Raw genomic sequence first — 115,343 nt, 5'->3', positions numbered from 1 at the left:
CACTTGAAATAATCGAACGGCTCGCGGCACGCCTTGCAGCGCCACAGCGCCTTGCAGGAGGTCGAGCCGAACTCAGCGAGCTGCTCGGTGTCATCAGAACCGCATTGCGGACAGGCCACCGCGGCGACGCCGAACAGTGCGCGGCGGCCGCTCGACGGCTGCGGCGGCGCGATGCCGTAGTCACGCAGCTTGCGCCGGCCCTGCTTGCTCATCCAGTCCGTGGTCCAGGCCGGCGACAGCACGGTGCGAATGTGAGCCTCGTGGAAGCCGGCGCGCTCCAGCGCGATCTCGATCTCCAGCGCGATCATGTTCATCGCGGGGCAACCCGAATAGGTCGGCGTGATCGCGACCTCGACGCGGTCGCCGACCACCTCGACCTCGCGCAGCACGCCGAGATCGTCGATCGTCAGCACCGGAATTTCCGGATCGGCGACCGACGCCGCCGCATCCCAGGCGCGCTGGCGCAGCTCGGCCGGGCTGAGGTCCGCGACTACCATGTCGCACCGGGAAAGCTGCGCTGCATATATTGCAGATCGCTGAGCAGATGGCCAAGATGCTCGCTGTGACGCCCGTCGCGGCCGCCCTGCTGCATCCAGTCGTTCTCCGGCAGCACGAGCGTCGCCTCGCGCGCGACGCGCGAGACGATCGACAGCCATTCCGGCATCAGCATCGTCGGATCGATCGCGATGCCGGCGTCGATCAAACCGCGTTCGGCCTCGTCGACGCTGAACATCTCGCCGGTATAGGCCCAGAGATCATCAACAGCGGCCTGCGCGCGCGCGTGGCTCTCGTCGGTGCCGTCACCGAGCCGGATCACCCATTCGCTGGCATGGCGTAGATGATAGGCGCACTCCTTCTCCGACTTGGCGGCGATCGCCGCCAGGGTCGCATCGGTCGAGCCCATCATGCCGCGCCAATACGCATCGGCGAACGCGGCGTAGAACAGCTGCCGCACCATCGTCTGCGCGAAGTCGCCATTGGGCCGCTCCACCAGCAGCAGATTGCGGTACTGCCTGACGTCGCGGAGATAAGCGAGCTTGTCCTCGTCATTGTCGCGGGCCTCGACCTTGGCCGCGTAGCCGTAGAGTTCACGGGCCTGGCCGATCAGGTCGAGCGCCATGTTCGACAGCGCCATGTCCTCCTCGAGCATCGGCGCGTGACCGCACCATTCGGACAGACGATGGCCAAGGATCAGCGCATCATCGGCGCGACGCAAGGTGTACAGCACCAGCGGCGTTTCGGAGACGGTGATCGAGGGTGCGGTCATGGTGTGTCTGCCTTAGAGCCACGCGTTCGACCTCATCCTGAGGAGCCCGCCGCAGGCGGGCGTCTCGAAGGATGGGCTACGAGCCATATCGGGCCTCATGGTTCGAGACGGCGCTGCGCGCCTCCTCACCATGAGGATTTACTACATATGCCCGACTTCCTCGGGCACCTCGTAGAACGTCGGGTGGCGATAGATCTTCGTCTCCGCCGGCTCGAACATCATGCCCTTGTCGGCGGGATCGGATGCGGTGATCGCGCTCGACGGCACGACCCAGATCGACAGGCCCTCGCCGCGGCGGGTGTAGAGGTCGCGCGCGGCCTGCAGCGCCATGGTCGCGTCGGGCGCATGCAGCGAGCCGCAATGCTTGTGCGCGAGCCCGTTGCGGCTGCGGATGAAGACCTCCCACAACGGCGTGTTCGGCGTCGTCATTCCAGATCTCCCTTGTTATTCGGCGGCCTGCGCCATCTGGCGCCGCGCGCGCTTCTCGGCGTAGGCAGCTGCCGCCTCGCGCACCCAGGCGCCGTCGGCATGCGCCTTGCGCCGCGCCGCCAGCCGATCGCGGTTGCACGGGCCGTTGCCGGCCAGCACCTGCTTGAACTCGTTCCAGTCGATCGGCCCGTGGCGCCAATGGCCCTGCTCGTCCTGCGTCATCGCGGGATCAGGAATGGTGAGCCCGAGATACTGCGCCTGCGGCACGGTGGCATCGATGAACTTCTGGCGCAGCTCGTCATTCGAGAAGCGCTTGATCTTCCACTTGGTCGAGGTGTCGCTGTGCTGGCTCGCCTGATCCGGCGGGCCGAACATCATCAGCACCGGCCACCACCACCTGTTCAGCGCGTCCTGCGCCATCGCCTTCTGCTCGGCCGTGCCCCGGCAGAGCGTCAGCATGATCTCGTAGCCCTGGCGCTGGTGGAACGATTCCTCCTTGCAGACGCGGATCATCGCGCGCGCATAGGGGCCGTAGGAGCAGCGGCACAGCGGGATCTGGTTCATGATCGCGGCGCCGTCGACCAGCCAGCCGATCACGCCGATATCCGCCCAGGTCAGGGTCGGGTAGTTGAAGATCGAGGAGTACTTGGCCTTGCCGGCCAGCATCGCGTCGACCAGCTCCTCGCGCGAGGCGCCGAGCGTCTCGGCGGCGGCATACAAATAGAGGCCGTGGCCGCATTCGTCCTGGACCTTGGCAAGCAGCGCCGCCTTGCGGCGCAGGCTGGGCGCGCGGGTGATCCAGTTGCCCTCGGGCAGCATGCCGACGATTTCGGAATGAGCGTGCTGGGAAATCTGCCGGACCAGCGTCTTGCGATAGGCGGCCGGCATCCAGTCGTTCGGCTCGATGCGCTCCTCGGCATCGATGCGCGCCTGGAAGCGCGAGGCGCGCCCGGCGTCCTCGGCGTGGCTGCCCTCCTCGGGCGAATTAAGCGCCTGCGTGTACATGCGGCGGCGTCCTCCCAGGACTTGGTTGCCGCCAACATATTACAAAATTCGAGAGATGCAATCGAATTCCGTAATATATCAGCGTTCCTCATGCGCGTCCGCAAACCGCCGTTCCAGCGCCGCGCCGGCGGCCGGCAATGCGCCCTCCTCATTGGTCGCGTGCGCGTCGAGCCAGCGCTCCGCGCCCGGCAGCAGCAGCCGGTAGATCTCGGCGCACAGCGCCCTTGCCTGCCGGCCCGGCCAGTTCTCCGGCAGCAGTTCGGCCGGCAGCAGCGGATCGCGGAGCACGATGCGACGGTAGTGGTGGATCAGCAGGATGCGGGCGGTGAACGCCTGGCCATCGGTGAGCGCCTCGCCGCGGGCGATGCTGGCCTTGAGCGGCGCGAAGGACGCGCTGAACTTGCGGTAGGCATCCGCCGTCCGTTCCAGCGCCCAGCTTTCGGCGACCAGCCGGCGCGCGATGTCGAAGCCGGCCGACGCCTGCAGCCGGATCGCGCCCTCCACCACGTCCGGCACGGCGACGCCGGAGGGCGCCACGAACACACCCGGCAGCGGGCTGCCGAAGCCGGCATCGCGCAACGCGGTCCGCGCCTGCTCGCGGTCGTCGGCGCTGCCGATCATGACCAGCTCGAAGCTGCCGTTCCATTCCCCCGGCGGCGAATCGTAGATGTGGCGGGTGGCGCCGGCAAAGGTCTGCTCGCCGCGCCGGGTCAGGCGATAGAAGCTGTTGCGGCCGCTCTTGGTACGCTCGAACCAGCCCTCCGCCGTCAGTCGCGACATCGCGGTGCGCACCACGCTGCCATCGATGGCGAGCCCCTCGAAGAAGGCCAGCAGGGTGCCGAGCCAGACGCTGCCGCCGCGCGGCACGATGGCGTCGCCGAACACGGTGATGATCAGCGAGCCCGTGCGCGACGGCTCGCTCTTCAGCTGGTCGACGATGCGGGACAGCGGCTGCGGCATGGCGCAGGCTTAGCCGGTTTCGCCCGATCACAAAAGGAAAGGCCCGCCGAAAGCGGGCCTCGCAGGAGCGATCGACTGAACCGGGAAGCCCGATCAGGCGGTCTTGTTGTAAGCCTTGGCCATGTTCTCCTGGGCAAGCTTGGCACCCTCGGTGACGAGCTTGCCGACATACTCGCTGGTCGACTTGGCGCGGGCGACGAGCGCTTCGCCGCGGGCCCGGGCCAGCTCACCCTGGATCGCAACGGCTTCGCTGATCGACTTGGCCGACGCCAGCTTGTCCAGGCCGTCGAAGAACGCCTCGGTGTCCTGGTACAGCGCCTGCTGGATGTTGCGCGTGATCTTGCCGGCTTCTGTGACGCCGTCGAACACGGCGGTCTCGATTGCCGAAGTCACCTTCTCGGAGCCGGCGAGGGCCTCCGCAGCGCGCTCCTTGGCGGTCGACGCGGTCTTCTTGACGAACTCCCGCGCGGATTCCGGCACTTCCATGGTCTGCAGGTTCTTGAACGCGTCGGTCACCGGCGCAAAGGCATCTTTCACGGTGTCGAACACGGTATTGGTTTCGGTGGTCATGGTCGTCTCCATCCTCGTTTGAGCTATGGGCTCTCGCTCCGTCCCTATGAAACCGGAGTAGTTCGACCATATCACTCCACATGGTGCATCGCAACAATTATGTTGCATTGCACCATTGCGGGGTGCGTAATCGTAATAATGAAGGCGTCTGCAGAGAGCCGATCACCCTCAGCTGCCGGACGGAACGTCCTGGCGCGGACCCGGGTTCCGATCAGGCATGCCGCCGTGCTTCTTGTTGCGCTTGCCGTGCCGGACAGGCTCGGCCGCGCGCGGTGCAGCTTCGATCGAGGGGGCCTCGCCCTCGGCCGGCGGGGAGGATTTCGTCAACGCGTCGATCGCGTTCCGGATCTCGCGCAGATCGGTCTCAAGGGCCGCCGCCGGGGTCGGCGCCTGCACAGACTTCAGGATCTGGTCGAGCAACGCTTTGATCTCGCTCAACTGAGGCGTGACATCAACGGCGGGCGTCGCCGCGGGTTGCGGAGTGTTCGAGGCGGCGACAAGAGCGTCGAGCAATGTCTTGATCTCGCTGAGCTTTGGCGTGACGTCCGCCGGTGTTGGAACCACCGGCGGCGGCAGCTTGGACGCGGCGACAAGCGTATCGATCAGCCCCTTGATCTCGTTGAGCTTCGGGGTGGGATCGGCAGCCGGTGCCGGCGGCGCGACCCTGCTGGCCAAGAGCTCCTTCAGGAGCGCCCGCGTCTCGGCCAGTTCGCTTTCGATCGAGGTCAGCCGCTCGTTCAATACGGTCAGCTGACCGCGGCTCGGCACGTTCATGCCGGCGAAGTAGTTTTCCATCAGATCGGCCATGGGCTTCTGTCCGTTTCCAGAAGTTGCGGGATCATCGGAGGTGCGGATCGCCCCACCGATCGGGCGCAGCCGCGTGAAGGCCGTGAAGCTCCTCTGCATGTCACCGACCATCTGCTGCCAGAATGCAATCGGGTCGCCGGATTTGTTCGTCATCGGGACGCTCCTTCAGGCCAACACAAGACTCAAACACAACCTATCATAGCACGCCCTTGCTGCGATGCGGGAGGATCATCCGAGCCCGCTTCTCTGCAGCGGCGGGACCATGCCATAGAGGGCAGGTTGGCCTTGAACGAGGGATCACCATGACTGCCATTGCCCACCAGCCGCCGCAGACCGTTCGCGCCAACGGGATCGACATCTGCTACGAGATCTTCGGTGATCCCTCGGCGCCCCCGCTGCTGCTGATCATGGGCCTGGGCGGGCAGATGATCATCTGGGACGACGCGTTCTGCGAGCAGCTCGCCGCCTGCGGCTTTCGCGTCATCCGCTTCGACAACCGCGACATCGGCCAGTCGAGCCATCTGCATGGCGGGCGGCGGATCACACCGTTCGAGCTGCTCAAGCTGCGCTTCTTCAACATCCCGGTCTCGGCGCCCTACAAGATCCTCGACATGGCCAAGGACACGGTCGGCCTGATGGACGCCCTCGACATCAAGTCGGCGCATCTGGTCGGTGCCTCGATGGGCGGCATGATCGCCCAGGAGGTCGCGATCTCGTTCCCGCATCGCGTGCGCTCGCTGACCTCGATCATGTCGACAACAGGCAATCCGCGGATTCCGCCGCCGACCCGCGAGGTTGCGATGCTGCTGATGGCGCCGCCGCCCCGGACCAGGGACGAGTACATCAAGCGCTTCCAGAAGACCTGGAAGGCGCTGCGCGCCGGCTCCTTCCCCGAGGACGAGGCGCGCGACGTGGCGCTGGCCGAGCGCTGTTTCGCCCGTGGCCTCAACCCGGCGGGTGTCGGCCGTCAGTTGCGGGCAATCCTGGCCTCCGGCAGCCGCAAGCCGCGGCTGCACCAGGTGACGGCACCGACGCTCGTCATCCACGGCAAGCTCGACCCGCTGGTGCATCACTCGGCCGGCACCGACACGGCGGAGTCGATCCCCAACGCCAAGCTCTTGATGATCGAGCGCATGGGCCACGCCATCCCGATTCCGACCTGGCCGCAGATCATCTCCGCCATCGCCGACCACGCTCATGGCGCGAATGCGCAGGCGGCGTAGCGATCCGTCTGACGTAGGCCCAGCCGCTCGCCATACCCTCAGCTGGTCGTCCCGGCGAACGCCGGGACCCATACCCACCGACCTTCGTGGTTGCGACGCGCGTTGGCTCCAGCCCGCTTTCACCGCGGGGGTCAGTGGCTATGGATCCCGGATCGGCGCCCGCCGACGCGTTGCGTCGGCAGGCTTGTCCGGCACGACCCCGAATGTTGGGCTCGGCCTTTGGCTTTCACCAAGCGATCTCATGTCCTCGCCCGTCAACCAGCTGGCCCGTCCCTACCCGAACCTCCGTCGCCGCCATTCGATCAGCTTGGCGCTGACCTCCTCGGGCTGCTCCTGCTGGGTCCAATGGCCGCTGTCGCGGACGAGATACTTCTCCAGGTCCGGCACCAGCTTCTCCATGCCGTCGGCGGCCGACGGCGGCAACACGGCGTCGTTCTCGGCCATGATCATCAGCGACGGCACCCGCACCGTGTGGTCGAGCCCCTCGGAGCGCTGCCAGTTGCGGGTCATGTTGCGATACCAGTTGATGCCGCCGGTGAAGCCGGTGCGCGAGAACGTCTCGACGAACACGCGCTTCTCCGCCGCCGACAAGATCGGCTGCCGCGTGTCCTTCGATGCGTCATAGGCCGCGATCGTCTGCGGAAAGGCCAGGTTCAGGGTTGGCGACGCCGCGATCCCGCCCGCCTGCGGCTCGGTCGACGGCGCGTCGCCGCGCGGCAGCGGCTTGCGCATGAAGGCGTCGAAGGTCTGCTCGACGCGGCTGCCGAAAATCCGATCCGGCTCGCGGGCCGGGTCCTGGAACTGGACGATGTACATCATCTCACCGAAGCGCTTGCGCATGATCGCAATGGGATCGGCGGGCGCGCGCGGCAGATGCGGCGTGTTGATGCCGACCACGCCGGCGACGCGGTCCGGATGGCGCAGCGGCATCTGCCAGACGACGAATCCGCCCCAGTCGTGGCCGACGAAGATCGCCTTGTCGATCTCGAGATGATCGAGCAGCCCGACCAGGTCAGCTGTGAGATGCTCGAGGTCGTAGGACTCGACCGGCTCCGGCCGGTCGGTGGCGCCATAGCCGCGCTGGTCCGGCGCGATGACGCGGATGCCCGCCTCCGCCAGCGCCTTGATCTGGTGCCGCCAGGAAAAGGCCAGCTCCGGCCAGCCGTGGCAGAGGATCATGGGCGGATGGTCGGTTGCAGGACCGGCCTCGTAATAGCCCATCCGAATGCCATTGGTGGTCGCGTATTGCAGCGGCGGCATCGATGTCGGATCGGTCATGCGTCCTCCCGTGAAGCTGCTCTGCCGGGCTTGGCTGCCCGGTTCTGGCAGGCGGCATGGTGCACGCTCGATGACGCGGCGTGAAGACGCCTCGGTCGCTTTCGCCGCTTTCGATGCGGGATCAGTTCCGCGCAGCGAAATCCGCGATCACTGCCCCGTCAGGCGGACTTCTTGTCGCTGGAGCTCGAGCGGCTGCCGCCGAGGCCGGCCATCGTCAGCATCAGGTCCTGGAACCGCTCGGCCAGGCGGGGATCGAAGTTGAACCAGCTCTGCATGATCGCTTCGGGGGTCAGCTTGTCGATGTTGCTCGTCATCTGATGCTGCAGCCGGTCCATGACCGCGGCCTGCATCGGACCGAGGTCGGGAAGTCCGATAAACTGCCGCGCCTCGAGCGGTGTGCAATCGATCTCGATGTTGACTTTCATGTCCGCTCCGCCCTGTTCAAGCCACCCCAACGCCACTCCAGCCGGGTCCCGTTACCACGGGACACTCATCCCGGAGCCCGGGTGGAGAGAGCCCAGTATCACCGCCCCGCCCCCCCTCTAGCAAGCGGCGCGTTGCTGCAGGTGCGCAATTCCCGGGACATGGTCAACCCTGATCCGGCGGACCGGTCGTGTCGTTCGAAGGCGGCGCGTGCACTGCAAATCGAGATCCCCGGGGATAACCATATCGTTTAGGCTTAAACAAAGTGCCCTTGTGTGCCGCTGCTGAATTCTGGCAACATCATCGCGATCGGCGTGCCGCGGTCCTACAGAAGCTTGGGATCAGTTCGTTCCAGCACGGCATCAGACTTGCAAGCACATCGCCCGGCGTCTTGTTGCTTCTTGAAGTTCGTGCAAGAGGCGCTGCAGACATCACGAACTTCGAAGCAAGGCAGGCGGGACCCAGACGCCTGCCAAAAAACCAAGCGTCAAACGCGGAGAATTTGGACATATGTCGGGACGCAAATCCCTGCTCATCGCCGCAGCGGTCGCCTTCGGCCTCTCCCTCATGCCGGCTTCGGCCCAGACCCTGCGCTATGCCAACCAGGGCACCCTGAAGTCGCTCGATCCCTACACCTTCAAGGAATCAACCACGATTGCGCATCACGCGCACGTCTATGAAGGGCTCACGGCGCGCGACAAGGATCTCAAGATCATTCCGGCCCTTGCCGAGAGCTGGGAAACGCCCGAGCCGACCCGCTGGCGCTTTCATCTGCGCAAGGGTGTCAAGTTCCACAATGGTGAACCCTTCACCGCCGACGACGTGATCTTCTCCGCCGACCGCGTCCGCGCCACCGGCTCCAACTTTCTGTCCAACGTTCCGCCGGACGCCAAGTTCATCAAGGTGGACGACTACACGGTGGACGTGAAGCTCGACGCGCCCAATCCCATTCTGATCTCGCAATGGGATACGTGGTTCATCATGAGCAAGAAGTGGTGCGAGGACAACAACGCGGTCGCGCCGACCCCGGTCTCCGCGACCACGCCGAGCTACGCCTCGCTGCACGAGAACGGCACCGGTCCCTTTATCATCGAGAGCCATCAGCCGGGCGTGAAGACCGTCTTCAAGGTCAACCCGAACTGGTGGGGCAAGCCGGAGCATAATCTCAAGGAGATCGTGTTCACGACCATTTCCTCGGACGCGACGCGCGTCGCGGCGCTGCTCTCCGGCGAGGTCGACATCATCGAGCCGGTTCCGGTGCAGGACATCGGCCGTGTCGATTCCAGCCCGAATGCGCAGGTCCTGAAGGGACCCGAGCTGCGCACGATCTTCCTCGGCATGGACGAGACGCGCGATGAGCTGCTCTACTCCAACGTCAAGGGCAAGAACCCGTTCAAGGACATCCGTGTCCGCGAGGCGTTCTACAAGTCCATCGACGTCGAGCTGATCAAGACCCGAGTCATGCGCGGCCTGTCGACGCCGTCGGCGCTGATGATCGCGCCGCAGCTGTATTCGCTGTCGAAGGACTTCACCCGTCCGAAATACGATCCGGACGCGGCCAAGAAGCTCCTGACCGAGGCCGGCTATCCCGACGGCTTCGAGGTCGGCATGGACTGCCCGAACGACCGCTACGTCAACGACGCCGCGATCTGCCAGGCCGTCGTCGGCATGCTGGCGCGCATCGGCGTGAAGGTGAACCTGAACGCGCAGCCCAAGGCGCAGTATTTCGCGAAGGTGCTGAAGCCCGGCGGCTACAACACCTCCTTCTTCCTGCTCGGCTGGACGCCCTCGTCGATGGACGCGCACAACGTGATGCACGACATCATGGGCTGCCGTGACGACGCCAAGGATCCGACCCGCGGCGAGGCCAATCTCGGCAACTACTGCAACAAGGAGTTCGACGCGCTCACCGACAAGGTCCTGGTCGAAGCCGACCCGGCGAAGCGCGATCAGCTGATCAAGCAGGCCTTCGAGATCGGCATCAAGGACTACGGCTACATCCCGCTGCATCAGCAGGCCGTGGCCTGGGGCGTGTCGAAGAAGGTCAAGATCCCGCTGCGCGCCGACAACGCCGTGCTGATGTTCTGGGCCAACAAGACCGAGTAGTTCGCCCGACGACCCAAAGTCCCGGAAAGCAGAACTGCTTTTCGGGACTTTTCATTTTCCACGGCAGGTGCTACCCGCCGCGCGATCGAGAGGACTGAAAGGACCAGATGCTCGCCTTCACGCTTCGCCGAGCAATTCAGGCCATCGGCGTCATGATCGCCGTCGGGATAATCGCGTTCGCGATGTTCCGCTTCGCCGGCGATCCCGTCAGCCAGCTCGTGCCGATCGACGCTTCGGCGGCGGAACGCGCCCAGATCCGCCAGTCCCTCGGCCTCGACGATCCTTTCATCGTGCAGTTCGGCCGATACCTGTTCGATGCCGCGCAGTTCAAGTTCGGCGTGTCCTACCAATTCCGCCAGCCGGTCTCCGATCTCCTCAAGGAGCGCATGCCCGCGACGCTGGAGCTCGCCGTCTGCGCGACCATCCTGGCCTTGGTCTTCGGGATCATCATGGGCGTGTTCTCCGCGCTGCGCCGCGACTCGCTGCTGGCAAAGCTGTTCCAGATGGTGTCGCTGATCGGCATCTCGCTGCCGACCTTCCTGATCGGCATTCTGCTGATCTACCTGTTCTCGGTCACGCTCGGCTGGCTGCCATCGTTCGGCCGCGGCGACGTCGTGAAGCTCGGCTGGTGGTCGACCGGCCTGCTGACGCTCTCCGGCTGGAAGGCGCTGATCATGCCGTCGATCACGCTCGGCCTGTTCCAGATGACCTTGATCATGCGTCTCGTCCGCGCCGAGATGCTGGAAGTGCTGCGCACCGACTACATCCGCTTCGCGCGCGCGCGAGGCCTGACAACACGCGCGATCCATTTCGGCCATGCGCTGCGCAACACGCTGGTTCCGGTCATCACCGTGGTCGGCCTGCAGTTCGGATCGGTGATCGCGTTCTCGATCATTACCGAGCAGGTGTTCCAATGGCCGGGCATGGGCCTGTTATTCGTGCAGGCGGTGCAGAACGTCGACATCCCGATCATGGCGGCGTACCTGATGATGGTGTCGCTGATCTTCGTCACCATCAATCTCGTGGTTGATATCCTCTACACCGTGGTCGATCCGCGCCTGCGCGCGACCATCAGCCGTCCGGCCTGATCATGAGCGACGCAGCCCTCCCCCATCCCACTCCCGTTCAAGCGCCGCGCGCCACCAGCGACGGCTGGCTGAAGCGCGCGCTCGCGAGCGACCTGTTCTACTCGTTCCGCCGGTCCAAGCTGACGGTGGCCGCCGCGATCATCACGCTGCTGTTCTTCCTTCTCGCGATCTTCGCGCCGCTGCTGTCGCCGCAGAACCCGTTCGATCCGGCGCAGCTGCAGCTTCTGAACTCGCGCATCTCCCCGCTGTGGACCGCCGACGGCCAGAGCCCGTTCCTGCTCGGCACCGACGAGCAGGGCCGCGACGTGCTCTCCGCCATCCTCTACGGCCTGCGGATCTCACTCCTCGTCGGCATTCTGGGCGTCGTGTTCTCCGGCGCGCTCGGCATCGGGCTCGGCTTGGTCGCGGGCTATTTCGGCGGTCGTGTCGACACCGTGATCATGCGCATCGCCGACGTGCAGCTGACCTTCCCGCCGATCCTGATCGCGCTGCTGGTCAACGGCATCGCCAAGTCCGTCTCCGGCAATCATTTGGACTGGCTGAGCATGCTGGGCGTGCTGGTGCTCGCGATCGGCCTGTCGTTCTGGGTGCAATATGCGCGGACGGTGCGCAGTTCGGTGCTGGTCGAGAAGAACAAGGACTATGTCGCCGCCGCGCAGCTGATCGGCCTGCCGGCGCCTGTCATCATGCTGCGCCACGTGCTGCCCAACACCACCGGTCCGGTGCTGGTCATCGCGACGATCAACCTGGCCCTCGCCATCATCACCGAGGCGACCTTGTCGTTCCTCGGCTCCGGCATGCCGGAGACGATGCCCTCGCTCGGAACCCTGATCCGCATCGGCAACAACTATCTGTTCGCGGGCGAATGGTGGATCGTCGCTTTCCCCGGACTCGCGCTGGCCGGATTGATCCTGGCGATCAACCTGCTCGGCGACTGGCTGCGCGACGCGCTCAACCCGAAACTGCGATGATCCCGTTCATTCGTATGAAGGCTTTGACCCCGAAGGCTTGGACCTCATGACCGCCCCCGTTCTGTCCGTGAGCAATCTGCAGGTCGAGTTCGAGACACGGCGCGGCACCTTGCGCGCGATCGACGGCGTCTCCTACGACATCGCCAAGGGCGAGGTGCTCGGCGTGGTCGGCGAATCCGGCGCCGGCAAGTCCGTCACCGGCCTCGCCGTGATCGGCCTGATCGACCGCCCCGGCCGCATTTCCGGGGGCGAGATCCTGCTGTCCGGCCTGCGTATCGACAACCTGCCGCCGGAGGAGATGCGCAAGGTGCGCGGCAAACGCATCGGCATGATCTTCCAGGATCCGCTGACCTCGCTCAATCCGCTGTACCGCGTCGGCGACCAGATCGTCGAAACGATCAAAACCCACACCAGCCTCACCGACCAGCAGGCGCGCAAGCGCGCGATCGACCTGCTCGCCGAGGTCGGCATTCCCGCCCCTGAGAAGCGCATCGACGGCTATCCGCACGAATTCTCCGGCGGCATGCGCCAGCGCGTCGTCATCGCGCTCGCGCTGTGCGCCGAGCCGGAACTGATCATCGCGGACGAGCCGACCACCGCGCTCGACGTGTCGGTGCAGGCGCAGATCATCTCGCTGATCAAGCGGCTCGGCCGCGACCACGGCACCGCCGTGATGCTGGTGACCCACGACATGGGCGTGATCGCCGAAACCTGCGACCGCGTGGCCGTGATGTATGCCGGCCGCGTCGCCGAGATCGGCCCGGTGCAGGAGGTCATCAAGAACCCGCTGCACCCCTACGCCAAAGGCTTGATGGGCGCGATCCCGACGCTCGCGGGCGACGACAAGCGGCTGGTGCAGATCCCAGGCGCGATGCCGCGGCTCTCGGCCATCCCGCCGGGCTGCTCGTTCAATCCGCGCTGCAGCTTCGCCTTCGACCGCTGCCGCATCGACCGGCCGGAGCCGCTGCGCCACGGCACGCAAGCCGTTGCCTGTCATCTCTATGATCGCGCGACGGAGACCGCGGCATGAGCGATTTCGTCGAGGTCAAGAATCTGCGCCGGGTGTTCGACGTCTCGAAGCCCTGGCTCAACCGCGTGATCGAGCGCCAGCCGCAGGAGTTCTTAAAGGCGGTCGACGGCGTCAGCTTCGGCATCCGCAAGGGCGAGACCTTTGCCCTGGTCGGCGAGTCCGGCTCCGGCAAGACCACGGTCGCGCGCATGGTGGTCGGGCTGCTCGCACCGACCTCGGGCGAGGTGATCATCGACGGCGTGTCGATGACCGATGCGCGCCAGGGCGCCGCGCGGCGCAAGCTGCGCCGGCGGATCCAGATGGTGTTCCAGGACCCCTACGCCAGCCTCAACCCGCGCTTTCGCGTCGACAGCATCATCGCCGAGCCGATCCGCGCCTTCAACGTCATCGACGGCGAGCGGCAGATCAAGGACCGCGTCGGCGAGCTCCTGACCCTGGTCGGCCTGCATCCCGATGACGGCCAGAAGTTTCCCCACGAGTTCTCCGGCGGCCAGCGCCAGCGCATCGCCATCGCCCGCGCGCTCGCCTCCGAGGCCGACTTCATCGTCTGCGACGAGCCGACCTCGGCGCTCGACGTCTCCGTGCAGGCGCAGATCCTCAATTTGATGCGCGACCTGCAGGACAAGTTCGGCCTGACCTATCTGTTCATCAGCCACAATCTCGCGGTCGTCCGCCACATGGCGAGCCGCATCGGCGTGATGTATCTCGGCCGCATCGTCGAGATCGCGGAAGGCCGCGCCCTCTTCAACGATCCGCGCATGCCCTACACCAAGATGCTGCTCGGCGCGGTGCCGGATTTGTCGATGTCCGGCCGCCAGCGTATCCCGGTCAAGGGCGAGATCCCCAATCCGATCAATCCGCCGTCGGGATGCACGTTCAACCCGCGTTGTCCGCTCGCGTTCGACCTGTGCCGGCAAGAGGCGCCTGCGCTGATCGGTGGCGTCGCGTGCCACGCGGTGAACCAGCCGGCAGCGACGTCCGTTCCAACAGCGTCGGTTGCGTGAAGCGGCGAGACGGAAATTCAAATGCGTCGTCATTGCGAGGAGCGAAGCGACGAAGCAATCCAGGGGCGGCATCCTGGGCCCCGGGATTGCTTCGCTATCGCTCGCAATGACGACGACTAGCTACACAGATCAAAGGGCGCCATGAGCTTCATCAATCCCGATCCCTTCACCACCCGCCCCGAGATCGACGGCACCTTCGGCGTCGTCACCTCGACGCACTGGCTCGCGACCGCCGTCGGCATGGCCATGCTGGAACGCGGCGGCAATGCGTTCGATGCCGGCGTCGCGGCCGCCTTCACCCTGCAGGTGGTCGAGCCGCATCTCAACGGCCCCGGCGGCGACGTGCCGATCATCCTGCACGACGTCAAGCGCGGACGCACCGAGGTGATCTGCGGCCAGGGCCCCGCTCCAGCCGGCGCCACCATCGCGCACTACAAGCGCGAGGGCCTGGACATGGTGCCCGGCACCGGCCTTCTGGCCGCCTGCGTCCCCGGCACCTTCGAGTCGTGGATGCTGCTGTTGCGCGACTACGGCACGATGCGGCTGCGCGATGTGCTGGAGCCGGCGATCTCCTACGCCCGCGACGGCTATCCGCTGGTCGAGCGTGTCTCGGCGACCATCCAGACCGTCGAGCAGCTGTTCAAGACGCATTGGCCGACCTCGGCCGCGCTCTATCTGACGAACGGCGCCGTGCCGAAACCTGGCGCGCTGTTCACCAATCCCAAGCTCGCCGAGACCTACGCGCGGATCCTAAGCGAGGCCGAGAGCGCCGGGGGGAATCGCGACGCGCAGATCGAGCGCGCCCGCAAGGCGTGGTCGCAGGGCTTCGTTGCCGAGGCGATCGACCGTTTCTGCCGGACGCAGGAGGTGATGGACGTCTCGGGTTCGCGCCACAAGGGCGTGCTCACGGCCGACGACATGGCGCGCTGGCAGCCGACCATCGAGGCGCCGCTGACCTATCAGTATGGCCGCTACACCGTGTGCAAGGCCGGCGTCTGGAGCCAGGGCCCGGTGCTGCTGCAACAGCTCGCGCTGCTCAAGGGCTTTGCGCTCGACGGCCTTGATCCGACCGGCCCCGATTTTATCCATTGGCAGATCGAAGCCGCCAAGCTGGCGTTCGCCGATCGCGAGGCGTTCTACGGCGATCCGAACTTTGCTGACATCCCGATCGAGACCCTGCTGTCTGACGCCTATAACGACCAGCGGCGCAAGCTGATCACCGAGAAGGCCTCGCTGGAGCTGCGGCCCGGCAGGCTCGACGGCTACGGCGCCGAGGTGAAGCTGCGCGAGGCGGCAGGTCACCGCGAGGCCGTCGGCGCGATGGGCTCGGGCGAGCCGACCGTCGGCCGCTTCGGCGAGGTGCGCGGCGACACCGTGCATTTCGACATCATCGATTCCCAAGGCAACATGATCTCGGCGACGCCCTCCGGCGGCTGGCTGCAGTCCTCGCCCGTCATTCCCGAGCTCGGCTTCTGCCTCGGCACCCGCGCGCAGATGTTCTGGCTCGAAGAGAATCATCCGGCAGCACTCGTGCCGGGCAAGCGGCCGCGCACGACCTTGTCGCCGACCATGGCGCTGCGCGACGGCGAGCCCTACGTCGCCTGGGGCTCGCCCGGCGGCGACCAGCAGGACCAGTGGAACACGCAGTTCTTCCTGCGCCACGTCCATGCCGGCATGAACCTGCAGGAATCGATCGACGCGCCCGCTTGGCACTCCGAGCACTTTCCGATCTCGTTCTGGCCGCGCACCGCGCGTCCCGGCGTGCTCGTCGTCGAGGGCCGTGTGCCGAAGACGACCGTCGAGGAGCTGCGCCGCCGCGGCCATGTCGTCGAGATCGGCCCCGACTGGTCGGAGGGGCGCCTCACGGCCGCCTCGCGCGTCGGCCGCCGCCGCCGCGCCGCCGCCAATCCGCGGGGCATGCAGGGCTACGCCGCGGGCCGATAAGAGAGCCACACGCCGATGACCTGGTCGATCATAGCGAAGGACGATACAACCGGCCGGATCGGCATCGCCGTTGCCACGCGCTTCTTCGCCGTCGGCGCGCGGGTGCCCTACGTCGTCGCCGGTCGCGGCGGCATCGCCACGCAGGCGCTGGTCAACCCGTACTACGGCATCGACGGCGCGGCGCTGCTGGGCGACGGCCGGCACCCGCACGAGATCGTGCAGCTCCTCACAGCAGCCGATCCCGGCCGCGAAAGCCGGCAACTCCATATCCTCGATCTCAACGGCCAGATCGCGGCGCATACCGGCCGCGACTGCATCGACTGGTGCGGCCATCTCGAAGGCCAGGGCTTTTCGATCGCCGGCAACATGCTAGCCGGCCCGCAGGTATTGAACGAAACTGCGAACGCGTTTCTCGCCAACAGCGCCCTGCCCTTCGCGCAGCGCCTGATCGCGGCCATGAAGGCGGGCGAGGCCACCGGCGGCGACAAGCGCGGCAAGCAGTCGGCGGCGCTGCTCATCCACGGCAAGGACGAATGGTCCGAGCTCGATCTGCGCGTCGACGATCATGCCGATCCGCTGACCGAACTCGCACGGCTGGAGGGCGTCAGCCGCAAGCATTGGGCCGTGTTCCGGCAGTTCATGCCGACGCGGGACAATCCGGCCGGCGTGACGGATCGCGCCACGATCGATGCCGGCATCGCGGCTGCGCTCGAGAACCCGACATGAGCGCCGGAAGGACGACGCGTGACCGGGGTTGGTACTGATAGTGCAACAATGCAGGCTGCATGTTCGTAGGGGATTTCGTATGCTGAGGAAGAACTGGTGCTTGGCCGCAATCGCGGCCGTCGTCATGGCCTCTTGCGGGACAGCCGCCCAGGCGCAAACTACGCTGCGCATTGGGCTCGCCGAGGACGCCGACATTCTCGATCCGACGATGGCGCGGACCTATGTCGGCCGCATCGTGTTCGCCGCCGTCTGCGACAAGCTGTTCGACATCGACGAGAAGCTGAACATCGTGCCGCAGCTCGCGCTGTCGCACGAGACCTCCGCCGACGGCAAGGAAGTCACGATCAGGCTGCGGCCCGGCGTCAAATTTCATGACGGCGAGCCGTTCGATGCCGAGGCGGCCAAGTTCTCGCTCGATCGTCACCTCTCGATGCCCGGCTCGTTCCGCAAGCCGGAGATCGCCTCGCTCGACCATGTCGATGTCGTCGATCCCCTGACGATCAAGCTGGTCTTGAAGACGCCGTTCTCGCCGCTGCTCGCCCAGCTCACCGACCGCGCCGGCATGATGGTGTCGCCGAAGGCCGCCAAAGAGGCCGGCGACAAGTTCGGCCTGCGCCCGGTCTGCGCCGGCCCCTACAAATTCGTCGAGCGCGTCCAGCAGGACCGCATCGTGTTCGAGAAGTTCGCCGACTACTGGAACAAGGACAACGTCTTCATCGACAAGATCGTCTATCAGCCGATCGTCGACGCCACGGTGCGGCTGGCGAACCTCAAGTCCGGCAGCCTCGACATGATCGAGCGGCTGCTCGCCACCGACATCAAGGACGTCACCAGCGACAAGCGCCTGAAGCTCTCGACCGCGACCAGCCTCGGCTATCGCGGTCTGACGCTCAATATCGGCAAGGACAAGACCAAGGGCCCGCTCAGCCAGTCGGCGAAGGTCCGCCAGGCCTTGGATCTGTCGATCGATCGCGAGGCGCTCAACCAGGTGGTCTTCAACGGCGAGTTCAAGCCTGGCAATCAATTCGTCAACCCCGAGAACCCCTACTACCAGTCCGCCTTCCCGGTGCGCGGCCGTGACGTCGAGAAGGCCAAGGCGCTCTTGAAGGAAGCCGGCGTGGCGCCGCCCGTCACCGTCGACTTCATGGTGCCGAAGGAGAGCGAGAGCGAAGCCGCCGCGCAGGTGCTGCAGGCCATGGCGGCGGAGGCCGGCTTCGACCTGAAGATCCGCATCACCGAGTTCGCGACCTCGCTCAAACAGGCCGAGGCCGGCGAGTACCAGGCCTACATGCTGGAATGGAGTGGCCGCAGCGATCCCGACGGCAACACCTACAACCACCTGCATTCCGGCGCGGCGCTCAACTACAGCGCCTGGAGCAACGCCGCCGCCGACAAGGCGCTGGAGGACGCGCGGCTCGTGAGCGACATCGCCAAGCGCAAGGCGATCTACGAGAGGCTGGTCAAGGAGCAGCAGGCCGACGAGCCGATCCTGTATCTCTATCACCGCAAGTTCCTGTTCGCGCAGACCACGAAGCTGGAAGGCTTCAAGCCCATGCCGGACGGCCTGCTGCGCGTGGTCGGGCTGAAGCTGAAGTGAGGGCTGAGTTGTCAAGAGAAGCTATCACTCGGTTGTTCGTCATGCCCGGGCTTGACCACGCCTTCGTTTCCAAAGGCCGCAAAGACGTGGATGGCCGGGTCAAGCCCGGCCATGACGATCGGGAAACAAGCTCGGCCACGAGCCTCCGAAGATGCTGACCTTCCTCGGCCGCCGCTTCGCGCAGATCATCCCGACGCTCGTCTTCGTCTCGATCTTGATCTTCTCGTTGCAGCAGTTGCTCCCGGGTGACCCTGCCCTGGTCATGGCCGGCGAGGAGCGCGATCCCGCCGTCATCGAGCAGATCCGAAAACAATATCGGCTCGACCAACCGCTGCCCGTGCAATACGGCTACTGGATCAAGGGCGTGCTGTCGGGCGATTTCGGCGAGTCCCTGCGCATCAAGATGCCGGTGCGCGATCTCATCCTGCAGAAGCTGCCGGTGACCCTGCAGCTCGCGTCGATGGCGATCGTGATCGCGTTCCTAATCGGCATCCCCGCCGGCATCGTCTCCGCCGTGAAACGCGGCACGGGATGGGACTACGCCGCCAATCTGTTCGCGCTGTGGGGCATCTCGACGCCGAACTTCTGGCTCGGCATCATGCTGATCTTCGTGTTCTCGATCCAGCTCGGCTGGCTGCCCGCCTCCGGCTACGTCTCGCTGGCCGAGGACTGGCGCGCCAGCCTCGCGGCCACCGTCATGCCGGCCTTCGTGCTCGGCAACGCCATCGCCGCGATCCTGATGCGCCACACCCGCAGCGCGATGCTGCAGGTGCTGAGCAGCGACTACATCCGCACCGCGCGCGCCAAGGGCATCTCCGAGCGCCAGGTCATCCTGCGCCACGCGCTGCGCAATGCCTTGACGCCCGTCATCACGCTAGGCGCGCTTGAGCTCGGCACGCTCTTGTCCGGCGCCGTGCTGACCGAGCAGATCTTCTCCATCCCCGGCTTCGGCAAGCTGATCGTCGACGCCGTGTTCAACCGCGACTACGCGGTCGTGCAGGGCGTCGTGCTGGTCACCGCCACCGTCTACATCCTGCTCAACCTGATCGCCGATCTCGCTTATGTGCTCGTCAACCCGCGCTTGAGGAGCTGACATGGCCGAGACGACGCTGTCAGCATCAGGCATCCGCACCCTCGCCCCGCTCGAACGGCCGATGCAGCGCACCTGGCGCCGCCTGGTCAGGCGTAGGGGCGCGATGGTCGGGCTGGGCCTGATCACAATCTTCATCCTGCTCGCCGTGTCAGCGCCGCTGGTGGCGCCGTACGATCCGATCAAGACGAGCTGGACGCTGGTGCGCAAGGCGCCTTCGGCGGTGCATTGGTTCGGCACCGACGATCTCGGCCGCGACGTGCTGGCCCGCGTCATCTATGGCGCGCGCGCCTCGCTGCTGGCCGGCGCGATCTCGGTCGTGATCGCGCTGTCGATCGGCGTTCCCATCGGCATGCTCGCGGGCTATCGCGGCGGCTTCATCGATGCCCTGATCAGCCGCATCACGGATGCGATGCTGGCCTGCCCGTTCCTGATCCTGGCGATTGCGCTGGCCGCGTTCCTGGGGCCGAGCCTCGGCAACGCGATGATCGCGATTGGCATCTCGGCGACGCCCATCTTCGTCCGGCTCACGCGCGGCGAGGTGCTGAGCGTCAAGGTCGAGGAGTATGTCGAGGCCGCGCGCAGCGTCGGCGACACCGACCTGCAGATCGCGGTCCGGCACATCCTGCCCAACATCATGCCGGCGCTGCTGGTGCAGGCGACCCTGTCGGTCGCCGCCGCCATCATCGCCGAGGCCGCGCTGTCGTTCCTGGGGTTGGGCCAGCAGCCGCCGGCGCCGTCCTGGGGCAGCATGCTCAACGCCGCCCAGCGCTTCCTCACCAACGCGCCGTGGATGGCGATCTGGCCGGGGCTGGCGATCTTCCTGGTCGTGCTGTCGCTCAATCTGCTGGGCGACGGCCTGCGCGACGCGCTGGACCCGCAGCAGGAGGAGTGAGGCGTCCCGCGGACGACTTCCGCCGCCGCCCCACCCTCCGCCGTCGTCCCGGCCTCCGAGCCGGGACCCATAACCACAGGAAGCAGTTCGAGGCAGGCGCGGAGTGACCATCTTGCGCGCCAACCTCTGCCGGTGGTTATGGGTCCCGGGTCGGCGCTGCGCCGCGCTCCGCACGGCTACGCTTGCCCGGGACGACAGCGATGGGTGTTCAGAGACCACCCAAAACAGAACGGCGGCTGCCGGAGGCAACCGCCGTTGATGCCGTCAGGCTGGCAACGTCGTCACGTCGCCTTCAGCGCGTGCTCCGGCTCGGCGTCGAACTCCGCGATCTGCTGGGCGCGCCGTGACTTGGCGGCGGCCTGGTGGTCGGTGGCGATCACGGTGTAGACGGCCGGCAGCACGAACAGCGTGAACAGCGTGCCGATCGACATGCCGGCGACGACGACGAGGCCGATCGAGAAACGGCTGGCGGCGCCGGCGCCCGACGCCGTCAGCAGCGGGACCAGGCCGGTGACCATCGCGGCCGTGGTCATCAGGATCGGCCGTAGTCGGATGCGCGCCGACTTCTCGATTGCCCGGCGGCGGTCGAGTCCCTCGCTGAGCTGCAGTTCGTTGGCGAACTCCACCATCAGGATGCCGTGCTTGGTGATCAGGCCGACCAGCGTCAGCAGGCCGACCTGGGTGTAGATGTTCATCGTCGCGAGGCCGAAGAACAGCGGGATCAGCGCACCGACGATCGCCATGGGCACGCTGATCATGATCACCAGCGGATCGCGCAAGCTCTCGAACTGCGCCGCCAGCACCAGGAAGATGATGATCAGCGCGAAACCGAAGGTGATGGCGAGCTGATTGCCCTCCTGGACGTATTGCCGGGCGTCGGCGAGATAATCGTGGCTGAAGCCCGACGGCAGGTTCTTGGCCTGCTTCTCCAGGAAGTCGACGGCCTGGCCGACCGTGACGCCCGGCATCGGCACGGCGGAGAAGGTCGCCGAGTTGAGCTGGTTGAAATGCGTCAGCGAGTTCGGGTCGGTCGCGGTCTCGATGCTCACCACCGTCGACAGCGGCACCTGCTGGCCGGCCGCGGTCGCGACATAGTAGCCCGCCAGCGACTCCGGCGACAGCCGCTTGTCGCGCGGCACCTGCGGAATGACCTGATAGGAGCGGCCTTCGAGGTTGAATCGGTTGATGTAGTTGCCGCCGAGCAGCACGGCCAGCGTATTGCCGATCGACTGCATGTTGATGCCGAGATCGCTCGCCTTGCTGCGGTTGATCCAGACCTTCACCACCGGCTGGTTGAACTCGAGATCGCTGTCGGAGACGATGAACATGCCGCTCTTGCGCGCGGCATCCTTCAGCTTGGCCATCTGCTCATAGACCGCCTGGAAGCCGTTGGTCGAGCTGATCACCATCTGCACCGGCAGGCCGCCCGGACCGCCCGGCAGCGCCGGCAGGTTGAAGGCGAAGGCGTTGATGCCCTCGATCTTCGACAGCTCCGCCTGCACCAGCGGCTTCAGCTTGATCGAGGAGCGCGTGCGCTCGTCCCAGGGCTTCAGCAGCATGCCGGCGAAGCCGCCCTGCGGGCCGTTGATGCCGTTCAGCACGAAGCGCAGGTCGGTCTCGGGGAACTTCTGGAACGCCTTGTCGAGCTTGTCGGTGTAGAAGTTGATGTAGTCGATATTGGCGTATTTCGGCGCCTTGGTGATCGAGAATACGATGCCCTGATCCTCCTCCGGCGCCAGTTCCTTGGAGGTATGCATATAGAGGAAGCCGACCAGGCCGAGGATCGTCAGCGCGAACAGTGCCGTCACCGGGCGGTAGTCGAGCGAGCGGTCGAGCTTGCGGCCGTACCAGTTGGTCATCGCGCCGAACACGCGGTTCACGAGGCGCGCGAAGCGGCCCTCCTCCGCGCTGCGCAGCAGCACCGAGCACATCATCGGCGACAGCGTCAGCGCGATGACGCCGGAGACGATGACCGAGCCGGCGAGCGTGAAGGCGAACTCGCGGAACAGCGAGCCCGTGAGACCACCGAGGAAGCCGATCGGCGCGTACACCGCGGCGAGGGTGATCGTCATCGAGATGACCGGACCGACGATTTCGCGCGCGCCCTGCAATGCCGCCTGGACCGGCGCCTTGCCCTCCTCCAGATGGCGATGAATGTTCTCGACCACCACGATGGCGTCGTCGACCACGAGGCCGATCGCCAGCACCATCGCCAGCAGGGTCAGCAGGTTGATGGAAAATCCGAGCGCCAGCATCAGGGTGCAGACGCCGACGAGCGACAGCGGGATCGTCACCACGGGGATGATCACCGAGCGCAAGGACGCCAGGAACAGGAAGATCACGACGATGACGATGAGCACGGCCTCGCCGAGCGTGTGCTCGACCTCGTCGATCGACGACTGGATGAACTTGGTGGAGTCATAAGCCACCTTCATCTTCATCGACGGCGGCAGGTTGCGCTGGAGATCCGGGAACAGCGCGCGCACCCCCTTGACGATGTTGAGCGGATTGCCCTGCGGCGTGGCGTCGACGCCGATGAAGATCGCGCGCTCGCCGTTGAAGGCGACGCTGGCATCGGTGCTCTGCGCCGCAAGCTCGACGGTGGCGATGTCCTCCATGCGGACGAAGCCGCCGTCCTTGGCCTTCACGATCATCCGCTTGAACTGGTTGACGTCGGTCAGGCCGGTATTGGTCGTGATGTTGGAGACGATGAAATAGCCCTTGGCCTGGCCGGCCGCGGACTGGAAGTTGTTGGCTGCGATCGCGGCGGCGACATCGGTCGGCGAGACGTTGCGGCCGGCCATCTTCTCGGGGTTGAGCCAAATGCGCATCGCAAAGGTCTGGCCGCCGAGGATGTTGGCGGCGGCGACGCCGTCCACCGTCGACAGCACCGGCTGAACGACGCGCGTCAGATAGTCCGAGATCGCCGAGCCCGACAGCTCCTCGCTGGAGAAGCCGAGATACATCACCGAGGTCGTCTGTCCCGTCGTCTTGGTGACGATCGGGTCGTTGGATTCCTTCGGGATCAGGTAACGGACCGAGTTGACCTTGGCGAGCACCTCGGTGAGCGCCTGGCTCGGATCGAAGTTGAGCTTGATGAACACCTGGATCGTGCTGGTGCCCTGCACCGAGGACGAGGTGATGTAGTCGACGCCCTCGGCCGAGGCGACCGCCTGCTCCAGCGGCGTCGTGATGAAGCCCTGGATCAGATCGGCGGACGCGCCCGGATAAACCGTCGTGACGTTCACGACGGTGTTCGACAGTTTCGGATATTGCCGGATCGGCAGCACGAACGCCGCGCGCAGGCCGAGCAGCAGGATCAGCAGGCTGACCACGACCGACAGCACCGGGCGCTTGATGAAGATATCGGTGAAACGCATCGCGGCAATCCCGTCAGCAGAATTCGGATGAGGTCCGGCCGGGCTGCCTCGTGGCGGCCCGGCATTGGCTCGGATGTGCGATCAGTAGCGCGGCGGCTTCGCCGGCACCGGCGGCAGCGGATCGGTCGAGATCGCGACCGCGGCGCCCGACTGGATCTTGAGCTGTCCGACGGCGACGACGCGGTCGCCGTCCTTCAGGCCCTTGAGGATCTCGGCGCGGCCGTTGACGCGGTCGCCGGTCTGGACATAGGTGCGGTCCGCCACCAGCGTCGTCTTGCCGTCATCGGTCTTCTTCTCGTTGATGACGAACACCGAGTCGCCATACAGCGTGTAGTCGACCGCCGTCTCCGGCACGGTCAGCACCGGCGGCTTGTCCGGCAGCACCACGGTGGTGGTGGCGAACATGCCCGGCTTGAGGATATGCTCGGGATTGGCGATCGTGCCCTGCACGCGAATGTTGCGCGTGTCGGTCGCGATCTGCGGCTCGATCGTGGTGATCTTGCCCTCGAAGGTCTTGCCCGGATAGGCATCGACGGTGACCCGCACGACCTGCCCGACCTTGAGCTGGCCCGAATCCTTCTCCGTCACAGTGAAGTTGACCCACAGCTGCGAGAGATCGGTCAGCGACACGATCTGCGTGCCGGCCGAGAGATACTGGCCGAGATCGACCTTGCGGACGCCGAGCTCGCCGTCGAAGGGCGCGCGCACCAGCTTCTGCGCGATCAGCGCCTCGGTCTTGGCGACGCCGGCCTGAGCCTGGTCGTAGGCGGCCTGGGCCTGGTCGACGGTCGCCTGCGGACCGAACTGGCGCGAGGCGAGTTGCTTGGCACGGTCGAGCGACAGCTGCGCCACGGTGACCTGGGCCTTGAAGTTGGCGAGGTCGCCCTGCTCCGGCGCGTCATAGAGCTGCACCAGCGGCGTGCCCTGCTTCACCGTCGTGCCCGGCGTGAACATGATGTCGGTGATGCGGCCCGAGGCGTCCGCGGTCACGTTGACCTGATGCACGGCGGCGAGATCGCCGACCGCGGTCAGCAGGTTCGGCACGGTCTCCGCGGTCGCGGTCGCGATGCTAACGTTGAGCGGCGGCGGCTTCATGTTCGCGAAGAACTGCGCGATCATCTTGTCGCGGAACATGTTGAACCAGACGAGGCCGCCGACCAGTCCCGCGAGCAGCAGGCCGATGACGATGAACCACAGCACCGGGCGGGTGCGCTTGCGCGGCTTGTCGTCGATCGGCTTTCCGGAGAGCTTGGGTTCCGTCGCAATGTTCATGTCATGCACTTTCTGCCGTCGCCGGCCGGGCCGGAGGTTGCGACAATTCGTGGTCGAGATAGCACGCGATGGCGGCGTCAGTCAGTCCGATGCCGCGCAGGATGAACTCGCTGAGCTGGCGCTCCAGGCTCGCAGCGGTTCCATAAGGCACGCAGGGCGTCGAGGGAAGCCGGGTCACGGCCGCCATCAAGACGGTGTGATGCGCGAACCAGAACAGATCGCGCGGCGCCGCCGCCAGTCGCGCCGCGTCACCTGCGGCAACGGCGCTTGCTAGACAGGTAACGAATTTCGTGCCGATCAGATCATCGATCTTGGTGTACAGCAGCCGCGCGAACTCGCCGTCGTCGAGATGGCTCGAGGCCATCAGCCGCAGCCGCTGCTCTTCTTCCTCATTAGGACCGTCGGCGATCCCGAGGAAATGCCGGACCATTCCGGCCATCATCTTGACCAGCGTCGCGGTCGAAGGTTCCTGTCCGAGCAGCAGCTCGAAATCCGGATCGGCCTCGCATTCCTCGGTCAGGATCTCGGCATAGAGCGCCGCCTTCGACGGGAAATGCTTGAACAGCAGCGCTTCCGAGATCGCGGCCGCCGCGGCCACGCTCTTGGTCGTCGTGCCGGCATAGCCGTGACGCGCGAAGCAGCGCTTGGCCGCCCCGAGGATCAGCTGCCTCCGGAGATCGCTTGTCATGCGCAAACTGGACATCGCCCGTGAGTAAATACTCACTTGATTGATGTCAAGAAATATGCCGCGGCGCAACAGTGTCCGGCAGGCAAGTGCCTGAAATCGCTACGGAGTCAGGATCGCGCCAGCGGCAATTTCGTACCGCGGCAACAAGGCGGATCTGCGGCACGCTCTGGTGGCAGGTGGGCAGCTGGACACCACCCGGCGCATTTTCTTCCGCCGCTGGCCGTGCGACGGTCGCGACAACAACGAAGACTCGACCGGGAGGACCAGAGATGACCGATGCCGCAGCGCTCGCCGACGATTTCGATCTCGAGCGCCTGACGCCCGGCTTCTACGCCGACCCCTACCGAACCTATCGCGCGCTGCGCCAGTATGCGCCGGTCAAGCGGATGCGCAACGGCTCGTATTTCCTGACGCGCTACGACGATCTCGTCACCGCCTACAAGACGACGAAGGCCTTTTCGTCCGACAAGAAGCGCGAGTTCGCGCCGAAATACGGCGATTCATTGCTGTATGAGCATCACACCACGAGCCTCGTGTTCAACGATCCGCCGTCGCATACGCGCGTCCGCCGCCTGATCATGGGCGCGCTGTCGCCGCGCGCCATCGCCGAGATGGAGCCGGCGCTGATCGCACTGGTGGACGGCCTGCTGGATCGCATCGCGGCGAAGCCGCGCTTCGAGCTGATCGAGGATTTCGCCGCGGCGATTCCGATCGAGGTGATCGGCAATCTGCTCGGGGTGCCGCATGAGGAGCGCGGCCCGCTGCGCGACTGGTCGCTCGCCATTCTCGGCGCGCTCGAGCCGGTGCTGACGCCGGAGCAGTTGGCGCGCGGCAACCAGGCCGTTGCAGATTTCCTGGACTATCTCAAAACTCTGGTCGCGCGCCGCCGCGCCAGGCCCGGCCATCCCGAGCGCGACGTGCTGACGCGGCTGATCCAGGGCGAATCCGATGACGAAAACGGCGGCGAGCGGCTCAGCGAGAAGGAGCTGCTGCACAATTGCATCTTCCTGCTCAACGCCGGCCACGAGACCACCACCAACCTGATCGGCAACGGCCTCGTGCTGCTGTGCCAGCATCCGGCCGAGCGCAAGAAGCTGATCGAGGCCCCCGCCTTGATCCGCACCGCCGTCGAGGAGATCCTGCGCTACGAAAGCTCCAACCAGCTCGGCAACCGCATGACCACGGAAGCCGTCGAGCTCGGCGGCATCACGCTGGCGCCCGGCACCTCCGTCACCCTGTGCATCGGCGCCGCCAACCGCGACCCCGCCCAGTTCGATGACCCCGAACGCTTCGACATCACCCGGATTGCCAACCGCCACCTCGCCTTCGGAACGGGCGCGCATCAATGCGCGGGCATGGCGCTGGCGCGGCTGGAAGGCGCAGTGGCGATCGCGCGGTTTGTGAGCCGGTTTCCCAACTATCAGCTCGCGGGCGAGCCGGTGCGCGGCGGACGGGTGCGGTTTCGGGGGTTCGCGAGCGTGCCATGCGTGGTTAGCTAAGGAGAGGATCACGTCGCGCGTCACGACTTGAGCAATTCAGTCAGCCAATCGTAGGGCGCATTAGGGGCGTCTCGAAGGGCGAGGCCCGGCTGGTGGCCTCATGTTTCGAGACGCGCCTGCGGCGCTCCTCACCATGAGGGAACAAACTTTAGATCCGGGTCGCAGAAATATCTTTCTTTTTTTCAGAATTCATGTATTTGTTATCGCCGTCCCGTCTCACCTGAGGGACGCTTCGCGGTCGTCACGAACGTCGAGGCGGGATGCGGTGGGCGTGTTGCTGCTGCGCGTGGGTGATCTCGCGCGGACGAACGGCAGCGATGCGCACGGTCAAGTCGCGTGGTCCTGGCACCCCGAAGCTGGTGTCACGTTCGCGTCGGCGCTCACGCGCCGCGCGGGCAACGGTGGCCAGAAAGCCCGGAGCACCGGGGAGAACGCGAAGCAGCCGTGAAAACCATCGCGCGGGGAATGCCGGGTGTTCCCGGCTGAACCTGTGGTGACTGCCGCCTGCTTATCTTTCTGCAGGCGGGCCATGGGTGCGGCCAGCGCCCGGCATTCCCCGTGCCCTCTTCTCGGAGAGGGCAGGACGAAGAGCAAGGCTCGGACGCGAGACGCGCCGCGAGAAGATGACCGCATGTCTCGCCACCGTCAGCTTGAGTATGATCGCTCCAAAACGAGTCTCCCCGTCATTGCGAGCGTAGCGGTAACTGCCCAGGTACCCGACCTCATCCCTTGACTGACCCCATGCGTTTGTGAGTCAAGGTATGGATGAAGCCACCGCACTCATTGTCGGTTGATTCGCTGCTGGCCCTGATTGGGGAGTTGCAGGCGCGCAACCTGATGCTGGAACAGCAGAACGCGTTGCTGTTGGCCCGTGTGGCCGATCTGGAGCGCCGGCTTGGTCTGGATAGCTCCAATAGCAGCAAACCGCCTTCGAGCGATGGGCCGGGCCAGGGTCCGCGCCGGACACGCAGCCTTCGCGAGCGAGGGGTGAGGAAGCCCGGCGGCCAGCCAGGTCATCCAGGCAAGCACTTGAAGCGGTCGGACCAGGTCGATCATACAATCATCCATCGCCCCGCCACGTGCAGAGGCTGCCAAGCGGCGCTGGGCGAGGAGCCGTTGGACTTTGTCGACAGCCGTCAGGTGTTCGATCTGCCGGCGCCGAGGCCGCTGATCGTCACGGAGCATCAGCGCTATCGTTGCACATGCAGCGGCTGTGGCGCAGTCACGACGGGAACGTTTCCCACGGAGGTCAAGGCGCCAGCGCAATATGGCGCACGGTTGTCCGCCGTGGTGACGTATCTGTCGGCTGGACAGTTCCTGCCTGAAGATCGTTTGGGACAGGTCCTCACCGATCTGTTTGGCGTGACTGTCTCGGCCGGCACGATCGGGCAGATGATCGCCCGTGCCGCCAGTCGGACGCGGGATTTCGCTGCGGCAGTCTGCGAAGAGATCCGCGGAGCACCGGTCAAGCATCTGGATGAGACCGGGTTTTGGGTGGGTGCCACGCCGCAATGGCTGCATGTCGCGGGCACCGCCGGGATCAACGGGCTGGTGCATTATCGCGTGTCCCAAAGGCGCGGCGAGGTGCTGACGCAAGCGGCGCATATCGTGATGCACGACCACTGGACATCCTATTTTCAGATGCCGGGGGTCACGCATGCGCTGTGCAATGCGCATCATCTGCGCGAGCTGACGGCGCTGGTGGACATCGACGGCGAGGCCTGGGCTCGACGCATGCGTACGCTGCTCCGAGACCTGTGCCATGAGGTCAATCTGGCGCCGGAGCGTCCAGCCGGCCAGACAGGTGCGCTGCCTCCCGCCAAAATCCGCACCGCCGAGCGGAAGTATGACCGTATCATCCGCGCCGGCATCGCCTGGCACGAGGCGCTTCCCGCACTGCCGCGCGATGTCAAACGCGGACGGATCAGGCGGCGCACCGGCCATAATCTCCTGCTGCGCCTCAAGCTGCACAAAGAGGCAGTGCTACTGTTCCTGCGCAACCCGGCGGTGCCGTTTACCAACAACGAGGCCGAGCGCGATGCCCGCATGATGAAGTTGCGGCAGAAGATCTCTGGCGGCTTTCGCACCTCTCAAGGCGCGGACAACTTCGCAACGCTACGTACCTTGATCGGCACCGCTCGAAAGCGCGGATGGAACATGCTCGAAACATTGTCCGCATGCCCAACACAGCTCACCCATAAAATCCGCCTCGCTTGACCGAGCGGGGACCTGGGCAGTTACGCGTAGCGAAGCAATCCAGGGCCACGCGTGCGGCCCTGGATTGCTTCGTCGCTTCGCTCCTCGCAATGACGCGGAAAGAGATGGGCTTAGAACACCGCGTGATCGCCGCGTTCGGCCTCGGCTTCGCCGCGGATCAGCCGGGCGTAGTAGTCGAACAACGTGTCCGATCCCGTGGACGGCGTCGCGTCGGCATCGTAGCGGCCGGTGGCGGGGTTCATCACCAGCATGGATTCGGTGGCGTAGTAGCGGCCGATGCGGGCGAGTTCGGCCTTGTCGGCGAGCGACGGCACGATCCGCCTGGCGACGTCGAGCCCGCCGATGATGGCATCGAGCAGGCCCACCGGGACGCGACGGATGTTCGGCTTGCGGCCGAGCAGCGCGAACAGATGCTCGGCCTGATCGAGCGGGGTGATGGCGGGCCCGGGGCCGCCGATCGGCAGCACGCGGTTCCAGAGCGCCTCATCATCGAGACAGCCGGCGAGATAGGCGCCGAGATCGGCATCGCTGATCGGCTTGCACGCGGTGAGGCGGCCATCGCCGAACACCAGGTAGGGCCGGCCCTGCTGCACCCGCGCGACCTGTCCCGACAGCGACTTGAAGAACGCGGTGGGACGGACGATCGAGTAGGTCAGGCCCGCCGCGACCAGCTGCGCCTCGAACGCGAGCTTGGCCTGCTGAAACGCCAGCAGCGGCTTCTGCACGCAGATGGCGGACAACAGCACGAATTGCGTGACGCCTGCCGCGCGGGCCGCTTCCAGCACGTTGACATGCGCCTGATAGTCGATTGCCTGGGCATCCCGGGGCACGCCGGTCCGCGACGCCATGCAGGACACGACGGCATCGAAGCGCTCGCCGCGAAAGCCGTCGCGCACGAGCGAGGCGGGATCGGTGACGTCGCCGGTCCTGACGGTGGCGCCAGGAATCGTGATGGCCTCGCTGCGTGGGCGGACGAAGCAGACCACCTCGTGCCCGCGCGCGACGAGCGCACGCACGGTGGCACGGCCGATCGTCCCGGTGGCGCCGAGCATGAACACGCGGCGGGGATAGAGCGAGTGGGATGCGGAAGGAACGGCCGGCGAGCTCATAGGCAGAAATGCGTCTCTGAGAACCAGTTCGACCTATACCACAGCTGTCTCGTCGCCGATGCAATGCCGCTTATCTCGGCCGCGAGATCGCCGAGCATGATGTTGCACGGCCTGGGGCCTCATGGTTCGAGACGCGCCTGCGGCGCTCCTCACCATGAGGGTGTCGTACCGAACTCTGCGCTGCACATCGACCCTGAGCAGCCTGCTCGTGCACACCGCTCAGTTCGGTGGATGTCGTGGTCGTGCGTCCAGTGACCTTAGCCCCTCACCCTGAGGAGACCGCCGAAGGCGGGCGTCTCGAAGGGCGAGGCCCCGCCTCTATCCTTCGCAAGCCAACCGCGAAACGCGTGAACGACGCTGCGGGCCGCTCATTGCGAGAGATGCGCATCTCGATGCGTCGTATCAAGCAGCCTCACTCCGCCGCCTGTGGCGTCTTCTCCAGGATCAGCGTGTGGATGCCGCACGTGCCGCTGTAGAGGCTCATCACCCGCGTGCCGGGCTTGCGCCCTGCCCGGGGCTCGGAGACCTGCAGGCCAGCGGCGACGAGGCGCGCGCGCGTCGCTTCAATATCCGCCACGCGCCAGGTCAGGCCCCACAGCTTGTCGTTGGCCTTGTCGTTGCCGGCGACCGGCCGCTTCACCACCTCGACGATCAGATCGCCGCAGCGGAAGAACATCAGCTGGCCCCATTCCTGGTGGCTGCGGTCGAGCGCCATGTCGAGGCCGAGCCGCGCGCCGTAGAGAGCGGCGGCGCGCTCGGGATCCTCGGTGGAGACCACGATGTGGTCGAGGCCGAGCACGGCGGAGTCGGCCGTCGTCTCCGAAACAGGCCGCTTCTGGCCGAGTTCGAGGAAGAACATGCGCACGCCGCGCGTGAGATCCGTCATCGCGCGCGTTCGCTTCCAGTGCAGCGTCTGGCCGGAAACGCGGTCGGTGCTGTCGACCTCGGCGATCGGATCCGGCTTCAGCGCCACCCGCTCCAGCCGGCGATGCGTCTTGCCGATGTCGGCCGTGGCGAAGCAGATGCTGGCGAGCCCCTCGCCCCAGATCTTGATGACGTTGCGAATCCGGTCGGCGGCGGGGCTCTGCCCGATCGGCGCCATCAGTTCGACGCTCACATTGTCGAGCGTGAACAGCACGCGCTCGGCACCGTCGCCCGAGTTCTGCCACGACGGCTTGCGGCCGAGCAGCGTCTCGAACGTGGCGCTGCCGGCCTTGATGTCCTCGAGCAGGACGACGATGTGGTCGAGGCCGGTGATCACGGGAACAGCCCTCGCGTGTTCTTGGCGTTGCGCACCTTCTCGACGCCGATCGCCATCGCCGCCGTCCGGTGCGCGATGTCGTCGGCCTTGGCGCGCGCGACCATCTTCTCGAAGGCACGATCGAGGATCTGGTACTCGCGCCGCATCACCTCCTCCTCCTCCCAGAACAGCTGCTGCAGATCCTGCACCCATTCGAAATAGCTGACGATGACGCCGCCGGAGTTGCAGAGAATGTCGGGAATGAGGAAGATCTCCTTGCGGCGCTGGTCGAGCACCAGGTCGGCATCCGGCGTGGTCGGGCCGTTGGCGGCTTCCGCGATGACGCGGCATTTCAGGTTCGCCGCCACCTTGGCGTCGATGACGCGCTCGATCGCCGCCGGCACCAGGATGTCGCAGGCGAGCGTCAGGATGTCCTTGGGATCGAAGGCGAGCTCGGTGGAGAAGCCAGCGATGCTGCCGTGCTTGCTTGCATGCGCCATCAGTGCGGGAATGTCGAGGCCTCTGGCATCGTGGAGCGCGCCGGTATGATCGCTGACCGCAATCACCTTCATGCCCATCTGGTGAAAGCCGAGCGCAGCGTAGGAGCCGACATTGCCGAAGCCCTGAACAACGACGGTGGACTTGGCGGGATCGATGCCCAGCAGATCCATCACCCGCCGCGACACGTGAGCGACGCCGCGGCCGGTCGCCTCGCGGCGGCCGAGCGTGCCGCCCGAGAACACCGGCTTGCCGGTGACGATCTCGGTCACGGTCTGGCCCTGATACATGGAGTACGTATCCATGAACCACGCCATCACCTGCTCGTTGGTGCCCATGTCCGGCGCCATCACGTCGGTATGCGGGCCGACGAAGGGGATCATTTCCTGCATGTAGCGGCGGGAGAGCGACTCCAGCTCACGGCGGGACAGCTTGGAGAGGTCCACATTGACGCCGCCCTTGGCGCCGCCATAGGGCAAGCCCACCAGCGCGCATTTCCAGCTCATCCAGATCGCAAGCGCCGCGACCTCGCCGATGTCGACGGTCGGCGCAAAACGGGTGCCGCCCTTGGTCGGCCCCATGGTCAGGAGATGCTGAACACGATACCCCTCGAACACGGCAATGGTGCCGTCGTCCTTGTGGATCGGACACGAGACGGTGATCGCCCGCTTCGGGAGCAGCAGCCGGTCGCGCTCGTCGCCTGGGATGCCAAGGTGATCGGCGATCACGTTGAACTGATTGGCGGCCATCTCGAAGACCGGACCCGCATAGACAGTCATCTTCCACTCCCGAATCTGCTCCTGCAGGCCGGCAACCATAGCGCGACCCTTGCGCCGGCGGCAGGGGGCCGCCGGTTGCAAGGGGGCGATCTCAACCACCATGGTGACGATTTGACGAAGAATTTCAGCGTTGATCCGCTTTAACCGCTTGCTAATCTGCGGCGCCGGGGCCGCGATCACCCCTTTCATGAGACAGAAATGCCAATGCAGGCCCTCTTTATCGGACAGACCTACATCGACGTCACGTTCATCACCGACCACATGCCGACCGGAGACGAGAAGCACGTCGCCTCCGATTACGCCGTGTCGTTCGGCGGCAACGCCGTCACTGCGGCATTTTGCTGCGCCAAGCTGGGCATCGTGCCCGACCTCATCGCAACCATCGCGAACGATTGGCTCGGGCGGATGTTCCAGGACATGACCGCGAAGTACGGCATCTCCGTACATCCACGGAAGGTCAATGCCTCCTCGCTGTCCTTCATCATGCCGAAGGACGGCAAGCGCGCCATCGTGCGCTGCCGCGACGACGCCCACATCCATCCGTTTCCACTGCTCAATCTGGGCAATTGCCGCGCTCTCCACGTCGACGGCCACCAGCCGGATGCGGCGCTGCATTATGCCAAGCTATGCCGCGAGGCCGGCATCCTGACCTCGCTCGACGGCGGCGGACTGCGCACCAACACGCATGAGCTGCTGGAATACATCGATGTTGCGATTGTCGCCGAGCGGCTGTGCGAGCAGATGGACCTCACGCCGGAGAAGATGCTCGACTATCTCAAGAGCCGCGGCTGCCGCATCGGCGGCGTGACTCAGGGCGAGAAGGGCCTGCTCTGGTACGACGAGGTCGGCGCGGTGCATACGTTGCCCGCCTACCCGATCCCGCGGGAGCGCGTCATCGACACCAACGGCGCCGGCGACGTCTTCCACGGCGCCTACGTTTACTCCTATCTGGCCAATCCGGCGAAGAGCTGGAAGGAGCATTTCGAGTTCGCCCGCGCGGCCTCGACCTACAAGATCCAGAAGCTTGGCAACGAGGCCGGCCTGCCGACGCTCGCCGACATCGAGCTGGTGAGACAAGAGTTCGAAGCCCGCGTCTAGCGGCTGTTTGGGAGAAGGCGGATGGGGCGCGTCGTCGTTGCCGGCAGCATCAACATGGATGTCGTGGCGACGGCCGAGCGCCATCCTCGCGTCGGCGAGACCGTCGCGGGACAGTCGGTGATGTATTTTCCCGGCGGCAAGGGCGCCAATCAGGCGGTGGCGGCCGCCAAGCTCGGCGCGCCGACGTCGCTGATCGGCCGGCTCGGCCGCGACGCGTTCGGCGAGCAGTTGCGGGCGTTTCTTGCCGCACAGGGCATCGATCTCGCGGCAGTGAAGGACAGCGCAGGCGTGTCGACGGGCACGGCGATCATCACGCTGGCGAAGGCCGACAACACCATCGTGGTCATCCCTGGCGCCAATGCCGAGGTCCGCGCCGACGATGTGGGGCAGACCGCGCTGATTGCGGGTGACGTGGCGGTGAGCCAGTTCGAGATCCCGCAAGCGACCATCGTGACGTTCTTCCAGCGGGCAAAAGCCGCCGGGGCCACGACGATCCTCAATCCCGCCCCGGCCAGCGCCTTCGCTCAGGGATTGTTCGCGGTGGTCGATGTCCTCGTGCTCAACGAGACCGAGCTCGGCTTCCTGTCCGGCATCGACCTCGGCAACGCTCCCACGTCGCAGCAGGTCGTCGATGCTGTGTGGAAGCTCGATGCACGCACTGACCAGACGGTCTGCGTCACTCTGGGCGCGCGTGGCGCCGTAGCGGTGGCTGCCGGCGAGGCCAGACGGGTGGACGGCCGCGCGGTGAAGGCCGTCGACACCACCGGCGCGGGCGATTGCTTCGTCGGTGCGCTGGCGGCACGGCTGTCGCAGGGCGCGGCGATGACGGATGCGATCGCCTACGCCAATGTCGCCGCGTCGATCTCCGTGCAGCGGATGGGCGCCGGCCCATCGATGCCCACAGCAGAGGAGGTGCGCGCGCTGCTCTAGCCGAGCGCGCTCTTCAGGTCGAAGCTCGGATCGGCGGCCTCGGCCGGATCGATCGTGCCGCCCGCGGCGAGCAGCTTGCGGCCGAACATGTGATCACCGGCGCGGTTGACGGATTCGATGCCGACCAGCCGGCCCTCTTTGTAGCAGAATGCGGAGAATGCCTTTTGCGCCGGATCCCCGCGCAGCACGACCTGGTCATAGCCCGTGGTGAGCCCGGCGATCTGGAGCTTGTCATTGGCCTGGTCGCTCCAGAACCAGGGCTGGCCATCGTACGGCTTGACGTCTCCCGTGAGCCGCGCGGCGACGCAGCGGGCATGGTCGGTCGCGTTCTGTACCGACTCCAGCCGCAGGGTCCCGCCGAAGCGCGGGCTGGCGAACAGCGCGCAGTCGCCGATCGCCGAGATGTGCGGATCGCTGGTCAGGAGATATTCGTCGACGACGATGCCGGAGGCGACCTGCAATCCGGCCTCCGCCGCGAGCTCGACATTCGGCAGCACGCCGACGCCGACCACGACGAGATCGGCGGGAATATGCCGACCGTCGCTGAGGCTGACGCCGATGACCTTGTTGCCGTCGGCCTCGATGCTGGTGGACTGCACGCCGAGATGGATGCGTACGCCGGCATCGGCATGCTGCTTCTGGAAGTACTCGGAGATTTCCGCCGTCACCGCCCGCGCCATCACCCGCGCGCCGAGTTCGAGCACGTCGACCTCGAGTCCCTTGATGCGCGCGGTGGCAGCGAATTCAAGACCGATGAAGCCGGCGCCGATCACGACGACGCGCTTGGCGTCGCCAAGCAGGCTGCGCAACGCTTCGCTGTCATCGAGGATGCGGAGGTAACGAACCGCCGGAAGATTGGCGTTGGGAATATCGAGCAGTCGGTTGCGCGCGCCGGTCGCGAACACGAGGTGGCCATAGTCCAGGGTCTTGCCGGAGGCCAGCAGCACCTTGCGCGGCTCACGCTGCACCGCCACGGCGCGGTCATAGACCAGATCGACGGCCTGGTCGGCGTAAAACTTCTGCGGCCGAAACATCAGCGTCTCGGGGCCGCCGGTACCCTTGAGATAGGCCTTCGACAAAGGCGGGCGCTGATACGGCAGATGCGGCTCGTCGTTGATCAGATGAATGGGATCGACAAAGCCTGCCTGACGCAACGAGGTCGCGAGCTGAAAGCCCGCATGCCCCGCACCCACGATCACCACCGGTCTCTTAGTCACAGCACCCTGCCCCATTCTGTCCGTATCCCGTGTTCGCGCGCTTCGTCTGCTCCGGGTTTACCTCCCGTCATGCCAGCGGAACCGGGTTGTCGCAGACTTCCCCGGCATTGTCACCGGGCCGCTGTGCGCCTTAAATGCGGCAACAACGATACAAGGGAGGACTGAATGTCGGACGCAGCCGCGGAACCCGCTCGCCTGTCCATCGACGGACCGATTGCGACCATCACGCTGGATCGCCCGGCCGCGTTCAACGCCATCAACCTCGCCATCGCCAAGCGGCTGGAACAGCTCGCGGCGCAGGTCGAAGCCGATCCGACCATCCGGGTGCTCGTCCTGAAGGGCGAGGGCCGCGCCTTCTGCGCCGGCGGCGACCTGCAGACGATCGGCGCCGCGGCCGAGGCCGACACCATTACGACCGTGGTCAGCGAGCTCTTGCATCACTACCACGCCTTCATCGCGAGCCTGCGGCGGATGCCAAAGATCGTGCTCGCGAGCGTGCATGGCTCCGCGGCCGGTGCCGGGATGTCGCTCGCCTTCGCTGCCGACCTCTGCATCGCCGCCGAGGAAGCGCGCTTCACACCGGCCTACGCCAAGCTCGGCGTTTCGCCTGACGGCGGCGGCACGGTGGGTGTCGTCGCCACCGCGGGTGTCCGGCGCGCGCTGCAGATCTTCCTCGCGGAAGACAGCTTCACGGCCGCACAGGCCAGCGAATGGGGCCTGGTCGCCAAGGTCGTTGCCGCATCCGAGCTGGCTGCGGCGACCGAGGCGTTGGCGCAGCGGCTGGCCCAGAACATGCCGGCGGGGATCGCTGCGACCAAGGCGCTGATCCATCGCGCTCCCACCAGTTCGGTCGAGGACCAGCTCGGCGCCGAGCGCGATGCGATCATCAATTGCATGCACACCGACGGATTCCGTGCCGCTGTGAAGCGGTTCACCAGCAAAGGAAAGTAGGACTGAGCTCACCCTTTTCCTTGTCCCTTCCCTTTCCGGCGCATGAAATCGAAATCGCAGCCGTCGTCGGCCTGCAGGATCGTTTCATGAAACAGATGCGCATAACCGCGCTCGGCCCAGTCCGGAGTCGTCGCAGGCTTCAGCGCGGCTCGCCGGCGATCGAGCTCGGCATCGTCGACGAGCAGGTCGATGCGGCGCTTGGCGACATCGAGCCGGATCATGTCCCCGGTCCTGACCAGCGCCAGCGGTCCGCCGACCGCGGATTCCGGCGTGATGTGCAGCACGATCGTGCCGAACGCCGTGCCGCTCATGCGCGCATCGGAGATCCGCACCATGTCCTTGGTGCCGCCGCGCGCGAGCTTTTTCGGAATTGGCAAATAGCCCGCCTCCGGCATCCCCGGCGCACCCTTCGGTCCTGCGTTCCGCAGCACCAGCACATCGTCAGCCGAAACGTCGAGGCCGGGATCGTCGACCCGCAAGGTCATGTCCTCGACCGATTCGAACACGACGGCGCGGCCGGTGTGCTGCAGCAGCTTCGGGCTCGCCGCGGAATGCTTGATGACCGCGCCGCGCGGCGCGAGATTGCCGCGCAACACAGCGAGGCCACCTTCAGGTTTGATTGCGTCGGCACGCGAGCGGATGACGTCCTGGCCCGGCACCTCCTCGGCTGCAGCAACGATGTCGCGGAGCGACTGGCCGGTGATCGAGCGGCAGTCGAGATCGATGAGATCGCCGAGCTGCTTCATCAGCTTCGGCACGCCGCCGGCATGGTGGAAATGCTCCATGTAGTGATCGCCGGATGGCTTGAGGTCGACCAGCACCGGCACCTCGCGCCCGATGTGGTCGAACGCGTCGAGATCGATGGTGTGCGGCGTACGGCCGGCGATCGCGGTGAGATGCACGAGGCCGTTGGTCGAGCCGCCGATGGCCTGCAGCACCACCTGGGCATTCTTGAAAGCGGCCGGCGTCAGCAGTTCGCTCGGCTTCGGCCCCTTCGCCTTAGCCATTTCCGCGGCGACCCGGCCGCTGGCCTCGGCCGAGCGGAAGCGTTCGGCATGCGGTGCGGGAATCGTCGCACTCATCGGCAGCGAAAGGCCGAGCGCCTCGGTGATGCAGGCCATGGTCGAGGCCGTCCCCATCACCATGCAGGTGCCGACCGACGGCGCGAGCCGGCCGTTGACCGCTTCGATCTCGCTGTCGTCCATTTCACCAGCGCGATATTTGGCCCACAGGCGTCGACAGTCGGTGCAGGCGCCGAGCACCTCGCCCTTATGATGCCCGACCACCATCGGCCCGACTGGAATAACAACTGTCGGCAGATCGGCGGACACTGCGGCCATGATCTGCGCGGGCAGGGTCTTGTCACAGCCGCCGATGACGACCACCGCGTCCATCGGCTGGGCCCGGATCATCTCCTCGGTTTCCATCGCCATCAGGTTGCGCAGATACATCGAGGTCGGATGCGCAAAGCTTTCGGCGATCGAGATCGTCGGAAACACGAACGGCATCGCGCCCGACAGCATGACGCCGCGCTTCACGGCCTCCAGGATCTGCGGCACGTTGCCGTGGCAGGGATTGTAGTCGCTATAGGTGTTGGTGATGCCGACGATCGGACGGTCGAGCGCGTCGTCGGAATAGCCCGCCGCCTTGATGAACGCCTTGCGCAGGAACAGCGAGAATCCGGCATCGCCGTAAGCGGTCAGTCCCTTGCGCAGGCCATCGGTCATGTCAGTCCCGTCTCTTCTTCTATTCTTGTTCTTGTCTGTCGCAAGCGCCGTCCCGGGGCACGCCGGCCCCGGAACGGCGAGATCGTATCAACCCCAGTCGATGATCCGGCTGGTGTCACCGTCGAACTCCGTGGTGCAGAACGCGCCGCCCTGGAAATAGTCCCCGATCGGATCGGCGGGCAGCTTGGCCTGCTCGGCCAGGGCGTGCTCGCGGAAATCCTCGGCACGGCCGGTCGGACGGTAGCCGAGATCATAGGCGCGCTGGTTGTCCCACCAGGCGCGCTCGTTGAGCGAGGCGCCGTACAGCACTTCGAAATGGATGTCCGGATGCTCGAGGCCGATGCGGCAGAGCTGGACGAGATCCTCGGGCTTCAGCCAGATCGACAGCCGGCGCCGGTCGAGCGGCCTCTCGCCGAAATTGCCGATGCGCAGGCACGTGACCTTCAGCCCGTGCTTGTCGGCATAGAGCGAGCCCACCGCCTCGCCGAACACCTTGCTGACGCCATAGCGGCCGTCGGGGCGCGGCTGCACGTCATTGTCGATCTTGCGATGGCGCGGATAGAAGCCCACCGCATGGTTCGACGACGCGAACACAACACGCTTCACACCCTTGCGGCGCGCGGCCTCGAACAAATTGTAGCCGCCGATGATGTTGGCCTGCAGGATGTCGTTCCAGGGACCTTCGACCGAATAGCCGCCGAAATGGATGATGCCGTCGACGCCTTCGCACAGCGCCTCGACCTGGGCGAGGTCGGCCAGATCGGCCGCCTTGAAGGTCTCCTGGCTGGAGAGATCGGCCGGCGGTTTGAGGTCGCTGAGCAAAAGGTCCGGATAAATCGGCGGCAGCAGCTTCCGCAAGGAAGAGCCGATTCCACCGCTCGCACCGGTCATCAAGATACGTGGCATTTCATCCCTCGTGTTGGGTCCGCAGGTTTGCGGTCGTTACCTGTCAATGATAGCAGAGATCGCAACCGCGCAATAACAGGACGGGCCGAATGTCCGACGGAAACGCTCATGCGCAAGGCTTTCGCCCTGCCACCTTCTATCCCGATCCGGCGATCCAGGCGCTGGACCCGCGCTTCGAGAAGTACTGGCTCAAGCTGTCGGCTGTGGAGCGGCTGGCGACGGGCCTGCGCTGGGCGGAGGGGCCGGTGTGGTTCGGCGATGGGCGCTATCTCCTGTGCAGCGACATTCCCAACCAGCGCATCCTCAAATGGGAGGAGGAGACCGGCGCGGTGTCGGTGTTCCGCAAGCCGTCCAACTTCGCCAATGGCAACACCAGGGACCGGCAGGGCCGGCTCGTCACCTGCGAGCATGGCGGCCGCCGCGTGACGCGGACCGAATATGACGGGTCCATTACCGTGCTGATGGACGCCTTCGACGGCAAGCGGCTGAACTCGCCGAACGACGTCGTCGTCAAGTCCGACGGATCGATCTGGTTCACCGATCCGACCTTCGGACTGCTCGGCAATTACGAGGGCTACAAGGCCGAGTCCGAGATCGACGCCAACGTGTACCGGATCGACGGCGCTACTGGCCAAGCGAGCATCGTTGCCGAGGGCGTGCTGGGACCGAACGGGCTGTGCTTCTCGCCTGATGAATCCATCCTCTATGTCGTCGAATCCCGCGGCGTGCCGAACCGCAAGATCCTCGCTTATGACGTCTCCGCTGACGGGACGATGCTTGCCAACAAGCGGGTCCACATCGATGCCGGGCCGGGCACGCCGGACGGCATGCGCTGCGACGTCGACGGCAATCTCTGGTGCGGCTGGGGCATGGGCTCGCCCGAGCTCGACGGCGTCATGGTGTTCGCGCCCGATGGCGCCCCGATCGGACGCATCGCATTGCCCGAGCGCTGCGCCAATGTCTGTTTCGGCGGCCTCAAGCGCAACCGCCTGTTCATGGCCGCCAGCCAGTCGATCTACGCGCTCTACGTGAATACGCAGGGCGCGCTCGGCGGTTAAGTCTTCGCTTCGCAGGGTGGGCAAAGGCGCGGAGCGCCGTGCCCACCGTTCTTGTTGATGGCGTAGATGGTGGGCACGCTTCGCTTTGCCCACCCTACGCACCTTCACCGATCAAGCCGCGTTGTAGCCTGCGACGGCCTTGACCTCGAGATACTCCTCGAGACCGAACCGGCCCCATTCGCGGCCGTTGCCGGACTGCTTGTAGCCGCCGAACGGCGCGGTGCGGTCGTTCGGGACGCCCTGCAGGTTGACGTTGCCGGCGCGGATCTTGCGGCCGACCTCGCGCGCCTTCTCGATGGTCGGCGCGGTGACGTAGCCGGCAAGACCATAGGGCGTGTCGTTAGCGATCTTGACCGCCTCGTTCTCATCCTGAGCGCCGATGATCACCAGCACCGGTCCGAAAATTTCCTCGCGCGAGATGGTCATCTCGGGCTTGACGTCGGCGAAGATCGTCGGACGGACATAGAAGCCCTTGTTGACGCCCTCGGGCAGGCCCGGGCCGCCGGCGACGAGGGTCGCGCCCTCCTCGATGCCCTTGTTGATCAGTGCCTGGATCTTGTCCCACTGACCGCGATTGACCACCGGGCCGATCGTGGTGCCCTCGCCGCGCGGATCGCCGGCCTTGGTCTTGTCGGCGACGCCCTTGGCGATCGCAGCCACTTCCTTCATCCGCGCAGCCGGCACGATCATGCGCGACGGCGCGTTGCAGGACTGGCCGGAATTGTTGAACATGTGCATGACGCCGCCGGTCACCGCCTTCACGAGGTCGGAGCCCTCCAGGATCACGTTCGGCGACTTGCCGCCGAGCTCCTGGCTGACGCGCTTCACGGTCGGCGCGGCGCGCCTGGCGACGTCGATGCCGGCGCGGGTCGAGCCGGTGAACGAGATCATGTCGATGTCCGGATGCTCGCTCATGGCGGCGCCGACCTCCGGCCCCAGGCCGTTGATCAGGTTGAACACGCCCTTCGGCACGCCGGCCTCATGCAGGATCTCGGCGAAGATCAGCGCCGAGGTCGGGGTGAACTCCGACGGCTTCAGGATCATGGTGCAGCCCGCGGCAAGCGCCGGCGCGACCTTGCAGGCGATCTGGTTGAGCGGCCAATTCCAGGGCGTGATCATGCCGACGACGCCGACCGGCTCGCGCACCACCACTGACGACGGCAGCGTCTCCTCGAACTCGTACTTCTTCAGCACATCGAGCGTCGACATCAGATGGCCGAGGCCGGCGCCGGCCTGCAGCTTCTCCGCCATCGGCAGCGGCGCGCCCATCTCGTCGGACACGGCGGCGCCGATCTCCTTCATGCGGCCCTTGTAGATGGCGATGATCTTCTCGAGCAGCGCGACGCGCTCCTCGCGGCTCGTCTGCGAAAAGGTTTCGAAGGCACGCTTGGCGGCGGCGACAGCCTTGTCGACATCGGCCTTGGAGCCCAGCGCAACCTCATACATCGCCTCTTCGGTCGCGGGATTGACGACCGGGGTGGACTTCTTGACGACCGGATCGACCCAGGCGCCGTCGATGTAGAATTGCAGGCGATTGACCATCGGAAAACCTCTTCAGGTGGAAGCATATGGGGGAGCGGCTGCGCGCGGACCTGCATCCTGGCACGCGCGATCCGCGGGATGAACCCGCCACATGCGGGGACCGGGGTTGCGTCGGTCGGATATAGGAGCAAGGCCTCGACCGGCGCAAGCCGACGGACACGCGTTTCGTCGCCGCGCCATTTTGCATTGCAGCAAGCCCCTGATCCGACGTCCAGGCCGGCCGAGGACCTCATTCCGGACCACAGAATTCCAGTCCTGAAGATTCATTGCGAGATGTGAACTGGTTCACATTCTGCAGCGATGACCTCGGGTACGCTACCCCCGTAGATCGCCGGCCCCGGAAGACGCAGTTTCATCACGAATGGCTGGGTCTGTTCGTACTGACTGATTTTTTAGCACGCAGTCCTTTGTCCCCAAGTTGCAGCGCCGTCTCCTTTGTCCAGGCGAAGGAGGCGGCGTATCTACGTTCAGACTCGTGAGATCCCCTCAGCTTTCACACCGCCATCTTGCGGTGCCGCACCGGCGCGCCGGTCAGGCTCTCGGCCGCGTCGATGATGGCATTCGCGTCCATGCCGTTATGACGGTAGAGATCGTCGATCGTGCCGGTCTGACCGAACTTCTCGACCCCCAGCGCCTCGACGCGATGGCCGCGCACCGAGCCTAGCCAGCCGAGCGCCGCCGGATGGCCGTCGATGACGGTGACGATTCCGCAGTCGCGCGGCAGCGGCGCCAGCAATTGCTCGATATGGCTGAGATGCTGCACGCCGCGGCGATGCCTGCGCAGGCTGCGCGCCGCCGTCCATCCGGCATGCAGCCGGTCCGCCGAGGTGACGGCGAGCAGGCCGACGTCGCGGCGGGATTCGCCGATTAATCCGGTCGCCTCGATCGCCTCAGGCGCGAGCGCGCCGGTATAGGCAATGATCACTTCTGCATTCGGCCCCGGCTTGCGCAGCCAATAGGCGCCGGCGGCGATGTCGGCCTCCAGCTCCGGCGTCATGATCCGCTGCGGCTGGTCGACGGTGCGCGTCGATAGCCGCAAATAGACCGAGCCGCCCTCGCCCGGCGCGGCCTGCATGTGGCCAAAGCCCCATTTCATGATCGCCGCGAGCTCGTCGACGAAGGCCGGCTCGAACGAGGACAAGCCGTCCTGCGCCATGCCGATCAGTGGCGTCGCGATCGACTGGTGCGCGCCGCCCTCCGGCGCCAGCGTGACGCCCGACGGGGTCGCGACGACCATGAAGCGCGCGTCCTGATAGCAGGCGTAGTTCAGCGCATCGAGGCCGCGCTCGATGAACGGATCGTACAGCGTGACGATCGGCAGCAGCCGCGCGCCGTTGATGGAGTGCGACAGGCCGAGCGCCGAGGCCATGATGAACAGATTCATCTCGGCGATGCCGAGCTCGATGTGCTGCCCCTTGGGCGAGGCCGCCCAGTTGAAGGTCGAGGGGATCTTCTCGCTGCGGAACAGGTCGGCCTTCTCGGCATGCGCGAACAGGCCGCGCCGGTTGACCCACGCGCCCAGATTGGTCGAGACGGTGACGTCGGGCGACGAGGTCACGATCCGCGACGCCATCGCGATGTCGCTGCGGGCGAGATCGTTAAGGATCAAGCCGAAGCCCTGCTGCGTCGACATCTGCGCGGCCGCGGTGAAGGTCAGCCGCTCCGGTACGTCGAGCACGGCGTCGTCGAGCCGGCGGCCGTCGCGGTTGAACGGCACGGAGGCCAGAAACGCTTCAAGCGTCGCCGGGTCCTGCGTCAGGCCTTCGAACTTGTCCCACTCATGGCCCGGACGGATGTTCTGCTCGGCGCGCCATTTCTCCATCTGCGCGACCGTCATCAGCCCGGCGTGGTTGTCCTTGTGGCCCTGGAACGGCAGGCCGACGCCCTTGATCGTGTAGGCGATGAAGCAGACGGGGCGATCGTGGTCGATCTGTTCGAACGCCTCCAGCATGCTCGCCATGTCGTGGCCGCCGAGATTGCTCATCAGCGCCAGCAGCTCGTCGTCGCTGCGATTATCGAGGAGCCGGGTCACGTCGCCCTGGTCGCCGATCTCGTCCTGGATGTGCTTGCGGAACGCCGCCCCGCCCTGAAAGCACAGCGCCGCGTACAGCGCGTTCGGGCAGTTGTCGATCCAGCGCCTGAGCGACTCGCCGCCGGGCTCGGCAAAGGCCTCGCGCATCAGCCGGCCGTATTTCACGATCACCACGTCCCAGCCGAAGTTGCGGAACATGGTCTCGAACTTCTCCCACAGCCCCTCGCGCACCACGGCATCCAGGCTCTGGCGGTTGTAGTCGACGATCCACCAGGTGTTGCGCAGGCCGTGCTTCCAGCCCTCGGCCAGCGCCTCGAAGATGTTGCCTTCGTCCATCTCGGCGTCGCCGACCAGCGCGATCATGCGACCCTCGCGGCGATCCTTCATCCAGCCATGCGTCTTGACGTAGTCCTGCACCAGCGAGGAGAACAGCGTCTGCGCGACGCCGAGGCCGACCGAGCCGGTCGAGAAGTCGACATCGTCGACGTCCTTGGTGCGCGACGGATAGGACTGCGCGCCCTTGAAGCCGCGGAAATTCTCCAGCTTCTCCTTGGTCTGCCGTCCGAACAGATATTGGATGGCATGGAAGACCGGGCTCGCATGCGGCTTCACCGCGACGCGATCCTCTGGGCGCAGCACCGAGAAGTAAAGCGCCGACATGATGGTCGCGAGCGACGCGGAGGACGCCTGGTGGCCGCCGACCTTGAGGCCGTCGATGTTCGGCCGGATGTGGTTGGCGTGATGAATCGTCCAAGACGACAGCCACAGGGCCTTGCGGGTCAGCGCGTTCAGGATAGCGAGACGGTCTGACGATGCGGATGGCGTTGATGCGGGTGGCCTGGCCATGGCGCGCTGCTCCCAGGGGCGGTTCGGTGGATTCGTTGACTCTAGTCCCGTCGAGCTGGCCATAATTCTCAATTTTTCGCGCATGGGCGAACATTATTGGGATATTTTCCCGTCAGAGCTATCAATCCCGGCACAGCATCCCAATGCCCGAACTCGACGTCATCGACCGCAAGATCCTCGGCCACCTCCAGGCCGACGGCCGCATCACCATGCAGGAGCTCGCCGACAAGGTCGGCCTCTCCGTCTCGCCCTGCCACCGCCGGGTGAAGCTCCTGGAGGAGCGCGGCGTCATCACCCGCTACATCGCCACCGTCAACCAGAAGGCGCTCGGGCTGCACGTCTCGGTGTTCATCTCCATCAAGCTGGCCCGGCAGAAGGAGGAGGACCTGAAGCGCTTCGAGAAGGCGATCTCGGCCTGGCCCGAGGTGCTGGAGTGCTATCTGATGACGGGCAATCGCGACTACATGCTGCGCGTGGTCGCGGCGGACCTGTCGTCGTATGAGGCATTCCTGAAGACCAAGCTGACGCGGCTCGACGGCATCGCCTCGATCGAGTCGAGTTTTGCCCTGAGCCAGGTCAAGTACTCGATCGCACTTCCGGTGTGAGCCACGCCGCCTCGCCACGCCCCACCGTCGTCCCGGCGAACGCCGGGACCCATACTCCGCAGCAGGTGTGGTGAGACAAGACTGGGCCGACATCGTGCGCAACAACATCTCCCTGGGATTATGGGTCCCGGCGTTCGCCGGGACGACACCGTGCTTGTTGAAACGAGACGCCCACCAGGATCTCCGTCGTTGCGAGGCGCGCAGCGACGAAGCAATCCAGAGTGCATCCGCGGGAAGATCCTGGATTGCGTCGCTGCGCTCGCAATGACGACTGTGGTCTCTGCCGTGCTCACGTTCGTCCAACAGTATTTTCTGATGCATGAGAATACAGCTTCGCGATCTCGCGACGCGTCTTGCGCCCGAGCTTTGATCCAGCATCGCCCTCAACAAACAGAGGGCGCAGGGAAGGCCGGGCGCTGGCCGCGCCCGTGGCCCGCCTGCGGAAAAGAATGCAGGCGGCAGGTACCACAGGTCTGGCCGAACACGTCCGGCCTTCCCTGCGCGATGGTTTTGACGGCTGCTTCGCGTTCTCCCCGGTGCGCCGGCTTTTGGCCACCGTGGCCTGCGCGGCGCGTGAGCGCCGGCACAGGCGTGACACCAGCTTCGGGGTGCCAGGACCGCGCGACTTGACCGTGCGTGCATCGCTGTTCGTCGGCGCGAAAGATCACGCTGCAACGACCCACGCCCACCGCATTCCGCTGCCGACGTCCATGACGACCGCGATACGCCCCCTCCGACGCAACGGAATGGGCGGAAGAGTAATGCTGATTTTGCGAAGTCGCCAAGCAATTTATTTTTCAGCAGAGGGCTGGACAGGAATTTCGCGCGCGACCTGATTTGCCCGACGTGCAGCCCTGGGGTCTCCGCGTCGAGTAACGGAAACGCCGTAGGCGCGTCTCGAACCATGAGGCCGCTGATAGGAGCACATATTCGCCGCCTCGATCACGCCTGCGATGCGTCACAGCCAGGGCCGTCATTGATCCAGATCAAACGGCTTTGACAATCAACAATGGATCCTGATCAACTCCTTGATGTTCCTGGATTTGATCCAGATCAATCGGCCGCAGGCCGACCGCAGCATGGCCCAGGGACGTCCATATTGGCCGTCAAAAAGCGCCACATCTCGCCGTCAGATTCTGCAGCACAGCATGCGCTGCGACACGCGCCGACGGGATCGCCGAACTAACAAGTCGGCAGCTCGGGACCGTGACGTCGGCGCGATCGTGAAGATCAAAACGCGTCCTGGGAAGCAATGCAAAACATCAGCGCTCAACGTTCGTCCCGACACGACCATGCTCCGCAATACAGGAACGCCCGGCCGCTCGCCCATGTGGCGGTCAACGTCGCTCCTGCCCGCTATCAGCCGGCGGCGCAGCCGGGCAGCCGCAGCACCGGTCGGGCCGAACGGCGGTTCTGGCTGACGATGCAGACCGTCATGCTGGTCGTCGGCGTTCTACTGGTGAACCTCCTGCTGTTCTTTCCGCCGCTCGGCATAGCCTTGATGTGGAATCTGCTGATCCCGATCGCGCCGGCGCTGGTGACGATCTCGCCTGGCCTGTGGCGTAACATCTGCCCGATGGCGACCTTTCATCTCTTGCCGAACAAGATGGGAATCTCGCAGAACATCCGCATGCCCGAATGGGGCGCGGCGACCTTGGCGGTGATCAGCGTGACCCTGCTGTTCGTCGTGGTGCCGATGCGGCGCATCGGACTGAATGTCGACGGCCCGCTGACGGCGCTGATGCTGCTGTCGGCCGCGTTCATGGCGTTCGCGATGGGCTCGATCTTCGAGATGCGCTCGGGCTGGTGCACCTCGCTTTGCCCGATCCACCCCGTGGAGCGGCTCTACGGCACCAACCCAGCCCTGACCTTCAAGAACGCCCGCTGCAACATTTGCGAAGCCTGCAGCAACCCCTGCCCCGACTCGACGCCGGAGCTGACGCCGACCCAGGGCGTGCCCACGAAGGTCCAGCAGTTCCTCGGCAACTTCCTGATTGGCAGCTTCCCGGGCTTTGTCTGGGGCTGGTTTCAGGTGCCGGACTATCCGCCGCAACAGGTCGATCAAGCCGCCGTCATCACCGCCTATGCCTGGCCGTTCATCGCCGCCATCGTCAGCTACGCCATCTTCAAGATCGGCGAACATGTGCTGCGCTACAAGCCGGCCAGCCGCACCCAGATGCATCGCATCTTCGCAGCGGCCGCGATCAGCACCTACTACTGGTACCGCCTGCCCGGCCCGGCCTCGCTGCTGCCGGACTGGTTTCCGCTGGTCTCGCACTGCGTCACGACGCCGTTCTTCTTCTGGTTCCTGGTGCTGCGCAATCCGAAGGTGAGCTGGCTGAAGCGGCCGGTGATGGCCTCGAACTACTGGTCGAGCCGGTTCGAGAGCACGGCCAACAAGAACCTGATCCGCGTCTCGCCCGGCAAGGCGTGATCGGCACAAATCTTCCAACAGTCAAAGCGTATTCCATCGAGGAGTTGATCATGTCGAACTTCAGGACCGTCACCGTCAAGGGCCGCCAGTTCCGCGTCCGCGCAGGCGACGTGCTGCTCGATGGCGCGCTGGCCAACGGCGTCGAGATTCCGTTCGACTGCCGCGCCGGCACCTGCGGCACCTGCATGGTTCACGTGTCCAAGGGCCAGACGGTGTGCGGCGAGACGCATACGCAGGGTATGATCTACGCCTGCCAGGCGCGCGTGGTGTCAGACCTCGATGTCGACGTGGAGGATGTGCCGGAGATCGATACCTGCAAGGCGCGGCTCGTCGGCCTGCGCGAGGTCGCGCCCGACATCATGGAGCTGATGATCGCGCCGGAGAAGAGCATCAGCTACCTGCCGGGCCAGTACTTCAAGTTCACCTTCGCCGGCTATCCGGCGCGCGCCTACAGCCCGACCGCGTCGTTCGATGGCCGCATCGGCGGCCGCGTCATCCATCTCAACATCAAGAAGGTGCGCGGCGGCCGCGTCACGCAGGCGCTCGGCAGCGGCATCCGGCCCGGGCACCGGCTGCGCATCCAGGGGCCGTATGGCCATGCGTTCCTGCGGCCGGGCGGCGCCGGCCGCCTCGTGCTCGCCGGCAGCGGCACCGGCTTCGCACCGATCTGGGCGATCGCGGCGATGGCGCTGCGCGAGAACCGCAGCCGCCCGATGGTGATCATCGCCGGCGCAAAGAAGCTGCCGCAGCTCTACATGACGCCGATCCTGGCGCAGCTGGCGCGGCTGCCGAACGTCACGGTGATCCCGACCGTGGAGGAAGGCCCGGTCAATCATCCCTCGATCCGCACCGGACGGATCGAGCCGGCGATGCCGACGCTGACATCCACCGACGTCGTCTATGCCTGCGGCTCGCCGCGCATGGTCACCGCGCTCGCCGGCATGGTGGAGAAGGCCGGCGCGACGTTCTATGCCGATCCGTTCGACTCGGCACCGCCCGAGGCGCCGTCGGGCCTGATCGGCCGCATCAAGACCCTGGTGGCGCGGCGGCCGGCCGAGCCGGAGCCGAGCCGTGAGAGCGGCAAGGGCCACGACGCATCGCTTGATCCGTTCGCGCGGGCGCTGTCACTGGTGCCGAAGGATCCGATCGGGGACGATCTGGCGCCGCGCCGCCCCGAGCCGCGCCGCAGCTCGGCCGCCGAGCGCGACCATGCGCTCTCGCTGGTCCGCGAGCTCGGCGATGCCGCCCAATTGCAGGACCGCCCCCGCCGCGCCGCCGGGCAGATGGCGTCGGGGCATGTGTGAGGGGGGCGCCGTCGCGTCCGGCAGTTCGGACTTCATTCCTGTCCCAGGGCCGCCCCGAACACAGCCGTCATCCCCGCGAAAGCGGGGATCCAGTACGCCGCGGCGCCTTCGATGGACCCACTCAGGCTGCGGCGTACGGATCGCCCGGTCAAGCCGGGCGATGACAGCTGTGGCGTAGGCATCCCTCACGCCACTCCCACGATCGTCGATCGCGTCGCAACTGTCACAACAGTGTATTACGGTGAGACCCCTGCCGGCCGCCGCCGCGCCGGCCCACGAGGCCCGATCTCACCGATGCCGCCGACCGTCGTTTCGCCAGACAGTCCCCTGCCGCGCCGACGGCGGCGTTTTCCCAAGCTGCTCGCGCTGGCGAGCGTGCTGTCGTGTCTGACCGTGCTGCTCGCCGTCGGCACTTGGCTGTGGCAGCCGCAGACCCTGCGGATCGCGGTCGGGCCTGCGGGCAGCGACGACGATGTTCTGGTGCGGGCGCTGGCGGACGCCTTCGACACCAGGGACAGCGCCCTCCGCCTGGTGCCGGTCGCAACCGACGGACCGCTGCAGAGCATCACGATGCTCGCGAACGGACAGGCGGAGCTCGCCGTCGCGCGCGGCGACCTGCAGCTGCCGCCGACGGCCCGCTCGATGGCCATCCTCAGGCGCAATCTGCTGGTGCTGTGGGCGGCGCCGCGCGGGCCGAAACCGAAGTCCGAGGCGCGCATCAAGGGCATGGCCGATCTCGCCGGACGCCGGCTGGGCGTTGTCGGCGTCAGCCAGGTCAACGTTGCCCTGCTCCGGGTCGTGCTCGGCGAATCCGGAGTCAATCCGGACAAGGTGACGGTCGTGCAGTTCGGCGCCAACCAGGTCTCCGAGATGACGGCAGATGCCACGCTCGACGCCTTCGCCATGGTCGGCGCGGTCAACGACAAGACCATCGCGGATGCGATCGCCGCCACCGCGCGTCGCCGCGGCGAGCCGCGCTTCCTCGCCGTCGACGTCTCCGAGGCGATCGCCGAGCGCCATCCGCTCTATGAGTCCGAGGAAATTCCAACCGGCGCCTTCGCCACCACGCCGCAGCGGCCGGACGACAAGATCGAGACGGTTGGCATCAATCAGTTGATCATCGCCACCGCCGCGATGTCGGAGGAGACGGCCGGCGCCTTCGCGCGGCTGTTGTTCACCGCCAAGGCACAGCTCGCCAAGACCGTGCCGGGCGCGGCCAGGATCCAGAAGCCCGACACCGACAAGGACGCCGCGCTGCCCGCCCATCCCGGCGCCGCCGCCTATATCGACAACAACGAGCGCAGCTTCCTCGACAAATACAGCGACTATCTGTGGGGCGCGGTGCTGATCCTGTCCGGCCTCGGCTCGGCCGCAGCCTGGCTGCGGCATTTCCTCAAGCGCGGCGAACGGCAGGACAACACCGATCATCGCGACCGCCTGCTCGCCGCGATCGCGTCAGCGCGCCAGGCCCAGACCTTGACGGAGCTCGACCAGATGCAGACCGAGGCTGATGCCATCCTGCGCGAGACGCTCGCCTGCCACGACGACGGCGCGATCGAGGACGGCGATCTCACCGCCTTCAACCTCGTGCTGATCCAGTTTCACGAAGCCGTCGCCAACCGCCGCGCCGCGCTGGCCGCGGAGGGACAACGCGGGCTGGCGCCGGTGCGGAGCGCGTGAGGTGCGGCAGGATTGAGACGGCAACGGACATTGGTGACGGACCGACGCCGGTAACATCAACGGCGCCGTCACTCCGGGGCGCTCGCGACAGCGCGAGCCCGGAGTCCATAACTACGAACCTGCGTGGTGGAGCGCGATCGTAACTCAGACCATCCGCCTCACGCCCGCTGCGGCGTATGGATTCCGGGCTCGTGCTGTCGCGCGCCCCGGAATGACGCAGTGTGTGAAGATGCTGCGCGGCTCAACTCAGCTTGCGCCGCGCCAGGCTCCGCATCAGCGCGCCGACGCCGAAGGTCCAGGGCTCGCATTCGTCGCTGTTGCGCATGCGGTTGACGAGGCGGCCGAGTTGCGGGGCGGAGATGGTGACGATGTCGTCGCGCTTGTGGGTGAAGCCCTGCCCCGGCGCGTCGCGGTCCTTGACGGGGGCGAACATGGTGCCGAGGAACAACGCGAAGCCGTCGGGATATTGATGCACGGCGCCGATGGTCTGGGCGACGAGATCGGTCGGGTCGCGGCTGATCTTTGATATCGACGAATGCCCGTCGAGCACGAAGCCATCGCTGCCGGCGACGTTGAGCGCCACGTCCATTTTGCGGACATCGTCGAGCGTGAAGGTCTTGTCGAACAGGCGGAGCAAGGGGCCGATGGCGCAGGAGGCGTTGTTGTCCTTGGCCTTGGAGAGCAGGAGCGCCGAGCGGCCCTCGAAGTCGCGCAGATTGACGTCGTTGCCGAGCGTCGCGCCGACGATCGTACCGCGGCTCGACACCACCAGCACGACCTCCGGCTCCGGATTGTTCCAGGTCGATTTCGGATGCAGGCCGGCATCCATGCCGGTGCCGACCGAGGACAAGGTCGGCGCCTTGGTGAAGACCTCGGCGTCGGGGCCGATGCCGACCTCGAGATACTGGCTCCAGGCGTTCTGCTCGATCAGCACCTGCTTCAAGTGCATCGCCTGGTCCGAGCCGGGCTTGAGCTTGGAGAAATCGTCGCCGACCAGGCGCACCACCTCTTTGCGGATCGCCTCGGCGGACGCCGGATTGCCGCGCGCGCGCTCCTCGATGACGCGCTCGAGCATCGAGATCGCAAAGGTGACGCCAGCGGCCTTTAAGACCTGCAGATCGACCGGGGCCAGCAGCCATGGCTGGGCGGGATTGCGGCGGTCTGGCGGCGTGTTGGCGAGAATGGCGGCGAGGTCGCCGATGCGTTCACCCTTCATCGCGTTCAGCGCCGCAGCGGGATCGTCGTGCTCGCACAACGCTGTGACGGTCGGGAAGGCCGAGGTGACGTCGAACACGCCGTCGTCACGCACCGCGACCACCGCAGGTCCGTCCAGATCGGGCCGCCAGACTCGGCCGACCAGTGTGCCGCTGGCACCATCATCGGGCAGAACCGTCTCGGGCGTGAGATTGATCATCGCGGCGTGCTCCCCATTGTTCTTGTTGCTGGGGAGCACAGGTAGCATCGGCGGGAGCCAACTCCAAGCCATACGCTCCGTCATTCCGGGGGGAGGCCGCGAGGCTCGAACCCGGAATCCCGAGATGAGACGCGGGAGCAAACCAAGCTCGAGATTCCGGGTTCGTGGCCTGACGGCCTCGCCCCCGAATGACGGCCGTGTGGAGAGGCGTCTACGGATTCGGCGAGCTCTCGCCGGCGACCTGCAGCAATTGCGAGCGGCGGACGCGCTCGCGGTGGGCGGTGTAGAGGCCGCTGGAGACGATGAAGGCGGCGCCGACGATGGTCCAGACGTCGGGCAACTCGCCGAACACCAGGAAGCCGAGGATGCTGACCCACAGCAGCTGAGTGTAGGAGAACGGCGCCAGCACCGAGGCGTCGGCATAGCGGAAGGCGAGCACGACGATCCACTGCCCCATGGTCGAGGCGACGCCGACCAGCACGCCGAAGCCGATGTCCTGCCAGGACGGCGTGGTCCAGACGAACGGCACCATCGCCGACAGCAGGCAGACGCCGGCGATCGACGAATAGGTCATGATGGTGATGGCGTGCTCGCGGCCGCTCATCATGCGCGTCATGATCAGGGTGCAGGCCCAGGCAAACGCCGAGGCGATCGGAAACAGCGCGGCGAGATGGAACGCGCCGGTGCCCGGGCGCAGGATGATCAGCACGCCGAACAGGCCGACGGCGGTCGCGATCCAGCGGCGCAGGCCGACCTTCTCGTGAAGGAAGATGATCGACAGCGCGGTCACGAACAGCGGCGCGACGAAGCCGGTGGCGGAGGCCTCTGCAATCGGCAGATAGCGTAAACCGGAGATGAACATGATCGAGGAGCCCAGCAGCGCGATGCCGCGCAGCAGATGCAGCGGTACGCGCTCGGTGCGCATCGCAAACAGCGGCGAGCCCGGGATCATCGCGGGCACCATGATCAGCGCGAACACCACGAAGCGGATCCAGGTGATCTCGATGGAGGGCAAGGTCTTGGAGAGATATTTCGCCGTGACGTCCGAGGTTCCGAGGAACACGGTCGACAGCAGGATCAGCGCGATGCCGCGGAACGGGCGGTCGGCCCGCGCCGGCGCACGCTTGCGCGCCGCACTCGGCTTGTCCTGAAGTGTCGTCGGCACGTCGTCAAGCCGCGCGGCGGCAGCCGCGCTCGGGGGCGGGGTCACGGTCGAACTCGGAAATTGGAAGGCGAAACGAATCGGTGAGAGGCGACAAAACGCCAATCACGGCGCCGCGACAACCCGTCGAAAGCGGGCAGCATCTATGCGCTGGCTACGCGCCGGAGTAGCAAACATCCGTAATACTCCGTGATGCTGCACTACAGCATCGGCAGACCGCGCGGCTTCGGACCGCGCGGGAAAGCACGATCGATCGCTGCAATGTCGGCGGCGGTCAGCTCGATCTCGCCGGCCGCGGCATTCTCCTCGGCATGTTCGGGCCGCGACGCCTTGGGGATCGCGAGCAGCGACGAGGCGCGGGTCAGGAAGGCGAGCGCGATCTGGTGCGGCGTCGCGTGATGCTGCTCGGCGATGCGCTGCAGCACCTCGCCGCCCGTGCTGCGGCGCTCCGGGAAGTCGTCATGGCCGAATGGCGAATAGGCGACCACGGCGACGCCATGCTGGCCGCACCATGGAATGACCGCGTGCTCGATGGCACGCTCCTGCAGATGATAGAGCACCTGATTGCAGGCGATCTTGCCCCGGCCTGCGACGTCGAGCAGCTCGTCGAGATCGTCGAGATCGTCGACGTCGAAATTGCTGACGCCCCAGGACGCGATCTTGCCGGCGGCTTTGAGTTCCTCGAATGCAGCCACCGTCTCTTCGAGCGGATGCGAGCCAGGCCAATGCAGCAGATAGCAGTCGAGGCGATCCGTCCTCAGCCGCTTCAGCGAGCGCTCGCAGGCGGTGATGGTCCCCTTTCGCGAGGCGTTGCTGGGCAGCACTTTCGAGACCAGGAACACTTCGTCGCGGCGGCCGGTGATGGCGTCGGCGATGACGAGCTCGGCGTCGCCATACATCTCCGCCGTGTCGATATGCGTCATGCCGCGGTCGAGGCCGCGCTGCAACGTCGTGATGGCGCGCTTGCGGTCGGCGTGGTCGAGATACCAGGTGCCCTGCCCGATGACGGACACGCCGGCGCCGCCGGTTCCGAATGTCTTGTGCTTCATAGGACAATCATAGAGGATATGGCGCGGCGCGTCGATCGGCCACTGCCGTCATTGCGAGAAGCGAAGCGACAAAGCAATCCAGAGCCGTCGCGGGACTCTGGATTCCTTCGCTCGCAACGACGGTGCCGAGCTAGCTCGCCACTCTGACGGATGCCTCCGCCTGCGCCGGCACCTGCGCGATCAGGCGCTTCATCTCGGGGATGCACGAGCCGCAATTGGTGCCGGCCTTAAGCTTCGCGCCGATCTCTGCGGGCGTGCGGGCGCCCGCGGCGATCGCATCGCAGATCGTGTCGCGGCCGACGCCGAAGCAGGCGCAGACGATCGGGCCACCGCCGGTGCCATCCGGCGCGCGGCCGGACAGCAGCATGCGGCGCTGCTCGTCGTCGAGATGGTCGGCGGCGAACATCGTCTTCACGACGTTCCAGTCGCCCGCGTCATGGCCGGGGCCGACGAACACGGACGTTGCGATGCGATCGCCGTCGAACGACGCGGCACGATAGACGCCGCCGCCGACGTCCATGTAGTCGGCGATGTCGTCCGTGGCGCGGGCCTTGAACCAGCCGGGCCAGCGCATGAGGTCACCATTGTCGGCGAACAGATAACCGAAGCCGCCCGGGATGGTCGCACGCACCCACCACAGGTTCGACGGCAGCGTCAGTTCGGTGCGCGACAGGATGAAGCCGCGGAACACGTACTCGTAAGGACTGATCGAGGCCGGCGTGGCCTTGGCCTCCGGCTGGCCGGAGAACGGATCGGTGTGGGAGGAGACCATCGCGCCGACGCGGCCATGCGATGAGTTGGTCGCGTTCCAATGGATCGGCGCGAACAGCATGCCGCGCTGCTGGCGCTCGCTGACGACCACCTTCAGGATGCACTGGCCGTGATCGGTGGTCACCTTGGCGAAGCCGTCCGGCATCAGGCCGTAGCGCAGCGCGTCGTCCGGGTGCACCTCGACGAACGGCTCCGGCAGATGCGCGCCGAGACGCGGGCTCAGGCCCGTGCGCGTCATCGTGTGCCACTGGTCGCGGATGCGGCCGGTGTTCAGCCGCAGCGGTCGCGCGGCCGTGGTCTCGCTGCGTAGCGCCGGCACCTCCGGCGCGACGAAGCGCGCCTTGCGGTCGTTGGTGTAGAAGGCGCCGTCGGCGAAGAAGCGCGGCGACGGCGGCTTGCCGGCGCGCACCGGCCACTGCACCGGCGCCATCGTGTCGTACTCGTCGTCCGACAGAGTCGCGAGGCCGCCGATGTCGAAGTCGCGGCTGCCGTCGTTCTCGAAGGCCGACAGCGCGGCGTGTTCGCGGAACACGTCGGCGGCGGAGGTATAGTTGAATGCCGCCGCGTGGCCGAGCCGCTTGCCGACCTCGCTCAGGATCCACCAGTCCGGCTTCGCCTCCCCCACCGGCGGCATGAAGGCGCGCTGGCGCGAGATGCGGCGCTCGGAATTGGTGACGGTGCCCGACTTCTCGCCCCAGGCCTGCGCCGGCAGCAGCACATGGGCGCCGACATCCACGGTGTCGTTGGAGCGGACGTTCTCGGAGATGACGAACAGCTCGAGCTTCTTCAGCGCCGACCGCACCAGATCGGCATCCGGCAGCGACACCGCCGGATTGGTGCCGATCACCCACAGCGCCTTGATCTGGCCGCGCGCGATCGCCTCGAACATCTGCACCGCCTTCAGCCCCTCATGGGTGGCGATGTCGGATGCCTTCCAGAAGCGACGGACGCGATCGATGTCCGGCGGCGTGAAGCTCATATGCGCGGCGAGCTGATTGGCGAGACCGCCGACCTCGCGGCCGCCCATCGCGTTGGGCTGTCCGGTCAGGGAGAACGGTCCCATGCCGGGCTTGCCGATGCGCGCGGTGGCGAGATGGCAGTTGACGATCGCATTGACCTTGTCGGTGCCCTGCGCCGACTGGTTGACACCCTGCGAGTACAGCGTGACGACCTTCGGCGTGTCGCGGAACAGCTTGAAGAAGGCGGCGACGTCGGCTTCCGGCAGGCCGGTGGCAAGCGCGGTGGCGCCGGCGCTGCCGGCGAGGTGGCGGGCGCGCGCGAGCGTGTCGTCGAAGCCGGACGTGTGACGCGCGATGTAGTCGCGATCGAGCGCACCGCTGTCGGCGAGATGCACCAGCAGGCCCGAGAACAGCGCGGCATCCGTGCCGGGCTTGAGCCCGAGGAACAGATCAGCTTCGCTCGCCGTATCGGTGCGGCGCGGATCGATGACGACGATTTTCGCGCCGCGGCTCTGCTTGTTCGCCAGCATGCGCTGATACAGCACCGGATGACACCAGGCCGCGTTGCTGCCGACGAACACCAGCAGGTCGGCCTGGTCGAGATCCTCATAGGTGCCGGGCACCGTGTCGGCGCCGAACGCGCGGCGATGGCCGGCGACCGAGGACGCCATGCACAGCCGCGAATTGGTGTCGACATTGGCCGAGCCGAGAAAGCCCTTCATCAGCTTGTTGGCGACGTAATAGTCCTCGGTCAGCATCTGGCCGGAGAGATAGAACGCGACCGCGTCCTCGCCGTCGCGGGCGACGATGTGCCTCAGCCGCGTGGCGACGTGGTCCAGCGCGTCGCTCCAGGCCACCCGCTCCATGCCGTGCTTGCAGCGGACCATCGGATACAGCAGCCGGTTCTCCAGCCCCAGCGTCTCGCCAAGGGCCGAGCCCTTGGAGCACAGGCGGCCGAGATTGGCCGGATGCACGGGATCACCCGAGATCGCCGCGCCGCCGCTGCCATCGGGCGTCGCCAGCACGCCGCAGCCGACGCCACAATACGGACAGGCGGTACGCACTGTGCGCAACTTCGGATCAACGCTCGTCATCGTGCGAGCTCCCTCTCTCACGCCGCATTGGGCCGCGCCGCCGCGCGGCCGAACATCATCTCGTGCCGGATCGCCGCGACCGGCGTCCGGCTGCGGATCAGATCGCGATACCAGAGCGCATCCTGGGTCTCACCGATCAGCACGGCACCGGTGAGCCGTCCGTCGGCGATGACCAGCTTCTTGTAGATGCCACGCCTGGCATCGTTGAGCACGATCGCCTCGCTGCCGCCGGCGCCCATGAAGTCGCCGGCCGAAAACACCGCAACACCCGAGACTTTCAAATTCGTTGACACGACACTGCCGCCATAGGCGGCCTTGCGGCCTGCAAGATGCCGCGCCAGAACGCGTGCCTGCTCGTAGGCGGGCTCGACCAGGCCGTAGCAGGTGCCGCGATGCTCGGCGCATTCGCCGAGCGCGAAGATTCCCGGAGCCGAGGTCTGCATGACATCGTCGATGACGATGCCGCGATTGACGGCAAGCCCGGCCTCCTTGGCGAGCGCCACATTGGGCTTGATGCCGGCAGCGAAGATCACGGCGTCCGCGGCGATGCGCCGCCCATCGGCGAGCTCGACACCCTCGACTCCGGCGCTGCCATGGATCGCGGCCGTGCTCGCCTGCAGCAGAACCTCGATGCCCTTGCGCTCGACCAGCACTTTCAGCAGCGCGGCGGCGGGCGCATCGAGCTGGCGCTCCATCAGCCGGTCCATCAGGTGCAGCAGCGTCACCTTGGCGCCGGCGCGGGCCAGACCGTAGGCCGCCTCCAGCCCCAGCAATCCGCCGCCGACGACCACGACGCGCGCTTTCTTCGCAGCGAGGCTGAGCAGCACGTCGGTATCACGGCTGTCACGGAAGGTGTGCACGCCCGGCAGATCGCTGCCGGGCACCGGCAGCCGCAGCGGCAGCGAGCCGGTGGCCAGCACCAGACGCGAGAACATCACGTTCTCGTCGTTCTCGATCTGGAGCTCGCGGCGGCCGACATCGATGCCGGTGACGCGCGCGCCATATTTCAACGTGACGCCGCGCTCGCGCCACCACGCGGCCGGCTTGAGCTCGATCTCGTGCGAGGCCGCCTCGCCCGCCAGCACCGAGGACAGCAGCACGCGGTTATAGGCGAGCCGCGGCTCCTCGCCGATCACGGCGATGGCGTAGCGGCCGAGCGCAGTCTGCGACAGTTCCTCGACCAGCTTCGCGGCGGCCATGCCGTTGCCGACGATGACGAGCGGCTCACTCAACGCAACTACTCCGCCGCCTGGGCCTTGCCATAGGCTTCCGCGATCATGAAGCCGGACAGCGTGCCATAGGCGGCGGTCCAGGCTTCGGCGACCTCCGGCGTCCAGGCTTCGGCGAGCCCTTTGTCGAGCGTCCACAACAGCGCGGCGCCGACCACCGGGTAGTGCTCCGGCTTGGCGCCGTAGCCCACATGACGCTTGGCCAGCGCGCTGGCGGCCGGCAGGATCGCAGGCAGGTCCGTCAGTCCGTTCACCACGACCGCCAGGGTCGCCATCAGCTTCTTGCGCTGCTCGGTGAGATCGGCGGGAAACATTGCGCGGACCTGCGGCGCAACCTCGAACAGGCGATCGTAGAAGATCGTCGCGGCCTGATCGGAGATCGGCGCAACCTTGGCAAAACTGTCCTGAACCAAGGCGATCTGAGACGGCGTCATGGGAAAATCCTTTGATGATCGAAAAGAGAAACGATTGGTCGCCCAGGGCGGAGAGCGGTCAAGCCGCTCTCCGCCTCGGTCATGCAACCATCAGGCCGCTTCCACGAAGCGGTGCCGCTCATAGAGGAATTCGAGCACGCGCTGGCGGCACTTGACATAGGTCGGGTTGGTCGCGAGCTCGAGCCGCTTGCGCGGCCGCGGCAGCGCCACCTCCAGCACCTCGCCGATATGCGCGCTCGGGCCGTTGGTCATCATCACGATGCGGTCCGACAGCAGCACAGCCTCGTCGACGTCGTGCGTGATCATCAGGATGGTGTTGCCGAGCTTCTGATGCAGCGCCATCACCGAGTCCTGCAGATGCGCCCGCGTCAGCGCGTCGAGCGCGCCGAACGGCTCGTCGAGCAGCAGCACCTTCGGCTCCATGGCGAGCGCGCGCGCAATGCCGACGCGCTGCTTCATGCCGCCGGAGATCTCGTTCGGACGCTTGTCCTTGGCATGCGCCATCTGCACGAGGTTGAGGTTGTGCAGGGTCCAGGCGTCGCGCTCCGCCTTCGTCTTGGTCCTGGCGAAAACCTTGTCGACACCGAGCCGCACGTTCTCATAGACCGTGAGCCAGGGCAGCAGGCTGTGGTTCTGGAACACGACGGCGCGATCCGGACCGGGCGAATTGACCTCGCGCTCCTCGAGCAGCACGCCGCCGGTGGTGGCGGTGGTGAGGCCGGCGACGATGTTGAGCATCGTCGACTTGCCGCAGCCGGAATGGCCGATGATCGAAACGTACTCGCCCTTCTCGATCGTCAGGTTGATGTCCTTGAGCACTTCGGTGGTCGCAGTGCCGCGGGTGAAAGTCTTGTCGACGTGGTCGAGCTTCAGATAGGCCATGATGCCGTCCCTCTCAGTTCGTCGCGGTGCCGCGGGTGACGATCTTGCCGACCACCGCGATCAGGCGGTCGAGCACGAAGCCGATGATGCCGACATAGAACAGCGCCAGGATGATCTCGCTGATGTGCGAGGAATTCCACGCGTCCCAGATGAAGAAGCCGATTCCGACGCCGCCGATCAGCATTTCCGCGGCGACGATGGCGAGCCAGGACAGGCCGATGCCGATGCGCAGGCCCGTGAAAATGTAGGGCGCGGCCGCCGGGATCATGATCTTGACGAAAAATTCCAGCGGATTGAGCTGCACCACCGCGGCGACGTTGCGGTAGTCCTGCGGAATGTTGCGGATGCCGACCGCGGTGTTGATGATGATCGGCCACACCGAGGTGATGAAAATGACGAAGATCGCCGACGGCTGGCCGTCGCGGAACGCGGCCAGCGATAGCGGCAGCCAGGCGAGCGGCGGGATCGTGCGAAGCACCTGGAAGATCGGATCGAGCCCGCGCATCGCCCAGACCGACTGGCCGATCAAGGTGCCCAGCGCGACGCCGACGACCGCGGCGATCGCATAGCCGATGGCGACGCGGCGGAGGCTCGCCTCGAGATGCCAGAACAGACCCTTGTCGATGCCGCCATGATCGAAGAACGGATCGAAGATCAGCTCGCGGGTATCGGCGAACACGCGCGATGGCGGCGGCAGCGCCGAGCCGGCGCGGCGGCATAAAAGCTCCCAGACGATCAGGAACAGCGCCAGCACGATCAGCGGCGGCACGATGCGCACCGCGGCTTCGCGGGCCATCTTCACATAGCGCTGGGCCTTCGGCGGCTGCTTCGGCGTCATCGTCACGACGGACGCCGTGGTGGATGCTGACGCAGTGGGGACCACCTTGGGCATACTGTCATTGGTCAATGCTGGCATGGACATCGGAAACCTTTCTCCGTGCAATGAGAGGAGCCGCGCGCTCGATGAGCGCGCGGCGTGAGGTCCTGATCAGGCGTCGATGCGCTTGATCGACAGCGACTTCAGATAGGCGGCGGGATCTTCGGGATCGAACACCTTGCCGTCGAAGAACGTCTCCTTGCCGCGCGACGTGGAGGTCGGGATTTCCGCGGCGGGAACGTTCAGCTCCTTGGCCGCCTCGCGCCAGATGTCCTCGCGGTTGACCTTGGCGATCAGCGATTTGGCGTCGAAGCCGGCCTCGTATTTGCCCCAGCGGATGTCCTCGGTGATGAACCAGAGGTCGTGGCTCTGGAACGGATAGGAGGCGAAGTCGCGCCAGTACTTCATGATATGCGGCGAGTTCTCGATCACCTTGCCGGTGCCGTAGTCGAACTTGCCGGCAGTGCGTCCGGCGACGTCGTCGACCGGGCAGTTCATCCACTGCCGCTTCGCCATGATGGTCGCAAGCTCCTGCTTGTTCTCCATCTTGTCGCACCACTGCTGCGCCTCCATGACCGCCATGGTCAGCGCCTTCGCAGCTTTCGGATATTTGTCGACGAAGGCTGAGCGCATCGCGAAGGATTTTTCAGGATGCTTGTTCCAGATCTCGCCGGTGGTCACCGCGGTGTAGCCGATGCCCTGGTTGACGAGCTGCGCATTCCAGGGCTCGCCGACGCAGAAGCAGTCCATGGTGCCGACCTTCATGTTGGCCACCATCTGCGGCGGCGGCACCACGATGGTCTCGATGTCCTTGTCGGGATCGATGCCGCCGGCGGCGAGCCAGTAGCGGATCCACAGATCATGCGTGCCGCCGGGGAAGGTCATCGCCGCCTTCACCGACTTGCCTGAGGCCTTCTTCTTCTCCAGCGCCGCCTTGAACGGCGCGGTGTCGAGGCCGAGCTTGAGGTCGGCATATTCCTTGGCGACCGAGATGCACTGCGCATCGAGGTTGAGCCGCGCCAGGATGTACATCGGCGTCGGCTGATTGTTCTGCGTCACCTTGCCCGCGGAGATCAGGTAGGGCATCGGCGTGAGGATGTGCGCGCCGTCGATGCCGTTTCCTTCGGAGCCGAGCACGAGATTGTCGCGCGTCGTGCCCCACGACGCCTGCTTCTGCACGTCGACATCCGGCATGCCGTATTTGGCGAAGATGCCCTTGTCCTTGGCAACAAACAGCGGGCCGGCATCGCTCAGCGCGATGAAGCCCAGCTTGGCCGCGGTGACTTCCGGGCCCGCGCCTTGCGCGAAGGCACCGCCCGGCAGGTTCAGCTTGGCGGCCGCGAGCAGCGCTGCGGTGCCGGCTCCGGCCTTCAGGAGCTGACGGCGGCTGAGGCCGTTGCGGCGGGCAGGATGGGCGGTCTTCGTCATGAGTGCAGTCGTCCTTGTCTGAAAAGCGCTCGGTGGATTGAGGCCCGTCCAGGCACCGCGCGGTCGCGCACAGGGGCGCGTTCCGAGGAGGTGCCTCGGAGGGGCAGCGTCAGATGACGGATGGGGGCTTGCGCAGACGGCATCGATGGCGTCGAAGCTCGTTATTCAAGCTTCGTGCCAAGCCTTGGAACGAGAGGAAGTATTGAATAATCAAACGACTAGGAAATTCGACCGTGAGCTTCGCAGGCCCACGGCCGCACGCAAAATTTGCGATTCGCCCACTTCCTGTGCGTTGCACAAGAAGTGGGCGCGTTAAACGGGCCTACTCCGCTGCCCCGGCCGGCTTGGCGAGCATCGGCTTGGGTGCGACGCCCGCGCCCGGCTTCATGCGGAATTCATAGGTCATCAGGTGCCAGGGCCCTGCTGCGAGCTTGCCGTCCGGCATTACCGGATCGGTGCGCTGCGCGACCTCGGCGATCAACTCATCCTTCACGCCGAACACCACGTCGCTGTCGAGATGGGCGTCGCCGCCGATGAACACATGCGTGATCAGCGGCTCGTGGCCTTCGGCGTCGACCAGGAAATGCACATGCGCCGGGCGCATCGGATGCCGCTTGGTGCTCAGAATCATCTGCCCCACCGGGCCGTCAGTCGGAATCGGATAGCTGCAAGGCAGGATGGTGCGGAAGAAGAAGCGTCCGTCGGCATCGGCGATGAAGCGCGCCCGCGACGAGGGACCGTCCGAGGCATAATCGGATTTCTGTGAATCATAGAGGCCCTCGTCATCCGCATGCCAGACGTCGACTGCGGCACCCGCCAGCGGCGCGCCCGCGAGGTCCGTCACCCGCGCCTGCACGAACATCTTTTCCCCCTTGAGGTCCGCCGAGATATCGGTGCCGTGGGCGGTCACCTTGTGCTCGCCGACATAGAACGGGCCGAGCACCGTGGTCTCGGTCGCCCCTGCCCTGTCGCGGTGGTTGATGGCGTCCACCAGCATGGAGACGCCGAGCACGTCCGACAACAGGATGAACTCCTGCCGGCTCGCGGTGCAGGTCTGGCCGGTGCGGGTCAGGAAATCGATCGCAGCCGTCCATTCGTCGAATGTCAGATTCGTCCGGCGCACATAGTCGTGCAGCGATTTGACGAGTTCCTGCAGCAGGACCTTTGCGCGCGCGTCCGGCGTGGCGTCGAAGCTGGCGACGACGGTGTCCGTCAGTTCGGCTTCGTTGAATTGTGTCATGGCCGATCCTCCCGGGCTGAAGGCTACACGACGCATTCCTGGCCTGCCATTGGAAGTGGGGCGTTTTTCGGCTATCACCCGCACAAATGGCCGTGCGCATGATCCAGGCGCGCGCCCTCGAAAAACCAGACCACAGCGGAGACGTCCGGATGCTCGCCCCGACCCCTGCCTCGCCCGACACCGTCGGCATGTCGAAAGCCGCGCTCGATCGGATCGATGCGCATTTGCAGCAACGCTACGTCGATGCCGGCCGTTTTCCCGGCACCCAGCTGATGGTCTATCGCCGCGGCAAGATCGTGCATCAGAGCTCGCTCGGCTATGCCGATGTCGAGCGCAAGGTCCCGGTCACCGACCAGACGATCTACCGCATCTACTCGATGACCAAGCCGATCACCTCTGTCGCGTTCATGATGCTGGTGGAGGAAGGCAAGGTTGCGCTCGACGAGCCGGTCGCAAAGTACATCCCGGAGTGGAAGAACCTCGGCGTGTTCGTCGCGGGCACCGCGCCGGCCTTCATCAGCCGGCCGCCGGCGCGGCCGATGCTGATCGTCGACCTGCTGCGCCACACCTCGGGTCTGACCTACGGCTTTCAGCAGCGCTCGAACGTCGATGCCGCCTATCGCGACGCCAAGATCGGCGCGGTCGAGAAGGCCGGCACGCTGCAGTCGATGATCGACGACCTCGCGAAGATTCCGCTGGAGTTCTCGCCGGGCGAGGCCTGGAACTACTCGGTCTCGACCGACGTGGTCGGCTATCTCGTCGGCAAGATCGCCGACAAGCCGTTCGAGCAGTTTCTGAAAGAACGCATCTTTGATCCGCTGGGCATGGCCGACACGGACTTCCACGTCCCCGCATCCAAGGCGCACCGGCTGGCGGCGTGCTATTCGGCCGATCCGGCCGGCATGATGTCGTTCCACGCGGCGGATCGCAAGGGCGGCCTGACGCTGCAGGATGATCCGGCCACCAGCACCTTCCTCAGTCCGCCCGACTTCATCTCCGGCGGCGGCGGCCTGTGCGCGACCACGGCGGACTATCTCACCTTATGCCGCGCGCTGATCAATGGCGGCGAGCTCGGCGGCGTCCGGCTGCTCGGGCCGAAGACCCTGAAGCTGATGACCTCGAACCATCTGCCGGGCGGCGTCGACCTGCCGGCGCTGTCGCGCTCGATGTTCGCGGAAGCGGCCTATAACGGCATCGGCTTCGGCCTGGGCTTCTCGGTGACGATGGATCCGGCCAAGACGCTGATCGCCGGCAGCCCGGGCGAATATGCCTGGGGCGGCGCGGCATCGACGGCCTTCTGGATCGATCCCGCGGAGGAGCTGATCACGATCTTCATGACCCAGGTGCTGCCGTCCAGCGCCTACCCGATCCGGCGCGAGTTGCGCTCGATGGTGTATGCGGCGATTTCGGAGAGCAATCTTTGAGGGCTCCGCAGGGAACCGGGGATCGGCGTGCAATGCGCTTGGCGCACGCCCGCCGCTCTCCTATGCTGACAGCGATGTGAACGGGGCCGGCCGCGGGGGGCATTGCGGACGTCGCCGCTCCAGCCTGATATCATCCCGCCACACGCGATGGCCGCGGCCCACCGCGCCCGGTCGCAATGGCCTCGTGCCGGGCGCCCGAGACACGCATCCCAAGGGGCATTGGTGCCGAAGCTTTCCCTGCCGGTCCGGCTCGCTCTGTTGGTCGCAGGGACCACGCTGCCGCTCATCCTGTTTGCCGGCGGTATCGTGCTTCACAACTACATGCAGGACCGCAGCGATGCGCGCCAGCGCGTGCTCGAGACGGTGCGCAGCATCCGCCTGACGCTCGACGCGGAGATGCAGCGCATGACCGGCGGCGTCCAGGTGCTCGCCCTCACCGACGCCCTGACCACCGGTGACTTCGACCGCTTCCGCCCGATCGCAATGGGCTTTCTCGAGCAATACGGCAAGGACGGCACCATCCTCGTCGCCGATCGCGAGGGGCATCAGCTGTTCTCGTCGGCGACCACGGAGACGGCGCGCCTGCCCTTGCGCAGCAACCGCGAGATCACACAGCGCGTGTTCGAGACGCGGCAGGTGCAATATTCCGACCTGTTCTACGGCATCGTGAAGAAGAGCCTGATCATCACCGTCGAGGTGCCGGTGTTCCGCGACGGCCAAGTCATCTACGACATCTCGTTCAGTCCGCCGATCGAGATGTTCCAGACCATCCTGGAGAAGCAGCGGCCGAATGCAGACTGGACGCTGTCGCTGCTCGACCGCAAGGCCACCGTGTTCGCGCGCGTGCCCAATCTGGCCGAGACGTTCGGTAAGCAGGCATCGCCCTCGGTCTACGATCGCATGTTGCGCGAGCATGAGGCGACGTTGTCCAGCGTCTCGCTCGAAGGCCAGCCGCTGCTGTCGAGCTTCACTCATTCGCCGCTCACGGGCTGGATCATCGGCGCCGGCATCAGCGAGACCTCGCTGGTTGCGCCGCTGTGGCGCAACCTCGCCATCACCAGCCTGCTCGGCGGCATCATGCTGGCGATCGGCCTGGCCTTTGCCGTACGGATGGCGACCACGATCGCGCGCGCCGAGATGCTGCACGATCTCCTGATCGAGGAGCTCAATCACCGCGTCAAGAACACGCTGGCGATCCTGCAGGCGATCGCGGTGCAGACCTTCCGCAGCGCCAGCCGCTATGAGCGCGAGAAGTTCGAGGGCCGGCTCGGCGCACTTGCCGAGGCGCACAATCTGCTCAGCAAGGAGAAATGGCAGGGCTCGGAGCTCGAGGACGTGATCGGCCGCGTGCTCAAGCCGTACCGGCTGAACAATCCCGAGCGAATCAGGATATCAGGTCCGAAGGTCGCGCTGTCGCCGCGACTCGCGGTCGTGCTGTCGATGATCGTGCACGAGATCGCGACCAATGCGGCCAAGTATGGCGCGCTGTCCAACGACACCGGCAGCGTCGACTTGTCCTGGGAGTTCACTCCGGCTGACATCGTCAAGAAGCTGCCGGCGCGGCTCAGGCTGGTCTGGCAGGAGACCGGCGGGCCGGTGGTGTCCGCCCCGATCCAGCGTGGATTCGGTTCGCGGCTGATCGAGCGCAGCGCACGCGACCAGCTCGGCGGCGAGGCGACGGTCGACTTCCTGCCGCCCGGCGTGGTCTACACCATCACCTGCAAGCTCGAAGACTGATCGGCGCGTTCAGCCGAACCGCTGCAGCGCCGGGAAGGTCTCGAGCAGCCAGATGCTGAAGGTCGAGACGGCGCCGGTGAGGAAGCCTATGCCGGTGACGATCATCAGCACGCCCATCGCCCGCTCGACGTTCACGAGGTGGCCGCGCATCCGCATGAACAGGGCCGAGAACTGCTCGATCATGAAGGCCGCGACCAGGAATGGGATGCCGAGCCCGGCCGAATAGATCGCCAGCAGCCCGGCGCCCTTCGCCACCGTGGCCTCTGCGGCGGCAATCGACAGAATGGCCGCCAGGATCGGCCCGATGCAGGGCGTCCAGCCGAAGGCGAATGCGAGGCCCATGACATAGGCGCCCCACAGGCCGACCGGCTTCGGGATCGGCAGCCGGCCCTCGCGCATCAGGAACGCAATCCGGGTCAGCCCGAGGAAATGCAGGCCCATCACGATGATCACGACGCCGGCGAGGATCGAGAGCTGCTCGGACCAGGCGCGAATGAGGCCGCCGATGAGCGAGGCGCTGGCGCCGAGCATCACGAACACGGTGGAGAAGCCCAGCACGAACAGCGCCGCCGAGATCATCACCGCCCGCCGCGAGGCCGCCGCCGGCTCCTGGCTCTCGATGTGCTCGATCGTGGCGCCGGTGAGATAGACCAGATAGGGCGGCACCAGCGGCAGGACACAGGGCGACAGGAAGCTCACCAGGCCGGCGATGAACGCCGCCGGAATCGATACGTTCTGAATCATGCGTGTCCTACGCTAACCCCTCGGGCGGCGTCCTGACGCCCAGGCATGCTGCTTCATGCCGCCGATGCGAGCATTACGCAACAGAGGCGCCGAAGTTACGGCCGATCACAGGGCTGCGATGTCAGGGCTGCGATTTCAGGGGCTGCGATGTCGCGGCATGAGAGCTGAGACGCCATCCCGGGGATCGCGGATAAGATCCCGCCAACGCGCCACCGGCACCAAGAGGGAGCCGCTTGCTCGAAATCATAGATGCCATTGCCACCGGCGGAACGGTGGCTCACCTCCCGCCCTCACATTGCCGTTACGGCATATCACAATTGCGCTAAATGCACCTTTGTGCACATAGTGAACTGTGCTATTTCACGACTCGCAGGAGCGGCTGACGACGCTGGCCGGGCTGAAGCTTCGGATCGCGCAGCTTGTCGGGGTTGTCGGACTGAACCATCTCGTCGCAAAGCGACTTCAGGTCGTCTTCGCCCAAGCGGTTCAGCTTCATGCGCAGGTCGAGGATCGCGACCGAAATGAGGTGTGCCGATTCGCGATTGCCCGCTGCGACCAACGTCGCGCGGCATTGCTCAAGCGAGGCGAGCACTGCAAACATCTGTTCGTCCGAATTGGCCACGGGCGTCGTTCCGTTCTAGCGTGCGACGAGAGGGAGCCGAGCAAATCCCGGCCCACGAATGGCTTTCCAATACGTCATCAGTTGCTCCCCTGCGCGCGTCCCATCCAGCTTGGTTGCGCCCCCCGCGTCCAAAGCTGTGGTCGGCTCGCCGACGTCTCGCACGTAACCGTGCGACGACGCTTGATCGAAATCTAGGATTCGATGAGTCAGCGCCACCATCCGTTCATCAAGATAGCATGACACCGGGCCATCTTCGAATACCATTTCATTGCGGTCATGACAAAAACCGTCGATGTTCAGGTCGATTCGCGCTAAGCGTGTCCTTGGCATACATTGAATGGACCCCTGCGTATCCGCAGGCGGTAAACTCATGCAGCAAAGGACAGAAGCCGAAAGACTCGTCTCGAGCGTCAATGTCTCAACCACCTCATTCGAACCGACCCATCCACGACCCATGGCGTCCGGACTTTCCAAAGCGCCATGTCCCGTAGTTTCCGTAGTTTATCGGTAGCACTCTAGCAGGCGGAGAGAGCTTGTATGCGCGTTGCGGCGGAACGGGGCGTTCCTCAGAAGGAACGCCAGGAGGTGGCAGCCTCCGATGCGACTCTGGCTCCGGCCGCGCAGACGGACGGATCAGCTGGCGCCGTGATTCGGGACGCAAGCGAGGACGCTGCAGCAGGCGCTGGCGTTGCCACAGGCAAGACGCCGGCGCGCCCTGCTCCCAATCGCCCCTCGCCCGCCAAGGCAGCCGCCAGCAAATCCGCGCTGGCCAATCTCACCGACTGGGACGCCGCGCGCATCTTCCTCGAGGTGGTCAGGGCCGGCAGCTTCCGCTCGGCGGCCGAGCGGCTCACGCTCTCGATCAATGCGGTACGGCGGCGCATCGATGATTTCGAGCGGCAGATCGGCGCGACCCTGTTCACGCGCGACGTTCATGGCGCACGGCTCACCGACGAGGGCGCGCTGGTGGTGTCGGCGGTGGAACGCATGGAGGCCGCGTCCTTCGAGTTGCTCCGCGCCGGCGACGGTCTCGCCAGCGCCGCCTCCGGCGAGGTCCGCGTCGCCGTGACGGAGGGGCTCGGCACATTCTGGCTGGCGCCGCGGCTGGTCGAGTTTCAGCAGAACTTCCCGAACGTGAATGTCGACCTGTATTGCGCGATGCGCTCGGCCGACGTGTCGCGTCACGAGGCCGACGTCGCCATCCATCTGTCGCGGCCTGCGGCGCTCGATGTCAAGCTGGTCCGGCTCGGCCGCATGCACCTGATGTGCTTTGCCAGCGAGAAATATCTCGAAACGTATGGCGTTCCGAAGTCGATTGACGAGCTGGTGAAACATCGCTTGGTTCTGCAAGTAGCAGATGAAGCGGCAGCCAACACAGCTTTCGCGACCATCTTCCCCGGCTATGAGCAGCGGGACCTGATCGCGATGACCACCAACGTTTCCAGTGCCAACTACTGGGCTGTCGCCCACGGGGCTGGTATTGGGGTATTCCCAACCTATGCGAGTGCTCTGGGCGGGAAGATCGTACCCCTCGAAGTTGATCTGAAGTGGTCCTACGATATCTGGCTGTCATACCACGCCACCACCGGACGCATCCCCAGGGTGCGGCACATGATCGACTGGTTGGTGGAGGCCTTTAACCCTGGCAAATACCCCTGGTTTAAAGACGAATTCATACATCCACAGCAACTTAAAACAGTATATATGGGTGAACCCCTGACCCATTTATTCGGGGGATTTCCGATGGAAGGACGGTAAAATCAGTATGAACAAGTCAGCGGCTAAGAAGATGAAGCAGCGCAGTGCCGGCAAGCCCGACATCGAGCTTGGCAAGCGCATTCGCCTGCGGCGTGTGGAGCAGAAGATCTCGCAGGCGGAGCTCGGCGAAAAGCTCGGCGTGAGCTTCCAGCAGGTCCAGAAGTACGAGAAGGGTGTCAACCGTGTCGGCGCTGCGCGTCTGCAGCAGATCGCCACCGCGCTCGACGTGCCCGTGACGTTCTTCTACGACGGTGACAACAAGGCCCGCGAAGTCGAGAGCCTGCTGTTCCTGGACTCGGCTTTCAGCCTGCGTTTGCTGCGTGCCTACAGCAAGATCAAGGACCAGACCGTGCAACGTCAGCTGGTGTCCTTGATGGAGTCGATTGCTGCGAACGAGGAATAGGTCAGGCCGTCTGACAGGCCTCCCTGTGATGGGTATGAGCCATCTTCGCTCGAGGGCGCAACTTGGGGGCGCTAGGCGTTTTGCCAGCTCGGGCGAGTTCACAGCTTCGGCCTGTGGGCCGATCGATCAACACGGCCGGTTGTCCGGCCTTTGCGGTCCGCCCAGCGATGGCTGCGCGGCCTGATATCCCTCACCTCTTTATACTTTTTTCTGCCGTTGCCGTCATAGGAAGTGGCGGCATTCCGGCGTTTCGCTCAGCGCTGATTTGCGTTGATCCTGGCGCGGCTCTCAAACCTGATCTTGCGTTGACGCCGCATGGGTCGCGGTGAACGATGGCGTCAACCTGCCGCCTGCTCCGGATGCCCATGCCGATGTCACCTGCCTCTCCTACCGCCTTTGCCGAGGGCAAGATCCTCCTGACCGTCGGCGACGGGGTCGGGATCGTCACCTTCAACAATCCCGAGAAGCGCAACGCGATGTCGTTGCAGATGTGGGAGGGCCTCGGCCACGCCCTGGTCGCGCTGCGCGACGACGCCGCCGTGCGGGTCGTGGTGCTGACCGGCGCCGGCGACAAGGCGTTCGTGTCGGGCGCCGATATCAGCCAGTTCGAGCAGAGCCGCCACAATGCGGAGGCCTCCGAGGCCTATGCGCAGCGGAGCGCCACCCAGCGGGCGCTGCTCGCCGACTTCCCCAAGCCGACGATCGCCTGCATCCGCGGCTTCTGCCTCGGCGGCGGGCTCCAGATTGCGATGCTGGCCGACATGCGCCTCGCGGCTACCGACAGCCAGTTCGGCATTCCCGCGGCCAGGCTCGGCATCGCCTACGGCCATGATGGCCTGCGCAACCTGGTGTCGCTGGTCGGCCCGTCGCAGGCGCGGCTGCTGCTCTATACCGGCCAGCGCATCGACGCCACGGAGGCCCTGCGGATCGGCCTCATCGATCGGATGATGAACGTTGACGAACTGCTGCCGGCCACGCTCGACATCGCCCGCACCATCGCCGGCAACGCGCCGCTCGCGGTACGGGCCGCCAAGATCACCATCGCCGAAGTGCTAAAGGACGAGAGCCGACGCGACATGGCCGCGATCAAGCGGATCGGCGACGCCTGCATGGATTCCGAGGATTTCCGCGAGGGCCGCCGCGCCTTCATGGAAAAGCGCAAGCCGGTTTTCAAAGGGCGCTGAACGCGGCCGCCATCTCTCTCGACTGACACGGTCGACGCGCATCTTTTTGCGGCGCGCGTGCCCGCAAAATCGTCTTGCGGCTGCGTGAACGCTGATGTCAGACTTATGACATGAGTGCAGCCCAACGACAAACGGCCACCCTGCGCGACGAATACGCGGCCATGACCCGGCAGCGCATCATCGCGGCGTTCGTCGAGACCCTTGAGGATGAGGCGGGCGACGACACCTCGATGGCCGCCGTCGCGCGGCGCGCCGGCATCGCCGAGAGGACCATCTACCGGCACTTCAAGGGCCGCGCCGAGCTGATGGACGCCGCCGGCGAATGGATCGAGCACAACGTGTTCGGCTACGTTCCATTCAGCAGGCCGGACGAGTTGCCGGCCGTGTTTCGCGAGCTGTGCCAGCGTTACGACCGGCGTCCGCAGCTCGCCCGCGCGCTGGCGCTGACCCGCGCCGGCCGCTCGCTGCGCGCGCAGTTCCGCCGCCGCCTGGTCCAGCAGCATCGCAAGGCGATGGCGCCGCTCGTCAGGCATCTGCCGGCCAAGCAGGCGCGGCAGGCCGAGGCGCTCGCCGCCTATCTCAACAACACGCAGGCCTGGAACACGCTGCGCGAGGATTTCGGCCTGTCGAGCGGCGAGATCGCCGACGCGATCGAATGGGCGACGACGACGCTCCTGAAGGATGTCCGCAAGCGCGACGCCGCGGCCGCCAGGCAGAGCGGCCCCGCGTCGGCCGAGGCGCCGTCGCGCAAGCGCAGAACCGACAAGCCGAAGGCCTCGTGACATAGGACGCTCAGCATGGATCTCGCGCAGGACATTGCAGACGACCTCATGATCGACGCCGCGCAGGAGGTCCGGATCCGCCAGGACCTGGTGCTGACCGCGCTCGGCCACCGCCCCGCCGATCGCGCGCTCCGCGTCGGCCGCCTGCTCGACGTCCACAGCCGGACCTGGAGCGAGGACCAGGAGATCGTCTTCAAGGGACGGCGCATCGCCTGGGTCGGCCCCGCCGGCAGCTATCGCGGCGAAGTGCGCGAACGCGTGCAGCGGCCCGATCTCGCCGCCGTTCCCGGCTTCGGCGAGGTGCACAAGCACATCGAGAGCTCGCACCTGACGCCGGAGTGGGAGGCGGCGCTGGTGCTGCCGCGCGGCAATACCTGGACCTGCGAGGCAAGCCACGAATTCTCCAACGTCAACGGCGCGCGCAATCTCGAATTCTGGTTCGAGGCGCGGCGTCGCGGCTCGCCGCTGAAGATCTTTCCGCAGCCCGGCTCGGCGGTGCCGCCGACGGCCTATGAATGGGGCGGCGGCTGGTATGGCGGCGCCGAGCAGGCCTCGTTCATGCGCGAGAGCCTGATGGTCACCGGGCTCGACGAGGTGATGGACTGGCCGGCCGTGTGGAACCCGGACAACCCGTCCTACGAGCGCCTGTGGGGCATGATCGGCGCAACCTTCGCGGCCCGCGGCGTGGTCGAGGGGCATGCCTCGGGCCTGCGCGAATTGCCCGAGATTAACGCGTTCGCGGCCGCCGGCCTCGCCTCCGACCACGAGGTGCAGACGCCGGAAGAGACCTGGGACAAGCTGACCCGCGGCCTGTTCATCGAGCTGCGCATCTACGCGATGCCCGAGATCATCGGCTGGCTGTTGAAGAAGGGCCTACAGGACTGGTCGCAGATCGCCTTCACCACCGACGACCGCAGTGCCAGCCATACGCTCGCGCTCGGCGCCAGCGACCACAATGCGCGCGTCGCGATCGAGGCCGGGCTCGCGCCTGAGATCGCGATCCAGTGTCTCACCATCAATCCCGCGCGCCACATGCGGCTGACGCCGTTCGTCGGCAGCCTCGCGCCCGGCCGGTTCGGCGACGTCGTGCTGCTGTCGGATGTCGGCAAGCTGGAGATCGCCGAAGTCTGGGCCGACGGCGCACAGGTCTCCGAGGGCACGCGCTATCTCGGAGATGTCCCGCGCATCGCCTGGCCGGATTGGGCGACGCAGACCATCAACATCAAGCGCGAGATCAAGGCGGAGGATTTCGCGCTGCCGGCCGCGCCGGGGCGCACAACGATGCAGGCGGCGGTGATCCGTCCGTTCCACTGGCACCCGGAGTTCTACACCTTCGAGCTTGCCGTGCGAGACGGCGCCGTGCAGCGCGACGAGAGCCAGGCGATCACCAAATTCGCCATCGTCGACCGCTTCTCAGGCGACGGCCTCGTCTCGAAAATGTTCTGGAAGGGTTGCGGCCCGCGCACGCCGGAAACGGCGCTGGCCTGCTCGGTTGCCCACGACAAGCACAACATCTGGGCGGTCGGCTCCTCGGATGCGGCGATGGCCAAGGCGGTCAACGCGCTCGTCGCCCAGCAGGGCGGCTGGGCGCTGGTGCGTGAGGGCGAACTCGCCGCGACCGTGCGCTTCGAGGTCGGCGGACTGATGAGCTGCCGCCGCGCCGAGGCGCTCGATGCCGAGATGCAGGCGCTCTACGCCGAGGGGCGCAAGGTCGACTGGATGTACGAGCCGACGTTCCGGCCGCGCTGGTATCCCGGCTTTCCCGAGCGGCTGATGTTCGCGACCCTGACCTGCGCCCCCTGGAGCTGGGTGCTGGTCGCGCCCTGCGAGCAGGCGCCGCAAGGCTTCATCAACGTGCAGACCGGCAAGACGCATCCGGTGGTCTGGTGATCAAGGCTGCAACGGCGCAGCAAGGACGGAGATCGCGATGCAGGACATGACGAAGGCGCAGCCAGCTGTGGCTGCCGGCAGTGCGGCGAACGGATCCACGCCCGCGGGCCGGCTCGACGGCTTCTTCAAGCTCAGCGAGCGCGGCACGACGGTGGGCCGCGAGCTGATGGCGGGCGCCACCACCTTCGCAGCAATGGCCTACATCATCGCGGTCAATCCGGCGATCATGTCGAATGCCGGCATGGACCGCGCCGACCTCGTCAGCGCCACCGCGCTCGCGGCGATCCTCGGCTCGTTGCTGATGGGGCTGTCGGCCAACCTGCCGCTGGCGGTCGCGCCCGCGATGGGCTCGAACGTCATCTTCACCTACGTCATCGTCAAGCAGATGGGCATGCCCTGGCAGGGCGCGCTCGCCATGGTCGCCTTCACCGGCGTGCTGTTCCTGATCCTCAGCCTGACCCGGTTGCGCGAGCGCGCCGCCCGGGACGTCCCGGAAACCCTGAAGATCGGCATCCAGGCCGCCGTCGGCACCCTCATCGTGTTCATCGCGCTGCGCGGCGCCGGCTTCATCGTCGCCAATCCATCCACCTATGTATCCATGGGCTCGCTGCGCAATCCACCGGTCATTCTCACGCTGGCCGGGCTGCTGCTGACCCCGGTGCTGGTCGCCCGCCGCGTGCCCGGCGCGCTGATCATCTCGATCGCGGTGCTGACCCTGGTCGGGCTGTTCGTGCCGGGGGCCAACGGCAAGATGGTGACCACGATGCCGCAGACGCTGCTGTCCTGGCCGCGCTGGCCGAGCAGCACCTTCATGGCGATGGATGTCGGCTATCTGTTCAGCCACTTCCTGATCGCGCTGCCCCTGTTGTTCTATTTTCTCTGCGCCGAGTTCTTCTCCACTTTGGGCACGCTGATCGGCGTGACCGGCGCCGCCAACCTCCGCCGCCCGGACGGGTCGATCCCCAATGCGACCGCGGTGTTCGCCACCGATGCGACCGCCTCGATCGTCGGGCCGGTGCTCGGCACCTCGGTGGTCACGGCCTATATCGAATCGATCACCGGCGTGCAGGCCGGCGGCCGCACCGGGCTGACCTCGCTGACGGTCGCCGCGTTCTTCGGCCTGGCGCTGTTCTTCTGGCCGATCTTCGTTATCATCCCGCCGCAGGCCACCGCGCCGGCGCTGGTCATGGTCGGCGTGCTGATGATGCAGGGCTTTGCCAAGGTCGACATGACCGATCTCGCCACCGCCGTGCCGATCGTCCTGATGCTGCTGGTCACGGTGCTGACCAACAACCTGATCAACGGCATGGCACTCGGCACGCTCAGCTATATCGGCCTCGAACTCGCCTTCGGCCGCGGGGGCAAAATTCCCGGCATGGTCTGGGGTCTTGGCGTGATCTTCGTCGCCTATGCTGTTGTCACCGCTCAGATCTTCTGAACGGCCGACGCCGGTTCACAGCTCTTGCAGCACCGCCTTGGTGACGTCGATCGTGCCGGCATGGCCGCCGAACTCGAACGGCTTGAGACCAGCGGCGTAGACCCGATCGACCGCCTGTTCGATCCGCTGCGCCGCCTCGGCGGCGCCTTCGATGCCGTGGGTGTCAGCCAGCCAATCGAGCATCATCGCCGCCGATAGGATCATCGCCGTGGGGTTGGCCTTGCCCTGCCCCATGATGTCGGGCGCGGTGCCATGGCAGGGCTGGAACACAGCATGTCGGTCGCCGATGTCGGCCGAGGGCGCCATGCCCATGCCGCCGACGAGGCCCGCGGCGAGATCGGACAGGATGTCGCCGAACATGTTCTCGGTGACCAGCACGTCGAAGTCCCAAGGCCGCTTCACCAGCATCAGCGCGCAGGCATCGATGTAGAGCCGCTCTGTCTTCACCTCAGGATGCAGCTCGGCGACCTCGTCGAAGATCTTGCGAAAGTAGGCGAAGGCCTTGAACACATTGGCCTTGTCGACACAGCCCAACGTGCCGGAGCGGCCGCGCGCGCGGCGCCGTTCGGCGAGCTTGAAGGAGAAGTTGAACAGCCGCTCGGAGGTTCTGCGCGTGATGACGAGGGTCTCGCGCGCCTCTTCATGTGTCACCTGACCTTTGCCCATCGAGGCGAACAGGCCTTCGGTCGACTCGCGGATGACGACGAAGTCGATGCCGCGCTCGGCGGCGCCGACGATCGGGCTCGGCACGCCCGGGATCAGCCGCGCCGGCCGCACCCCGGCATAGAGATCGAAATGGAAGCGCAGCTCGATCTGCGGCGCGATCTCGGTGTTGTCGGGATAGCGCACCGACGGCAGTCCGCAGGCGCCGAGCAGGATGGCATCGGCCTGCTCGCACAGCCGGATCGTCGACTCGGCGATCGAGACGCCGGTGGCGAGATAATTGTTGGCGCCGGCCTGGGCCTCGGTGAAGCGGAACGACAGGCCGGCCCTGGCCTCGACCTTGCGCAATACTTCAAGCGCCGGCGCCATCACTTCAGGACCGATGCCGTCGCCGGGGAGGACTGCGATGTGGAGGGCGTTGGTGGAGGGCATGTCTCACTTGGAATTCGAAGAAGTTATTGCCGTCATTGCGAGCGAAGCGAAGCAATCCAGGGCCAAGGTTAAGACTCTGGATTGCTTCGTCGATTCGCTCCTCGCAATGACGAATGTGAGAGCAACGGCTACGGCGTCAGCACCGCGCGGCCGACCAGCTGGCCCTTTTGCAGCTCGTGCAGGGCATCATTGGCCCTCGCGAGCGGCATCGGGGTCACCGGGATCGGCGCGATGTTCTTGGCGCGGACGAGGTCGAGCAGTTCCTTGGTCTCGCGCAGATTGCCGACATAGCTGCCCTGGATCGTCACCGCCTTGATCGGAATGAGCGGCAGCGCCCAGGGCGCGCCGCCGCCGAACAGGCCGACGATGACGAGCTTGCCGCCCTTGGTCAGGCAGTCGAAGCCGAGCTGCGCCGTGGCGGCATTGCCGACCAGGTCGATCACCGCCCGGATCGGCTCGCCCGCCGCCTTGTTCAACTGCTCCAGCGCATCCGGCGCCTTGCCGTCGACGGCGGCCAGCGCGCCTGCCGCGAGCGCGGCCTCGCGCTTGCGGGCGTCGATGTCGACGACGATGGCGCCCTTGCCGCCCATCGCCTTGAGCAAGGACAGCGCCATCAGGCCGAGACCGCCGGCGCCGAAGATGACGATCGGCGTATCAAAATCCGTCTCGACCTTTTTAAGCGCGCTGTAGGTCGTCACGCCCGAGCAGGCATAAGGCGCGGTCGTCACGGGATCGAGACCCTTGAGATCGATCAGGTGGCGCGGATGCGGCACCGTCATGTGATCGGCATAACCGCCGTCGCAATAGACGCCGAGCGAGGCCGGTTTCAGACACATGTTCTCGTCGCCGGCGAGGCAAGTGGCACATTTGCCGCAGCCGATCCAGGGATAGACCAGCGCGACGTCGCCAACCTTCAAGCCCCCTTTCTCGGCTTCGGTGACCTCGGGCCCGAACGCCACGATCTCACCGGCGCTCTCGTGTCCCATGGTCCGCGGCAGCGAGACGCCGCGATCCTTCAAGGACAGCGGCTTGCGGCCGTGGCCAAGGTCATAGCCACCTTCCCAGATGTGCAGGTCGCTATGGCAGACGCCGGCCGCCTTCACCTTGATCAGCACCTGCTTGCCAAACGGCTGCGGCGTCGGCTCGTCGACCTCGGTCAGCGGCGCGTTGAAATCGGTGACCTTGAAGCTCTTCATGCTTTCACTCCCGTGGTCCGGCACTAGCAGGACCGGACGGCGTCACGACGGGACCGACGGGCGACGGCTTGCGCTGGGGCAAGCGGGCCTCGACATCTCCTCCCGGCATGGCGCGTCCGGCGGATCCGGACTGTTCTTGCGATGGCCGGAACATTGGCTGGAAACGTGGGGAGCAGCAAGGCCGCCCGCATGGCGCGTGCTCATGGCAGCCCTGCAGCCTTTGCCTCAGCAACCTCAGCCATTGTCGCGCGCGTTCGCGGCCGCCTCGCGGAGGACCTCGGCGGTGTGCTCGCCGAGGCTCGCCGCACGCGGGCCGGCCGCGACCTTCGCCTCTGACATTCGGAACGGCAGGTTGACGACCTTGAAGCTGCCGGCGTCGTCCTCGACGTCAGCCAGGGCACCGCGATGGGCGATCTGCGGATCGGCCAATGCCTCGGCAACGCTGCGATAGGCGGAGCTCGGCACGCCGCCGGAGTTCAACGCCGCGACGCAGTCGGCAACGCTAAGCCGGCCCGACCAGGCCTCGACCCCGTCCATCAGCGCACCCCAATTTGCCCGCCGGTCGGAATATCTGGCGAACCGGGCATCGCTCGTCCATTCGGGATGACCGATCACCGACATCAGGTTCTGGAACGTCTTCTCGCTGGCGATGGCGATCATCACGTAGCCGTCCCGGCACGCCGCCGGGCCGAAGGTCGGCCGGGACGGCTGGACCACCGGAAATTGCGACCATTGGATTTCGTTCAAGGTCAGGCTCAGCATCGATTCCAGCATCGAGCAGTCGATGTGCTGGCCGCGGCCGGTACGCTCGCGCTGATACAGAGCGGAGGCAATGGCGCCGAAGGCATACGTCCCGGTGACGACGTCGGCATGATAGATGCCGCAATAGTCCGGGCGATCCCGCCCCGGCTGGTAGGCGAGATGCGCCATGTCATAGCCCGAGGCGGCATGGATCACCGGCGCATAGGCCGGCAGTTCCGCCGACGGGCCGGTCTGGCCGTAGCCCGAGATCGAGCAGTAGATCAGCCGCGGATTGCGCGCGCTCAGCGCGGCGTAGTCGAGCCCGAGCCGCTGCATCACGCCGGGCCGGAAGTTCTCGACCAGGACATCCGCGTCGGCGACCAGCCGACACACAGCATCGACGCCCTCGCGTGACTTGAGATCCAGCACGACGCTCTTCTTGCCGACGTTGAGCTGACCAAAAGCGGTAGAGCAGCCATGCCGCATTGGCGGCCGCGTGCGCATGGTTTCACCTTCGGCTGACTCGATCTTGATCACCTCCGCACCCATATCTGCAAGCATGCGGGCACAGTGCGGGCCGGCGATCGTCGTCGAAAAGTCCAGCACGCGCAGGCCTTCGAAGCATCCTGTCAAACGGCTCTCATGCTCTCGATCTAGACTCACGCGTGCAGCTCCCTGTTGTCGGCGTTTCTTCTGTGCCGGACGTGGCTGGAGGCCAGCCCATCCTCGCATTTACGAAGCGTAAGCCATCGGACGCCGTGCCTGTCTTGTCCAGATCGAACCAATCGATGTCGAGCGCGTTTGGCCTTTCGCGGCGCTGCGGCATCGCTTTTTGTTGATGACAGAATTTGGACCCTTTCTTGCATAGGACGAACATGGGGCTTGATCGAGGACATCTCTTGCGGGTTCTGTTCGTTACGACCGAAATGGACGATTTCGTCCGGGTGGGCGGACTGGCTGCGGTTTCCGCGGCACTTCCCCGGGCACTGCGCTCTCACACCGACGTCAGGATCATGCTGCCCGGCTACCGGGACGTGATCGAGCAACTCACACATATCGAGATCGTCGGCCGCTGCGATCCGCTGGCAGAAATGCCTAGCTGCGCGCTCGGCCGATCATCGACCCGCGACGGCCTGCCGGTCTACGTCCTGCTCTGCGACGAGCTGTACGACCGGCCTGGGAACCCCTATGGCGACGAGAGCGGCCAGGACTGGGCGGACAACGACATCCGCTTCGGCCGCCTCGCCGCGTCGGCGGCCGAGCTCGCCGCCGGCACGCTGGACAAGAGCTGGGCGGCGGACCTGGTTCACGCCAATGACTGGCAGGCGGCGCTGGTCCCGGCCTATCTGGCGTGGCGCGGGGTCGACGTGCCATCGATCCTGACCATCCACAACCTCGCCTACCAAGGCCTGTTCCCGCGCGAGTCGCTGCGGCGGATCGGCGCGCCGGAATCCTCGTTCCACATCGACGGGCTGGAGTTCTACGACAAGCTGTCGTTCCTGAAAGGTGGGCTTGTCTATGCGTCGCACCTGACGACCGTCAGCTCGACCTATGCCAAGGAGATCACGACATCCGAGCTCGGCTGCGGCCTGGAGGGCCTGCTGCGGCAGCGCTCCAACGCCCATGAGCTGACCGGCATCCTCAACGGCATCGACGAGAGCTGGGATCCCCGCTACTGCCAGCAATTGGCGCAGCCCTTTGCCGCTGGCGACTGGAACGGCAAGAAGGCCAACGCCGACTACGTCCGCAAACAGTTCGGGCTGGCGGTCTCGCGTGGTCCGATGTTCGGCATCGTCGCGCGGCTGGTGCATCAGAAGGGCATCGATCTGGTGCTGGAGGCCGCCGACGAGATCGTCGGCGCGGGCGGCCAGATCGTCGTCACCGGAACCGGCGAGCCGGCAATCGAGCGTGCGCTGATGGACGCTCATCGCCGCCGCCCGGATGCGATCGGCGTCGCCATCGGCTTCAACGACGCCCAGGCGCGGCGCATCTTCGCCGGCAGCGACTTCACCTTGATGCCGTCGCGGTTCGAGCCGTGCGGCCTCAGCCAAATGTATGCGCAGCGCTTCGGCTCGCTGCCGATCGGCCACCAGACCGGCGGCCTCGCCGAGACCATCACCGACGGCGAGACCGGATTCCTTTTTGAAAAGCCGTCGGCGGAATCGTTTCTCGGCGGCGTCAAACGCGCCTTCTCGGCCTTCAGGCGCACCGAGCAGTTGAACGCGATGCGGCTGTCTGCGATGGCGCGATCATTCAGCTGGGACCTTTCAGCCGCCTGCTACAACGCGCTGTACCGGAAGATGCTGGCGTCGTAGCGAGAATGCGTAGCCCGGATGAGCGCAGCGACATCCGGGTTCATCTCCACAGCTCGTGAGATCCCGGATATCGCTGCGCTCATCCGGGCTACGGTTGAGCAAAAAAAGCCCGGACACTCGTCCGGGCTTTTCGATTTCGCGCATGGTTGCCTTAGCTTACGCCGCCCGCACCGCCTCGAGGAAATTTCCGACCTCGCGCTTGAGGCGGTTGGAGTCGCCCGCCAGCGACTTCGCCGAGGACAGCACCTCGGCCGACGCCGAGCCGGTTTCGGTGGCGCCGCGCTGCACGTCGGTGATGTTGGACGAGACCTGCTGGGTGCCGTGGGCGGCCTGCTGAACGTTGCGGGAGATTTCCTGGGTCGCGGCCCCCTGCTCCTCGACCGCCGCGGCGATTGCCGCGCCGATCTCCGCGAGCCGCTCGATCGTCGCGCTGATCGCCTGGATCGCATTGACCGATTCCTGGGTCGCCGCCTGGACGCCGGAAATCTGCTGCGAAATTTCGTCGGTGGCCTTGGCGGTCTGCTCGGCCAGCGCCTTCACCTCGGTCGCGACCACGGCGAAGCCACGGCCGGCATCGCCCGCGCGCGCCGCCTCGATGGTGGCGTTGAGCGCCAGCAGGTTGGTCTGGCCGGCGATGGTGTTGATCAGCTCGACGACGTCGCCGATGCGCGCCGCGGCCTGCGACAACTCGGCCACGCGGCCGTTGGTCTGGCGCACCTGCTGCACGGCGTCGCCAGCCATGCGCGCGGACGACTGCACCTGCCGGCTGATCTCGTTGACCGACGACGACAGCTCCTCGGTCGCCGAGGCGACTGACTGCACGTTGGCGGAAGCTTCTTCGGAGGCGGCCGCGACCACCGTGCTGAGCTCCTTGGAGCGGTTCGCCGTGCTGGTCAGCGTGTCGGCCGAGCTCTCCAACCCTGACGCGGCCGAGGACACGGTGTTGACGATGTCGGCGATCGTCGCCTCGAAATTGCGGGTGAGCGTATCGAGCCGGCGGGCGCGATCGATCTGCGCCTGCGCGTCGCGCGCGGCGGCTTCGTCGGACTCCTTCTTGGCGATCAGGGCGTCCTTGAAGATCCTCAGCGCGCGGGCCATCGCGCCGATCTCGTCCTTGCGGGACTCGTTCGGAATATCGGCGCTGAGCTCGCCATTGGCGAGGCGCAGGGTCACGCCGGTCAGGCCGACCAGCGGACCGATGACGCCGCGCACGACGCCGATGACGACGGCGACCGAAACTGCCGCGACGACCAGGAGAACGCCGAGCGCAATGAACAGCCGCATCCGCGCCGCGGCGATCGCCTGATCGATCGACTGATGCGCCGAGGTCAGCGCCGCGTCGCGCAGCACGTTGACATTGTTCAGCATCGGCGTGGTCCAGCGGCCCCACTCCTCCGGGGTGACCGGCGAGGGTTGGCTGTCGCGAGCGGCGTTGACGATCTGACGATAACGTCGCTCACCATCGCCCATCAGCGTCGAACGAACATGTTCGAGCGCAGAGCTGACGTCCGGATTGTCGCGCACGCTGCGCGCGGCGAGTTCGATCTGCTGCCACAGCAGGGTCACCTGACCGCTCTGCTCGGTCACCTCGGCGAGACGCGCCGGCGTCCAACTGATGTTTTGAATGAAGAACCGCAGTACCGCCGAGCGAGCACCGTTGATCGTCCGCATCGACTGCGACAGCTGCGCCAGCTGACCCGACGGCAACAGGTTCTCGACGTCTCCACCGACCCGCGACAGCTCGATTGCGGTCGCGTCGATCGCAGCATTCAATGACTCGGCGGCGCGGCCGAGACCGTCGATCGTCGCCGCCTGGATATTCGCTGGACGCTGCGCTGCTGGCAGCCCTACCGCACCGCGGGCAGCGGACCGGATGCCGCGAAGTGTCTGCTCGGCGGCTTCCATGTTGCTGGTCGCCAATCCCGCCGCCTTGGCGGATGACTTGGCCTGGTTGAGCAGGTCGTCCGTGCTCGCGATCGTCTTGTCGAGCTTGGCGGCATCGTCAGCCGAAGCAGGCGCCGGAGCAGCCAGCAGATTCCAGATATTCCGTTCCAGCGGGATCTGGGCATTCACTTTCAGCACCAGCTCAAAGGCATCCAGCACCCGTGCCGCCTGCTCGCGCTTGCCCAGATCGCCCCAACTGCTCCACGCCAGCGCAACGGCGAAAGCCATTGCGAAGAAGCCGGTCAGCAGATTGCCAGCGAGAATTTTCCATTTGAGACTGACCGCGCCGGTCTCGGCTTGAAACGTTTGACTTTGCATCGTTGCACGGTCGGACATCGGCCATTCCTAATCAGATGTTTGCGCGCCCGGCCGGAGTCTCCAGCCGCCGCCGCGCATACGCGCACCGGCCTGCAAACTCCGCCATGGTAGGCAAAGCAGATCGCGGCACCGCTGCCGCGCGCCTTAATGATTAAGATCGAATGACGACTAATCCCTTAAAGCGAGGGGATCGGGCGGTATCGAAATGCCCTCCGACCGCACCTTTAACTACAAATGATCCGCTGAGGAACGCCGTCCGCTACTCCGCGGCAACGGCCGTCACCGCCGGTTCATGCAGCACCACGCCTGAGAGCGGATCGAACTCGCCCTGCCACGGCATCTGCTCCAGCGCGGAGCGGGTGTGCTGATAACCGGCGCTCCAGCGCATCGTGATCCCGCGTTCGCTGAAGTCGATGTCCTTGGTATGGCTCTCGCGCTCCAGTTGCGGCGCCAACAGCCGGACGACATGCATGCGCGTCTGGCAACCGTAGCTGGCAAGCTCGCGAACGGCCGGATCGTTGCGCAGATGCTCCGGCAGCCGCGCAGCCAGCTCGTTGATGATGTGCCGCAAGCGGTGCGTCTGCTGCTGGCGGACGATATGGCTGGCGATCCGGCTCGAATACTGGACGTCCTTGTGACGGTTGAACACCTCCGCCATCGTCACGGGCTCCGGGCCGTGCGGATTCCACAAATGCACCGCGAAGATCAGAGAGTTCTTGCGCGGGTTGTCGTCGAACACCACCTCGGTCGGCGTGTTCGACAGGATGCCGCCATCCCAATACAACTCGCCGTCGATGCGCACCGCGGGAAAGGCCGGCGGCAATGCGCCCGAGGCCAGGATGTGACGTATATCGATCGCGGCGTCGCGGCTGTCAAAGTAATGCATCCGGCTGCTCTGGACATGCGCGGCGCCCACCGTGAGACGAAGCCCGGCTTTGTTCAGGAGATCGAAGTCGACCAGCTCCTGCAGCGTTTCGCGCAGCGGGCCTGTCGAGTAGTAGCCCGCCTGCTCGGCCCCGAGCGGATAGGCGTCACCGGCATGGGCCAGCGCGTTGGGACGGAAGAAGCCGGGAATGCCATGCGTCACGGTGGTCCAATAGGACAGGCGGTCGTTGAAATCCGGGAAGGCCGTGCGCAGCGTCCAGCCCGGCCGGTGGTGCATCCGCTTCCAGAACTCGTGCAGCCGCGCCATCCGCTCCTGTCCCGGACTGCCGGCGATCAGCGCGGCATTGATGGCTCCGATCGACGTTCCGATCACCCAGTCCGGCTCGAGGCCCGCCTCGTGCAGCGCCTGATAGACGCCGGCCTGATACGATCCCAGCGCGCCGCCGCCCTGGAGAACGAGGACCACCTGCCCGGGCAGCTTGCTGCGATCGAAGATCATCCGCGAACCATCATTGACCTCGGCCATGTCTCCCCTCCTGTGTGATGCATGTTCGGTTGTTGTTCGTTGTTGCGAGTTCTCTTGTTACACCGCACCGTCAGTGCGCGGTCCAGCCGCCGCGCGCGATGCCGAGGCCGATGCCGCTGGTCGACCCCGTGACCACGACGACGCGGCCGGCCAGCGAACGTAACGAAGCCCCGGTCGTCATCGTATCTGCAGCCATGGCGTATCCTTCGATCACTTCGTGGATTGCTCGATCACGGGTAATCTGCCGGGCGAGAGTGACCGGCGGAAATGCCGTTTGGCTTGCCGTACGATAGGATGCCTCTATCGCCATCGGGTGATGCCAGTTGGTAGTCCCCAGTCAGATTGAAGCCGGGCGATCTGGGCCCGGTGGAACGGAGCGATCCATGGAAATGCATCAGGTCCGGTATTTTCTTGCCGTCGCCCGGCTGCTGCACTTCACGCGCGCGGCCGAGGAATGCAACGTCACGCAGCCCTCGCTGACCCGCGCCATCAAGCAGCTCGAGGCCGAGCTCGGCGGCGACCTGTTCAGGCGCGAGCGGCCGGCCGCACAGCTGACCGAGCTCGGCGAGCGCATGTATCCGCTGCTGAAGCAGTGCTACGAGGCCGCCGCCGGCGCACGTACCCTTGCTTCGTCCTTCAAGAGTGGCGAGGTCGGCACGCTCAGGATCGCGCTCGCCAATTCGGTCGACCTCGCCGTGCTGCTTCCGATGCTCGAGCAGTTGCAGCGGCAGTTCAACAAGCTCGAGTTCAGATTCCTGCGCGGCAGCAGCCGCGCGGTTGCGGACTATCTCAAGAGCGGCGACGCCGAACTCGGCATCGCCGCCGAGATCGGCGAGATCTGGGATCGGCTCGATGTGTGGCCGCTGTTCACCGAGGATTTCGACGTCGCGGTGAGCGACAGGCATCGGCTCGCCGCGCAGGACACGATCGCCGTCGCGGAACTCGGCCGCGATGCGCTGCTGTCGCGGGGCTATTGCGAGCATGGCGAGCGGCTGCGAACGCAGCTGCGGGAGCTCGGCGTCGAGATCGAGCGCAGCCATGACGTCCATTCCGAGCGCGACCTGATCGCATTGGTCGAGGCCGGGGTCGGCATCGGCGTGGTGCCGCAGACCACCAGACTGCCGGCGACGCTGCGGCGCACGGCGCTGGATGGACTCGACGCGCGGCGGACGATCCACCTTTATGGCGTCGCCGGCCGCGAGCGGACCGCCGTCGCATCCGCGGTCATGCGCATGTTGCGCGGCAGGGACTGGCAGAAATGGCTGGGTCAGCTGGCGTGAGCGCGCTCACCGGCATGATCAGGCGGGGGCGGCCTGCGCGAGCGCGGCAACGAGATCGTCGATCTCCATCCGGCGACGGAAATCAGGATCGATGTAGCGCGCCTTGACGAGGCCGTCCCGGCCGACGACGAAGACCGCAGGGATCGGCAGCAGGCCGCCCTGGTTGCCGTGAAAGGCGGCGAAATCCTGATGCGCCAGCAGTTCGCGGATGTCGCTGCCGAGCCAGATCGCGAGGTTGAGCGACAAGGCATAGCCGTTGTCGAGATCGCTCAGCACTGGAAAGTCGGCCCCCGTCTCGGCCTTGAAGCGCTGTGCAAAGGACTGCAGCTCCGGTGTGATGGCGACGAGCCGGCCGCCAGTCGCGCGAATGCGCTCTTGGGCGCGGACGAGCGCGATGGCGCTGAGCCGACAATACGGACACCAGTGGCCGCGAAAGAACATCACGGCGACGGGCCCCGTCGCCAGCAGTGACGGCAGATCGACCAGCCGCCCGGTCTCGTCCGGCAGAACGAATGGCGGCATCACCTCGCCCAAGCGCGGCGCGTTCTCACCGCCGCCATTCGCCTGCAGCCGCGTCACCAGCCGGTCGACCGCGTCCGCGTAGGCCGGGAAGATCTCGCGGCCCGCCGCAGCATAGGCCTCCAGTTGCTCACGCAGCGTTGCGGCGCTGCCGCGGCATTGCAGGAACGCCTGCCGCAAGCGCTCGGCATCGTCGGGAGAGAGTGCCGTCATGTGCAGCTCCTCTGCTGGAGGCGGCCGAACATCAGCCATCCACCGGTCTCGCGCATACGACTGACTAGGCTGCTCGTGCTCATCCTGACCGAGCAGGCCACGATCAAACTGATCGATCATCGAGAACCGCTTTCTTAGTCGCTTATGAGGTGAGCGGCAAACAGCCGGCACCAAAATCTGCAAGGCTCTGCCGGATCCTTGCTGAGAGCCCTTCGCGAGAAAGGAGCAGTCAGCGGTTTCAAATGTGCCAGGCAGGACGTACGGCAAGCAGACATGAACTCCGCGCCGGCATGAAATGCCTTCACGCGATGGAGGCCATAGCGGGCGGTTATCGGGATGGGCCGGGATAGCGGAGCGCTATGGTGACGAGAGCCAACCTATATTTCCACGATCCGCGATCCGAAGCCATGCTTGCTTCCGCGAAACGCCGCACGACACGGCGCACATCATTTGGAGGCATGACATGGACGCAAGGACACCGGGACGATTCAGGATCAAGATGCTCCTGATGACGACGGCGCTGCTCGCCGGATTGGCCGCGACCGGATCCGCGGCCCACGCTGGCGAATGCCCGGCCGACAAGATCAAGGCCGGCGTGCGCGAGAAAGTCGACGTGAAGGCCGTCGGCGTCACCGACGTGACGCTCGGCGCAATCGACCTGGAGAAGCAGCCGGCGAACATCAAGGACCGCGAGCTGCGCTTCCGCAAGCTGACGATCGCGCCCGGCGGCATCGTGCCGTGGCACAGCCACGATGATCGGCCGGCGCTGATCTTCGTGCAGCAGGGCGAGATCTACGAATATGCCAGCAACTGCGCCGAGCCAATCCTGCACAAGGCCGGCGATATCAGGCCGGAGGTGTTCGGCACCTCGCATTGGTGGAAGAACGACGGCAAGGAGACGGTCATCCTCTATGTCGGCGACGTCCGCAAGGATCCGAACGACCACAACATGTAACGCAACGTGATGATCGGCTCGGCGTGGAAGGGCGGTCCGCCGTTCCGGCCTTCCGCGCACGAGCCGAGAGGACGGGTGATGACGGACATCTCCGCACGAACGCCGGCGCAAGCCGATCACGCTCATGTTCCGGCCACGGTCCGCCGCGCCGTCGTGATCGGCCTGATCGCATTCTTCAGTCTCGTCGATCTGTTTGCCGCGCAGGCCATGCTACCCGCGCTGATTCAGCACTACCAGGTCAGCCCGGCCGCGATGGGTCTTGCGGTGAACGCCTGCACCCTGGGCATGGCGATCTCCAGCCTGGCGACCGGCCTGCTCAGCCCGCTGATCGATCGCCGCATCGGGATCGTCTGCAGCCTGGCGCTGCTCTCGGTCTTCACAGCGCTGCTCGCGAGCGCGCCAAACCTTGCGGTGTTCGCAGGTCTGCGCATCCTGCAGGGCCTGTGCATGGCGTCGGCGTTCGCGCTCACTCTGGCGCATCTCGGCGAGCAGTGCAGCATGAGCGAGGCCGGCGGCGCGTTCGCGGCCTATATCGCCGGCAATGTCGCGAGCAACCTCGTCGGGCGCCTGCTCTCAGCCAGTCTGACCGGCGAGCTCGGCCTCGCGCCCACCTTCTACGTCTTCGCCGCGCTCAATCTCGGCGGCGCCTTGCTGGTCGGCGGCACGCTCGGACGCGGCGGCATGATGGCAGGTGTCGCGAGCGCGCTGCGGAGCGCGGCCATCCTCGACCACCTCGGCAACAGCCGCCTGCGCGCGGCATTCGGCCTCGGCTTCTGCATCCTGTTCGCCTTCATCGGTGCGTTCACCTTCGTGAACTTCGTGCTGGTGCGGCCGCCGCTCTCGCTCGGCATGATGCACCTGGGGCTCGTCTATGTCGTGTTCTTGCCGTCGATCCTCACCACCCTGCTCGCAGGACGGATCGCCGCGCGGACAGGCATCCGGCCTGCGATCTGGGGATCGCTGGGGCTCGCGGGACTAGGGCTGTTGCTGATGCTGTCGCCACGGCTCGCGCTGGTGCTGAGCGGCATGGTGCTGGTCGGCGCCGGCACCTTCTTCGCGCAGGCCGTGACCACCGGCTTTGTGGGCAAGGCCGCCACGCACGATCAGGGTGTCGCCAGCGGTCTCTATCTCGCCAGCTATTTTGCCGGCGGCATCGTCGGCACGGCCGTGCTCGGCCAGTTGTTCGACAGGGTCGGCTGGAGCGCCTGCGTCGCCGGCATCGCGGCGGTGCTGGTCGTCGCGGCGCTGTTGGCGGGCCGGCTGACGACGTCAGATGCTCAAGGCCGGCTCGGCGCGGCGTCCGGCTGAGCCGGCGGCGCCGGCTCGTCGTCATCAGCGATAGCGCGCCAGGCGGCGCCTTCGAGATCCTCGTACTGGCCGCTCTTCAGCGACCAGAGGAAGCCGACCAGGCCGGCCAAGCCCAGTGCGAGTGCGAGCGGGACGAGAATGATCATCACTTCCATGACGCGGCCTCCTCGCGGACCTTGCGGGCGCGCAGCGCATTCAGCATCACCAGGATCGACGAGCCCGACATCGCGGCGGCCGCGATCAAGGGCGTGACGACGCCGCTGATGGCGAGCGGCACGGCGAACAGATTGTAGAGCACCGCGAGCCAGAGATTTTGCCGCATCAGATGCAGCGCCTTGCGCGCATAGTCGATCGCGGCCAGCACCGGCGCCAAGGGACGGCCGAGGAAGACGAGATCGGCGGTAGCCTGGCTGAGATGCGCAGCCGAGATCGGCGACATCGAGACATGCGCGGCAGCGAGCGACGGCGCGTCGTTCATGCCGTCGCCGACCATCATGACCTTGACGTTGGCGCGCTTCAGCTCTTCGACGCGAGCGATCTTGTCGGCCGGGGTGACGCCGGCGCGCCATTCGCTGATCCCGAGCGCCTTCGCGGCGGCGGCGACGGCCGCCTCGCGATCGCCCGAGAGGATTTCGACCTTGATGCCGCGGCGCTGCAGGCCGGCGACGATCTTCGCGGCATCGGGACGCAAACCCTGGCGCACGGAGAACAGATATTTTTGATCGCCACGGCAGAAGGCCACGACGGACGCTTCGGGATCGACGCTGGCGCTCTGCGCCACCAGCGCCTCGGCGTCGCAGAAGGAGGGACGGCCAAGCCGGAGCTCGACGCCATCGACCACCGCGCGCACGCCCTGCCCGGGCTCCTCGACCGCGCCCATCAGCGGCGACCGCGACTTCGCGGCCTGCGCGACCGCCGCCGCCACGGGGTGATGGCTCGACAGCGCGAGCTGGCCGGCGACGGAGAAGACATCCGCCGGAATGTCGGCGGCGTTGACCACTTCGAGCTCCGGCAAGGTCAAGGTGCCGGTCTTATCGAAGATCACGTGATCGGCCTCGGCGAGCCGCTCGATCGCGTCGCCCGCATTGAGCAGCACGCCTGACTTGAACATCGCGCCGGAGGCGACCGTCTGCACGGTGGGAATGGCAAGGCCGAGCGCGCAGGGACAGGTGATGATCAGCACGGCGATGCCGGTGACGATGGCATCGTGCCAGCTCGCGCCGGCCAGCACCCAGCCCAGCACCGTCAGCGCGGCGGTGGCGTGCACCACCGGCGCATACAGCCGCGAGGCGCGATCGGCGAGCCGCATGTAGCGCGAGCGCGCCTGCAGCGCTGTGTCGAGCAGGCGCGTGATCTCGGCGAGCAGCGTGCCCTCGGCGGCGGCCGAGACGCGGACGCGCAGCGTGCCGGAAATGTTCAGCGAGCCGGCATAGACCGCGGTGCCCTGCTCGGCCGGCACATACAGCGTCTCGCCGGTGATCAGGCTCTGGTCGATCTCGGAGCGGCCCTCGATCACGACGCCGTCGACGGCGCAACGCTCGCCGGGGCGCAGCAGCACCAGATCGCCGGCGCGGACGGCGGCCACGGGCACCTCGGAGATTTCATCCGGGCCGATGAACTTGGTCGCGGTCTCCGCCTTCAGCGCGGCGAGATTGCCGGCGACCGCCCGGGTCCGCCGCCGCATGTTCTGATCGAGATAGCGGCCGACCAGGAGGAAGGTCAGCAGCATGATCGCGGCATCGAAATAAGCGTGCTCGGCGTGATGGAACGTCTCGACGATCGACATGCCCAAGGCCAGGATCACGCCGATGCAGATCGGCACGTCCATGTTGACGTTACCGGTCTTCAAGGCGCGCCACGCCGAGCGGAAGAACGGCTGGCCGGCATAGGCCGCGGCCGGCAGCGCGATCACGGCCGACAGCCAGTGGAAGAAGTCGCGCTGCTCCGGCAGCATGTCGCTGACATTGCCGGACCAGACCGGGATCGACAGCATCATCACGTTCATGGTCGCGAACGCCGCGACGCCGAGGCAGCGCAGGAGGAAGCGCGATTCCTCGGCTTCGGTGGCCTCTGCGCTCGCCTTCTCGAACGGATAGGCCTTGTAGCCGAGCTCGGCGAGGCGATCGATGAATTTTGCCGGATCGAGCGTGCCCTGCTTCCACTCCAGCGCGACGCGGCGGTCGGTGAGATTGACGCGCGCCAAGGTCACATCCGGCAGCGCCGACAAGCCGCGCTCGATCTTGGCCATGCAGCCGGCGCAGCTCACGCCCTCGACCGCGAGGTCGATGTGCTTGAGGCCCTTGCCGAGATCTTTCACATAGTGGGAGAAGTCACGCGTCACGTGCATGATCAGTCAGTCCTTCAGTTCAGCAGCACGCGGTTCTTCGACAGGAACAGCCGCCGACCGCTGGAATCACCTTCGAGCACGAGATCCCACTGGCCCGGCGCGATCGCCTCCGCCGTGCCGCGATAGACGCCGCCGCCGATCTCGGCGAGATCGACCTCCTGGTCGGCGCGCTTATCGGCGGGCCGCTCGAGGCGCCCCTGAAATGTCAGACCCGAGATCGGATTGCCGCTGGCATCGCGCGCATTGACCTGCACCACCGCCGCCCCAGCGGCGCTCCGCTCGACATGCGCCTCGACCTTCCAGCGCCGCGCTTCCTGATCGCGCGCGGCCGCGATCTCCTTCTCGTAGCCGAGGCTCGCGCTGTAGGCGCTGTCGACGTCGGTGCCGGGCAAGGTCGAGATCGCCATCTTCATCATGGTGACGTTGACGCCTATCACGAGCCCGAAGAAGCCCAGGAGCATCGCGAGCACCATGCGTCCGGTCAGCTGGAACGACGGTTGGGAACGGCTGGCCATGCAAGGGCTCCTTCGATACTACGGGCTGACGAAATTGTCGGTGGCGGAAGCGACGACGCCGAGACCGATGTCGGTGACGTGGAACTTCACCGGGATCGACTTGTCGGGATTGCTCTCCTCCGGCGCGGTCACGAGCAGCCGCAGCTCCTCGGTCTGGTCGCGGCCGATCACGATCATCGGACGGTCGGGCGTCACCGAGTCGGTGCCGACGACGTGCACGGTGGCGTTGACCGGGCCTTCGATGTCGATGGCGATGACGCGGTCGAAGCCGTGCTTGTTGAGCACGCGCACCGTATAGGCGTTGCGGATCGAGCCGTCGGACAGCTTGATCGCGATCGGGTTGCGATCGTGCAGCACGTTGACGTCGAGCAGCGAGCGGGTCGCGAGCTTGTAGACCATGGCGCCGCCGACCACCGCGATGATCGCGGCATAGGCAACGGTGCGGGCGCGGACCAGCTTGTAGACCGGCGGCTTGCCTTCCTGGCGGCGATGGATGTTGATATCGTTGTCATAGCCGATCAGCCGCGTTGGGCGGCCGATCTTGGTCATGACCGTGTCGCAGGCGTCGATGCACAGGCCGCACTGGATGCAGTCCATCTGCGCGCCGTCGCGGATGTCGATGCCGGTCGGGCACACCGCCACGCATTGCTTGCAGTCGATGCAGTCGCCGGCCGGCTGGCCCAGCGCACGCAATTCGGCGGCCTTCTTGACCGACATCCGGTTCTCGCCGCGATCGTAGCGATAGGTGACGTTCAGGGCCCATTCGTCGGTCAGTGCCGCCTGGATGCGCGGCCACGGGCACATGTAGACGCAGACCTGCTCGCGCATGAAGCCGGCGAGCGTGTAGGTCGTCGCGGTCAGGATCGCGATCCAGATATAGGCGAGCGGGGGGCCCTGGAAGGTGACGAGGTCTTTCACCAAGGTCGGCGCATCGCTGAAGTAGAGCACCCAGGCGCCGCCAGTCCACCAGGCGATCAGGAGCCAGATCGAGTGCTTGAGGACGATCTCGGAGATCCGCTGCAGCTTCATCGGATCGTCCGACGCATCCTTCTTCATCCGTTCGCGCCGGTCGCCCTCGACCAGGCGCTCGACGGCGTAGAACAGATCGGTCCAGACCGTCTGCGGGCAGAGATAGCCGCACCAGATGCGGCCGCCGATCGCGTTCATCAGGAACAGCGCGATCGCGGCAATGATCAGCAGGCCGGTGAAATAATACACCTCCTGCGGCCACAGCTCGATGAAGAAGAAATAGAAGCGGCGGTTGGGGAAGTCGATCAGCACCGCCTGATCGGGCGCACCGAGGCCGCGATTCCAGCGCACGAACGGCAGAAAGTAATAGACGCCGAGGCAGACGCCCATCAGGCCCCATTTGATCCGCCGGAACGTACCGGAGACACTCTGCGGGTAGACCTTCTTGGTGGGCGCGTACAGCGGACCGTAGTCGTCCACTTGTTGCGCCTCTTGAGGCTTCAGGTCCTCGGGATTTACCGTCTGATTCATGGCTGGGGGGTCTTCTCGCAGTTGCGGCCGAAGGTATGCCCACCTCCGGCCGCGCAGTTGATCCAGCTCAATTGAAGGGAAGGTTCGGTTGGATTTCCGTTACTTTCCCCCGCCCAGCGAGTGGACATAGACCGCCATCGCCTTGATCGTGGTCGGGTCGAGACGGCCCTCCCAGGCCGGCATGACACCGGCGCGGCCATTGGTGATGGTCTCGATCAGGGTCGCCTCGTCCGAGCCGTACAGCCAGATCTTGTCCGTAAGGTTCGGCGCGCCGACCTCCGGATTGCCCTTGGCGTTGTCGCCATGGCAGGCGACGCAGTTCTCGGCAAAGATCTTGGCGCCGGCGGCCGCGTCATAGCCCTGGCGGGTCGGCAGGCCCGACAGCGACCGGACATAGTTGGCGACCGTGATGATCTCCGCCGGCTTGAGCGTTCCGTCCTTGCCGAAGGCGAGCATCTGGCCTTCACGAGTCTTCGGGTGACCCGAGCGAACGCCGTACAGCAGCGTCTGCTGGATCTGCTCCAGCGAGCCACCCCACAGCCAGTCGTCGTCGTTCAGGTTCGGGAAGCCCTTGGCTCCCGCAGCGCCCGTCCCGTGGCAGGCGGCGCAATTGTCGCCGAACACGGTCTTGCCCTTGGCACGCGCCAGGGCCAGCATCTGCGGATCCTTCTCGATGTCGGCGAGCGAGGCGGTTGCCAGCGCCGCCATCTTGTCACCGCGGATCTTCTCGAGATTGGCGAGCTCGACCGCCACGTCCGCGCGGGACGAGTAGCCGAACAGGCCCTTGGTGTTGCTGGTGATGGTCGGCCAGGCCGGATACACGATCCAGTAGCCGATCGCCCAGACGATGGTGATGTAGAAGGTGATCACCCACCACCGCGGCAGCGGCGTGTTGAGCTCCTTGATGCCGTCCCAGGCATGGCCCGTGGTGGCGGTGCCGGAGACGCTGTCGACTTCAGAATGGTCAGCCATGTTGAATTACTCCTCCCGCAACGGCATGCTCGCCGCCTCGTCGAAAGCGGCCTTGTTGCGAGGCCAGAGGGCATAGGTCACGATCGCGATGAAGATCGCGAAGAAGATCGGGGTCCACAGCGTCGTCACGAGTGACGACGCGATGTTTTCGATGGCAATGATGGGTTTCATGATGCTCGCCTCTCGATCTCAGCGCAGATTGGCTTTTTCGTTGTAGATCTTGAAGTCCACCAGGGTGCCGAGCATCTGCAAGTAAGCCACCAGCGCATCCATTTCGGTCGGCGCACCCGCCTTGCCGTCGAAGTTGCGCACCACCGCCTTCGGATAGCGCTTGGTGAGCGCCTCCGCGCCGGGACCGTCCGGATCGACCTGCGCCTTCAAATCGGCGGCGGCGTTGGCGATCTGGTCGTCGGTGTAGGGCACTCCCACCGCCCGCAACGTCTTGAGATGATCGGCGACGTTGTCGGCGTTCAGCTCGGTCTCCTTCAGGAAGGGATAGCCGGGCATGATCGACTGCGGAACGATGGCGCGCGGGTTGGTCAGATGGGTGACGTGCCAGTCGTCGGAGTACTTGCTGCCGACGCGGGCGAGGTCAGGACCCGTGCGCTTGGAGCCCCACTGGAACGGGTGGTCGTACATGCTCTCCGCGGCGAGCGAGAAGTGACCGTAGCGCTCCACCTCGTCACGCAGCGGACGGATCATCTGCGAGTGGCAGAGATAGCAGCCCTCGCGGACATAGATGTTGCGGCCGGCCAATTCCAGCGGCGTGTAGGGACGCACGCCGTCGACCGCCTCGATCGTGCTCTTCAGGTAGAAGAGCGGAGTGATCTCGACGAGGCCGCCGATCGCGATCACCAGCAGGATGCCGATGACCAGGATGATCGAGTTCTTCTCGAAGACTTGGTGTCGTTGCCAGAATGACATGGTTGGATACCTCACTCCGCCGGCTGAAGGGCGACGGGGGACTGAACCTCTTCCTCACCGACACGGACCGTCATCCAGAGATTGTAGGCCATGATGAGTGAGCCGATCAGGAACAGCGCGCCACCGGCGGCACGGATGATGTAGAAGGGATGCATCGCCTCGACGGTCTCGATGAAGGAGTATTCGAGGAAGCCGAGCGCCGTGTAGGACCGCCACATCAGACCCTGCAGGATGCCCGAGACCCACATCGCGGAGATGTAGAGCACGATGCCGAGCGTGGCCGTCCAGAAGTGCCAGTTCACCAGCTTGAGGCTGTAGAGACCCTTGCGGTTCCAGATCCACGGCACCAGGCAGTACAGCGCGCCGAAGGACACGAAGCCGACCCAGCCGAGCGCACCGGAGTGCACGTGGCCGATGGTCCAGTCGGTGTAGTGGCTGAGCGAGTTGACCACCTTGATCGACATCATCGGACCTTCGAAGGTCGACATGCCGTAGAAGGCGACCGAGACGACCAGCATGCGCAGCACCGGGTCGGTCCGCAGCTTGTCCCACGCTCCCGACAGGGTCATCAGGCCGTTGATCATGCCGCCCCAGGAGGGCATCCACAGCATGATCGAGAAGGTCATGCCGAGCGTCTGCGTCCAGTCCGGCAGCGCCGTGTAGTGCAGGTGGTGCGGGCCGGCCCAGATGTAGAGGAAGATCAGCGCCCAGAAGTGGATGATCGACAGCCGGTAGGAATAGACCGGCCGCTCCGCCCGCTTCGGGATGAAGTAGTACATGATGGCGAGGAAGCCGGCGGTCAGGAAGAAGCCGACCGCGTTGTGGCCGTACCACCACTGGAACATCGCATCCTGCACGCCGCCCCAGGCGATGTAGGACTTGGAGCCGAAGAACGACACCGGAAGCGCCGGATTGTTGCCGAGATGCAGCACCGCGATCGTGACGATGAAGGCCAGGTAGAACCAGTTCGCCACGAAGATGTGCGGCTCCTTGCGCTTGATGATCGTCGTCAGGAAGACGAGCAGATAGACCACCCAGACGATCGTCAGCCACAGATCCGAGTACCACTCCGGCTCGGCGTACTCCTTGCCTTCGGTGACGCCCAGCAGATAGCCGGTGCCCGCGATCAGGATGAAGAAGTTGTAGCCGATCACCACGAACCACGGCGCGAGGTCGCCGGCGAGGCGGACGCGGCAGGTGCGCTGCACGACGTAGAACGACGTCGCCAGCAGCACGTTGCCGCCGAACGCGAAGATCACCGCCGAGGTGTGCAGCGGCCGCAGGCGGCCGAAGCTGGTCCAGGGCAGATCGAAGTTCAGCGCCGGCCAGGCGAGCTGCGAGGCGATGATGAGGCCGACGGCGAAGCCGGCGATGCCCCAGAACATGGCCATGAACGAGGAGAACTTGATCGGGCCGAGATTGTAGTTCGGCCGGCCGTTGATCTCCTGCGCCGGCAGCTCGCCGCGCTCGAAGTAGCGGTTGAGGATGAAGAAGACGGACGCCGCGCTGGCGGCAGCCGCGAGCGAGGCGTGAAACGCGAAGGCCGTATCGAGTGCCTTCGCCGCAGCGAAGATACACAAGAAGGCGGTGACGGCGAAAGTGAGCGTCAGCCCGCTCTCGCCGATGGTCATGGATTTTGTGGGTGAGGACGCGCTCATGCGGAATCTCGCTGAAAGAACACGAGACCAGCAACCATAATCGCCCACACGTGGAATTGATCGAAATCAACCTTGCGACCGGTTCGCCGGTAAACAGCCGGAATGTTGCCGAACTCAGCGCAGCGCAGACCGCGCAAGCACATCGTCCCGCACGCTGAGAGCGTACGGGACGATGTCGGTCTTAGACTTCCGTATCAGTTGAGGCCGCGCGCGGCGTCTGTCCGCCGTCAGTCCTTGGCGGCCGCCGCGAGCGCCCGCACGATGTCCTCGCGGGCGATGATGCCGACCAGGCGGTTGTCGCCGTCGGTCACGGGAAGGCTGCGGATGCGGTGCTCGACCATCAGCTGCAGCACGCGCGTCAGCTTGGTGTCGGGCCTGACATAGATGAACTCGGACGTCATCACATCGGCAACCGTCCGGTTCATCAGGTCGCTGTAGCGCGGCAGCATCTGGTTGGGCGTGAAGGCGAAGCACTTCAACACATCGAACTTGGTGACGATGCCGATGACCTCGTCGTTCTCGACGACGGGGTAGGTGTTGAAATCGTCGCGGTCGAACATCTCGCCGAGCTCGCGAATCGTCGTCTCGCGGGTCACGGTGGTGATGGTCCGCGTCATGTAGCTGCCAGCGGTGTCCTCGAGAAATTTGTACAAGGCGGCAATCCTGTTCTCGGATGGAGCGGTTGAAATTCAGTGCGACAGCAGCACGCAGCGATCGGCGCGTGTCACGAGATGCTCGGTGACGCCGCCCAGCACGAGCTCGCGGAAGCGCGAATGGCCATAGGCGCCGGCCACGATGAGACCCGCGGCGAGATCGTCGGCGACGGCGTCGAGCCTCGCGGCGACATTGCGCCCCTGCCCCGGCTCCTCGACGCGGGCCGAGGCAACGATCTCGTGCCGGCCGAGCCAGGCAACCACATCGTCGAGCCGCGCCTCGCAGGCGTCGAATTCCGAGGTGTTCTCGAGGATCTCGACGACGACCACGTCGCTTGCCTTGGCGAGCAGCGGCAGCGCATCGGTGACGGCGCGTCGCGCCTCCGGCGTCTCCTTCCAGGCCACCAGGACGGTGCCGAGGTCCAGCCAGCTCGCGGTATCCGGCACCACGAGCAGCGGCCGGCCGGCCTGCATCACGAGGTCCTTCGGACTGGCGGTCGCGTAAGCATCGGACACGCCGGAGGGCATGCTGCCGGCGACGAGGATGTCGGCGGCACGCGCCTGTGCCAGCACGTGGCGGACGGGAAAATCCAGCGCGCTGCGCCAGCTCAACGGCGCGGCGCGATCGCCGATCACCGCGCGGAACTGCTGCTCGAGCTCGCCGAGCCTGGCCTGCAGGGCGGCTTCGCCCTGCTCGATGAGGTCCTGAGCCTGCTCGCCGGTCGTGAAATACAGCGGCGGCGCAAATTCTGCGGCGGCAACGCCCATCAAGCCCGCGTCGAATCGGGCCGCGAGATCGGCTGCGACCTGAAGGCGGGCTTCATTCGGCTGGTTGAACGCAAGGCTCACCATGACAGTCGCCAATGTCATCCCGCCTCTCCAAACAATGCTTCCATGCAGCTCTTAGGGGTGAAATCGCGCCCCGTGATGAGATAGATCAAGGTGCGGCCGTGGAACTCGGACAGCCAGCGCCCGATGGAACCGGTCGGAATCAGAGAAAGCCTTGAATTCTCGGACCAAAGTTCAAGTCAACCCGGGTGGCAACGGCTCAATCTGGTATAGAATGGCTCGTCCCGGCCGCCCTGGCCCGGTGGCGGCAAGACGGCCTCTCGGCAAGTGGGCTTGCGGCAGAACGGGTTTTGGCAGCACGGGTTTTCGGCAAAACGGCTTCTCTCTGAACCACGGCGAATCGATTCGAAAGTCTTGAAGTGCGCGGCGTCACTCAACCTTTTCCGGATGCGTCCGTCCGTCCCGAAGATGCCCATGCGTTGGGGTTCGGCGCGTGGGATCTCGACTTCGCCACCGGCGACTTCTACTGGTCCGCGACCACGCGCAAGCTGTTCGGGATCCCGCAAGACCAGCCGGTGACTTACGGGGCCTTCCTGGCCCTGCTCGGGGCCCAGGATCGTGCCCCGGTCGAAGCGGCGATCGAGCATGCGCGCCACCAGGGCACCTGGTTCGACATGTCGTTCAGGGTGCCGAACGGCGGACACTGGATTCGCGTGCTTGCCGGCGTGGTGCCCGGCGACGACGGCCAGCCGCGTCATCTGCGCGGCATCGCGCTGGACATCGACCAGGAGAAGCGGCTCGAGGAAGCGTTGCGGCTGCGCGAGCAGCACTTCCGCTCGATCCTCGACACCGTGCCCGACGCGATGATCGTGATCGACGGCGGCGGCATCATCCAGTTCTTCAGCGCCGCGGCCGAGCGAATGTTCGGCTACACCGAGGAGGAAGCGGTCGGCCTCGACGTCAGCGAGCTGATGCCGGAGCCCGACCGCTCGCGCCATGCCGGCTATCTCACCCGTTATCACGGCACCCGCGAGCGCCACATCATCGGCATCGGCCGTATCGTGACCGGGCTGCGGCGCGACGGCACGACCTTCCCGATGCATCTGTCGATCGGCGAGATGCAGTCCGGCGGCAAGCCCTATTTCACCGGCTTCGCCCATGACCTCACCGAGCATCAGCAGACGCAGGCGCGGCTGCGCGAGCTGCAGTCCGAGCTGGTCCATGTCTCGCGGCTCAGCGCGATGGGCGAGATGGCCTCGGCGCTGGCGCACGAGCTCAACCAGCCGCTCGCCGCCATCAGCAACTACATGAAGGGCTCGCGCCGGCTGCTCGCCGGCAGCAGCGATCCGAACACGGGGAAGATCGAAAGCGCGATGGACCGCGCCGCCGAGCAGGCGATCCGCGCCGGCCAGATCATCCGCCGCCTGCGCGACTTCGTCTCGCGCGGTGAATCGGAAAAGCGCGTCGAAAGCCTGTCGAAGCTGATCGAGGAAGCCGGAGCGCTCGGCCTTGCCGGCGCGCGCGAGCAGAACGTCCAGTTGCGCTTTCAGCTCAATCCGGATGCCGACCTGGTGCTGGCCGACCGCGTGCAGATCCAGCAGGTGCTGGTCAATCTGTTTCGCAACGCGCTCGAGGCGATGTCGCATTCCGCGCGGCGCGAGCTCGCGGCGACCAATCGCCGGGTCGGCGACGACTTGATCGAGGTCGCCGTCTCGGATACCGGGACGGGGTTCCACGACGACGTCATGCCCAACCTTTTCAAGACCTTCTTCACCACCAAGGATACCGGAATGGGAGTCGGCCTGTCGATCAGCCGTTCCATCATCGAGGCCCATGGCGGGCGCATGTGGGCCGAAAACAACGAGGCAGGCGGCGCGACATTCCGCTTCACCCTGCCCGCCGCTCCAACCAAGGTTGAGCATGATGGCTGAACGGGGAAGGGTCTATGTGATCGACGACGACGAGGCGATGCGGGATTCGCTCAACTTCCTGCTCGATTCCTCGGGCTTCGACGTCACGCTGTTCGAGAATGCGCAGTCCTTCCTCGATCGGTTGCCGACGCTCGGCTTCGGCTGCGTCGTCTCCGACGTGCGGATGCCGGGCATCGACGGCATCGAGCTGCTCAAGCGCATGAAGACGACAGGCAGCGGCTTCCCTATCCTGGTGATGACCGGCCACGGCGACGTGCCGCTTGCGGTCGAGGCGATGAAGCTCGGCGCCGTCGACTTTCTCGAAAAGCCGTTCGAGGACGAGCGCCTCGTCGCGATGATCGAAACGGCGATCAAGCAGGCTGAACCTGCGGCGAAGAACGAGTCTGTGACGCAGGACATTCTCGCCCGCGTCGCGAGTCTCAGCCCGCGCGAGCGCCAGGTGATGGACGGCCTGATGGCCGGCCTCTCCAACAAGCTCATCGCGCGCGAATACGACATCAGCCCGCGCACGATCGAGGTCTACCGCGCCAACGTGATGACCAAGATGGGCGCGAACAGCCTCTCCGAGCTGGTCCGTCTGGCGATGCGCGCCGGCGCGTTGAAGGATTGAGCTAGATCAAGCCGGCTTGACAGAATCGAGTGTTATGTTGTGCCTCGGTTCAACATGAACTTCTCGCGGCACGTGCGATGTCGGCTCTCGCCAAACCAAAGGTCTATGTAGCGGACGACGATGCCGACGTTCTCGGCTCGCTGCGATTCCTGCTGGAGGCCGACGGATTCGACGTCCGCACGTTCCGCAGCGGCAACGCGCTGCTGAAGGCATCGGATCGCGCGGCAGTGGACTGCTTCGTGGTCGATTACAAGATGCCCGAGTTGAATGGCGTCGAGGTCGCCGACAGGTTGCGCAAGCAAGGCGCGACAGCTCCCGTGGTGCTCATCACCGGCCATTATGACGACCGCCTGGCGGCACGCGCCGCAGCCGTCGGCATCCAGGATTTCCTGCTGAAGCCGCTGCTCGACGACAATCTGGTCAAGCGGATCCGCAAGGCGATCGCCAATGACGAGCCGGTTACCGCTCCCTGAGCCCGACGGCCGCCGATTCCGGCCCCGCCTACGTACATCTACGTAAGGGACCCCCCTTAAGATAACGGCCCAAATGTCCTTAACGGGAGGTGCCGTGTACCACATCGCCATCCGCCGCAAGGAGATGGTCATGCTCAATCAGTCGATTACCCACTCGGTCGTCAACACCAACGCCCCCCATGCCGTCCCCTCTCCTGCCGCAAATGCTCCTGCCGCCAACCCGTTTGCCGAGATCACCGGCCATGCCGGCCTGATCGCCAGCGAGTTCTCCTACAAGAAGGACGAGGAGATCTACGGCGAGGACGAGCCAGCTGAGTACGTCTATCAGGTGATTTCCGGCGCCGTGCGCAGCTACAAGCTCCTGTCCGACGGCCGCCGCCAGATCGGCGCCTTCCATCTTCCCGGCGACGTGTTCGGCCTCGAATTCGGCTCCGTGCATCGTCTCGCCGCCGAAGCCATTATCGACACCACCGTGCGCCTCGTGAAGCGCCGCAGTCTCGAGCAGGCCGCCGGCACCGACGTCGCCGTCGCCCGCAAGCTCTGGACCATGACGGCGCACGACCTGCGTCACGCCGAGGACCACATGCTGCTGCTGGGCCGCAAGACCGCGATGGAGCGCGTCGCGACCTTCCTGCTCGAGATGGACCGCCGCCTTGCCGTGGCCGGCATGATGGCGCTGCCGATGTGCCGCCGGGATATCGGCGACTACCTGGGCCTGACGCTGGAGACCGTCTCCCGTGCGCTGTCGCAGCTGCAGAGCCAGGGCATTCTCGGGTTCTCCGGTGCCCGTCAGATCGTGCTGCGCAACCGTCAGCGCCTGCGCAGCATGGACGCCTGAGCGCGATCGCTCTCAGCCTCTCCGCACGCGCTGCCCCGTTTCCGGCATCAGCAGCGCGATCAACACAAGACCTGTCAGAGCCACGCCTGACAGACCCATGAAGGCGGTGGCGCTGCCAAACCGGTCACTCGCAAAGCCGGCGACCACGGTGGATAATGAGCCACCGACGCCCGACGCGGTGCCGACGATGCCTTGCGCCAGATTGAAGTGGCCGCTGCCAAATGCGACATCGGCCACCGTCAGTGGAATCATCACGGCGAATACTGCAGCGGTGACGCCGTCGAAGATCTGCACCGCGACCAGCACGTAGGGATCGTGAACGACGGCAAATAACGCGCCACGGATCGTGAGCGCCGCAAATCCCAGCATCAGCAGCGGCCGCCTACCCCATTGTTGCGCCACCGCGCCGACTGACGGCGAGGTCAGCGCGACGATCGCTTGCGGCACCACGATGCAGAACGCGATCAGCATCGGCGCCCACTCGCTCGATTTCGTCGTGACCACGCCAGCCATCAGCGGCAGCATCGCCGCATTGGCGAGCTGCAGCAGGAACACGCCGAGCGCGAACACGAGCAGCGCACGCTGACGCAACAGGCCGAGCAGATTCGACAGCCGCGCGACCTCTCTGTCCTCCTGGACGGCGTGACCATGGGCCCGGGCGACGTCGATCTCGTGCTCGCGGATCCGCGACAGTGCGATCAAGGTCGGGAATGCGAGGATGAAGGTGACAAGAAAAACCGCGCGGCTGGACAGCAGATAGCCGCACGTCCCCATGATCGCCGCCGCGACGCCATTGCCGAGCGAGGCGAAGCGCGCATTGCGGCCGAGACGCTCGGCCATGCCAAGCGGGCCGACGAGACCGAGGCTGATCGCGGCGATCGCGGGTCCGAGCACGCAGCTCGCCGCCGCATGCAAGGTTGCGGCGCCGGCCACGACTGGAAAGATCGGCCACACCGCATAGGCCAGCGCGCAGCAGCCGATGGCAGCCACGGCGAATCCCGCCACGCGCCGCTCCGATTTCGCCGCATCGATGATCGCGCCGCCAGGCATCTGTCCGATCAGCCCGACGATGCCGCCGATCGACAGCACCAGGCCGATCTGGGCCTGGGTCCATTTCTGCGTCGTGAGGTACACCGCGATGAACGGGCCGAAGCCGGTCTGGACGTCGGCAAGGAAGAAGATGAACCAGTCGAGCCCGCGCAGGCTCTGCCGCGACGGCAACGGCTTCGCGGCGGGGCCCGGATGCTGCTGCACGTCCGGGCGCGCGTCCGTCTCCGCCGCGCGCTCCGGCGCGGGCTCCCGGTCAGGTGATCTGGACGGCCGTGCGATCGGCATGGCTCTCAACGTTTCAATTCAGGGCTTGCAAGACAAAGTGCTCCGCAATGATCCGCCGCGCAGATGCATGCGGACCTGTCGTCTCACGCATCAACTCAATGATCGAAATCCCAGGGCGACAGCTTGCCGGCCGCACCGAGCACGACGACAGGCTTGTCCTCCTTGTACTCGGGCGCCGCCTTCACCTGCTCCTTGGTGAGGTCGAGCGTGACCTGGTCGCTCTTGTCGGCGATGTGCTTGAAGTCGAGCGCGGTCCAGTCGACCACGATCTTGCGGCTGCCGACGCCGAGAAAGCCGCCGAAATCGATCACCGCCGCGCGCACCGTGCCGGTGAGATCGACGATGACGTCGACGATGTGGCCCATGTCCTCCCCGGTCGAGCTGCGCACGTCACGACCGAGCACGCCATGTGCATCCCGCGCGCCGAGAATGGTGACCGAGGGCGGCGGTGCCGGCTCCTTGGCCGGAGCTGGCGTCTCTTTCGTCGCGGGGATCGGTGAGGCCTGCTGCGCATCGGCGCCGGCAACCTGCAGCGCGATCAGCGAGAGAGCGACGAAGCCGAACGCTTTACCGGGAGCTCGCCGACGATGATTCGCGTTTCTCATTGCGCCAGCACCAGCGAGACCTGAATCTGGCCGCGCCGCCGCAGCACCTCCATCGAGACGTCCTCGCCGTGGCGGCGCAGCCGCAGATCGATCGTCGAATGACCGAGCCGAAGATCGCGCAGCACGACCCAATCGAGGAACGCCGGCAGCCGCGGATTGCGCAGCCGGATCTCGCCGCGCGCGGCATCGAACTCCAGCCCGAGCGCCGCTTCGAGCAGCGTGAACGGCGTCGCGCTGGCCCAGGCCTGCGGCGCGCAGGCCACGGGATAGAGCGTCGGCCCGCGATGCTTCTCTCGTCGGAAGCCGCAGAACAATTCGGGCAGCCGGCGCAGATCCATGTAGGCCGCCGCCTCGAACAGGCCCTTGAACACCTCCTCGACCGCATGTTTCAGGCCGTAGCGCGACAGGCCGAGCGTGATCAGCGCGTTGTCGTGCGGCCATATCGATCCGTCGTGATAGGACATCGGATTGTAGCGCGCCTCACCGAGCGCCACGGTGCGGATGCCCCAGCCGGAGAAGAAATGCGGCCGCAGCAGGTCGGCGGCGACCTTGCGAGCGCGATCCTCGCGCACCATGCCGCTGAACAACAGCTGGCCCGCATTGGACGTGCGCACACGGCACGGCTGCTTGTTGCCGTCGAGCGCGAGCGCATAGGTGGTCAGCTCCTCGCACCAGAAGGCGTCCTCGAACCGCTTGGCAAGAGCAGCGGCTTCGGCGTCCAGGCGATCGGCCAAATCCGCCTTGCCGAGCCGTCGCGCACAGCGCGCGGCGAGTTGCTTGCCGGCGAACACGTAGCCCTGCACCTCGGCGAGCGCGATATTGCCTTCGGCCAGTTGGCCGTCGGCATGGAACACCGCGTCGTAGGAATCCTTCCAGCCCTGGTTGGCGAGCCCCTGCTCCGAGGCCCGCTGATATTCGACGAAGCCGTCACGGTCGGGGTCTCCTGGCCCGTCGATCCAGCTCAGCGCCAGTTCGATCGCCGGCCACAGCTCCTTCAAGGTGTCGAGATCGCCGGTGCGCTCGACATAGAGGCCGGCCAGCAAAACGAACAACGGCGTGGAATCGACGCTCCCATAGTAGCAGGCGAACGGCACCTCGCGCAGCGCCGCCATCTCGCCGCCGCGCATCTCGTGCAGGATCTTGCCCGGCTCGGCATCCGCGAGCGGATCCGCTTCCCTGGCCTGATGGCGCGCGAGCCTGCGCAATACGCCGCGCGCGATTCGCGGATCGACCCACAGCATCTGCATCGCCGTGATCAGTCCGTCGCGGCCGAACGTCGTCGAGTACCAGGGAATGCCCGCATAGGGATAACGCCCCTCCGGAGTGTCGGTCATCAGGATATTCAGATCGGCGGCCGCCTGGCACAGCACCTCGTTGAGGATGTCGTTGGAAGTCTCGATCGTGGTCGCACCGTGGGTGCAGCGGCGCATCTCGCGGCGATGCGCGAGCAGGCTGCGGAAGAACCGGCCCGGCTGCTGCCCGGCCGCGGCGTTGCAGGTCACTGCGATGAACAGCGATGTCGATTGCTGCGGCTCCAGGTCGAAGTGGTAGCTGGCGACATCGACCGCCAGCCGCACCGGCCGCGGGTCGAAATGCAGCGCCGTCGTGCGCGTCACATTGTCAAGCCCGCGATAGTCGAGCATCACGTCGGACGGCCCCATCAGGCGAGCCGAGCCGGTGCCGCGCCGCTTGCGCACGGAGCCACGGACCTCGAACAGGTCGGCAAAGTCATTGTCGAACGTCAGCTTCAGATCGAAGCTTGCGCGGCGATCGCCGTGGTTCTGGACCCCAATGCGCTGATAGAAGGTGCCCCGCCACAGAAAGATCGTGCGCACGATGTGCAGCATGTCCTTCGGCAGCACGAGCCGGCCCTGATGATAGATGTCCGGATTGGTCAGATCGATGGTCAGACCGGAATTGTCGTCGCGCAGGCTCGATCCGAGCAACAGCGGCTGTACCTCGGCAAGCGTCAGTTCGAGCCGCGCCAGATAGCGCGTATCGGCATTGAACAGGCCGTCCGGACCGCCGGCCGAGGCGCCGATATCGCCATGGCCGTCGAGCACGATGAAAGTGTCGTCGTGCTTGAGCGAGCGGCGCGGCCGCGCCGCGGGCCCGGTCATGGGAATGTAGAAGGGCTGCTCAGCCGGCGCGTCAGTGCCTGCCATGGATGCCCGTGTGGTTGCGAGTTCGGCCGACATGATGGACCTCGTGCGAGTTGGCGCCGACCCGGGCGCCGCGGACGCGCGATCAGCACTCGATACGGCTCACGCCGCGAATTTGGCGAGTCGGTTCATCTCCTGCGTGACGAGCTCGCGATAAGGCCCCTCACCCTGCATGAGCCGGTCGGGCGCGCCGTCCTCGATGATCCTGCCCGATCTCAGCACGACCACCCGATCAAAATTGCGCAAAGTCGCGAGCCGATGCGCGATGGCGATCACGGTGCGCCCGCGCATCAGCCGGCTCAGCGCCTCGCGGATCGCCTCCTCGGATTCGCTGTCCAGCGCGGCCGTCGCCTCGTCGAGCAGAAGGATCGGCGCGTCCTTCAGGAAGGCCCGGGCGATCGCGATTCGCTGGCGCTGGCCACCGGAGAGCTTCACGCCGCGATCGCCGACCATCGTATGCAGTCCCTCCGGCAGCGTCTCGACGAAATCGCAGCGCGCCGCAATCGCCGCGCGGAGCACCTCGTCATCGGTCGCGCTCGGCCGGCCGTAGCGGATGTTCTCCAGAATGGAGCGGTGGAACAGCGAGATGTCCTGCGGAACCACCGAGATCGCCTCGCGCAGGCTCTGCTGGGTGACCTTGGCGATGTCCTGGCCGTCGATCGTGATGCGGCCGGCTTGCGGATCGTAGAACCGCTGCAGCAAGGTGAACAGACTCGACTTGCCGCCGCCGGACTGGCCGACGAGGCCGACGCGCTGCTCGGGCTGCAGCCGCAGCGAGAAGTTCTCGAACAGCTTGTGGCCGCCGGGATAATGGAAAGTGATGTTGTCGAAGGCGATCGCGGCACCGCTCTTGACCAGCGGCTCGGCCTCGGGATGATCGCGCAGCTCGTGCGGCTGCAGCAGCGTGGCGATCGCCTCGCTCATGCGCGCGACGTGCTGGGTCACGTCGACCAGCGCCACCGCGAGGTCGCGCGTGGCGTTGAGAATGCTGAGGCCGAGGGTGCAGACCAGCACGACGTCGCCGGTGGTCGCCCCGCCGCGCTGCCAGAGCGAGATTGCCCAGGCCATCAGCGCCACCGTCAGCACGATCGTCACCGTCGCATGCAGGATGCGCAGCTTCTCGAGATAGCGCAGGCTGCGTCCGCGCGCTTCCAGTTCCTTGTTCACGGTCGCGTCGAACCGGTCGTGCTCATGACGCAGGCCGCAGAACGCGCGCACCAGGGGCATGTTCGAGATCACGTCGACCATCTCGCCATCGACCATCGCCGCCTTGTCGGCGAAATCATCGTGCAGCGGCTTGCCCGCCGCCGCAAGACGGAACATCGCCAGCACCATCATTGCCGCGATGAATAGCAGGCCGATCGCCATCGGGCCGCTCACGGTTCCAATCAGACAGATCGCGGCCACCGTGGCCATGCAGGGCGGCAGCACGTTCCAGACAAACATGTTCTCCACCGTGAAAACCGCGTTCGACGTCGCGGTGATGCGGCTCGACAACATTCCTGGCAGCCGATCGCCGAAATAGCTCGGCGAATGGCCGGTGAGATGGCGAAAGATGTCGCGACGCAGATCGCCGGTGACGCTGACGAAAGTGAAGCTCGCGATCCAGCTGGCGACGCGCCACAGAATGTTGTCGGTTGCAATCAACGTCATCAGCAGCACGAATGCGGCCCACACATTGCCGTTGACGCGCGGTCCGGCAGACAGGCTGTCCACGAGGAACTTCACGCCGTACTGAGTGCCTACTGAACAGGCAACTGCACCCAGAACGGACGTCAGGATAACGAGGTGAGCTGCCGGACGCCTGCGCAGATAACGCATGACGAAGGGAAACGGCCGGTGCGCATAGCCTGATAGTTGATCCATAATTATCCCCGCGACTGTTTGGCGACACCCGTTGCGGCGAGATGAACGAGGCGTGGTTTCATCAGTTCCGCTGTGCAGCAGCACATCCGCTCTGCCGCTTTTGCATGATGGCGCACTGCGAGCGTTGACCGCCTCGGATGGCATCAATGAGGTGAGGCGGAACACGTTGTGTCGAAGAAAGAGTGATCGACACCGCGGAACTTCACCGACTCCACAACGTTCCCGCTGTGGCAGTGCCGGTGCCATCGGGGGCTTCATCCATGATCACGAAGAGGAGACGGTGAGATGCGCATTGCGCAGGTTGCTCCATTGACGGAGGCCGTGCCTCCGAAGCTCTACGGCGGCACTGAGCGCGTCGTTCATTGGTTGACCGAAGAGCTCGTTGCCCTCGGACACGACGTGACCCTGTTCGCCAGCGGCGATTCGCAGACCTCGGCAACACTCTGTCCGACCTGGCCGAAGGCACTGCGCCTCGACGGCTCGGTGCGCGATCCCAACGCGCTGCACATGGTCATGCTGGAGAATGTCCGGCAGCGTTGTGACGACGAGGAGTTCGACATTCTCCACTTCCACCTCGACTACTATCCGTTCTCGTTGTTCCACCGCCAGCCGACACCGTTCCTCACCACGCTGCACGGCCGGCTCGATCTCCCTGAGCATCAGCCTGTCTTCTCGATGTTCAAGGATGTTCCGGTCGTGTCGATCTCCGATGCACAGCGCCGCCCGGTGCCGAACGCGAACTGGGTGCGCACCGTGCTGCACGGCCTCCCCGAAAAGCTGCTCATGCCCCGGCCTTCGACGCCGAGCTATCTCGCCGTGCTCGGGCGCATCGCGCCTGAAAAAGGTGTCGACCGCGCCATCAAGATCGCGATGCGCTGTGGCATTCCGCTGAAGATCGCGGCCAAGGTCGACCGCGCGGATCAGGACTATTACGATCAGCTGATTCATCCGCTGATCAACGACAACCCGCTCGTCGAGTTCATCGGCGAGATCGGCGACCACGAGAAACCGGAGTTCCTCTCCGGCGCGCTCGGCCTGCTGTTGCCGATCGACTGGCCGGAGCCGTTCGGCCTCGTGATGATCGAATCCATGGCCTGCGGCACACCCGTGATCGCCTACAATCGCGGCTCGGTTCCGGAGGTGATCGACGACGGCGTCACCGGCTTCATCGTCGAGGACGAGCTCAGCGCGGTCGCTGCCGTCAACCGGCTGCATGATCTCAGCCGCGCCCGCGTCCGCGAGCGGTTCGAGCAGCGATTCACGGCACGCCGCATGGCGCTCGACTATCTCGCCGCCTATCGTCGGCTGATCGAGAAGGCCGAGCCGCGCATCCGGCTGGTCAGCAGCGCGGAGTAGACGACGTCGCGTCCTCGCGAGGGCTGACTCGCCACGATCCAGCCCTCGCGTCCGACGGCATCAAATCCCGACATCCGCCGTCTTACCCGCAAGCTCACGCTGCGGACGCAGCAGACATCGTCGTCTCCGCATTCCCTCGACCGGAGCGCTGCGTGATGCGGTGCGACTTGTCCATTCCGGGAGCATCCGCGAGGACGAACCCGCCCCGGGCAGCTTTCGCCTGATACAGCGCGCGGTCGGCCTGCGACAGCAGCGCCTCGGCGCTGCTAACGTGGCCATCCGACAGCGCCGCGCCGACGCTGACGCCAATCACCACCTCATGCCCGTCGATGTAATAGGGCGCCGCAACGACGTCCACGATGCGCTCCGCCAATGACCGCGCCGCCGCTCGTGAGCGAAGCGAGTTGTCCGCGAGGATAAACTCGTCGCCTCCCATCCTGACGATAAGACCGCCGGAGTCCAGCAGCGAGGTCAGCCGCGAAGCGACCTGCTTGAGCAGTGCATCGCCGACGGGGTGGCCGAACCGGTCGTTGGCCGCCTTGAAGTGATCGAGATCGATGGCGTAGATCGCGATCATCTGGCTGTTGCCGTCCGCGATCAGGGCCGGAAGATCGGTCGCCAGCGCCGTGCGGTTGTGGACTCCCGTCATTGGATCGATGCGAGACAGCCGCTCGAACTGCTCCCGGAGATGGATCTGGCTCATCGACGACCTGAAGCTCAGCCGCAGCAGCTCAAAGGCGGCGAAGAGGAAGATGATCATCATCATAGCAAGCCCGAGATGCGGGAGGTCTGACTGCATCAGGGCCACGGCGATGGGCGGAAGACCCAGAACGCTCAAGGCAGCAATTGCGAGCTGTGGCAATAGCGTCAGTCGCGCGATGAGGCCGGCGCCGAACCCGAAGCCGAAGCTGAGCGCGAAGGTCGTACACGTCGGATCGCCAAGCTGCAGACTGCGCGCGGCCAGCAGGCCGACCACCAGCGAGACGCTGAGGGTGGCGATCGCACACGGGCGGCGAAGCCGCAGGATCTCATCCGTAGCCGGAGGCCGCTCCCCGGCCATGCGCCGCCGGAAGGACAGCACGCCGCGGATCCGCAGCAGGGTCAAGATCACGCCGAGAACACCCAGCATGCCCGTGACGACATCACCCATATGCCACGCAATGATCCCGCTGGCGATGGTGAGGGACACCGCCATCAGCACGAACGGCAATAGCGAGCTGTGTAGCGTTTTGAGTACTTCAACACGAACTGCGTCGGAAACTGGCGGAAGGTCCGTTCCTATCCAAGATGACAGCATGGCGCGAGCTCCAAACATTGCGCCATGCTGCACCACGGCCGGTAAAATTACGGCACGACGGAAGATTCAAACTTTAACGACATTGTCCCCCGCGTCCCGAGACTCGGGAGATCGTCTTTACGAAGGATCAACCCTTTCCGCCAGGAGCTGCGCTTGCGTACCTACGTCATCCTGGCGCGTTTCGGCTCGACGATCTCGAACATGCGCGGGAATTCGTCCATCAACGACATCAGCTCGGCGAGCCGCATCGGGTTGCCGGCAAAGCTGATCTTTCCGGCGGCGACGGCCTCCGGAAAGGTCGTTGCCTTGGCGATGATCTCGTCGAGTGTCGCGCGCGCCAGGGTGAAGCCGGCGTCGGCCGTGGAGGCCTGAACGCCGACCGCGTAGGTGAGCGCACAGTTCTGTAGCGTCAGCACGAAGCGCTCGCCGGTGTCGGTGAAGGTCCAGTTCAGCACGATATGCTTGCCCTCCGCTTTCGGCCCGTTCAGGCGGACGCCGAGCACGTCCCACAACTGCTCGGTGCGCAGCGCCGCCAAGGTCTCGCGCGGCATGCCCGGGCGCGCCGGAACCTCCGGCATGCCGTGGCGAAGCTCCTGCGCGCCGAACAGATAGGCGTTGCGCCAGGTCGCACTCTCCGCGGCGTAGCCGAGTTGCTCCAGCGTATCGGCGAGCAACATACGAGCCTCGACATTGTCGGGCTCGGCGAACACGAGGTGACCGACGGCCTGCGCGACGAAGCGGAGCTCGCCCCTGGCGAAATCCGCGCGCGCCCGCGCCAGCAACGCCTCCGCGCCCCCCATGTACTCGACATATTTGCGTCCGGCCTCGACCGGCGGCAGCGGATCGAGATTGACCGGATTGGCGTCGTACCAGCCGAGATATTTCTGATAGATCGCCTTCACATTGTGCCGGATATGTCCGTAATAGCCGCGCGCATGCCAGGCACCTTCGAGGCTCTTCGGCAGCCTGATCTGCTCGGCGATCTCGCTGGCGGTCAGGCCATGATTCATCAGCCGCAAGGTCTGATCGTGCGCGAACTTGTAGAGGTCGCGCTGCTCGCGGATCATGCTGTCGACGCGACTCGCGCCCCACGCCGGCCAGTGATGCTGGCCGCACATCACCTCCGCCTTGCCGCCCCACAATTGCAGCGCCTCGCCGAGATATTTCGACCAGGCCAGCGCATCGCGCACATCGGCGCCGCGGAACGGCAGCAGATTGTGGAAATTATGCGTGCAGTTCTCGGCGAGGTTCAACAGCCTGTAGCGCGGCACATAGAAATGCATCTCGGCCGGCGCCTCGCTGTTCGGCGCCATCTGGAATTCGAAGGTCACGCCGTCGATGGTCCGGGTGTCGCCGGTTGCCATGATCAGGTCGGTCGGCCGCAGCAGCGCGACGCTTCCCGCAGCCATTGTCTTGCCGAGACCGCAATCGACGTGGCCCTTCGGCCCTTTCGCCAGCAGCGGCCCGAACTGATACTGCGCCCGGCGCAGCATCGCGGGCCCTGCGATGATGTTCTCGGACACCGCATGCTCTATGAACAGGTTCGGCGCGATCAGCGGCACGCGGCCGCCGGTCACCGCGTCCTCATCGACGACGCCGCGCGCGCCGCCCCAATGATCGGTGTGGGTATGCGTGAACATCACCGCCGTCACCGGCCTGGTGCCGCGGTGCTGATGATAGAGCTCGAGCGCGGCACGCGCGCCCTCGATGGAGGTCAGCGTATCCACGACGATCACGCCGGTATCGCCCTCGATCAGCGTCATGTTGGCGATGTCGAGCCCGCGCACCTGGTAGACGCCGGGGACGACCTCGAACAGGCCGTGATGCATGTTCAGCTTCGCCTGCCGCCACAGGCTCGGATTGACGGTCGGCGGCGCCTCCTCCGCCTCCAGGAAAGCGTAGGGTTCGAGACTCCAGACGCTGCGGCCTTGCGACGTCGTCACCTTGGCCTGATCGATCGTGCCGAGGAAGCCGCGCGCGGCATCGTCGAAATCGGTCGTGTCATCGAACGGCAGTGCCGCGAGCATGTCCTGCTGCGCGGCGCTCACGGCCACGCTGGCATCTTTAGGCTCCTTGGCACCTTTGCCGCTGACCGGTCCGCTCATTGGCTGCTTCCTCCCCGCACCGAACTTCACGCATGCGATGCTAATGCGGGGATTTTCGGAGCGCAAATTGCGCAGCGCGGAAAGGATGCGCCGCAGGAGGCAAGCCCGGCCGTGACGGTGCCATTTGAAGGATCAGGCGTTCGCGGACACGTTCTCGTCGACCGCTGCAACCGAGCGCGCCGACAATGACGATGTCATGCCGAGCCGCGTGAGCAGATCGGCATCGCGCTCCGCCTGCGGATTGGCTGTCGTCAGCAGCACGTCGCCGATGAAGATCGAGTTGGCGCCGGCGAGCAGGCACAGGCTCTGCAGCTCGTCGCTCATATATTGCCGTCCGGCCGACAGCCGCACCACGCTGCGGGGCATCATGATGCGCGCGACCGCGATCAGCCGCGCCAGCGCGATTCCGTCAGGCCGCTCCGCCGTGTCGTTGACAGGCACGCCCTTGACCTCGTTCCACATGTTGATCGGCACGCTGTCCGGATGCGCATCGAGATTGGCCAGCAGCACCAGCATGCCGAGCCGGTCGTCGACCTCCTCGCCCATGCCGATGATGCCGCCGCAGCACACCTTGATGCCGGCCTCGCGGACATTCGCCAGCGTATCGATGCGATCCTGCATGGTGCGCGTGGTGATGATGCGATCGTAGAACTCGGGCGAGGTATCGACATTGTGGTTGTAGTAGTCGAGCCCGGCCTGCTTGAGCCGCGCCGCCTGTGGCGGCGTCAGCATCCCCAGCGTGACGCAGGTCTCCATCCCAAGATCCTTCACCGCACTGACCATGTCGCAGACCTGGTCGAGATCACGGTCTTTCGGATTGCGCCAGGCGGCGGCCATGCAGAACCGATCGGCGCCGGCCTCTTTGGCACGCCGCGCCGTCGCGACGACCGCGTCCTGGTCCATCAGCTTCGTCGCCTTGAGACCGGTGTCGTAGTGCGCGCTCTGCGAGCAGTAGCCGCAATCCTCCGGACAGCCACCCGTCTTGATGCTGAGCAGACTCGCGGTCTCCAGCCGCGTCGGATCGAAGTGACGGCGATGCGTGGCCTGAGCGAGAAACATCAGGTCGGGGAACGGCAGTGCGTAGAGCACCTCGGCCTCCTCGCGCGTCCAGTCATGGCGAAGCGGGGCGCCCTGCACTGTCAGATCCGACGACGACAGGCTGCTCACACGATCCATACCACCCCCAAAGTTATAGATTATCATAGAAATTATCTATGAAAATTCGCTATCACTGGACCTTAGAATACCACTGCTATTCCAGCATGCGCTTTTTCAATAGATAATCTACCATCATGCCGGACGAGAGTCTCACCACAGCCCACCGCATCGCCGAAGCCATCACCGAGCGCATCGTCAGCGGCGCGCTGCCGGCCGACGCGCCGCTGCGGCAGGACCACATCGCGCGCGAGTTCAAGTCCAGCCACGTGCCGGTGCGCGAGGCGTTCCGGCAGCTCGAGGCGCTCTATCTGGTGGTCGCAACGCCGAGGCGCGGCGTGCGGGTGGCGCCGCTCGACGCGAAGGCGACCAAGGAGATCGTCGAGATGCGGGCTGCGCTCGAAGTCGTGGCGCTGCGCAACGCCGCGCCGCGCTACACGCCGGCGCATCTTGCCGCGATCGAGCTCGCGCTGATCGAGGGCGACAACGCCGAAACGATTTCGGAATTCGAGACCGCCAACCGCGCCTTCCATCGCGCGCTCGTCGCTCCTTGCGCGATGCCGCGCCTGCTCGCGAGCCTGGACGGACTGCGCCTCGCCAATTCACGCCTCGTGCTCGCGATGGCCCGCACCGCCGGCTGGCGCCCGCGCAGCAACGGCGATCATCGCCAGATCCTGCAGGCGCTGCGCGAACGGCAGATCGGGCACGCTTGCGAGCTGCTGACACGGCACAACCAGACCATCGAGCGGCTGGCACGGCCGGGCGGCGCGTAGCGCTGCCACCGGCTCGACGGTTGGTTTGGAGACGCTCACGTCCGAGTCGGTCAGAGCCGGCATGATTTCATCGACCGCATGGATCGCGCGCTGCTCTGATGCGACACCGACCTTTTTTCGGCTGACCGGACAGCTAGCGACTTGCTGCACCCATCCGGCTCATGCACCGCAGCAATGACAACTATGACCGCCTCGTGGGTGCGTGGCGCAGGATCGTGATGAGCAACGCCGAGCAGGA

97 protein-coding genes (1 of these 97 only partly in view) are annotated in these 115,343 nt (G+C 65.8%); 41 read left to right on the top strand and 56 right to left on the bottom strand.

Annotated features, from left to right (window positions below; genetic code table 11):
* The 7 genes from paaD to BRADO_RS11790 all read right to left on the bottom strand — a co-directional run.
* Positions 1–497, bottom strand: the 5' portion of a protein-coding gene (gene paaD, locus BRADO_RS11820; protein WP_011925554.1) for a 1,2-phenylacetyl-CoA epoxidase subunit PaaD. It extends 7 nt beyond the left edge of the window; only the first 497 of its 504 coding nucleotides appear in the window; its start codon is at positions 495–497; its stop codon lies beyond the left edge, outside the window.
* Entirely contained in the window at positions 491–1,267 is a 777-nt protein-coding gene (gene paaC, locus BRADO_RS11815; protein WP_011925553.1) for a 1,2-phenylacetyl-CoA epoxidase subunit PaaC, read from the bottom strand. The genes paaD and paaC overlap by 7 nt, the downstream gene beginning before the upstream one ends.
* A 141-nt stretch (positions 1,268–1,408) precedes the next feature.
* A complete protein-coding gene (gene paaB, locus BRADO_RS11810; RefSeq protein WP_011925552.1) occupies positions 1,409–1,696 on the bottom strand; it encodes a 1,2-phenylacetyl-CoA epoxidase subunit PaaB in 288 nt (95 codons plus the stop codon).
* 15 nt (positions 1,697–1,711) lie between these two features.
* Complete coding sequence (gene paaA, locus BRADO_RS11805) at positions 1,712–2,701, bottom strand: 1,2-phenylacetyl-CoA epoxidase subunit PaaA (RefSeq protein WP_011925551.1); 990 nt, start codon at positions 2,699–2,701, stop codon at positions 1,712–1,714.
* A 78-nt stretch (positions 2,702–2,779) separates the two neighbouring features.
* On the bottom strand, positions 2,780–3,661 hold the full coding sequence (gene paaX, locus BRADO_RS11800) for a phenylacetic acid degradation operon negative regulatory protein PaaX (RefSeq protein ID WP_011925550.1): 882 nt from the start codon (positions 3,659–3,661) through the stop codon (positions 2,780–2,782).
* Between the two features lie 93 nt (positions 3,662–3,754).
* Positions 3,755–4,231, bottom strand: coding sequence for a phasin (locus BRADO_RS11795; RefSeq protein WP_011925549.1), 477 nt, complete (start codon positions 4,229–4,231; stop codon positions 3,755–3,757).
* A gap of 168 nt (positions 4,232–4,399) precedes the next feature.
* Positions 4,400–5,191, bottom strand: coding sequence for a hypothetical protein (locus tag BRADO_RS11790; RefSeq protein ID WP_011925548.1), 792 nt, complete (start codon positions 5,189–5,191; stop codon positions 4,400–4,402).
* Between the two features lie 149 nt (positions 5,192–5,340).
* Here BRADO_RS11790 and BRADO_RS11785 point away from each other — a divergent pair, with 149 nt between their 5' ends.
* A complete protein-coding gene (locus tag BRADO_RS11785; protein WP_011925547.1) occupies positions 5,341–6,261 on the top strand; it encodes an alpha/beta fold hydrolase in 921 nt (306 codons plus the stop codon).
* 273 nt (positions 6,262–6,534) lie between these two features.
* Here the strand turns inward: BRADO_RS11785 and BRADO_RS11780 are convergent, their stop codons facing one another.
* Positions 6,535–7,539: an alpha/beta fold hydrolase gene (locus BRADO_RS11780; RefSeq protein WP_011925546.1), complete on the bottom strand. Its 1,005-nt coding sequence runs from the start codon at positions 7,537–7,539 to the stop codon at positions 6,535–6,537.
* Between the two features lie 158 nt (positions 7,540–7,697).
* Positions 7,698–7,964, bottom strand: coding sequence for a DUF6489 family protein (locus tag BRADO_RS11775; protein ID WP_011925545.1), 267 nt, complete (start codon positions 7,962–7,964; stop codon positions 7,698–7,700).
* A gap of 508 nt (positions 7,965–8,472) precedes the next feature.
* Between BRADO_RS11775 and BRADO_RS11770 the strand changes: the two genes are divergently transcribed.
* The 10 genes from BRADO_RS11770 (at position 8,473) to BRADO_RS11725 (ending at position 20,413) form a co-directional block, all read left to right on the top strand.
* On the top strand, positions 8,473–10,068 hold the full coding sequence (locus tag BRADO_RS11770; protein ID WP_011925544.1) for an ABC transporter substrate-binding protein: 1,596 nt from the start codon (positions 8,473–8,475) through the stop codon (positions 10,066–10,068).
* 107 nt (positions 10,069–10,175) lie between these two features.
* Positions 10,176–11,156, top strand: coding sequence for an ABC transporter permease (locus BRADO_RS11765; protein WP_011925543.1), 981 nt, complete (start codon positions 10,176–10,178; stop codon positions 11,154–11,156).
* A 2-nt stretch (positions 11,157–11,158) separates the two neighbouring features.
* Positions 11,159–12,127 (top strand): ABC transporter permease, encoded by a 969-nt coding sequence (locus BRADO_RS11760; protein WP_011925542.1) that lies wholly within the window; start codon positions 11,159–11,161, stop codon positions 12,125–12,127.
* A 46-nt stretch (positions 12,128–12,173) separates the two neighbouring features.
* Positions 12,174–13,157 carry an ABC transporter ATP-binding protein gene (locus tag BRADO_RS11755; protein WP_011925541.1) on the top strand — a complete coding sequence of 328 codons (984 nt, stop codon included), beginning with the start codon at positions 12,174–12,176 and terminating at the stop codon, positions 13,155–13,157.
* On the top strand, positions 13,154–14,161 hold the full coding sequence (locus BRADO_RS11750) for an ABC transporter ATP-binding protein (protein WP_041756398.1): 1,008 nt from the start codon (positions 13,154–13,156) through the stop codon (positions 14,159–14,161). The genes BRADO_RS11755 and BRADO_RS11750 overlap by 4 nt, the downstream gene beginning before the upstream one ends.
* A gap of 141 nt (positions 14,162–14,302) precedes the next feature.
* On the top strand, positions 14,303–16,105 hold the full coding sequence (locus tag BRADO_RS11745) for a gamma-glutamyltransferase family protein (RefSeq protein ID WP_011925539.1): 1,803 nt from the start codon (positions 14,303–14,305) through the stop codon (positions 16,103–16,105).
* 15 nt (positions 16,106–16,120) lie between these two features.
* Positions 16,121–16,831, top strand: a complete 711-nt coding sequence (locus BRADO_RS11740) for a DUF1028 domain-containing protein (RefSeq protein ID WP_011925538.1) — start codon at positions 16,121–16,123, stop codon at positions 16,829–16,831.
* A 124-nt stretch (positions 16,832–16,955) separates the two neighbouring features.
* The gene (locus tag BRADO_RS11735) at positions 16,956–18,428 is read left to right on the top strand and encodes an ABC transporter substrate-binding protein (RefSeq protein WP_011925537.1); all 1,473 of its coding nucleotides are present in this window, start codon (positions 16,956–16,958) and stop codon (positions 18,426–18,428) included.
* Between the two features lie 151 nt (positions 18,429–18,579).
* Positions 18,580–19,521 (top strand): ABC transporter permease, encoded by a 942-nt coding sequence (locus BRADO_RS11730; protein WP_011925536.1) that lies wholly within the window; start codon positions 18,580–18,582, stop codon positions 19,519–19,521.
* 61 nt (positions 19,522–19,582) lie between these two features.
* Positions 19,583–20,413, top strand: coding sequence for an ABC transporter permease (locus BRADO_RS11725; protein ID WP_011925535.1), 831 nt, complete (start codon positions 19,583–19,585; stop codon positions 20,411–20,413).
* A gap of 281 nt (positions 20,414–20,694) precedes the next feature.
* Here the strand turns inward: BRADO_RS11725 and BRADO_RS11720 are convergent, their stop codons facing one another.
* The 3 genes from BRADO_RS11720 to BRADO_RS11710 form a co-directional block, all read right to left on the bottom strand.
* Positions 20,695–23,793 (bottom strand): MexW/MexI family multidrug efflux RND transporter permease subunit, encoded by a 3,099-nt coding sequence (locus BRADO_RS11720; protein WP_011925534.1) that lies wholly within the window; start codon positions 23,791–23,793, stop codon positions 20,695–20,697.
* 81 nt (positions 23,794–23,874) lie between these two features.
* Complete coding sequence (locus BRADO_RS11715; protein WP_011925533.1) at positions 23,875–25,065, bottom strand: efflux RND transporter periplasmic adaptor subunit; 1,191 nt, start codon at positions 25,063–25,065, stop codon at positions 23,875–23,877.
* Between the two features lies 1 nt (position 25,066).
* Positions 25,067–25,753, bottom strand: coding sequence for a TetR/AcrR family transcriptional regulator (locus tag BRADO_RS11710; protein ID WP_011925532.1), 687 nt, complete (start codon positions 25,751–25,753; stop codon positions 25,067–25,069).
* 269 nt (positions 25,754–26,022) lie between these two features.
* Here BRADO_RS11710 and BRADO_RS11705 point away from each other — a divergent pair, with 269 nt between their 5' ends.
* The 3 genes from BRADO_RS11705 to BRADO_RS11695 all read left to right on the top strand — a co-directional run bounded on the left by BRADO_RS11705 (position 26,023) and on the right by BRADO_RS11695 (position 29,469).
* A complete protein-coding gene (locus BRADO_RS11705; protein WP_011925531.1) occupies positions 26,023–27,252 on the top strand; it encodes a cytochrome P450 in 1,230 nt (409 codons plus the stop codon).
* Positions 27,253–27,523: 271 nt separating this feature from the next.
* Positions 27,524–27,700: a hypothetical protein gene (locus BRADO_RS34960; RefSeq protein WP_157872553.1), complete on the top strand. Its 177-nt coding sequence runs from the start codon at positions 27,524–27,526 to the stop codon at positions 27,698–27,700.
* 317 nt (positions 27,701–28,017) lie between these two features.
* Positions 28,018–29,469, top strand: coding sequence for an IS66-like element ISBrsp5 family transposase (locus tag BRADO_RS11695; RefSeq protein WP_011925530.1), 1,452 nt, complete (start codon positions 28,018–28,020; stop codon positions 29,467–29,469).
* Between the two features lie 110 nt (positions 29,470–29,579).
* Here BRADO_RS11695 and BRADO_RS11690 read toward each other — a convergent pair whose 3' ends face one another.
* The 3 genes from BRADO_RS11690 to BRADO_RS11680 form a co-directional block, all read right to left on the bottom strand.
* Positions 29,580–30,521, bottom strand: a complete 942-nt coding sequence (locus BRADO_RS11690) for an NAD(P)H-binding protein (protein ID WP_011925529.1) — start codon at positions 30,519–30,521, stop codon at positions 29,580–29,582.
* A 469-nt stretch (positions 30,522–30,990) separates the two neighbouring features.
* Positions 30,991–31,839 carry a VOC family protein gene (locus BRADO_RS11685; protein ID WP_011925528.1) on the bottom strand — a complete coding sequence of 283 codons (849 nt, stop codon included), beginning with the start codon at positions 31,837–31,839 and terminating at the stop codon, positions 30,991–30,993.
* A complete protein-coding gene (locus tag BRADO_RS11680; protein WP_041757461.1) occupies positions 31,836–33,095 on the bottom strand; it encodes a Glu/Leu/Phe/Val dehydrogenase in 1,260 nt (419 codons plus the stop codon). The genes BRADO_RS11685 and BRADO_RS11680 overlap by 4 nt, the downstream gene beginning before the upstream one ends.
* A gap of 204 nt (positions 33,096–33,299) precedes the next feature.
* On the opposite strand from BRADO_RS11680, the gene BRADO_RS11675 reads away from it, so the two are divergent.
* Together BRADO_RS11675 and BRADO_RS11670 are read left to right on the top strand one after the other, a co-directional pair.
* Entirely contained in the window at positions 33,300–34,193 is an 894-nt protein-coding gene (locus tag BRADO_RS11675) for a sugar kinase (protein ID WP_041756394.1), read from the top strand.
* A 21-nt stretch (positions 34,194–34,214) separates the two neighbouring features.
* Positions 34,215–35,123: a ribokinase gene (locus tag BRADO_RS11670; RefSeq protein WP_011925525.1), complete on the top strand. Its 909-nt coding sequence runs from the start codon at positions 34,215–34,217 to the stop codon at positions 35,121–35,123.
* Here the strand turns inward: BRADO_RS11670 and BRADO_RS11665 are convergent.
* Entirely contained in the window at positions 35,120–36,355 is a 1,236-nt protein-coding gene (locus BRADO_RS11665) for an NAD(P)/FAD-dependent oxidoreductase (protein WP_011925524.1), read from the bottom strand. The two genes, BRADO_RS11670 and BRADO_RS11665, sit on opposite strands and share 4 nt — an antisense overlap.
* A gap of 150 nt (positions 36,356–36,505) precedes the next feature.
* Between BRADO_RS11665 and BRADO_RS11660 the strand changes: the two genes are divergently transcribed.
* Positions 36,506–37,291 (top strand): enoyl-CoA hydratase/isomerase family protein, encoded by a 786-nt coding sequence (locus tag BRADO_RS11660; protein WP_041756393.1) that lies wholly within the window; start codon positions 36,506–36,508, stop codon positions 37,289–37,291.
* Positions 37,292–37,299: 8 nt separating this feature from the next.
* Here the strand turns inward: BRADO_RS11660 and BRADO_RS11655 are convergent, their stop codons facing one another.
* Positions 37,300–39,018 (bottom strand): IlvD/Edd family dehydratase, encoded by a 1,719-nt coding sequence (locus BRADO_RS11655; RefSeq protein WP_011925522.1) that lies wholly within the window; start codon positions 39,016–39,018, stop codon positions 37,300–37,302.
* Between the two features lie 87 nt (positions 39,019–39,105).
* Positions 39,106–39,924, bottom strand: coding sequence for an NAD(P)-dependent oxidoreductase (locus tag BRADO_RS11650; protein WP_041756392.1), 819 nt, complete (start codon positions 39,922–39,924; stop codon positions 39,106–39,108).
* An 89-nt stretch (positions 39,925–40,013) separates the two neighbouring features.
* Here BRADO_RS11650 and BRADO_RS11645 point away from each other — a divergent pair, with 89 nt between their 5' ends.
* Positions 40,014–40,982 carry an SMP-30/gluconolactonase/LRE family protein gene (locus BRADO_RS11645; RefSeq protein ID WP_011925520.1) on the top strand — a complete coding sequence of 323 codons (969 nt, stop codon included), beginning with the start codon at positions 40,014–40,016 and terminating at the stop codon, positions 40,980–40,982.
* 111 nt (positions 40,983–41,093) lie between these two features.
* Here BRADO_RS11645 and BRADO_RS11640 read toward each other — a convergent pair whose 3' ends face one another.
* Entirely contained in the window at positions 41,094–42,524 is a 1,431-nt protein-coding gene (locus BRADO_RS11640) for an aldehyde dehydrogenase family protein (protein WP_011925519.1), read from the bottom strand.
* A gap of 493 nt (positions 42,525–43,017) precedes the next feature.
* Positions 43,018–45,402 (bottom strand): transketolase, encoded by a 2,385-nt coding sequence (locus BRADO_RS11635; protein WP_050780995.1) that lies wholly within the window; start codon positions 45,400–45,402, stop codon positions 43,018–43,020.
* 143 nt (positions 45,403–45,545) lie between these two features.
* On the opposite strand from BRADO_RS11635, the gene BRADO_RS11630 reads away from it, so the two are divergent.
* From BRADO_RS11630 to BRADO_RS11615, 5 genes are all read left to right on the top strand, one after another.
* Entirely contained in the window at positions 45,546–46,007 is a 462-nt protein-coding gene (locus tag BRADO_RS11630) for an Lrp/AsnC family transcriptional regulator (protein ID WP_011925517.1), read from the top strand.
* 449 nt (positions 46,008–46,456) lie between these two features.
* Entirely contained in the window at positions 46,457–46,843 is a 387-nt protein-coding gene (locus tag BRADO_RS33940) for a hypothetical protein (RefSeq protein WP_244423023.1), read from the top strand.
* 494 nt (positions 46,844–47,337) lie between these two features.
* Positions 47,338–48,441 carry a ferredoxin gene (locus tag BRADO_RS11625; RefSeq protein WP_041756391.1) on the top strand — a complete coding sequence of 368 codons (1,104 nt, stop codon included), beginning with the start codon at positions 47,338–47,340 and terminating at the stop codon, positions 48,439–48,441.
* Positions 48,442–48,491: 50 nt separating this feature from the next.
* Entirely contained in the window at positions 48,492–49,745 is a 1,254-nt protein-coding gene (locus BRADO_RS11620) for a 2Fe-2S iron-sulfur cluster-binding protein (RefSeq protein ID WP_011925514.1), read from the top strand.
* 294 nt (positions 49,746–50,039) lie between these two features.
* Entirely contained in the window at positions 50,040–51,425 is a 1,386-nt protein-coding gene (locus tag BRADO_RS11615; RefSeq protein WP_011925513.1) for a TAXI family TRAP transporter solute-binding subunit, read from the top strand.
* 241 nt (positions 51,426–51,666) lie between these two features.
* Here BRADO_RS11615 and BRADO_RS11610 read toward each other — a convergent pair whose 3' ends face one another.
* The 10 genes from BRADO_RS11610 to BRADO_RS11565 form a co-directional block, all read right to left on the bottom strand.
* Positions 51,667–52,839, bottom strand: coding sequence for a fumarylacetoacetate hydrolase family protein (locus BRADO_RS11610; protein ID WP_011925512.1), 1,173 nt, complete (start codon positions 52,837–52,839; stop codon positions 51,667–51,669).
* A gap of 211 nt (positions 52,840–53,050) precedes the next feature.
* Positions 53,051–54,004: a DMT family transporter gene (locus tag BRADO_RS11605; RefSeq protein WP_011925511.1), complete on the bottom strand. Its 954-nt coding sequence runs from the start codon at positions 54,002–54,004 to the stop codon at positions 53,051–53,053.
* A gap of 197 nt (positions 54,005–54,201) precedes the next feature.
* Positions 54,202–55,050: an aldo/keto reductase gene (locus BRADO_RS11600; RefSeq protein ID WP_011925510.1), complete on the bottom strand. Its 849-nt coding sequence runs from the start codon at positions 55,048–55,050 to the stop codon at positions 54,202–54,204.
* Positions 55,051–55,180: 130 nt separating this feature from the next.
* On the bottom strand, positions 55,181–57,874 hold the full coding sequence (locus BRADO_RS11595) for a nitrate reductase (RefSeq protein ID WP_041756390.1): 2,694 nt from the start codon (positions 57,872–57,874) through the stop codon (positions 55,181–55,183).
* A gap of 17 nt (positions 57,875–57,891) precedes the next feature.
* Positions 57,892–59,106 (bottom strand): NAD(P)/FAD-dependent oxidoreductase, encoded by a 1,215-nt coding sequence (locus BRADO_RS11590; protein ID WP_050780994.1) that lies wholly within the window; start codon positions 59,104–59,106, stop codon positions 57,892–57,894.
* Positions 59,107–59,111: 5 nt separating this feature from the next.
* A complete protein-coding gene (locus BRADO_RS11585; protein WP_041756389.1) occupies positions 59,112–59,537 on the bottom strand; it encodes a globin family protein in 426 nt (141 codons plus the stop codon).
* Between the two features lie 90 nt (positions 59,538–59,627).
* A complete protein-coding gene (locus BRADO_RS11580) occupies positions 59,628–60,422 on the bottom strand; it encodes an ABC transporter ATP-binding protein (RefSeq protein ID WP_085972795.1) in 795 nt (264 codons plus the stop codon).
* A gap of 10 nt (positions 60,423–60,432) precedes the next feature.
* Positions 60,433–61,341, bottom strand: coding sequence for a nitrate ABC transporter permease (gene ntrB, locus BRADO_RS11575; protein ID WP_041756388.1), 909 nt, complete (start codon positions 61,339–61,341; stop codon positions 60,433–60,435).
* Between the two features lie 66 nt (positions 61,342–61,407).
* Positions 61,408–62,724 carry a CmpA/NrtA family ABC transporter substrate-binding protein gene (locus tag BRADO_RS11570; RefSeq protein ID WP_011925504.1) on the bottom strand — a complete coding sequence of 439 codons (1,317 nt, stop codon included), beginning with the start codon at positions 62,722–62,724 and terminating at the stop codon, positions 61,408–61,410.
* A gap of 322 nt (positions 62,725–63,046) precedes the next feature.
* Complete coding sequence (locus BRADO_RS11565) at positions 63,047–63,964, bottom strand: dioxygenase (RefSeq protein ID WP_011925503.1); 918 nt, start codon at positions 63,962–63,964, stop codon at positions 63,047–63,049.
* 149 nt (positions 63,965–64,113) lie between these two features.
* On the opposite strand from BRADO_RS11565, the gene BRADO_RS11560 reads away from it, so the two are divergent.
* Together BRADO_RS11560 and BRADO_RS11555 are read left to right on the top strand one after the other, a co-directional pair.
* A complete protein-coding gene (locus tag BRADO_RS11560) occupies positions 64,114–65,388 on the top strand; it encodes a serine hydrolase (protein WP_041757456.1) in 1,275 nt (424 codons plus the stop codon).
* 222 nt (positions 65,389–65,610) lie between these two features.
* Positions 65,611–67,125 carry a sensor histidine kinase gene (locus tag BRADO_RS11555; protein ID WP_011925501.1) on the top strand — a complete coding sequence of 505 codons (1,515 nt, stop codon included), beginning with the start codon at positions 65,611–65,613 and terminating at the stop codon, positions 67,123–67,125.
* Positions 67,126–67,134: 9 nt separating this feature from the next.
* Here the strand turns inward: BRADO_RS11555 and BRADO_RS11550 are convergent, their stop codons facing one another.
* Together BRADO_RS11550 and BRADO_RS11545 are read right to left on the bottom strand one after the other, a co-directional pair.
* Positions 67,135–67,869 carry a cytochrome c biogenesis CcdA family protein gene (locus BRADO_RS11550; protein ID WP_011925500.1) on the bottom strand — a complete coding sequence of 245 codons (735 nt, stop codon included), beginning with the start codon at positions 67,867–67,869 and terminating at the stop codon, positions 67,135–67,137.
* Positions 67,870–68,224: 355 nt separating this feature from the next.
* Positions 68,225–68,470 carry a hypothetical protein gene (locus tag BRADO_RS11545; RefSeq protein WP_011925499.1) on the bottom strand — a complete coding sequence of 82 codons (246 nt, stop codon included), beginning with the start codon at positions 68,468–68,470 and terminating at the stop codon, positions 68,225–68,227.
* Positions 68,471–69,028: 558 nt separating this feature from the next.
* On the opposite strand from BRADO_RS11545, the gene BRADO_RS11540 reads away from it, so the two are divergent.
* The 6 genes from BRADO_RS11540 to BRADO_RS11515 all read left to right on the top strand — a co-directional run bounded on the left by BRADO_RS11540 (position 69,029) and on the right by BRADO_RS11515 (position 75,946).
* Entirely contained in the window at positions 69,029–70,249 is a 1,221-nt protein-coding gene (locus BRADO_RS11540) for a LysR family transcriptional regulator (RefSeq protein WP_011925498.1), read from the top strand.
* A 7-nt stretch (positions 70,250–70,256) separates the two neighbouring features.
* Positions 70,257–70,652, top strand: a complete 396-nt coding sequence (locus BRADO_RS11535; RefSeq protein ID WP_006611929.1) for a helix-turn-helix domain-containing protein — start codon at positions 70,257–70,259, stop codon at positions 70,650–70,652.
* A 371-nt stretch (positions 70,653–71,023) separates the two neighbouring features.
* Positions 71,024–71,836: an enoyl-CoA hydratase gene (locus tag BRADO_RS11530; RefSeq protein ID WP_011925497.1), complete on the top strand. Its 813-nt coding sequence runs from the start codon at positions 71,024–71,026 to the stop codon at positions 71,834–71,836.
* A gap of 110 nt (positions 71,837–71,946) precedes the next feature.
* Positions 71,947–72,618, top strand: coding sequence for a TetR/AcrR family transcriptional regulator (locus BRADO_RS11525; RefSeq protein ID WP_011925496.1), 672 nt, complete (start codon positions 71,947–71,949; stop codon positions 72,616–72,618).
* A gap of 15 nt (positions 72,619–72,633) precedes the next feature.
* Positions 72,634–74,508 carry an adenine deaminase gene (locus BRADO_RS11520; protein WP_011925495.1) on the top strand — a complete coding sequence of 625 codons (1,875 nt, stop codon included), beginning with the start codon at positions 72,634–72,636 and terminating at the stop codon, positions 74,506–74,508.
* A gap of 37 nt (positions 74,509–74,545) precedes the next feature.
* Positions 74,546–75,946 carry an NCS2 family permease gene (locus BRADO_RS11515; RefSeq protein ID WP_011925494.1) on the top strand — a complete coding sequence of 467 codons (1,401 nt, stop codon included), beginning with the start codon at positions 74,546–74,548 and terminating at the stop codon, positions 75,944–75,946.
* Positions 75,947–75,961: 15 nt separating this feature from the next.
* On the opposite strand, the gene BRADO_RS11510 is transcribed toward BRADO_RS11515, so the two are convergent.
* The 3 genes from BRADO_RS11510 to BRADO_RS11500 form a co-directional block, all read right to left on the bottom strand.
* Entirely contained in the window at positions 75,962–77,041 is a 1,080-nt protein-coding gene (locus BRADO_RS11510; RefSeq protein WP_011925493.1) for an isocitrate/isopropylmalate dehydrogenase family protein, read from the bottom strand.
* A gap of 128 nt (positions 77,042–77,169) precedes the next feature.
* Complete coding sequence (locus BRADO_RS11505) at positions 77,170–78,237, bottom strand: alcohol dehydrogenase (protein WP_041756386.1); 1,068 nt, start codon at positions 78,235–78,237, stop codon at positions 77,170–77,172.
* A gap of 234 nt (positions 78,238–78,471) precedes the next feature.
* Positions 78,472–79,641, bottom strand: a complete 1,170-nt coding sequence (locus BRADO_RS11500; RefSeq protein WP_083794863.1) for a CoA transferase — start codon at positions 79,639–79,641, stop codon at positions 78,472–78,474.
* 236 nt (positions 79,642–79,877) lie between these two features.
* Here BRADO_RS11500 and glgA point away from each other — a divergent pair, with 236 nt between their 5' ends.
* Complete coding sequence (gene glgA / locus BRADO_RS11495) at positions 79,878–81,293, top strand: glycogen synthase GlgA (RefSeq protein WP_041756385.1); 1,416 nt, start codon at positions 79,878–79,880, stop codon at positions 81,291–81,293.
* A gap of 156 nt (positions 81,294–81,449) precedes the next feature.
* On the opposite strand, the gene BRADO_RS11490 is transcribed toward glgA, so the two are convergent.
* The 3 genes from BRADO_RS11490 to BRADO_RS35875 all read right to left on the bottom strand — a co-directional run bounded on the left by BRADO_RS11490 (position 81,450) and on the right by BRADO_RS35875 (position 85,162).
* Positions 81,450–83,573, bottom strand: a complete 2,124-nt coding sequence (locus BRADO_RS11490; protein WP_011925489.1) for a methyl-accepting chemotaxis protein — start codon at positions 83,571–83,573, stop codon at positions 81,450–81,452.
* Positions 83,574–83,814: 241 nt separating this feature from the next.
* Positions 83,815–84,966, bottom strand: a complete 1,152-nt coding sequence (locus tag BRADO_RS11485) for a patatin-like phospholipase family protein (protein WP_011925488.1) — start codon at positions 84,964–84,966, stop codon at positions 83,815–83,817.
* Between the two features lie 70 nt (positions 84,967–85,036).
* Positions 85,037–85,162, bottom strand: a complete 126-nt coding sequence (locus tag BRADO_RS35875) for a hypothetical protein (protein ID WP_256374614.1) — start codon at positions 85,160–85,162, stop codon at positions 85,037–85,039.
* Positions 85,163–85,349: 187 nt separating this feature from the next.
* Here BRADO_RS35875 and BRADO_RS11480 point away from each other — a divergent pair, with 187 nt between their 5' ends.
* Positions 85,350–86,246 carry a LysR family transcriptional regulator gene (locus BRADO_RS11480; protein ID WP_041756384.1) on the top strand — a complete coding sequence of 299 codons (897 nt, stop codon included), beginning with the start codon at positions 85,350–85,352 and terminating at the stop codon, positions 86,244–86,246.
* Positions 86,247–86,264: 18 nt separating this feature from the next.
* Here BRADO_RS11480 and BRADO_RS11475 read toward each other — a convergent pair whose 3' ends face one another.
* Entirely contained in the window at positions 86,265–86,978 is a 714-nt protein-coding gene (locus tag BRADO_RS11475) for a peroxiredoxin-like family protein (RefSeq protein WP_011925485.1), read from the bottom strand.
* Positions 86,979–87,477: 499 nt separating this feature from the next.
* On the opposite strand from BRADO_RS11475, the gene BRADO_RS11470 reads away from it, so the two are divergent.
* Complete coding sequence (locus BRADO_RS11470) at positions 87,478–87,933, top strand: cupin domain-containing protein (RefSeq protein WP_050780993.1); 456 nt, start codon at positions 87,478–87,480, stop codon at positions 87,931–87,933.
* A 78-nt stretch (positions 87,934–88,011) separates the two neighbouring features.
* The gene (locus BRADO_RS11465; RefSeq protein ID WP_041757454.1) at positions 88,012–89,241 is read left to right on the top strand and encodes an MFS transporter; all 1,230 of its coding nucleotides are present in this window, start codon (positions 88,012–88,014) and stop codon (positions 89,239–89,241) included.
* Here BRADO_RS11465 and ccoS read toward each other — a convergent pair.
* The 10 genes from ccoS to BRADO_RS11415 all read right to left on the bottom strand — a co-directional run bounded on the left by ccoS (position 89,211) and on the right by BRADO_RS11415 (position 98,680).
* Complete coding sequence (gene ccoS, locus BRADO_RS11460) at positions 89,211–89,396, bottom strand: cbb3-type cytochrome oxidase assembly protein CcoS (RefSeq protein ID WP_041756383.1); 186 nt, start codon at positions 89,394–89,396, stop codon at positions 89,211–89,213. The genes BRADO_RS11465 and ccoS overlap by 31 nt on opposite strands.
* Positions 89,387–91,588 carry a cation-translocating P-type ATPase gene (locus BRADO_RS11455; protein ID WP_011925481.1) on the bottom strand — a complete coding sequence of 734 codons (2,202 nt, stop codon included), beginning with the start codon at positions 91,586–91,588 and terminating at the stop codon, positions 89,387–89,389. The genes ccoS and BRADO_RS11455 overlap by 10 nt, the downstream gene beginning before the upstream one ends.
* 14 nt (positions 91,589–91,602) lie before the next feature.
* Complete coding sequence (locus BRADO_RS11450; protein WP_173363497.1) at positions 91,603–92,103, bottom strand: FixH family protein; 501 nt, start codon at positions 92,101–92,103, stop codon at positions 91,603–91,605.
* 18 nt (positions 92,104–92,121) lie between these two features.
* Positions 92,122–93,603 carry a cytochrome c oxidase accessory protein CcoG gene (gene ccoG, locus BRADO_RS11445; RefSeq protein WP_011925479.1) on the bottom strand — a complete coding sequence of 494 codons (1,482 nt, stop codon included), beginning with the start codon at positions 93,601–93,603 and terminating at the stop codon, positions 92,122–92,124.
* Between the two features lie 99 nt (positions 93,604–93,702).
* Entirely contained in the window at positions 93,703–94,575 is an 873-nt protein-coding gene (ccoP, locus tag BRADO_RS11440) for a cytochrome-c oxidase, cbb3-type subunit III (protein WP_011925478.1), read from the bottom strand.
* A gap of 6 nt (positions 94,576–94,581) precedes the next feature.
* On the bottom strand, positions 94,582–94,746 hold the full coding sequence (locus BRADO_RS11435; protein WP_035658886.1) for a CcoQ/FixQ family Cbb3-type cytochrome c oxidase assembly chaperone: 165 nt from the start codon (positions 94,744–94,746) through the stop codon (positions 94,582–94,584).
* Between the two features lie 18 nt (positions 94,747–94,764).
* Positions 94,765–95,499 (bottom strand): cytochrome-c oxidase, cbb3-type subunit II, encoded by a 735-nt coding sequence (gene ccoO, locus BRADO_RS11430; RefSeq protein ID WP_041756381.1) that lies wholly within the window; start codon positions 95,497–95,499, stop codon positions 94,765–94,767.
* Positions 95,500–95,510: 11 nt separating this feature from the next.
* Positions 95,511–97,157 (bottom strand): cytochrome-c oxidase, cbb3-type subunit I, encoded by a 1,647-nt coding sequence (gene ccoN, locus BRADO_RS11425; protein ID WP_041756380.1) that lies wholly within the window; start codon positions 97,155–97,157, stop codon positions 95,511–95,513.
* 227 nt (positions 97,158–97,384) lie between these two features.
* Positions 97,385–97,810: an HPP family protein gene (locus BRADO_RS11420; RefSeq protein ID WP_008965171.1), complete on the bottom strand. Its 426-nt coding sequence runs from the start codon at positions 97,808–97,810 to the stop codon at positions 97,385–97,387.
* 36 nt (positions 97,811–97,846) lie between these two features.
* A complete protein-coding gene (locus BRADO_RS11415; protein WP_041756379.1) occupies positions 97,847–98,680 on the bottom strand; it encodes a universal stress protein in 834 nt (277 codons plus the stop codon).
* 398 nt (positions 98,681–99,078) lie between these two features.
* Between BRADO_RS11415 and fixL the strand changes: the two genes are divergently transcribed.
* The 4 genes from fixL (at position 99,079) to BRADO_RS11395 (ending at position 102,451) form a co-directional block, all read left to right on the top strand.
* Positions 99,079–100,530, top strand: a complete 1,452-nt coding sequence (fixL, locus tag BRADO_RS11410) for a sensor protein FixL (RefSeq protein WP_244423021.1) — start codon at positions 99,079–99,081, stop codon at positions 100,528–100,530.
* Entirely contained in the window at positions 100,523–101,140 is a 618-nt protein-coding gene (fixJ, locus tag BRADO_RS11405; protein ID WP_011925473.1) for a response regulator FixJ, read from the top strand. Before fixL ends, fixJ begins: the two co-directional genes overlap by 8 nt.
* Before the next feature lie 77 nt (positions 101,141–101,217).
* Complete coding sequence (locus BRADO_RS11400; RefSeq protein WP_011925472.1) at positions 101,218–101,613, top strand: response regulator; 396 nt, start codon at positions 101,218–101,220, stop codon at positions 101,611–101,613.
* A 130-nt stretch (positions 101,614–101,743) separates the two neighbouring features.
* Positions 101,744–102,451, top strand: a complete 708-nt coding sequence (locus BRADO_RS11395; protein WP_011925471.1) for a helix-turn-helix domain-containing protein — start codon at positions 101,744–101,746, stop codon at positions 102,449–102,451.
* Positions 102,452–102,463: 12 nt separating this feature from the next.
* On the opposite strand, the gene BRADO_RS11390 is transcribed toward BRADO_RS11395, so the two are convergent.
* The 4 genes from BRADO_RS11390 to BRADO_RS11375 all read right to left on the bottom strand — a co-directional run bounded on the left by BRADO_RS11390 (position 102,464) and on the right by BRADO_RS11375 (position 108,419).
* Positions 102,464–103,786, bottom strand: coding sequence for an MFS transporter (locus BRADO_RS11390; RefSeq protein WP_041756378.1), 1,323 nt, complete (start codon positions 103,784–103,786; stop codon positions 102,464–102,466).
* Between the two features lie 95 nt (positions 103,787–103,881).
* Positions 103,882–104,391 (bottom strand): PRC-barrel domain-containing protein, encoded by a 510-nt coding sequence (locus tag BRADO_RS11385; RefSeq protein WP_011925469.1) that lies wholly within the window; start codon positions 104,389–104,391, stop codon positions 103,882–103,884.
* Complete coding sequence (locus BRADO_RS11380) at positions 104,388–106,589, bottom strand: amylo-alpha-1,6-glucosidase (protein ID WP_011925468.1); 2,202 nt, start codon at positions 106,587–106,589, stop codon at positions 104,388–104,390. Before BRADO_RS11380 ends, BRADO_RS11385 begins: the two co-directional genes overlap by 4 nt.
* Positions 106,590–106,655: 66 nt before the next feature.
* Positions 106,656–108,419, bottom strand: a complete 1,764-nt coding sequence (locus BRADO_RS11375; protein WP_041756376.1) for an ABC transporter ATP-binding protein — start codon at positions 108,417–108,419, stop codon at positions 106,656–106,658.
* Positions 108,420–108,704: 285 nt separating this feature from the next.
* Between BRADO_RS11375 and BRADO_RS11370 the strand changes: the two genes are divergently transcribed.
* On the top strand, positions 108,705–109,775 hold the full coding sequence (locus BRADO_RS11370; RefSeq protein ID WP_011925466.1) for a glycosyltransferase family 4 protein: 1,071 nt from the start codon (positions 108,705–108,707) through the stop codon (positions 109,773–109,775).
* A 94-nt stretch (positions 109,776–109,869) separates the two neighbouring features.
* On the opposite strand, the gene BRADO_RS11365 is transcribed toward BRADO_RS11370, so the two are convergent.
* From BRADO_RS11365 to bioB, 3 genes are all read right to left on the bottom strand, one after another.
* Positions 109,870–111,072 (bottom strand): GGDEF domain-containing protein, encoded by a 1,203-nt coding sequence (locus tag BRADO_RS11365; RefSeq protein WP_041757451.1) that lies wholly within the window; start codon positions 111,070–111,072, stop codon positions 109,870–109,872.
* 161 nt (positions 111,073–111,233) lie between these two features.
* Complete coding sequence (locus BRADO_RS11360) at positions 111,234–113,099, bottom strand: alkyl/aryl-sulfatase (RefSeq protein ID WP_011925464.1); 1,866 nt, start codon at positions 113,097–113,099, stop codon at positions 111,234–111,236.
* Positions 113,100–113,309: 210 nt separating this feature from the next.
* Positions 113,310–114,353 carry a biotin synthase BioB gene (bioB, locus tag BRADO_RS11355; protein WP_041756375.1) on the bottom strand — a complete coding sequence of 348 codons (1,044 nt, stop codon included), beginning with the start codon at positions 114,351–114,353 and terminating at the stop codon, positions 113,310–113,312.
* Between the two features lie 116 nt (positions 114,354–114,469).
* On the opposite strand from bioB, the gene BRADO_RS11350 reads away from it, so the two are divergent.
* A complete protein-coding gene (locus BRADO_RS11350) occupies positions 114,470–115,105 on the top strand; it encodes a GntR family transcriptional regulator (RefSeq protein WP_011925462.1) in 636 nt (211 codons plus the stop codon).
* Positions 115,106–115,343: the final 238 nt, after the last annotated feature.

It is taken from the genome of Bradyrhizobium sp. ORS 278 (genome assembly GCF_000026145.1).
Classification (GTDB): domain Bacteria; phylum Pseudomonadota; class Alphaproteobacteria; order Rhizobiales; family Xanthobacteraceae; genus Bradyrhizobium.
The sequence above is the reverse complement of the archived record's forward strand: the minus strand, read 5'-3'. Positions and strand labels throughout refer to the sequence as shown.

Coding starts and splice junctions, on each gene's coding strand:
- BRADO_RS11620 (WP_011925514.1), top strand. CDS start 48,492: ATGTCGAACTTCAGGACCGTCACCGTCAAGGGCCGCCAGTTCCGCGTC.
- BRADO_RS11615 (WP_011925513.1), top strand. CDS start 50,040: ATGCCGCCGACCGTCGTTTCGCCAGACAGTCCCCTGCCGCGCCGACGG.
- BRADO_RS11720 (WP_011925534.1), bottom strand. CDS start 23,793: ATGCGTTTCACCGATATCTTCATCAAGCGCCCGGTGCTGTCGGTCGTG.
- BRADO_RS11545 (WP_011925499.1), bottom strand. CDS start 68,470: ATGTTTGCAGTGCTCGCCTCGCTTGAGCAATGCCGCGCGACGTTGGTC.
- BRADO_RS11490 (WP_011925489.1), bottom strand. CDS start 83,573: ATGTCCGACCGTGCAACGATGCAAAGTCAAACGTTTCAAGCCGAGACC.
- BRADO_RS11635 (WP_050780995.1), bottom strand. CDS start 45,402: ATGGCCAGGCCACCCGCATCAACGCCATCCGCATCGTCAGACCGTCTC.
- BRADO_RS35875 (WP_256374614.1), bottom strand. CDS start 85,162: ATGGCTGCAGATACGATGACGACCGGGGCTTCGTTACGTTCGCTGGCC.
- BRADO_RS11455 (WP_011925481.1), bottom strand. CDS start 91,588: ATGCACGTGACGCGTGACTTCTCCCACTATGTGAAAGATCTCGGCAAG.
- BRADO_RS11520 (WP_011925495.1), top strand. CDS start 72,634: ATGGATCTCGCGCAGGACATTGCAGACGACCTCATGATCGACGCCGCG.
- BRADO_RS11790 (WP_011925548.1), bottom strand. CDS start 5,191: ATGACGAACAAATCCGGCGACCCGATTGCATTCTGGCAGCAGATGGTC.
- ccoN (WP_041756380.1), bottom strand. CDS start 97,157: ATGAGCGCGTCCTCACCCACAAAATCCATGACCATCGGCGAGAGCGGG.
- BRADO_RS11725 (WP_011925535.1), top strand. CDS start 19,583: ATGCAGCGCACCTGGCGCCGCCTGGTCAGGCGTAGGGGCGCGATGGTC.
- BRADO_RS11395 (WP_011925471.1), top strand. CDS start 101,744: ATGCTCAATCAGTCGATTACCCACTCGGTCGTCAACACCAACGCCCCC.
- BRADO_RS11735 (WP_011925537.1), top strand. CDS start 16,956: ATGGCCTCTTGCGGGACAGCCGCCCAGGCGCAAACTACGCTGCGCATT.
- ntrB (WP_041756388.1), bottom strand. CDS start 61,341: ATGTCCATGCCAGCATTGACCAATGACAGTATGCCCAAGGTGGTCCCC.
- BRADO_RS11365 (WP_041757451.1), bottom strand. CDS start 111,072: ATGCTGTCATCTTGGATAGGAACGGACCTTCCGCCAGTTTCCGACGCA.
- bioB (WP_041756375.1), bottom strand. CDS start 114,353: ATGGATCGTGTGAGCAGCCTGTCGTCGTCGGATCTGACAGTGCAGGGC.
- BRADO_RS11610 (WP_011925512.1), bottom strand. CDS start 52,839: ATGATCAATCTCACGCCCGAGACGGTTCTGCCCGATGATGGTGCCAGC.
- ccoO (WP_041756381.1), bottom strand. CDS start 95,499: ATGTCATTCTGGCAACGACACCAAGTCTTCGAGAAGAACTCGATCATC.
- BRADO_RS11645 (WP_011925520.1), top strand. CDS start 40,014: ATGTCCGACGGAAACGCTCATGCGCAAGGCTTTCGCCCTGCCACCTTC.
- BRADO_RS11570 (WP_011925504.1), bottom strand. CDS start 62,724: ATGACGAAGACCGCCCATCCTGCCCGCCGCAACGGCCTCAGCCGCCGT.
- BRADO_RS11475 (WP_011925485.1), bottom strand. CDS start 86,978: ATGACGGCACTCTCTCCCGACGATGCCGAGCGCTTGCGGCAGGCGTTC.
- BRADO_RS11470 (WP_050780993.1), top strand. CDS start 87,478: ATGCTCCTGATGACGACGGCGCTGCTCGCCGGATTGGCCGCGACCGGA.
- paaB (WP_011925552.1), bottom strand. CDS start 1,696: ATGACGACGCCGAACACGCCGTTGTGGGAGGTCTTCATCCGCAGCCGC.
- BRADO_RS11540 (WP_011925498.1), top strand. CDS start 69,029: ATGCGCGTTGCGGCGGAACGGGGCGTTCCTCAGAAGGAACGCCAGGAG.
- BRADO_RS11465 (WP_041757454.1), top strand. CDS start 88,012: ATGACGGACATCTCCGCACGAACGCCGGCGCAAGCCGATCACGCTCAT.
- BRADO_RS11740 (WP_011925538.1), top strand. CDS start 16,121: ATGACCTGGTCGATCATAGCGAAGGACGATACAACCGGCCGGATCGGC.
- ccoP (WP_011925478.1), bottom strand. CDS start 94,575: ATGGCTGACCATTCTGAAGTCGACAGCGTCTCCGGCACCGCCACCACG.
- BRADO_RS11660 (WP_041756393.1), top strand. CDS start 36,506: ATGTCGGACGCAGCCGCGGAACCCGCTCGCCTGTCCATCGACGGACCG.
- BRADO_RS11505 (WP_041756386.1), bottom strand. CDS start 78,237: ATGAAGAGCTTCAAGGTCACCGATTTCAACGCGCCGCTGACCGAGGTC.
- BRADO_RS11670 (WP_011925525.1), top strand. CDS start 34,215: ATGGGGCGCGTCGTCGTTGCCGGCAGCATCAACATGGATGTCGTGGCG.
- BRADO_RS11680 (WP_041757461.1), bottom strand. CDS start 33,095: ATGACTGTCTATGCGGGTCCGGTCTTCGAGATGGCCGCCAATCAGTTC.
- BRADO_RS11770 (WP_011925544.1), top strand. CDS start 8,473: ATGTCGGGACGCAAATCCCTGCTCATCGCCGCAGCGGTCGCCTTCGGC.
- BRADO_RS11730 (WP_011925536.1), top strand. CDS start 18,580: ATGCTGACCTTCCTCGGCCGCCGCTTCGCGCAGATCATCCCGACGCTC.
- BRADO_RS11715 (WP_011925533.1), bottom strand. CDS start 25,065: ATGAACATTGCGACGGAACCCAAGCTCTCCGGAAAGCCGATCGACGAC.
- ccoS (WP_041756383.1), bottom strand. CDS start 89,396: ATGGAAGTGATGATCATTCTCGTCCCGCTCGCACTCGCACTGGGCTTG.
- BRADO_RS11480 (WP_041756384.1), top strand. CDS start 85,350: ATGGAAATGCATCAGGTCCGGTATTTTCTTGCCGTCGCCCGGCTGCTG.
- BRADO_RS11515 (WP_011925494.1), top strand. CDS start 74,546: ATGCAGGACATGACGAAGGCGCAGCCAGCTGTGGCTGCCGGCAGTGCG.
- BRADO_RS11560 (WP_041757456.1), top strand. CDS start 64,114: ATGCTCGCCCCGACCCCTGCCTCGCCCGACACCGTCGGCATGTCGAAA.
- BRADO_RS11650 (WP_041756392.1), bottom strand. CDS start 39,924: ATGCCACGTATCTTGATGACCGGTGCGAGCGGTGGAATCGGCTCTTCC.
- BRADO_RS11385 (WP_011925469.1), bottom strand. CDS start 104,391: ATGAGAAACGCGAATCATCGTCGGCGAGCTCCCGGTAAAGCGTTCGGC.
- BRADO_RS11710 (WP_011925532.1), bottom strand. CDS start 25,753: ATGACAAGCGATCTCCGGAGGCAGCTGATCCTCGGGGCGGCCAAGCGC.
- fixJ (WP_011925473.1), top strand. CDS start 100,523: ATGGCTGAACGGGGAAGGGTCTATGTGATCGACGACGACGAGGCGATG.
- paaA (WP_011925551.1), bottom strand. CDS start 2,701: ATGTACACGCAGGCGCTTAATTCGCCCGAGGAGGGCAGCCACGCCGAG.
- BRADO_RS11595 (WP_041756390.1), bottom strand. CDS start 57,874: ATGACGAGCGTTGATCCGAAGTTGCGCACAGTGCGTACCGCCTGTCCG.
- BRADO_RS11535 (WP_006611929.1), top strand. CDS start 70,257: ATGAACAAGTCAGCGGCTAAGAAGATGAAGCAGCGCAGTGCCGGCAAG.
- BRADO_RS11690 (WP_011925529.1), bottom strand. CDS start 30,521: ATGCTCGGCGCCACCGGGACGATCGGCCGTGCCACCGTGCGTGCGCTC.
- BRADO_RS11775 (WP_011925545.1), bottom strand. CDS start 7,964: ATGAAAGTCAACATCGAGATCGATTGCACACCGCTCGAGGCGCGGCAG.
- BRADO_RS11675 (WP_041756394.1), top strand. CDS start 33,300: ATGCAGGCCCTCTTTATCGGACAGACCTACATCGACGTCACGTTCATC.
- BRADO_RS11390 (WP_041756378.1), bottom strand. CDS start 103,786: ATGCCGATCGCACGGCCGTCCAGATCACCTGACCGGGAGCCCGCGCCG.
- BRADO_RS11600 (WP_011925510.1), bottom strand. CDS start 55,050: ATGAAGCACAAGACATTCGGAACCGGCGGCGCCGGCGTGTCCGTCATC.
- paaX (WP_011925550.1), bottom strand. CDS start 3,661: ATGCCGCAGCCGCTGTCCCGCATCGTCGACCAGCTGAAGAGCGAGCCG.
- BRADO_RS11510 (WP_011925493.1), bottom strand. CDS start 77,041: ATGCCCTCCACCAACGCCCTCCACATCGCAGTCCTCCCCGGCGACGGC.
- BRADO_RS11585 (WP_041756389.1), bottom strand. CDS start 59,537: ATGACGCCGTCTCAGATCGCCTTGGTTCAGGACAGTTTTGCCAAGGTT.
- BRADO_RS11565 (WP_011925503.1), bottom strand. CDS start 63,964: ATGACACAATTCAACGAAGCCGAACTGACGGACACCGTCGTCGCCAGC.
- BRADO_RS33940 (WP_244423023.1), top strand. CDS start 46,457: ATGCAGGCGGCAGGTACCACAGGTCTGGCCGAACACGTCCGGCCTTCC.
- BRADO_RS11750 (WP_041756398.1), top strand. CDS start 13,154: ATGAGCGATTTCGTCGAGGTCAAGAATCTGCGCCGGGTGTTCGACGTC.
- ccoG (WP_011925479.1), bottom strand. CDS start 93,603: ATGAATCAGACGGTAAATCCCGAGGACCTGAAGCCTCAAGAGGCGCAA.
- BRADO_RS11360 (WP_011925464.1), bottom strand. CDS start 113,099: ATGCTCGCGGCACTGCCGTTCGATGACACGACCGATTTCGACGATGCC.
- BRADO_RS11375 (WP_041756376.1), bottom strand. CDS start 108,419: ATGGATCAACTATCAGGCTATGCGCACCGGCCGTTTCCCTTCGTCATG.
- BRADO_RS11415 (WP_041756379.1), bottom strand. CDS start 98,680: ATGACATTGGCGACTGTCATGGTGAGCCTTGCGTTCAACCAGCCGAAT.
- BRADO_RS11380 (WP_011925468.1), bottom strand. CDS start 106,589: ATGTCGGCCGAACTCGCAACCACACGGGCATCCATGGCAGGCACTGAC.
- BRADO_RS11705 (WP_011925531.1), top strand. CDS start 26,023: ATGACCGATGCCGCAGCGCTCGCCGACGATTTCGATCTCGAGCGCCTG.
- BRADO_RS11755 (WP_011925541.1), top strand. CDS start 12,174: ATGACCGCCCCCGTTCTGTCCGTGAGCAATCTGCAGGTCGAGTTCGAG.
- paaC (WP_011925553.1), bottom strand. CDS start 1,267: ATGACCGCACCCTCGATCACCGTCTCCGAAACGCCGCTGGTGCTGTAC.
- BRADO_RS11785 (WP_011925547.1), top strand. CDS start 5,341: ATGACTGCCATTGCCCACCAGCCGCCGCAGACCGTTCGCGCCAACGGG.
- BRADO_RS11370 (WP_011925466.1), top strand. CDS start 108,705: ATGCGCATTGCGCAGGTTGCTCCATTGACGGAGGCCGTGCCTCCGAAG.
- BRADO_RS11745 (WP_011925539.1), top strand. CDS start 14,303: ATGAGCTTCATCAATCCCGATCCCTTCACCACCCGCCCCGAGATCGAC.
- BRADO_RS11450 (WP_173363497.1), bottom strand. CDS start 92,103: ATGGCCAGCCGTTCCCAACCGTCGTTCCAGCTGACCGGACGCATGGTG.
- BRADO_RS11350 (WP_011925462.1), top strand. CDS start 114,470: ATGCCGGACGAGAGTCTCACCACAGCCCACCGCATCGCCGAAGCCATC.
- BRADO_RS11630 (WP_011925517.1), top strand. CDS start 45,546: ATGCCCGAACTCGACGTCATCGACCGCAAGATCCTCGGCCACCTCCAG.
- BRADO_RS11550 (WP_011925500.1), bottom strand. CDS start 67,869: ATGATTCAGAACGTATCGATTCCGGCGGCGTTCATCGCCGGCCTGGTG.
- BRADO_RS11525 (WP_011925496.1), top strand. CDS start 71,947: ATGAGTGCAGCCCAACGACAAACGGCCACCCTGCGCGACGAATACGCG.
- BRADO_RS11640 (WP_011925519.1), bottom strand. CDS start 42,524: ATGGTCAATCGCCTGCAATTCTACATCGACGGCGCCTGGGTCGATCCG.
- BRADO_RS11695 (WP_011925530.1), top strand. CDS start 28,018: ATGAAGCCACCGCACTCATTGTCGGTTGATTCGCTGCTGGCCCTGATT.
- BRADO_RS11760 (WP_011925542.1), top strand. CDS start 11,159: ATGAGCGACGCAGCCCTCCCCCATCCCACTCCCGTTCAAGCGCCGCGC.
- BRADO_RS11400 (WP_011925472.1), top strand. CDS start 101,218: ATGTCGGCTCTCGCCAAACCAAAGGTCTATGTAGCGGACGACGATGCC.
- BRADO_RS11665 (WP_011925524.1), bottom strand. CDS start 36,355: ATGGGGCAGGGTGCTGTGACTAAGAGACCGGTGGTGATCGTGGGTGCG.
- BRADO_RS11435 (WP_035658886.1), bottom strand. CDS start 94,746: ATGAAACCCATCATTGCCATCGAAAACATCGCGTCGTCACTCGTGACG.
- BRADO_RS11530 (WP_011925497.1), top strand. CDS start 71,024: ATGTCACCTGCCTCTCCTACCGCCTTTGCCGAGGGCAAGATCCTCCTG.
- BRADO_RS11485 (WP_011925488.1), bottom strand. CDS start 84,966: ATGGCCGAGGTCAATGATGGTTCGCGGATGATCTTCGATCGCAGCAAG.
- BRADO_RS11655 (WP_011925522.1), bottom strand. CDS start 39,018: ATGACCGATGGCCTGCGCAAGGGACTGACCGCTTACGGCGATGCCGGA.
- BRADO_RS11780 (WP_011925546.1), bottom strand. CDS start 7,539: ATGACCGATCCGACATCGATGCCGCCGCTGCAATACGCGACCACCAAT.
- BRADO_RS11795 (WP_011925549.1), bottom strand. CDS start 4,231: ATGACCACCGAAACCAATACCGTGTTCGACACCGTGAAAGATGCCTTT.
- BRADO_RS11765 (WP_011925543.1), top strand. CDS start 10,176: ATGCTCGCCTTCACGCTTCGCCGAGCAATTCAGGCCATCGGCGTCATG.